The organism is Klebsiella sp. CN_Kp091 (assembly GCF_040065095.1).
In the GTDB taxonomy this organism is placed as follows: domain Bacteria; phylum Pseudomonadota; class Gammaproteobacteria; order Enterobacterales; family Enterobacteriaceae; genus Klebsiella; species Klebsiella aerogenes.
The window spans coordinates 1-98037 of sequence record NZ_JBEAIO010000045.1 but is presented as its reverse complement, the minus strand read 5'-3'; the positions used below and the strand labels follow the sequence as shown (position 1 = coordinate 98037).

Genomic DNA, 98037 nt, shown 5'->3' with positions numbered 1-98037 from the left:
ATGGTAGTGTGGGGTCTCCCCATGTGAGAGTAGGGAACTGCCAGGCATCAAATAAGAAGAACCCCATACCGAAAGGTGCGGGGTTTTTTGCTGTGTGGCGTCTATCCCCCCGGTAGCGCTGCGCTTACCGGGGCTACAGACCGCGTAGCAACCCGTAGCCCGGAAAAGGTGCGCAGCACCGCCTCCGGGAAAATCCCACCTATATCACCGCTATTGCCTCTCTAACCAACTCGCAATAAACGTCGCGATCTGTGGAATATTATTTAAATCCAACAGCGGAAGTGACGTCGCGATGGGCACATCGCTGGCCACTGCTATCGTATGTTCATCAATCACTAACTCTTCTACACGATGTCCGCTGTTTTGCCGGAAAAGCAGGATCTTCGGTACAGGTTCATGCTTAAAACCCTCCACCAAAACGAAATCCAACTTTTCCGGATCCATTCTGCTTACCAGCCATTGAAGATCTAATTCGGGTTTATCAGGGGTTTCTGTCATCAGCGCCCAACGCTGCGCGCTTGCGACAATAGTTTGCGAAGCGCCAGCTTTGCGCAATTCGTAACTATCCTTGCCTGGCTTATCGACATCCATATCATGATGAGTGTGCTTAATCAGCCCCGGGCGTAATCCTTTGGCGCAGAGTTCAGGGATCAGGCGTTTTAATAGTGTTGTTTTCCCGGTACCGCTCCATGCGGCGATCGCCAGTAAGGGGATCATGATGGCTCCTGCATCTGCTGCAACTCATCCAACGTATTCACATTGATGAATGCTGATTTCACATCGCTGAAATTCACCGGGCGCCCACCCACCTGGCGCATAAAGACCATCACCCGGCGTTCTCCATGAGCAAGATAAGTCTCCAGTTCCGGTATGATTTGACGATGAACTAATGCAACGGCGGGATGATCGCGCTCGCCATCGTGTGCCCAAACCACCGGTGACGAGGCTTTCTGTTGTACAAAACGCTCGACCAGAAAAGAGGGGATGAACGGCGTGTCGCAGGGGCAAAAAACAAACCAGGGGCTATCTACCTGCTGCATAACGGCAAGCATTCCGGCCAGTGGACCTGGGTAATCATTCTGCGTATCGCGATATACCGGATATCCGCTGGCATGCCAGCGCTCAAGATGACGGTTAGCGCTAATCACTAACCTTGCTACCTGCGGCTCTAATGTATCCGCAACGTGACGCCAGAGAGGACGACCATTCAGCAGCTGCAATCCCTTATCAACACCGCCCATGCGCGTAGCTCTTCCACCCGCCAGCACGACGCCGGTTATTGCCTCGCTTTGCATATTAATATCGCCTCTTTCATTGTGGGATTGACCCTGTTAACTTGTCCCTATCAAGAGTAAGGAGCATGACTATGAAATGTAAACGCCTGAATGAAGTAATTGAGCTTCTCCAGCCTGCCTGGCAAAAAGAACCTGAGCTGAACCTGATGCAATTCTTGCAGAAACTGGCGGCTGAAGCAGGTTACAAAGGTGAACTGGCCGATCTTTCTGATGATATTCTGATTTATCACCTGAAGATGCGTGATTCATCGAAAGAGGCCGTCATCCCAGGTATACAGAAAGATTATGAAGAGGATTTCAAAACCGCACTACTACGTGCGCGCGGGGTTATTAAAGAGTAAAAGGTTGTAAGTGCTGCCGCGAAACCGGCTACGAGATGATATCCTGAAGCATTCGTACGATTATCGGATGTCAGGATGCACGATAAGGCTTTTACTTTTCAGACGCTTCACCCGGATACCATCATTGATGGATTATTCGATCTGGGAATGCGGGTCGACTCCGGTCTGACTCCGCTTAATAGCTATGAGAACCGTGTTTACCAGTTTCAGGACGAAGATCGCCGCCGCTACGTGGTGAAGTTCTATCGTCCTGAACGCTGGTCTGCAGAACAGATCCTCGAAGAACACCAGTTTGCGCTTCAGCTCGTAGAGGATGAAGTGCCCGTTGCCGCGCCGCTCTTATTTCACGACAGCACGCTACATCAACATCAGGGATTCTTCTTTGCCGTCTTCCCAAGCCTCGGCGGCCGCCAGTTCGAAGCAGATAATCTTGACCAAATAGAATGGGTCGGGCGCTATCTTGGCCGCCTGCACCAGACCGGTCGTAAGCAGCGTTTTAATGCGCGTCCGGAAATTGGCGTACAAGAATATCTGTTGGAACCACGCCAGGTATTTGAACAGGCGACGCTTATTCCATCTGGCCTGAAGGCTGATTTCCTGGGTGCGGCTGATAAACTCATCGATGCCGTCAGGGCACGGTGGCACGGGCGTGCGGATACGCTTCGTCTGCATGGCGACTGCCACGCCGGCAATATCCTGTGGCGCGATGGGCCGCTGTTTGTTGATTTAGATGATGCCCGCACCGGCCCGGCAGTACAGGATCTCTGGATGCTGCTGAATGGCGATAAAGCCGAACAGCGCATGCAGCTGGAGACCATCATTGAGGCCTATGAAGAATTCAGTCCCTTCAACACGGACGAAATCGCTCTCATCGAACCTTTACGCGCCATGCGTTTAGTTTATTATCTGGCGTGGCTGCTCAGGCGTTGGGACGATCCTGCTTTCCCTATAAATTTCCCATGGTTAACCGGGGAAGATTATTGGCGCGGGCAGACTGCAACATTTCTTGAGCAGGTGAAGGTTCTGCAGGAACCCCCTCTTCAGTTAACGCCAATGTATTAATGTGATATATCAGGAGAGAAATAATCATGAAAAAAATTTGGCTGGCGCTGGCTGGTATGATTCTGGCTTTCAGTGCATCCGCTGCCCAGATCACCGACGGCAAGCAGTACACCACCCTTGATAAGCCGGTTGCAGGCGAACCTCAGGTCCTTGAGTTCTTCTCATTCTACTGCCCGCACTGCTATCAGTTTGAAGAAGTGCTGCACGTTTCCGACAACGTACGTCAGAAACTGCCGGAAGGCACCAAAATGACCAAGTATCACGTTGAATTCCTGGGCCCGTTGGGTAAAGACCTGACCCAGGCGTGGGCTGTGGCGATCGCGCTGGGCGTTGAAGATAAAATTACCGCACCGATGTTTGAAGCGGTACAGAAAACTCAAACCGTTCAGTCCACTGCTGACATCCGTAAAGTCTTCGTTGATGCGGGCGTTAAAGGTGAAGATTACGACGCGGCATGGAACAGCTTTGTGGTGAAGTCTCTGGTCGCACAGCAAGAGAAAGCCGCAGCCGATTTACAGCTGCAGGGCGTTCCGGCGATGTTTGTTAATGGTAAATACCAGCTGAACCCGCAGGGTATGGATACCAGCAACATGGACGCGTTTGTTTCTCAGTACGCAGATACTGTGAAACAACTGGTTGAAAAGAAATAAAAAAAATGCCGGTCACTGACCGGCTTTTTTTATCGACTAAATAGTTACGACTTTTCGTTACCCTGCATAATGTCAGTGAGCTGACGATCTTTTTCTTCCCAAAGCCCATTCAGCCAGCGCTGGAAACCACGCTTAAAGTTTTTATCATTGACGTAATCACCGTGTAGTTCCTCGCCAATCGGCACCAGATTAATACGTACCACGATACGCGTCAGGCGACCGCTTAACATATCGTAAAACGGCCTGGTATTATTGTCCGGATAGCACAGCGTAACGTTCAGTAGCTTATCGAACTGTGCGCCGAGGACGTTTAACGCCATTGCTATGCCCGCAGCTTTAGGCGGCAGTAGGTTGTGGTAAGGCGAGCGCGTCTCGCGCTTCTTTTCTGCGGTAAACCTTGAGCCTTCGACGAAATTGACGATGGTAGTCGGATGAGAACGGAATTTTTCACATGAGCGGCGAGTCGTTTCGACGTCTTTACCGCGGCGTTCCGGGTGGCGCAGTAAGTAGCCGCGCGAATAACGGCGCATAAAAGGCATATCAAGCGCCCAGCAGGCCAGGCCGATAAACGGTACCCAGGCCAACTGCTGCTTGAGAAAATACTTATTCATTGGGATATGTTTGCGAAACAGGACGCAAAGTACCACGATATCCGCCCAGCTGTGATGATTGCTGATAAGCAGATACCAGTTCTTTTTATTCAGCCCTTCCAGCCCCTGAACATCCCATTTCAACCATGGGTTGAGATGCAGCAGCAGCGCCAGTCCTTCGCACCAGCAATACATCATGAAATTGCAAAAAACAGAAATAGAACGCCAAACCGCCGGGATAGGTACCAGCAGTTTAATCAGCCCGGCGATGATAATCGGCACGGAACAGATAATGGTGACTAAGATGGTAAGGGCGATACTCAGCGGGAGTGTTATCGCAGCGAGTAATCTCGACATAGTTAGTTTATTCAGAAAGTTAGGCCGGCAAAGAACGTTCTTAAACCGCGCAAGGGGCTGATTTTACCAGAAAACGCGGCAAATAACGGGTCTTACCAGAACAGAAAAAAATGCGAATCTTATATCCACATGGAACATTGAGTCATCATGAAGCATATATAGACTTGGGTGTATATTTAATACATTGATATATAATGATTTATAAGATTCTTTGTCACATGGCTTAGGCTTTTTTGGCTGAGGCGATAAAACTATGCACAAAGTTATCCACAGATAATATTGTGCAGCGATTCACCTCTGCGATGAATCTTTTCGGCTAAATGCGGGAAAAATTCAGGATTTCATGCCCGTCTGTGGCATCCTTTACCCATAATCTGATAAACAGGCACGGAAATTATGGTTCAGATCCCAGAAAACCCTCTCATCCTCGTCGACGGCTCCTCTTACCTATACCGGGCTTACCACGCCTTCCCGCCGCTAACCAATAGCGCAGGGGAGCCTACCGGCGCAATGTACGGCGTGCTGAATATGTTGCGTAGCCTGATCCTGCAGTATCAGCCGACGCATGCCGTCGTGGTATTTGATGCCAAAGGGAAAACCTTCCGTGACGAATTGTTTGAGCATTACAAATCACATCGTCCGCCGATGCCGGACGATCTACGCGCGCAGATCGAACCGCTGCACAAGATGGTGAAGGCGATGGGCCTGCCGCTGATGGCGGTGCCAGGCGTTGAAGCGGATGACGTTATCGGCACGCTGGCCCGCGAAGCGGAAAAAGTGGGCCGTCCGGTACTGATTAGCACCGGTGACAAAGATATGGCGCAACTGGTGACGCCGGGCATTACCTTAATCAACACCATGACCAACACTATCCTCGGCCCGGAAGAGGTCGTGAATAAGTACGGTGTACCGCCGGAACTGATTATTGATTTCCTGGCGCTGATGGGCGACTCCTCAGATAACATACCTGGCGTTCCGGGCGTTGGGGAAAAAACGGCGCAGGCGCTACTGCAGGGATTGGGTGGTCTGGATACGCTCTATGCGGAACCAGAAAAAATCGCCGGGCTGACCTTCCGCGGCGCGAAAACGATGGCGGCGAAGCTGGAGCAGAACAAAGAGGTGGCCTACCTCTCTTATCAACTCGCCACAATAAAAACCGATGTGGAGCTGGATCTGGGTTGCGAAGAGCTGTTAGTTGCGCAGCCGGCGGCTGATGAACTGCTGGCGCTCTTTAAGCAATATGAATTCAAACGTTGGATCACCGATGTCGAATCCGGTAAATGGCTACAGGGGAAAGGCGCTAAACCAGCGGCGAAACCAGCTGAAGCCGCGGTGATTGTGGAAGAAGAGCTCGCCGCGACGCTCTCTGCTGAGCATTATGTGACAATCCTGGATGAAGCGACGCTGGTCGAATGGATTGCCAGATTGAAGAAAGCGCCGCTATTTGCTTTTGATACCGAAACGGATAGCCTCGATAACATTTCCGCCAATCTGGTTGGCCTGTCATTCGCGATTGAGCCTGGCGTTGCGGCTTATGTGCCGGTAGCCCATGATTATCTCGACGCGCCGGACCAGATCCCACGTGAACGCGTGCTGGAGCTGCTCAAGCCGCTGCTGGAAGATGACAAGGTGCTAAAAGTAGGGCAAAACCTGAAGTACGATCGCGGCATCCTGGCCAACTACGACATTGAACTGCGTGGTATTGCCTTCGACACCATGCTGGAATCCTACACCCTCGACAGCGTCGCGGGCCGACATGATATGGATAGCCTGTCCGATCGCTGGTTGAAACACAAAACCATCACTTTTGAAGAGATTGCCGGCAAAGGTAAAAATCAGCTCACCTTTAATCAGATCGCGCTGGAAGAGGCAGGGCGTTACGCCGCGGAAGATGCTGACGTGACGCTACAACTGCATCTGAAGATGTGGCCGCAACTACAGCAGCATGAAGGCCCGCTGAATATCTTTAAAAATATCGAGATGCCGCTAGTACCGGTGCTGTCGCGGGTTGAGCGCAACGGCGTGAAAATCGATCCGGCGGTGCTACATGCGCATTCGCAGGAGATCGCTAAGCGTCTGGTTGAACTGGAACAACGCGCCCATGAAATTGCCGGTGAGGAGTTCAACCTCTCTTCTACCAAACAGTTGCAAACCATCTTGTTTGAAAAGCAGGGCATCAAGCCGCTGAAGAAAACGCCTGGCGGCGCGCCGTCGACTTCTGAAGAGGTGCTGGAGGAACTGGCGCTGGATTACCCGCTGCCGAAGGTGATCCTCGAGTATCGTGGGCTGGCGAAGCTTAAATCGACCTATACCGATAAGCTGCCGCTGATGATTAACCCGAAAACCGGCCGCGTTCATACTTCTTACCATCAGGCGGTGACGGCGACCGGGCGTCTCTCTTCGACCGATCCTAACCTGCAGAACATTCCGGTGCGTAATGACGAAGGTCGCCGTATTCGTCAGGCGTTTATCGCGCCTGAGGATTACCTGATTGTGTCTGCCGACTATTCGCAGATTGAGCTGCGCATCATGGCGCATCTGTCGCGCGATGAAGGGCTGCTGAAGGCTTTTGCTGAAGGTAAGGATATTCACCGTGCCACCGCGGCAGAGGTGTTTGGCTTACCGCTGGAAAGCGTCAGTAATGAACAGCGCCGCAGCGCGAAGGCGATTAACTTTGGCCTGATTTACGGCATGAGCGCATTTGGTCTGGCGCGTCAGCTGAATATCCCGCGTAAAGAAGCTCAGAAGTATATGGATCTCTATTTCGAACGCTACCCGGGCGTACTGGACTACATGGAACGTACCCGCGCGCAGGCGAAAGAGCAGGGTTATGTCGAAACGCTGGAAGGGCGTCGTCTGTATCTGCCGGATATCAAATCCAGCAATGGCGCGCGCCGCGCGGGCGCGGAACGTGCAGCGATTAACGCTCCGATGCAGGGAACGGCGGCGGATATTATTAAACGGGCAATGATCGCCGTTGATGACTGGCTGCTGAGCGAAAAACCGCGCGTGCGGATGATCATGCAGGTGCACGATGAACTGGTGTTTGAAGTGCACAAAGACGATCTGGATAGCGTATCGAAGAAGGTGCATGAGTTAATGGAAAACAGCACCACGCTTGCAGTGCCGTTATTGGTGGAAGTCGGTAGCGGTGAAAACTGGGATCAAGCGCACTAAGTGGGCAATCTGTAAGGCTCTTTTTTGTAAGTTAGCAACATAACTTATAGATTTTTGTGATGGTCATTTGAATTTGTTATGTAAATAGTGAAAAAAAACTACAAAAAGTGCTTTATCCATAACCGAAAGAAGAGTAAAGTTATTCGCGTAGGGTACAGAGGTAAGATGTTCTATCTTTCAGACCTTTTACTTCACGTAATCGGATTTGGCTGAATATTTTAGCCGCCCCGGTCATTTATGACCGGGGCGTTTTTTATTGCGCGAAAGAAAAGTTTTACGCGCTGACAACAGCGTAAAATGAACGTCCGGATAGGGCGCTGGGCGCCATTATCCGGAAAAAGCGGGGGTTACTCTGCGTCTTCGGCGGCTTCTTGCGGCGGGATTTCGTTAAACCAGCTATCCAGCTTCTGACGCAATTTATCCACGCCAGTTTTTTTCAGCGAAGAGAAAGGCTCAACCTGGATATCGCCATTGAAGGCCTGTACCGCTTCACGCACCATATTGACCTGCGCTTTACGCGCGCCGCTGGCGAGCTTATCGGCTTTGGTTAGCAGGACCAGCACCTGAATATCGCTTTCTACCGCCCATTCGATCATTTGCTGATCGAGATCTTTCAGCGGATGACGGATATCCATCAATACCACCAGACCTTTCAGGCACAGACGTTTTTCAAGATACTCACCCAGCGCCTTCTGCCATTTGATTTTCATCTCTTCCGGCACCTGCGCATAGCCATACCCCGGCAAGTCGACCAGGCGTTTACCTTCCGCGACTTCAAACAGGTTGATAAGCTGGGTACGACCCGGCGTTTTTGACGTACGCGCCAGGCTTTTCTGGTTAGTCAGCGTATTAAGGGCGCTGGATTTGCCCGCATTTGAGCGGCCAGCGAATGCCACTTCGATTCCGGTATCGGATGGAAGATGGCGGATATCAGGCGCGCTCGTGACAAAATGCGTCTGTTGATAATTCCAGTTGGTCAAGACTGTCGTCTCCGTAAAATCAGGCTATGGCGGGGATTATACCTGAAAGGGAGAAAAAGGCTGTTTTTACCGCACGTCGGCGTTGTAAGTAAAAACCATGTGGTTTGTGAGACATTGTCCATAAGGACTATACGAAATTTGTGAGAAAAACCTGACGCCAAATTCATTGATTATCGTTAAATCATACTGTTACAGGAAGTTCTATATCCTTAAGCTGGCTTTTCATCCTACAGGTGGTTGTCGATTTTCGGCAAAGCGGTAAAGTAGTGGGCAAAGGCGAGGATGCCGGAGGATTACGACTCAGGACGAGGGGTCAGGAGCGCCAGGAGGCGAAGACCAGGATTGTCAGGATGACAAACGTCTGGAGACGTTTTAAAAGGGAAAGGGACAGAACAAGGACCGTTGGAAGCTAAGGGAAAGACAGGGTAAGTCGATAGCTGACATGGAAAGTGGAAACCCGTTAAGGGTTGTGAGTGCGGAAAAAGGCGACAGATTAATCTGTCGCCTTTTTTCTTTGCTTGCTTTCTGCTAGATTCCGCCTCAATTCTATACTGAAGAAAACTGTCTGAAGATCATACATCATGAAAAAACCGGCATCCGCATCGCGCGGTAAAGCACGTGGTAAGTCGCGTGAAGAGTTGAACCAGGAAGCACGCGACCGTAAACGTCAGAAAAAACACCGCGGCCATGCCGCAGGCAGCCGCGCCAGCGGCGGCGATGCTGCTTCAGCAGGCAAAGGCCGCAGCCAGCAGCTGGACCCACGCATTGGCAGCAAAAAACCGATCCCGCTGGGCGTGACTGAAAGCACCCCGGCCGTTAAGCAGCACAAACCAAAGAGCGAGAAACCTATGCTTTCACCGCAGGCTGAGCTGGATTTGCTGGAGAATGATGAGCGCCTGGACGCGCTGCTGGAACGTCTGGAAGAGGGCGGTACCCTGAATGCTGAAGAGCAGGCCTGGGTCGATGCTAAACTGGATCGTATTGACGCGCTGATGCAGCAGCTTGGCCTCTCCTATGATGACGACGAGGACGAGGAAGAAGAAGAGCGTCAGGAAGATATGATGCGTCTGCTGAAGGGTGGAAACTAACGTTTGCATCCCATCGGATTCCCGGTCCTGCTTATAACCCTTCTGGTTATATGTTATCTGCTGTGGTTATTCGTTAAACTAAGACGGTTGTCGCGGCGTCAAAAATGGCTGCGCAACCGGCTCATGACCCGAGGTGCGGTTGGGCCGGCACGGCGTACCCGTCGGCGGCATCATCGGAAGGAGTGAGCATGTCTGAGCAGTTAATCGACTGGGATCTGGCCCTTATCCAGAAATATAACTATTCCGGGCCGCGATATACCTCGTATCCCACCGCGCTGGAGTTTTCTCCGGCGTTCGGCGCTGCTGATTTTGCCGCCGCCGTCGCCCGTTACCCGCAGCGCCCGCTGTCGCTGTACGTCCATATCCCGTTCTGCCATAAGCTCTGCTATTTTTGCGGCTGTAATAAGATTGTCACCCGTCAGCAGCATAAGGCTGACCAGTATCTTGATGTCCTTGAGCAGGAAATTATTCACCGCGCGCCGCTTTTTGCCGGCCGTCAGGTTAGCCAACTGCACTGGGGCGGCGGTACGCCGACCTATCTCAACAAAGCGCAAATCAGCCGCTTGATGAATCTGCTGCGCGGCCACTTCAGCTTTAACGCCGATGCGGAAATCTCCATTGAAGTCGATCCGCGTGAAATCGAACTGGATGTACTGGATCATTTACGATCCGCAGGGTTCAACCGTTTGAGCATGGGGGTGCAGGATTTCAATAAAGAAGTACAGCGCCTGGTGAACCGTGAACAAGATGAAGAATTCATCTTTGCGCTGCTGCGTCATGCGCGTGAGATTGGCTTCACATCGACCAACATCGATTTGATTTACGGTCTGCCGAAGCAAACGCCGGAAAGCTTTGCCTTCACGCTGCAGAAAGTCGCTGAACTGAATCCGGACCGTCTGAGCGTATTTAACTACGCGCATCTGCCCACGCTATTTGCTGCGCAGCGCAAAATTAAAGACGCGGATTTACCGAGCGCAGAGCAGAAACTGGATATCCTGCAGGAAACCATCGCTTCGCTTACCGACGCTGGCTATCAGTTTATCGGTATGGATCACTTTGCCCGGCCGGACGATGAACTCGCAATTGCCCAGCGCGAAGGCGTGCTGCACCGTAACTTCCAGGGGTACACCACCCAGGGCGATACCGACCTGCTCGGAATGGGCGTGTCGGCGATCAGTATGATTGGCGACTGCTATGCGCAGAACCAGAAAGAGCTGAAACAGTATTATCAGCAGGTCGATGAAAGCGGCACCGCGCTGTGGCGGGGTATTGCGTTAACCCGCGATGATTGTATCCGCCGGGATATCATTAAGGCCCTGATTTGCAACTTCCGTCTTGAGTTCTCGGCGGTTGAAACGCAGTGGGATCTTATCTTCAACGATTACTTTGCCGAAGATATGAAATTGCTGGCGCCGCTGGCGAAAGACGGGCTGGTGGATGTGGATGAAAAAGGAATACAGGTTACGGCAAAAGGCCGTCTGTTGATTCGTAATATCTGTATGTGCTTCGATGCCTATCTGCGGCAGAAAGCGCGCCTGCAGCAGTTCTCTCGCGTTATTTAAGCGAATCCCGGTGAGCCAGCTCACCGGGCGTTCATTTCACCGCTGAGTCCGGTGTTATTCCATTCCCAGCTCTTTTAGCTTCCGCGTTAACGTATTTCGCCCCCATCCTAGCAGACGAGCGGCTTCCTGCTTATGCCCTTGCGTATGGCGCAGCGCGGTGGTGAGCAGTGCACGCTCCATCTCCGGCTGCGCTTCTGATAGCAGGTTTTGATGACCGGAACGCAGGGCGCGGTCGGCCCATTGCCCCAGCAGCGTTGCCCAGCTATCCGGTTGGAGCTGCGTTGGGCTATCGGGAATCGACGTTTCGAACAGCTCGGACGGCAGATCCTGGGTCAGTACCTCCTGGCCTGCTGCCATCACCGTTAGCCAGCGACAGGTGTTCTCCAGCTGTCGCACGTTACCGGGCCAGGCCAGTCGCGTCAGCGCCGCTTCCGTTTCCGGATGCAATTGCTTGGCTTCGACGCCCAGTTCACGGGCGGCAATCTGCAGGAAGTGGCGCGCCAGGCGCGGAATATCTTCCCGGCGTTCGCGCAGCGGCGGCAAATGCACGCGAATCACGTTCAGGCGATGGAACAAATCTTCACGGAACTTTCCTTCCTGCACGCGTAGCTCAAGGTTCTGGTGAGTCGCGGCAATAATCCGCACATCGACTTTCACCGGCGCATAGCCGCCAACGCGATAAAATTGGCCGTCAGCCAGCACGCGCAGCAGTCGCGTCTGAACATCCAGCGGCATATCGCCAATTTCATCAAGGAACAGCGTACCGCCATCGGCCTGCTCAAAACGCCCCTGACGGACGGTATTGGCGCCGGTAAAAGCTCCTTTTTCATGGCCGAACAGTTCCGATTCAATCAAATCTTTCGGAATGGCCGCCATGTTAAGGGCGATAAACGGCGATTTGGCGCGTGGACTGTGGCGATGCAGCGCGTGGGCGACCAGCTCTTTACCGGTACCTGATTCGCCGTTGATCAGTACGCTGATTGAGGAGCGTGACAGGCGGCCAATGATGCGAAACACATCCTGCATCGCCGGCGCTTCGCCAATAATATCGGCCGTCGGGCTGCTGACCGGCGTATTACGCGGCTGCTGCTGCTCCTGATAATGGCTAATCGCACGGTCAACCAGCGCTACAGCCTCATCAATATCAAAAGGTTTCGGCAGGTAATCAAAGGCCCCCTGCTGATAGGCGCTGACGGCGGCATCGAGATCCGAGTGCGCGGTCATAATGATGACCGGAAGCATCGGATGGCGTTGTTTAATCTGCTTTAACAGCGCCAGGCCGTCCATCCCAGGCATGCGAATGTCGGAAAGTAAAACGTCCGGCGTTTTGGTAGTGAGGGCATCAAGCACCTCATTGCCGCTCTCAAACGTGGTGCAGCTTAAACCCGCTCCGGTGAGTGCGCGTTCAAGCACCCAACGGATGGAGCTATCGTCATCGACTACCCAGGCTATCCCTCGTTGCATAAACACCTCTATTTCCGAATAGGCAGGTATACCGAGAACTCGGTATGGCCAGGCCAACTGGTAAATTCAATTTTGCCGGAGTGCTGATCGATAAGACTGCGGGCGATGGAAAGCCCAAGACCGGTGCCGCCTTCGCGGCCGCTAACCATGGGGTAAAACAGCGTATCCTGCAGATGGGGCGGGATACCGGGCCCGTTATCTTCCACGTCGATACGCGCCGCCAGACGGTAACGTACGCCGTGGAGCGTGAGCTGAAAGGCGGTACGGGTGCGCAGGATGATTTCGCCGCCTTCGGGCCCCAGGGCCTGCAGCGCGTTGCGCACGATATTCAGCAGCACTTGCTCGATTTGTTCCGGGTCGTGGGCCAGCTCAGGCAGGCTCGGGTCGTAATCACGGATCAGTTTAACGTTATCCGGCAACTCCATGGAGACCAGCGCCACCACGCGCTCCGCGACTTTATGAATGCTTTCTGTGATGTGCATACCGGGATGCTGCGGCCCCAGCAGGCGATCGACCAGGTTACGTAACCTGTCTGCCTGTTCAATAATCACCTGGGTATATTCCATCAGCGCGGGATCCGGTAGCGCTTTACTCAATAGCTGTGCCGCGCCGCGCAGGCCGCCGAGCGGGTTTTTAATCTCATGCGCCAGACCGCGCACTAAATCGCGCGCCGCCACCTGCTGAGCATGCTGCAGCTGTTCCTGGCTCAAACGACGCTGATTATCCATCGGCGACATCTCAAGCAGGATATAGCCTTCTGGCAGGCGCTGAGCGGTGAGGGAGAGAATGTGCGAGCGGCCGTCAATCACCAGCGTCACTTCGTTATCCGTGAAGCCCTGACCCGCCTGCAGGCTCTCCTGCATCAAGCCAATGTTTAACGAAAAGTAGCTCAGCAATTCTGGCAGCGGCGTACCGAATAATTTACGCGAACTTTGCGCCAGTAACTGCTGGGCAGCCGGGTTGGCGTAATGCACTGCGAGGTCGTCATCGACTAATAAGATACTGTGGATCAGCGAGTTGAGGATCTGCCCAGCATCGGGCTGTGTGCCTGTTGCCATCTGACAGTCTCCTGAAATGGTTGCACTATTTTAGTGCAGTATAGCTTTTTATTGGTAAAAAGCGCGAGAGATCAGCGTGTTGCTGGAGAAAAAAGCCCATCCTGAGATGGGCTGAAAGTTTCCACGGCAACAAAACATCCCTGGTATCCCGTGCCACAACACGGGAACACCATGGATTTACAGCAAAATCAGACGCTGTAGTACAGTTCGAACTCAACCGGGTGCGGAGTCATACGTACGCGGTCGTTTTCTTCAATGCGCAGGGCGATGTAAGCATCGATAGCTTCGTCAGTGAAGACGCCGCCTGCGGTCAGGAACTCGCGGTCTGCGTCCAGAGCCTGCAGGGCTTCTTCCAGAGAACCTGCAACCTGCGGGATTTCTTTCGCTTCTTCCGGCGGCAGATCGTACAGGTTTTTGTCCATCGCATCGCCAGGGTGAATTTTGTTTTTAATACCGTCCAGGCCGGCCATCAGCAGCGCGGCGAAGCACAGGTATGGGTTAGCAGCCGGGTCCGGGAAGCGCACTTCGATACGACGCGCTTTCGGCGAGGCAACCACCGGAATACGGATGGAAGCAGAGCGGTTACGGGCGGAGTAAGCCAGCATGACCGGCGCTTCGTAACCCGGGACCAGACGCTTGTAGGAGTTAGTGGTCGGGTTCGCCAGGGCGTTGATCGCTTTAGCGTGCTTGATAACGCCGCCGATGTAGTGCAGCGCTTGCTCAGACAGGCCCGCGTATTTGTCGCCGGAGAACAGGTTTACGCCGTTCTTGGACAGGGACATGTGGCAGTGCATGCCGGAACCGTTATCGCCAAACATTGGTTTTGGCATGAAGGTTGCGGTTTTACCGAAACGGTGAGCGACGTTGTGTACAACGTATTTGTAGATCTGAATTTCGTCCGCTTTTTTGGTCATGGTGTTGAAGCGGGTAGCGATTTCGTTCTGACCTGCAGTTGCCACTTCGTGGTGGTGAGCTTCAACAACCAGGCCCATCTCTTCCATGATCATACACATGGTAGAACGGATATCCTGAGAGGAGTCTACCGGCGGAACCGGGAAGTAACCGCCTTTCACGCCCGGACGGTGGCCTTTGTTGCCGCCTTCGTATTTGGTAGAAGAGTTCCATGCGCCTTCGATATCGTCAATGGCCACGTGGGAACCAGAGATGGATGCGCCAAAGCGGATGTCGTCGAACAGGAAGAATTCTGGTTCCGGCCCGAACAGCACGGTGTCGGCGATGCCGGTGGCGCGCAGATACTCTTCAGCGCGCTTGGCGATAGAGCGCGGGTCGCGGTCGTAACCCTGCAGGGTGCCTGGTTCCAGGATATCGCAGCGGATGATCAGCGTCGGTTCTTCGTAGAACGGGTCGATCAGCGCCGTGGTGGCATCCGGCATCAGGACCATGTCGGATTCGTTAATACCTTTCCAACCGCCAATCGAGGAGCCATCAAACATTTTGCCTTCTTCAAAGAATTCGGCATTTACCTGATGGGAAGGAATCGTGACGTGCTGTTCTTTACCTTTGGTATCGGTGAAGCGCAGATCGACAAACTTCACTTCGTGCTCGTTCAGCATCGTCAAAACGTGTTCAGCGGACATACTTAAACTCTCCCGGATTGGTCATTGTCGTCGTGGTAACGAACTTCTTACTGCTTAAAAGTGGCGTTGTTGCCTTAAAAAATATAAAGCGAAATCTGTGCCAACTTTTAAAAGTACGGTAAAACGCTGTATCATGCGCACCATAGTGCAAAAGGACTGCACCATGATGGAGATAATGCACCAAAATAGTGCTTCAATGTGAACGTTGAGCACCATTTTGGTGCAATTTTTATTACGGTGCCCTTTTATCGCTCCGTGAAAGCGGTCACAAACAAACTCTGCAATACTTGTTTGCGGAGGATCTTTGTGATCCTGTTCAGTCCTTCGCTTAATACGTGTACAATAACGCGCTATTTCTAATGCCTGAGGCAAAGTTGTGATCGAAAATCTGCGTAATATCGCCATCATCGCGCACGTCGACCATGGTAAAACTACCCTGGTTGATAAGCTGCTACAGCAATCCGGTACGTTCGACGCACGTACTGAAGCACAAGAACGTGTGATGGACTCCAACGATTTGGAGAAAGAGCGTGGGATTACCATCCTCGCTAAAAACACTGCAATCAAATGGAATGATTACCGTATCAACATCGTTGATACCCCAGGGCACGCCGACTTCGGAGGTGAAGTTGAGCGTGTTATGTCCATGGTTGACTCTGTGCTGCTGGTGGTTGATGCCTTTGACGGCCCGATGCCGCAGACGCGCTTTGTTACCAAAAAAGCGTTTGCTCACGGTCTGAAGCCGATCGTGGTCATCAACAAAGTTGACCGTCCGGGCGCGCGTCCGGATTGGGTTGTCGACCAGGTATTCGACCTGTTCGTTAACCTCGACGCGACCGACGAACAGCTGGACTTCCCGATCGTTTACGCTTCCGCGCTGAACGGTATCGCGGGTCTGGACCACGAAGACATGGCTGAAGACATGACCCCGCTGTACCAGGCGATTGTTGACCGTGTACCGGCGCCGGACGTTGACCTTGACGGTCCGCTGCAGATGCAAATCTCCCAGCTCGACTACAACAACTACGTTGGCGTAATCGGCATTGGTCGCATCAAGCGCGGTAAAGTGAAGCCGAACCAGCAGATCACTATCATCGATAGCGAAGGGAAAACCCGCAACGGTAAAGTCGGTAAAGTACTGACTCACCTGGGTCTCGAGCGTATCGAGAGCGACGTAGCCGAAGCTGGCGACATCATCGCGATCACCGGTCTGGGCGAACTGAACATCTCCGACACCATCTGCGACCCGCAGAACGTCGAAGCGCTGCCGGCACTGTCTGTTGATGAGCCGACCGTATCTATGTTCTTCAACGTCAACACCTCTCCGTTCTGCGGTAAAGAAGGTAAGTTCGTTACCTCTCGCCAGATCCTGGACCGTCTGAACAAAGAGCTGGTGCACAACGTTGCGCTGCGCGTTGAAGAAACCGAAGACGCTGATGCGTTCCGCGTTTCTGGCCGTGGCGAACTGCACCTGTCCGTTCTGATTGAAAACATGCGTCGTGAAGGTTTCGAGATGGCGGTTTCCCGTCCGAAAGTTATCTTCCGCGAAATCGATGGCCGTAAACAAGAGCCGTTCGAAAACGTAACGCTGGACGTCGAAGAGCAGCACCAGGGGTCTGTCATGCAGGCGCTGGGCGAGCGTAAAGGCGACCTGAAAAACATGAATCCAGACGGTAAAGGCCGCGTACGTCTCGACTACGTGATCCCAAGCCGTGGTCTGATCGGCTTCCGTTCAGAGTTCATGACCATGACTTCTGGTACCGGTCTGCTGTACTCCACCTTCAGCCACTACGACGACGTTCGTCCGGGCGAAGTGGGCCAGCGTAACAACGGCGTACTGATCTCTAACGGTCAGGGTAAAGCGGTTGCGTTCGCACTGTTCGGCCTGCAGGATCGCGGTAAGCTGTTCCTCGGCCACGGCGCTGAAGTTTACGAAGGTCAGATTATCGGTATTCACAGCCGTTCTAATGACCTGACGGTAAACTGCCTGACCGGTAAGAAACTGACCAACATGCGTGCGTCCGGTACTGACGAAGCAACGGTTCTGGTTCCGCCGGTTAAGATGACCCTGGAGCAGGCTCTGGAGTTCATCGATGACGACGAACTGGTAGAAGTTACTCCGACGTCTATCCGTATCCGTAAACGTCACCTGACCGAGAACGATCGTAAACGCGCTATGCGCGGTGCAAAAGAAGAGTAATTACCCTTCTTGCTACCCTTCAAACCTCGCCTCTCCGGCGGGGTTTTTTTATGCCTGTTCCTCATGCTTATCAGCTGGGCGGCGCCAGTGTCGCTCCGGGAGAGAGCTCGGTCACAATTATTCTTAAAGCTTGCGACAGCAATTGCTTTCTTTTTTTGCTCAAGAGTAAGATGAGTTATCTGGTTTAAACCAAATGGATTAAACGATGACGAATAACCCATCCACTGTGGAAAATGCGAAAGAGAAACTGGACCTGTGGTTAAAACAGGGGCTGACGGTATCGGGTGGAAAACTGCCGTCCGAGCGCGAGCTGGGCGAGTTGCTCGGTATCAAGCGTATGACCCTGCGCCAGGCGCTGCTCAGCCTGGAGGCGGAATCAAGAATATTTCGTAAAGACCGTAAAGGCTGGTTCGTTGCCCAGCCGCGTTTTAACTATAGCCCGGAGCTTTCGGCCAGCTTTCAGCGGGCAGCGATTGAACAGGGTAGAGAGCCTTCGTGGGGTTTTATCGAAAAGGTACGTACGACGGAGTATCCCGACGTCGCGGAAGCTCTCTTTGCCACCTGTCCTGCGCAAGATTTATATCTGATAACCGGCTGGGGGGCGCTGGAAGGGCATAAAGTTTTTTATCATGAAACGTTTATCAACCCGCATGTTGCGCCGGAGTTTATTACCAGGCTAAAGAACCAATCTTTTTCTTCCGTTTGGGAGAAGAGTTATCATAAAAATGTTGTTATTAAAAAATTAGCTTTCAGGCCAGTGAGAATGTCCGGCGATGTAAGTAAATTCATCGGCGGGTCTGCCGGCATGCCCGCTATTCTGATTGAAAAACATCGTGCCGATAGTGCAGGTAATATCGTGCAAATAGATCTCGAATATTGGCGATTTGAGGCTGTGGATCTCTTTATTAACTTGTAGGTATTTTATGCTCACTAAAGATAACGCTGAGAAGATCGTTTCTCGCATTGAGAATATTCCTCTTTATCTTCACGCTTATGCATATCACCTGAATATGCGGCTGGAGAGAATTTTACCGGTCGATTTATTGAAAATTGCGGATAGCCATCATTTAAAAGGTGTGAAAATACATGTCCTCGATGGTGAGCGTTACTCTCTTAGCTGTATGGATAATATGCAATTGGCCGCTTTTGGCGAGCAGGCAAAAGCGTTACGGTTGGATATTCATATAGAAACCAGCGCCTCCGATAAAGAGACCATCGATCAGGCCGTCGCTATCGCATTAAAGACCGGGGCAACCTCCGTTCGTTTTTATCCTCGTTACGAAGGGCCTTTACAGGAAGTTCTGGCAAGAATTACGGCTGATATTCAATATATTAAAGAGGCGTATAGCCAATCTGGACTCACTTTTACCATTGAACAACATGAAGATTTAAAAAGTATCGAGTTGGTTAATCTGATTAAACAAAGCGAGATGCCGTCGCTATCGCTGCTCTTTGATTTTGCCAATATGATCAATGCCAATGAACGACCGCTTGAGGCGTTGGCAGCGATGTCACCCTATGTCACTCAGGTTCACATTAAAGATGCCTGTATCATTGCGGAAAATGGCGGGCTTGGGCACCGGGCCTGTAACTCAGGTCTGGGTGATATGCCGTTTAAGGCGCTGCTGACTGAGTTAATTTGTCTGGGCCAGGAGCAACCACAGGTGATGGCGTACGGACTGGAAGAAGAAGTTGATTATTACGCGCCGCCTTTCCGCTTTGCGGCTGAAGGCGATAACCCGTGGATCCCGTGGCGACAAATGAGCGAAACGCCTCTGCCTGATACAACGCAACTTGAAGCCCGGCTGGATAAAGAAAAACAGGATGCGATCGCCCAGTTAAATTTTGTCAGGGACACCTTACACGATATAAAAAATGATGCTCTGAAAGTGCTTTCTCGCTAATTTTAATTAAATTTGGTATTTATGGCCGCTATTTTAATTTAATAGCTAAATGTTCCATGTCCTTAAATAAAAAGATGTTAAGTCATCAGGGGATCTTATGCTCACAAGAAAGAAATGGGCTATATTTAGCCTGTTAACGCTTTGTGGTGGTACCATTTATAAACTGCCTTCATTAAAAGATGCGTTTTATATACCGATGCAGGATTACTTTCATTTGACCAATGGTCAGATTGGTAATGCCATGTCGGTAAACTCAGTGGTGACAACCATTGGTTTTTTCTTGTCAATTTACTTTGCTGATAAACTTCCGCGTCGCTACACCATGTCATTTTCACTAATAGCGACGGGATTGTTAGGTATCTATCTGACAACGATGCCTGGCTATTGGGGCATTCTATTTGTTTGGGCATTATTTGGCGTCACCTGCGACATGATGAACTGGCCGGTACTATTAAAATCGGTGAGTCGGTTAGGGAATAGCGAACAACAGGGACGCTTATTTGGCTTCTTCGAAACGGGGCGCGGAATTGTCGACACCGTTATCGCATTTTCCGCATTAGCTATTTTCACCTGGTTTGGCAGTGGCTTACTGGGTTTTAAAGCCGGCATTTGGTTCTACGCAGTTATTGTCATTGTTGTAGGCATCTTGCTGTTTTTCATGCTTAAGCAAAAGGATGAGCCGACGCCCGCCGCTGATGAAGGCGCCACAAAGCAACAAACCAGCATCTCTTCGGTGCTGAAAGACAAAACTATCTGGCTGATTGCCTTCAATGTGTTTTTTGTTTACGCCGTTTACTGTGGACTCACCTTCTTTATTCCGTTCCTGAAGAATATCTACATGCTGCCGGTAGCCCTGGTGGGCGCATACGGCATTATTAACCAGTACTGTTTAAAAATGATCGGCGGCCCGATTGGCGGTTTAATTGCTGATAAGATCCTCAAATCGCCAAGTAAATATCTATTTTATACCTTCTGTATCAGTACGATGGCTTTAGTCACGTTAATTCTGTTACCGCACGAAAGTATGCCGGTCTATCTGGGTATGGTGTGTACTCTCGGGTTTGGCGCGATTGTTTTTACGCAACGCGCCGTGTTTTTTGCCCCAATTGGGGAGGCGAAAATCGCTGAAAACCAGACGGGCGCAGCGATGGCGCTGGGGAGCTTCATTGGCTATGCGCCGGCTATGTTTTGCTACAGCCTGTACGGCTACATTCTCGACCTTAACCCAGGCCTTGCAGGATATAAGATTGTCTTTGGTATCATGGCCTGCTTTGCTTGTGCCGGCGCATTCGTTTCGGTAATGTTGGTTAAACGCATCAATCGCAGAAAGAATAAATTGGAAACCGCATTGGTCTGATTTTAAGCGGTCTGCCATTTCACCAAAGCCGCAGATGTGCGGCTTTGGTCGTTTTGCGCCTGAGATGTCTTGAGCCGTTTCCGGTTTGTTCATAGTCAAACCTCTTCTTTCCCGCTACAGTTAATCTTCAACAGCGCGGAAGGAGACAAAAATGCTCTATATCTTTGATTTAGGTAATGTGATTGTCGACATTGACTTCAACCGGGTGCTCGGAACGTGGAGTGATTTGACCCGCATCCCGCTGGCGACGCTAAAGCAAGACTTTGTCATGGGCGATGCCTTCCACCAGCATGAACGCGGGGAGATCAGCGATGAAGAGTTTGCCGCCGCGATGTGCCACGAAATGAACATGCCGCTGAGCTATGAACAGTTTGCCCACGGTTGGCAGGCCGTTTTTGTCGCCTTGCGTCCAGAAGTCACCGACATCATGCAAAAACTTCGCGACCAGGGGCACCGCGTGGTCGTACTCTCGAACACCAACCGATTACATACCACTTTCTGGCCAAGCGAATATCCACAAGTGCGTGCTGCCGCAGATCATGTGTATCTTTCGCAAGAGATGGGGATGCGCAAACCCGAAATGCGTATCTACCAAAGCGTGCTGCAGGCGGAAGGATTTTCGCCGCAAGACGCGGTCTTTTTTGACGATAACGCCGATAATATAGCTGGGGCTAACCAGTTGGGGATCACCAGTATTCTGGTCACGGATAAGGAGACCATCCCCAACTACTTTGCGAAGCAGCTATGCTAAAAAGCGTTCATCAAAAAACCAAATACCATACCAGGCCGCTGGTGGCCTGGCTTAAGCTGCTGTGGCGGCGAATTGAAGAAGACAACATGACGACGTTGGCGGGGAATCTTGCCTACGTGTCTTTACTTGCGCTGGTACCGCTGATCGCCGTGGTTTTTGCCCTGTTTGCCGCCTTTCCGATGTTCTCCGACGTCAGCGTGCAGATCCGCCATTTTATCTTTGCCAACTTCATTCCGGCGACCGGCGATGTCATTCAGGGATATATCGAACAGTTTGTGGCGAACTCCAGCAGGATGACGGCCGTCGGCGCCTTTGGGTTAATCGTCACCTCATTACTGCTGATGTACTCGATTGATAGCGCGCTGAATACCATCTGGCGCAGCAGTCGGACGCGACCAAAGATCTATTCATTTGCGGTCTACTGGATGATCCTGACTCTCGGGCCGCTGTTGGCTGGCGCCAGTCTGGCAATCAGTTCCTATCTTCTCTCACTACGTTGGGCCAGCGATCTCAATAGCGTCATTGATGATGTACTACGTATATTCCCGCTAATTTTATCGTGGGCGGCGTTCTGGATGCTTTATAGCATCGTGCCCACCACCCAGGTGCGCAATCGCGATGCGGTGATTGGCTCGCTGGTGGCGGCACTGCTTTTTGAAGCCGTTAAAAAGGCTTTTGCTTTATATATCACCATGTTTCCGTCATACCAGCTGATTTATGGCGTAATTGCGGTAGTACCCATTTTGTTTGTCTGGGTTTACTGGACCTGGTGTATCGTCTTGCTTGGCGCTGAAATAACTGTCACTCTCGGTGAATACCGCAAACTCAAAAAAGAAGAAACAGAACAACCATGATTGCATTAATTCAACGCGTATCCCGTGCAAGCGTTACCGTGGAGGGTGAAGTGACGGGTGAAATCGGGCCGGGGCTGCTGGTGCTGCTGGGGGTCGAGAAAGACGATGACGAACAGAAGGCCAACCGTCTGTGTGAACGGGTGCTCGGCTATCGCATTTTCAGCGACGCCGAAGGCAAAATGAATCTTAATGTCCAGCAGGCGGGCGGCAGCGTGCTGGTGGTTTCGCAATTTACGCTGGCGGCCGATACCGAGCGCGGCATGCGCCCGAGTTTTTCCAAAGGCGCGGCGCCGGACAGAGCGGAAGCGCTGTATGAATATTTTGTTGAGCGCTGCCGCCAACAAGAAATGAATACTCAGACCGGGAGATTCGCTGCGGATATGCAGGTCTCGCTGGTAAACGATGGTCCCGTGACCTTTTGGTTGCAGGTATGAGTCAGCTTCCGGGCAGGCTGCGGGTAACAAAAGAGAGTACAGCTATGTATCACCTTCGTGTACCGCAAACAGAAGAAGAGTTAGAAAGCTATTATCAATTCCGCTGGGAGATGCTGCGTAAGCCGCTGCATCAGCCTAAAGGATCGGAACGCGACGCCTGGGATGCCATGGCGCATCATCAGATGGTCGTCGATGAAGAAGGCAACCTGGTTGCCGTCGGCCGGCTGTATATTAATGCGGAGAATGAAGCCTCGATCCGCTTTATGGCCGTACATCCTTCCGTTCAGGATAAAGGTTTAGGCACCCTTATGGCGATGACTCTTGAGTCAGTCGCCCGTCAGGAAGGGGTGAAGCGGGTGACCTGTAGCGCCCGTGAAGACGCGATGGAGTTCTTCTCTAAGCTGGGCTTTGTGAACCAGGGTGAAATCACCACGCCGACAACCACGCCGATTCGCCACTTCTTGATGATTAAACCCATTGCTTCGTTGGACGATATCCTGCACCGCGGCGACTGGTGCGGCCAGCTGCAGCAGGCCTGGTATCAGCACATTCCGCTGAGCGAAAAGATGGGGGTGCGCATTCAGCAGTATACCGGGCAAAAATTTATCACCACCATGCCCGAAGCGGGGAACCAGAATCCGCACCATACGTTATTTGCCGGCAGCCTGTTTTCGCTCGCTACCTTAACCGGCTGGGGGCTGATCTGGTTAATGCTGCGCGAGCGGCACCTTGGCGGCACGATTATCCTTGCCGATGCGCATATCCGTTACAGCAAGCCTATTAGCGGACGCCCGAATGCGGTGGCCGATTTGGGCTCGCTAAGCGGCGATCTCGATCGCCTGGCGCGAGGGCGCAAGGCTCGCGTGCAGCTTCAGGTCGAACTGTTCGGTAACGATAAGCTGGGCGCTGTTTTTGAGGGGACCTATATCGTACTGCCCGCGAAGCCGTTCGGTTCGTATGAAGAGGGCGGGAACGAGGAAGAGTAACCCGCCTCCGGCATTATTATTGGCCTGGCGTTCGCGTATGCCAGGCAATATCGCGCATCGCCTGCCTTGCCGCGAGGCTTATCCCGCCTAACTGAAAGAAACCGTGTATGACGCCCAAATAGCGCTGGCAGCTGCTTTCTATTCCCTGTGCTATTAACCGCCGGTACAGCGCTTCTCCTTCATCGCGCAAAGGGTCAAATTCGGCCGTCAGGATATGAACCGGCGGCAGCCCGTTAAAATCTTCGCGCCACAGCGGACTGGCTTCCGGGTGGGTGGCGGGTGTGGCCGCTAAATACATCTCGTAGCCGCTAAGCAGCGTATCCCGGGTAATGATGTAATCCTCGCCGTTGCAGGCGTAGCTTGCCATGCTGGCGGTAGCGTCGAGCATAGGGTAAATCAGGATAAGCTGCGCAGGTTGCCATACTCCCGCTGCTTTCAGGCGCAGAGCCGTGACCAGGGCGAGGTGGCCGCCGGCGCTGTCGCCGGCCAGCGTGATGCGAGCGGCGTCAACGCCAAGCCGCTGCGCATACCGATGGACAATGTTGGCGCCTCGTTCCGCATCATCGTGCGCCGCCGGAAAAGGGGATTCCGGGGCGAGGCGGTATTGCACGGCGATCACCCGGCATCCACTGAACCAGGCAAGCTGGCGTAATTGGTTGTCATGGGTGGCAAAGCCGCCGCTCACAAAACAGCCGCCGTGGTAATACACAATGGTGGGTAGCAAGCCGTCGTTTTTTGGCGGCGAGACGACGCGCAAGGTCATGCCATCGAGCGTGATGTCTTCAACCTGTACACGTGTTTCCGTTTCCCCCGCGAGAACAGTGCTGGCGAGATAGCCGTTTCTCCGGTCATCAATACTCTGTTCTCGTGCTGATGGCCGCCCCGCAGCAATAAACTCCTCAACCAGCGAAGCAATACCTTTTTCCAACGTCATGGCAAGTCCCTTTTACTGGATTAATATCCAGTGTTATAGCCTGGTTTTTGCGAAAAAGATATACCGAATAAAGCCGCGATCGCTTTCTGGAAAGCGGCTCGCAAAAGTGTATTTCTCAGCAAAGATCTGCTTCTTCTGTTGAACAATAGCTGGAGAAGCAGGAACGGGCTAAGGAGAGCATTTCCGGCGTGTTCACGCCGTATGAATGATAACGAGCGACCTGAGTCGCCCGTTATAGGTGCGCAGAACTTACTCCCCTTCGCCGGGGAACATGAACGGGTTAATTGAGCTTCTGGCGAAGCCTTCCTGTTCCATGCGAGCATCGAGTACCAGCGAGGCTAAATCGTCGGCAACGGCTTCGACTTTCGGGTCTTTCTCCTGATACATAATCTTCAGGTAGCTCCCGCAGTCGCCGCAGCTTTCGGCTTTCACCGCCGCCTGCTCGTTATCCAGCGACCAGTAGTGCAGGTCGCGGCTCTGTTCGCAGTTGCTGCATTTTACGCGTACCACATGCCATTCGGTTTCACACAAGTTGCAGTGCAGATAGCGCAGCCCCTGAGTGGTGCCGATTTGCACGATGCTGGAGACCGGCATCGAGCCGCAAACCGGGCAGAACTGGCGATGCTCGCCGTATTCGGCGCGCGCTTTCCCCGGGATCAGGCTGGCCATTTGCGCCCAGTACAGCGACAGCGCGGCCCAGATAAACGGCGCTTTGTCGCTGCTGACCGAGGCGAAATCGGAAGCAAACAGCGCGCTGGCCATCTCTTCCAGTTCCGGCCCGGAGGCTTTTTCCAGGTTCTCGATAACCGACAGCGCCGGGCCGCTCATCTCAGGTTTCAGCTCGGCGATCAGTGAATGCAGTAGCTTATGCCAGTGTTTATCACGCGGTAATACGTGAATATCCAGCGGCGGCTTGCCCTGATCGTTAGCCTCTTTAATGCGGGCAGTCAGATCCATCTGCAACGGATGGTCGTACAGCACCACTTCCTGCGCATGAGCGATCAGCGCGGCAAAGCGCAGGTAATCGCCCAGCGGGTTGTTGGCGGCCAGCTCGCGCAGGCGCTCTGCGCGGCGGTTATAAAGATTCTTCAGTCTGGGGAACAGTAGCGGCGGAATTGCTTCCGCCGTGCGTTTCTCGCTCGAACCCAGCTCGTCTTGCGGGATTATGCGAATACTCATGCAGTCTATTTTTCCTGTTTCTGGCGGACTTCACGGTACCAGCGCGGGTGATGTTTCTTCGCCCACGTTTTGGTAACCCAGCCTTCCACCATCGCGGTAATGGTGCCTTTCACCCAAAGGGCGGCGTAGATATGCACCATGATAACCACAATTAACGCGACTGCGGCAAAAGAATGCAGCATCAGCGCGAATCGGATCACCGGGATTGAGAATGCAGGCGCAAAGTACGGACGCCAGATGATCACGCCGCTTACCAGCAGCAGCACCAGGAAAATAATCGCCGCCCAGAATACGCATTTCTGGCCGAAGTTATAACGCCCGGTATCGCCTACTTCCTCGTTGACGACGATCTTACGAATATTCTTCGCCCAAAAGATATCATCCCGATTGATTAGGTTGTGATGCCAGTAACGGAAAAACATGATGATAAACGACGCGAACATCACCACCCCGACGAACGGGTGGAGAATACGCGCCAGCTGCGGCGTACCGAGAATATGCATCAGCCAGTTAAACGACGGGAAGAAAAAGCCTAACCCGCTTACCGCCGCCAGAATAAAGCAGAAGGCGGTTATCCAGTGGTTGATGCGTTCCGGCGCCGTGTAGCGCACGATGGTGTCACGTTTTCTCATTTGCGCACCTCGTCTTTCTCTTCATGCAGGTTGTCTTCTTCCTCATCTGCGCGGTTCGGACCGACGCCGACGTAGTGGAAGATACTGGCTGCGAAGGTCGCAGCAAAGCCGACCGCCGCCAGCGGTTTCCAGATACCTTTCCAGAATTTCACCGTTTGGCTGATTTCCGGATTCTCCGGCAGACCGTGGTACAGATTCGGTTTATCGGCATGGTGCAGCACGTACATCACGTGGGTGCCGCCGACGCCTGCCGGATCGTACAGGCCCGCCTTGTCGTAACCGCGGGTTTTCAGCTCTGCGACGCGCTCGCCGGCCAGCGTTTTCATATCCTCTTTTGAACCAAAGTGGATAGCGCCGGTCGGGCAGGTTTTCACGCAGGCCGGCTCCTGGCCGACAGTCACGCGGTCTACGCACAGCGTACATTTGTAGACGCGGTTGTCTTCCGGGTTCAGGCGCGGTACATCGAACGGGCAACCTGCGATGCAGTAGCCGCAGCCGATACACTGCTCAGACTGGAAGTCGACGATGCCGTTAGCGTACTGAATGATTGCGCCTTCTGACGGACAGGCCTTCAGGCAGCCCGGGTCAGCGCAGTGCATGCAGCCATCTTTACGAATAAGCCATTCCAGCTTGTCGTTTTGTTCCACTTCCGAGAAGCGCATGACCGTCCATGACTTGGCGGTCAGGTCCGCCGGGTTGTCATACACCCCAACGTTGTTACCCACTTCGTCACGGAGATCGTTCCATTCGGAACAGGCCACCTGGCAGGCTTTACAGCCGATACAGGTGGTAACGTCGATAAGCTTCGCCACTTCCTGCTGGTGGTCCCGCGCCTGAGGCGCGGGAGTGAAACCGTTAGTCGCGGAACGACGAATAATATCTTGCGATTGATAAGCCATAAGTCGTCTCCGTTACACCTTTTCCACGTTCACGAGGAAGGCTTTAAACTCCGGCGTCTGCGTGTTGGCGTCGCCGACAAACGGCGTCAGCGTATTGGCGATAAAGCCTTTTTTCGCCACGCCTTCGTAGCCCCAGTGAATAGGAATACCGATGGTATCCACCTCTTTACCGTGAACCTGCAGCGTACGAATACGCTTGGTCACTACCGCCTTGGCTTTGATATAGCCGCGGTTAGAGGAGACTTTCACGGTATCGCCATGGCCGATGCCGAGCTTATTCGCCAGTTTTTCGCCGATCTCCACAAACTGTTCCGGCTGTGCGATGGCGTTAAGCAGCGCGTGTTTGGTCCAGTAGTGGAAGTGTTCGGTCAGGCGGTAAGTGGTGCCGACGTACGGGAACTGCTCGGCCTTGCCCATCTGCTCGAGATCGCCTTTAAAGACGCGAGCGGCCGGGTTAGAGACCACGTTTGGATGCAGCGGGTTAGTCCCCAGCGGCGTTTCAAACGGTTCGTAGTGTTCCGGGAACGGCCCTTCAGCCATCTTATCAATAGCGAACAGACGCCCCATCCCTTCAGGCTGCATGATAAACGGACCGACGTCGCTGCCAGGGGCGGCGGCGCTGTAATCCGGAATATCCACACCACCCCATTTCGCGCCGTCCCATTTCAGCAACTGACGCTTCGGATCCCACGGTTTACCCTGCGGGTCCGCGGAGGCGCGGTTATACAGAATGCGGCGGTTTAGCGGCCATGCCCAGGCCCAGCCCAGCGTATTGCCGAGGCCTGACGGGTCGGCGTTATCGCGGCGCGCCATCTGGTTGCCTTCCGGCGTCCAGCTACCGGCGAAGATCCAGCAGCCGCTGGAAGTCGTGCCGTCGTCGCGTAGCTGTGCGAAGGAGCTCAATTGCTGCCCTTTCTTAACGATTACCGCGCCGGTTGCCGGATCGGTAATATCCGCCAGCGCTTTACCGTTGCTTTCCATCGCCACTTCTTCCGATGCCGGCTCGTGCGGCGTGGAGTAGTTCCACGTCATGTTGAGCACCGGCTCCGGCGTTGGACCGCCTTCTTCGGCATACATCTTACGCAGACGCGAGAAGATACCAGCGAGGATTTCGCCATCGGTCACGGCGATCCCCGGGGCGTCCGCGCCTTTCCAGTGCCACTGCAGCCAGCGGCCGGAGTTCACGATAGAACCGTTTTCTTCGGCGAAGCAGGTGGACGGCAGACGGAACACTTCGGTCTGGATTTTCGCCGGATCAACATCGTTGGACTCACCGTGGTTTTGCCAGAAGGTGGACGTTTCGGTGTTGAGCGGATCGATGGTCACAAGGAACTTCAGCTTCGACAGGGAAGCCACCACCTTGTTTTTGTTCGGGAACGAGGCGACCGGGTTAAAGCCCTGGCAAATATAGCCATTCACTTTGCCCTGATTCATCATCTCGAAATACTGCAGAACGTCGTAGCTCTTATCCCACTTCGGCAACCAGTCAAAGCCCCAGCTATTCTCGGCCGTAGCTTTATCGCCGAAGAAGGCTTTCATCATGGAGACGAAGAACTTCGGATAGTTGCCCCAGTAGTTCACCTGGTCTTTCAACAGCGGTTTCGGCGTGTTGGCGCTCAGGTAGGTCTGCAGGTCGGCCTGTTTTTCATTAGGCAGCGACATGTATCCCGGCAGGCTGGTTGAGAGCAGGCCGAGGTCGGTCAGACCCTGGATGTTGGAGTGACCGCGCAGGGCATTGACGCCGCCGCCTGCCATCCCCATGTTGCCAAGCAGCAGCTGGATCATCGCCATGGTGCGAATGTTCTGCGCGCCGATGGAGTGCTGGGTCCAGCCGAGGGCATACAGGAACGACGCGGTTTTATCGTGCGCGCTGGTTTCTGCAATATATTCGCAAACTTTAAGGAAATCGGCCTTCGGCGTACCACAGATGTTTTCAACCACATCCGGCGTATAGCGGGAAACGTGCTGTTTTAGCAGATTCCAGACGCAGCGTGGATGCTGTAGCGTGGTATCGCGTTTGGCGAAGCCGTTTTCATCCAGCTCGTAGTTCCAGCTGGTTTTGTCATACTGGCGTTTTTCCGCATCGTAGCCGCTGAACAGACCATCATCAAAGCTGTAGTCCTCACGCACGATCAGGCTGGCGTTGGTATAGGCTTCGGTGTATTCACGGTTGAATTTTTCGTTATTCAGCAGGTACAGGATGACGCCCGACAGGAAGGTTATGTCGGTACCGGAACGAATCGGGGTGTAGAAATCAGCCACCGACGCCGTACGCGTAAAGCGCGGATCGATAACGATGAGCTTGGCGCCGTTATGAATTTTGGCTTCCATCGCCCAGCGGAATCCCACCGGATGCGCTTCTGCGGCGTTACCGCCCATCACCACGATCAGGTTGGCGTTTTTAATATCAACCCAGTGGTTGGTCATCGCACCGCGACCAAATGTTGGAGCAAGACTTGCTACCGTTGGTCCGTGTCAGACACGCGCCTGGTTATCCACCGCCAGCATCCCGAGGGCGCGGGTGAATTTTTGCGTTAAATAGCCGGTTTCGTTACTGGAAGCGGAGGCGCACAGCATACCGGTGGTCAGCCAACGGTTAACGGTGGTGCCGGCGCTGTTTTGGGCGATAAAGTTGGCGTCACGGTCTTCTTTCATCAGCTTCGCGATGCGATCGAACGCTTCGTCCCAGCTGATTTGCTGCCATTTATCAGAACCTGGCGCGCGATATTCCGGGAATTTCAGGCGGCTTTCAGAATGGATAAAGTCCACCAGACCGGCCCCTTTCGGGCAGAGCGCACCACGGTTTACCGGATGATCCGGATCGCCTTCGATATGGAAAATGGATGCTTTGGCGTTTTTCGCACCGTCGCCGAGGCTATACATCAATAGCCCGCAGCCAACGGAACAGTACGTACAGGTGTTGCGGGTTTCGCGAGTACGCAGCAGTTTATACTGCCGGGTTTCCGCGAGCGCAGTAGCCGGGGCAAAGCCCAGCGCTGCTGCCGTCGTGCCTGCCATACCGCCAGCGCAGATCTTAAAGAACTGCCTTCTGCTGACCTGCATGGTTCGCTCCTTGTTTCGACATTGTCACATGTAGTTATTTACTTTGCGGTGAAGGCCGCAAAGGTTCAGAATTGAGTTAATTTCCCTCGGTCCTGGAGGGATATAAAAACAGAATACCACATTGTGTGTATGCCTGTTCCAATACGGTTAAATGAAAGTGAATAAGAACCTTCCTGAACAAATCAAAAATGTGACAGATGTCACAGGTTATCGCCAGATTACCCTCTGGAAACGTGAGGATTTACAACATCCTCAGCCAGACGAGGTAGCAGAAGAGGTACCCGTCGCTCTGGTCTATAACGGCATCTCGCACGTCGTCATGATGGCGACGCCACGTGACCTGGAACATTTCGCCGTCGGTTTTTCCCTATCTGAAGGGATTATACAAAGCCGACAAGAGATCTACGGGATGGACGTGGTACAGGCCTGTAACGGGGTTGAAGTGCAAATAGAACTCTCCAGCCGCCGGTTTATGGGGCTGAAAGAGCGCCGCCGGGCGCTCGCCGGGCGTACCGGTTGTGGAGTATGTGGCGTCGAGCAGCTAAATGATATCGGTAAGCCCGTCGAGCCGCTGCCCTTTAGCCAGACCTTTGCGCTCTCTCATCTCGATCGCGCGCTCAAACAGTTAAATGAGGTTCAGCCTATCGGCCGCCTGACCGGCTGTACGCACGCCGCCGCGTGGGTGCGCCCTGACGGTGAACTGGCGGGCGGGCATGAAGATGTAGGCCGTCACGTTGCGCTGGATAAACTGCTGGGGCGTCGTAGTGAAGAAGGAGAGGGCTGGCAGCAGGGCGCGGCCTTAGTCTCCAGCCGCGCCAGTTATGAGATGGTACAGAAGGCCGCGATGTGCGGGGTGGAAATCCTGTTTGCCGTCTCTGCGGCGACGACCCTGGCGGTTGAAGTCGCCGAGCGTTGTAATCTGACGCTGGTGGGGTTCTGCAGGCCAGGCAGAGCGACGATTTATACTCATCCGCAGCGCCTCATTGCCGGTTAAATGTTGGTCAGTTTTTTTGAAAGATGACAGCAAATCCTTCCGCTTTTAGTTACGGGATGTGAAGATTATTATTTATCACATCAAGGCACGGCGCCTTATCCAAACAACTAAATTAAAGGGTTTATATCATGAAAAGCATCAAAACTTTTGTCGCTGTTATCGCTCTGGCCGCTTCTTTCGGTTCTTTCGCTGCACAATCCGTGACCGCCACCGCTTCCACTATGGACGCCGCGGAAGCGAAAATCGCCGCTCAGGCGCAGGCTGCCGGCGCGTCTTCTTACACCATTACCGAAGCGTTTAACGGTAATCGCGTGCATATGACCGCTGAACTGAACAAATAAGTTAGCAAGTAACTACCGTCGAAAGAGCGCCTCAGGGCGCTTTTTTAGTTTATACCCGCCAGGCGTAGCAACGCCGTCACCACCGCCGCGGCGATAATCACCACGATAAGCGGCATCTTGCGCCAGGCAAGGAACACGGCAAAACCGACGCCAAGTACCCGCGCCATGCCGGAAAAATGCTCGCCTTCATAAAAGGTGGTTGCCAGCGCCACGGAAAACAGCAACACCGTCGCGGCATCAGAAAGCAGCGCCTGTGAGCGCTCGGAAAACGCTAAACGGCTGCCGAGCTTTGCCCCGCCCAAACGCATCAGGTATGTGCCGATCGACAGAATCGCGATCCCGGCGATAAACAGCGTCATATTAGCCATTATTTTTTCCTCGCCAGTAAGCCAAACAATGAGAGCAGAACCGGTAATCCAACCGGCGCGAAGGGCACGGCGGCAAGCGAAATAACCGCGCCGCTGCAGGCACGAATCAGTGTGGTACGTTTTTTAAAAGCCGGTACCACCAGCGCCAGCAGAATAGCCGGGAATACCGCATCCAGGCCGATGGTTTCTGGAGCGGGTAATAATTTACCGACGCCGGCACCCAGCAGGGTACCGAGCGGCCAGATGAGCGCCACGCCTAGCCCGCAGAGCCAGTAGGCGGCTTTACGTTGCTCCGGGGTTTTCTGCGACAGGCCGAACACCACGCTCTCATCATTCATGATGTGGCAGCCGAGCAGGCTGGCGGCGCGGGCGCCGACCAGATCGCGCACGGTGACGCCAAAAGGAACGTGGCGGGCGTTCACCAGTAAACCTGCCGCCGCCGCGGCGAGCGGGTTACCGCCGCTGGCGACAATACCGATAAACATAAACTCAGAGGCACCGGCCAGCACCGTAATGGAAAGGACAAACGGCACCCACAGCGGAAAACCGTAGGCCATCGCTAATGAACCGTAAGACATGCCAACCACGCCGACCGCCAGGCATACCAGAACGATTGCTTTAATGGTGTCTCCACTGAGACAGGAAAATTTGTAACGCATACGCTTTAGCCATATCGAACGAATTTCCATTATAATGAACGCAACAGAATGGTTTTTCAAGACGAACGATTCGTTCGATATAAAATACGAGGAGCGGTGTATGACACAGCCCATCAGCGTAATTGCTAAAAGCCTGGCGCGCGAGCGTTCGCGCACCGGGCTCTCACTGGCGGAGGTAGCGCGCCGCGCCGGGATAGCCAAATCGACCCTGTCACAGCTGGAGTCCGGCAATGGCAACCCTAGCCTGGAAACATTGTGGGCGCTGTGCGTGGCGCTGGACATTCCCTTCGCCCGCTTACTGGAGCCGCAGGCCAACCAGACCCAGGTGATTCGCCGCGGCGAAGGCACTAAAGTGGTTGCTGAGCAGGCCAACTATCAGGCCATTTTGCTGGCGGCTTGTCCCCCCGGCGCGCGTCGCGACATCTATCTGCTGTTGACGCAGCCCGGCGCCGATCGGATCTCGCACCCGCACCCGCCCGGGTCGGTCGAACATATTATTATCACTCAGGGGCGCGCGCGCGTTGGTCTTACCGAAGCGCCGGAAGAGCTGGGGGAAGGGGATTACATCTGCTACCCGGCCGATCGGGAACACCTCTTTCAGGCGCTGGAGCCGGATACCCAGGCGCTGCTGGTGGCAGAGCAAAATTAGTCAGAATCTGCGCATTTTATTCTGATGCGCAGAAGATTATTTCATTTCCCATTAATGATTGAGTGAATTATTTATTCACTCAATTTCTTCATTGTTTTTCCATTTTTGTTTCCTTCCGTTTTGCCTGAAAACATGGGATTGATGTCACTCTTCCTTCCGGAAGGGGTTCGTATACTTAATTCGTGACATTGGGGCCTATTATGTTTTTAGAAGAACGTAGAAAGCATATCCTGAAATATTTAAACGATCATGAGCGTGGTTTTGTTAATTATTTTGCTGCTTATTTTAGTGTTTCAAAAGAAACCATTCGCAGTGATTTAAATATTCTTGCAGAAATGGGGTTGGTGCAACGTTGTTATGGCGGAGCGATTATTTCCCGGCACAATTTAAAGGCTGAACTTATTTCTGAAACCGGTGATAGTTTCGGCGTGCTGCTGCAGCCGATTAACCATCGGAAACCTACGGCGAGCGGTCAGCAGAAAGGAAAATCGATGAACGGCAAAGTGTGTGTATTCGGCTCATTTAATGTGGATATCGTGGCCCGAGTGGAGCGTTTTCCGCGCGGCGGAGAATCGCTACTGGCGCTCGCCAGCAGCCTTGGGCCCGGTGGCAAGGGGGCGAATCAGGCGACAGCGGCCAGTAAAGCCGGCGCGCAGGTCCATTTTGTCGCTAAGGTGGGCAAAGATCAGTTTAGCCACCTGGCGGCCGATCATCTCACTCGTTCAGAAATACACTCCTATACGCTTTATCAATCTGAGAGCGAACCTACCGGCAATGCCATTATTTATGTTTCGCAGGAAAATGGCGAAAATATGATTGCTATTTACTCTGGCGCCAATACTACAATAACGCATAATGAGATTGAGGCGATTATTCCAGAGTTGTCCGCCTCCGACGTTTTACTTGTTCAGCTTGAGAATAATTTTGACGCCACCCATTCGCTAATAAAAATCGCCAGGGAACTCGGTAAGACAGTCATTCTCAATCCGGCGCCATACTCGGCGGAAATAATCAAAAGCATCCCTTATATCGATGTGATTACACCGAATGAAACCGAGGCTTCATTATTATCCGGTATCGACATTCACGATGTTGATACTGCCAAAGAAGCCGCGCTGCGCATCGCTGAATTAGGTGTAAAGAAAGTTCTGATTACCATGGGGTCGCGCGGAGCGCTGCTGCTGGATAATCTCCAGTTTAGCCAAATTCGCGCCTTTCCGGCGGTCACCGTCGATACCACCGGCGCTGGCGATGCGTTTAATGGCGCGCTCGCCGCCTCGCTGGCTGCCGGCAACACCCTGGTTCAGGCCGCGACCTGGGCCTCTGCTTTCGCCTCTCTGGCCGTCGAGCTGGAGGGGGCTTCCAACATGCCTGACTTTGCGCAGGCAAGTGCCCGACTCCGTACCCTCTAATCCAGGAAAAATAAGATGAAAACGATTAACGGTGTTGTACCCGTCATGCTGACCCCTTTTACCGCTGACGACCAGATTGATTATCCGGCGCTGGCGAAGCTGATTGATTGGTATCTGGCAAAGGGCGTGGATGCGCTTTTTGCCGTCTGCCAGTCCAGCGAAATGCAATATCTCAGCCTACAGGAGCGTGTCGAGCTGGCGCGTTTCGTGGTGCAACGCGTGGCGGGACGCATTCCAGTCATTGCCTCGGGCCATATCAGCGATGATCTGGCGGCGCAAAAAGAGGAGTTGCTGGCAATGGCGCAGACCGGCATTGATGCGCTGGTGCTGGTCACTAATCATCTCGATCCGCGTAATGAGGGCAGTGAAGTCTTTTTCGCTACCCTGCAATCGCTGTTAGCGGCTTTGCCTTCTTCCATGCCGCTGGGGCTGTACGAGTGCCCGGCGCCGTATCGCCGCCTGCTTAGCGACGACGAGTTCGCCTGGTGCGCCAACAGTGGTCGTTTCGTGGTGCTGAAAGATGTGAGCTGCGATCTGCCAACCGTTGAGCGCCGCGTGCGTCTGGCGCAGGGAACCCCGCTGAAGGTCATTAACGCCAATGCCGCGATTGCCTGGCCGGCGATGCTGGCGGGCGCCGAAGGTTTCAGCGGCGTGTTCACCAACTTCCATCCCGAACTGTACGGCTGGCTGTGGCGGGAAGGCAAAAATCAGCGGGCGCTGGCCGATGAACTGGCGATATTTCTGTCGCTGGGTGCGGTAACCGAAACGCTGGGCTACCCGAAAAACGCCAAAATTTACCATCAACGGCTGGGGACCTTCGACAGCGATGCCTGCCGGGTTAATAAAGACGATGTGCTGAGCAAATTCTGGGGGCTGACGGTGATCCTCGACCAGATCCGCGCCGGGACTGAACTGTGGCAGCAGCGGATCGCCGGCTAAGGGAGGGATCGTTATGATCGTATCGAGTCTGCAGGCGTGGTCTGCGCAACAGGCCGCGTTTCATCCGGCGATCCGCCAGGCGCTGGCGTTTATCGCCAGCCAGGATTTCCAGCGCTTCGCGCCGGGGAAAATCGACCTGATCCCGGGGAAACTTTTCTGCCTGCTACAGGAGATGGAGAGCGTGCCTTTCGCGCAGGCGCGGCCGGAGTCGCACAAGCAGTTCATTGATATTCAGTATCTGATTTCCGGCGAGGAGCGGATGGGTGTCAGCCGCGCTGAAAGCGGCAGTCATTGCGTTACCGAGGATCGGACGCCGCAGCAGGACATCTTGTTCTGGCAGGTTGAAGAAGAGGAGACGCAGATAACCCTGAAACCCGGCATGTTCGCCATTTTCTTTCCCCAGGATATCCATCGCCCCTGCTGCCATCCGCGCGATGGCGAGCGGCAACATATCCGTAAAGCGGTGATGAAAATCGATCGCGCCTTGCTGGAGGAGGGTTTATGAGTTCGCTAAATCAAACGGCGGCTGAAGCGATTGCGGCGCCGAAACTCTCGCGTCGACGTTGGGGCATTATTTTAATCCTGCTGCTGGCCGCGGTGGTCAATTACCTCGATCGCGCCAACCTGAGTATCGCGAACACCACCATCGCCAGGGAGTTTGGCTTCTCTGGTACTGAAATGGGGCTGTTATTGTCAGCGTTTCTCTGGCCCTATGCGCTGGCGAATTTACCCGCCGGCTGGCTGGTAGACCGCTTTGGCGCGAAGAAAATGTTCAGCGGCGCGCTGGGGTTATGGTCAGCGGTGACGTTCTTAATGGGCTTCGTGAACACCTATAGCTTCTTCTATGGTTTACGCATGCTGCTGGGCGTGGCGGAGTCACCGTTCTTCACTTCCGGTATCAAGATCACCCAGAGCTGGTTCTCGGAGAAAGAGCGCGGGCTGCCGACATCGATTATCAATACCGGTTCGCAAATCGCCAATGCGATAGCGCCGCCGGTGCTGACTATTTTGCTGTTATGGATCGGCTGGCGCGGCATGTTCATGGTTGTCGGCCTGCTCGGACTGCCATTGTTGCTGGCATGGCTTAAATTTTATCGCGACCCGGACGCGCGCGAGGCGATGCTGATAAACACCGGCAAAGTCATGCGTCCCGAAGGTGAGCAGCCGAAGGTCAGCTGGGGCGAACTGTTTCGCCGGAAAACCACGTGGTTCATGATTGCCGGTAACTTCTGCATCATGTTTACCATTTGGGTTTATCTGACATGGCTGCCGGGATATCTGGAAACCTCGCTGGGCTTTAGCCTCAAGCAGACCGGTTTTATCGCCTCGATTCCTTTCTTTGCCGGTATTATCGGCGTGCTGTGTGGCGGGATGCTTTCTGACAGACTGGTGCGTAAAGGGATGAACGCCGTTACCGCGCGTAAAGTGCCGATTGTGGCGGGCGCCGCGCTGGCGGCCTGTTTCGTGATGCCGATTCCGTTTGTTGATAATAGCGGCGTTGCGATCGCCCTGCTGACGCTGGGCTACTTCTGTTCACAAATGCCTTCCGGCGTGATCTGGACGTTAGCGACCGATATGGCGCCGAAAGAACAGGTCGCCTCATTGGGTGCTATCCAGAACTTTGGCGGCTTTCTCGGCGCGGCGCTGGCGCCGATTATCACCGGCATTATTCTTGATGCTACCGGGCACTTTACCAACGTATTTATTCTCGGTGGGATACTGCTATTTATGGGCGCCTGCTGCTACGGTTTCTTTGTGCGCAAAAATGCCTAATCCCTCTGGTAGCAAAAACGCCTGATTGCTCAGGCGTTTTCTTTATTACGCAAGGTAAAACACTTCACTCAGTTCAACGCTTAGTGGGCTGTTATCCGGATTCGTCGGCATCACCTCGCGCATATACCGCCACCAGCGTTGGCAGACCTCTGTTTCCGCCACCGCGTTCCAGCGGGCCTCCGATTCAATTTCCACCGTGGCGAATAGCAGATGGCGCTGTTTGTCGAGAAAGATCGCATAGTGATGCGCGCCATGCGCTTTCAGCGTGGCTTCCAGTTCAGGCCAGATGGGATTATGACGGCGCCGATACTCCTCGTGGGCGTTGGGATTGACCTGCATCACGAAGGCTTTGCGGATCATAACGCCTCCAGGTATAACTCGCGCACCTCGTCGCGGCTGGCGCTGCGCGGGTTACAGGGTGCGCAGGGGTCGGCCAGCGCTTTATCCAGCCAGCCTTCGATGTCGGCCTTACTGACGCCAAGCTGGCTAAAGCCTTCAGGAATACCGACTCGTTTGCTCAACGCGCGAATCGCATTAATCGCCGCCATGCTGGCGGTTTCGTCGCTCATGCCGCCCGTATCGACGCCCATCGCCTGGGCGATGCGGGCAAAACGCGCTACCGCGTTCGGGCGGTTAAAGTTTTCGATGATCGGCAGCAGGATGGCATTACAAACGCCGTGCGGCAGATTGTGGGTCGCGCCCGGCTGATGCGCCAGCGCGTGTACCAGACCAAGACCTGCGCTGTTGAACGCCATTCCTGCCAGATACTGACCGTATGCCATCTGCTCGCGGGCCTGCAGATTGTGCCCGTCATCGACGGCCAGCGGCAGCCACTGGTGAATTAAGCGAATCGCTTCCAGCGCGTTGGCGTCGGTCAGCGGATGGGCGCCGACGGAGACAAACGCCTCAATAGCGTGGGTTAACGCATCCATACCGGTCGCGGCGGTAACCGACGGCGGAATATCGAGCATCACGCTGGCGTCGTCGACGGCAATATCCGGGATGATGTTTGGGTCGATGATGACCTCTTTCACCTGACGTTCGCTATCAATAATCACCGCGTTGCTGGTCATTTCAGCGGCGGTTCCGGCGGTAGTGTTAATTGCCACCAGCGGCACGCCGGCATTCTTCACTTTGCCCACGCCGGAATAGGCGGTCGATGGCGCCGGGTTAGCGCTGAGAATTTTCACCGCCTTAGCGGTATCGATCGGGCTGCCGCCGCCGAATGCGATAATATAGTCGCACTGCGCCGCACGGAATGCGGCGATACCTTGCTGAACCAGCGCTTCGGTTGGGTTCGGAAAGACGTTATCGAACAGATGATAAGACAGTTGATGCGCTTCCAGCGCCTGAAACAGGCTATCGAGCAGGCCCATTTCCACCAGATGGCCGTCGGTGACAATCAGCGCTTTTCCCCACTGCTTGTCCGCCACCAGGCTCACCATATCGCCGATCGCGCCCGCGCCATGCAGGCTGATTTTCGGCAGTGCCAACATAAAGCTCATGATTATTCTCCTTACAAAGCGACTCGCTTTCTTAGAGCGCCAGCGCGCTGGCCAGCGGCGTGACGCCAAAGCGTTGGCCTAACGCAATCAATTCTTCGCGGCTAATCGTCTGTTTCATGCCGCCCATCGAATAGACTTTCACCAGCACCTCGGCGGATTTCTCGGCGGTATCGATTAGGCCGAAAGTCTCATCCAGCGTCGGTCCGCTGCCGAAGACGCCGTGGAATGGCCACAGCACCAGAGAGTGTTTCTGCATTTCACCGGCGGTCGCCTGGCCAATCTCGTCGGTGCCCGGCACCATCCACGGCAGAATGCCGACGCCGTCCGGGAACACCACCAGGCATTCGGTGCTGCCTTCCCAAAGCTTGCGGGTGAACAGATCGCTGTTGTTCTCCAGCACGTAGGTCAGGGCGATCAGGTTGGTGGCATGGCAGTGCATGATCACGCGATCTTTGCCGCCGGTGGCTTTGATGCGCTCGCAGTGCGACAGGAAATGCGCCGGCAGTTCCGACGTCGGCACGGCTTCTTCCGTTAACCCCCACAGAATGAAGTAGCCCGCGCCGTCGTTGTCTATTTTCACCACTCCGAGATTGGCGGCGGGATCGAGCTGCACATTACGGAAGAATTTACCGGAACCGGTAACGATAAACGGCTGATTAGCCAGTTCCGGCATCGGCTGACTTAAGGCGATATAGCGCGGCTGGGGGTGAAAATCGGCTTTGAATGGCGCGATATCCGCTTCATCCAGGCGCAGCGTCAAATTACCGCCGTTACGCTCGTCCCAGCCTTTAAGCCAGGCGTCGGAGGTGGCTTTGATCATGCCCTGAACGAACCATGAATTGATGATGTTGTGCATAGTCTTGTCTTTCCTGTTGATTCGTAATAGGTGTTTCCCCGGATAAACCCTGTACGGCACAATCCGGGGAAAGTCAGGCATTAGCCGCGCTGGCTTAGCACGTCTTTTTCATAGGTCCGCACGTTTTCCAGCCACTGGCTGCCTGCCGGCGTATCGTGACGCTGGCAGTACATCTCCCAGATGGCCTGCCACGGCAGAGATTTCTGCTCTTCGAGCAGTGCCAGACGGGCGGTGTAATCACCGTCGTTTTCCAGCTGGCGCAGCAGCGCCGTCGGCTCCAGCAGCGCGCGCAGCAGGGCTTTTTTCATGTTGCGGGTGCCGATTACCCACGCCGCGATGCGGTTAATGGAGGCATCAAAGAAGTCGAGGCCGATATGCACGCGGTCGAACAGGTTGTGGCGGATAATTTCGCTGGCGATGGCCTGGGTTTCGTCATCCAGCAGCACCACGTGATCGCTGTCCCAGCGTACTGGGCGGCTGACGTGCAGCAGCAGGCGTGGGATATAGAGCATGGCGGCGGAGATTTTGTCGGAGATGACTTCCGTCGGATGGAAGTGGCCGGCATCCAGGCACAACGCGGTTTGACGGCTGGCGGCGTAGCCCATGTAGAATTCATTGGAGCCCACGGTATAGCTTTCGGCGCCGATACCGAACAGCTTGCTCTCAACGGCGTCGATATGGTGCGCCGGATCGAGCTTTTCGCTGATGACCTCATCCAGCGCGTTCAGCAGCCGCTGGCGCGGGGCGAAGCGATCGACGGTAATATCTTTCATGCCGTCCGGCACCCAGATATTCATTACCGATGGCGTCCCAAGTTGTTCGCCGAAATAAGCGGAGATGCGGCGGCTGGCTTTACAGTGATCGATCCAGAACTGACGAATCTCCGGGTTGGCGTGCGACAGCGTAAAGCCGTCGGCGCTTAGCGGATGCGAGAAGCAGGAAGGGTTAAAATCGAGCCCCAACTGGTGGCGTTTGGCCCATTCCACCCAGTGCTTAAAGTGTTCCGGCTTAATTTCATTACGCGCGACCGGCGTGGCGGACTCAAGATAAATCGCGTGCAGATTAAGGCGCTTCGGCCCCGGTATCAGGCTTAGCGCCTGTTCGAGGTCGGCGCGTAGCTCCTGGGCATTGCGCGCTTTGCCGGGATAGTTGCCAGTGGCCTGAATGCCGCCGGTTAAGTTGCCTTCCGGGTTTTCAAAGCCCGCCACGTCATCGCCCTGCCAGCAGTGCATTGACACCGGCAGACGGTCCAGCTGACGCAGAGCTTCCTCGGCATCTACGCCGATGGCGGCATAGCACTGCTTAGCAATTTCCCAGGCTTGTTCAAGTTGAGTGGTCATGCGCAAAGCTCCTTTGTAGGTTGTGGCTGAAATTGCGCGACGAAGCGGGCAATTTCGCTATCTGAATGTGGGGTGAACGTGGTGAGCGACGCGTTGTCGCGTACCACCTGACGGAATTCATCGACGTTGTGCAGTTCATCCAGCGTCATCAGCTGGATGCCGATATTGCCAAGCGTGGAGGCTTCAATGGGGCCCGCCACCACCGGCAGGCCGCAGGCATCGGCGCACAGCTGGTTAAGCAACACGTTCTGGCAGCCGCCGCCGACGATATGCAGCTGGCTGAAAGGGTGGCCGCGGAGCGCTGCAAGCTCGCCCAATACCCGGGCATACAGCAGCGCCAGACTGTCGAAAATGCAGCGCGCCAGTTCGGCGGGAGTGACCGGAATCGGCTGGGCGGTCTCTGCGCAGGCGGCCTGAATTTCGGCGCTCATATTGGCCGGGTTAATAAAGCGATCGTTATTGCAATCAATCAGGTAACGGCAGGCTGGCAGCATCGCCGTGTCGACAATCAGCGCCTGCAGATCGCTAATGTTCTGCTCTTGCAGTACCCGCTGCAGCAGCCACAGGCCCATGATGTTTTTCAGTACCCGATAACGCCCCTCGGCGCCGCCTTCATTAGTGATATTCGCCTTCAGCGCCTGCTGGCTGGTGTAAGGCGTTTTACTTTCAAAGCCCATCAGCGACCAGGTGCCTGATGAGAGATAGGCGGCATTTTTATCCGCCAGCGGCGAGGCGATCACGGCGCTGGCCGTATCGTGGCTGGCGACGGCGACCACCGGGATGCGGTTACCCTGCGGGCAGATCCAGTGGCCGATAACATTGCCCGGATGCGTCGGCGTACCGAACCAGTCCGGCGTCGCGCCGCTCCAGCGGATCAGCTCGTCATCCCAGTTATCGCTATTGATATTGACCAGTTGCGTGGTGGTGGCGTTGGTGTATTCCCAGTTCATCGCGCCGGTCAGGCGGTAGCTGAAGTAGTCTGGGATCAGCAGCGCATGGGCGACCTGTTCCACCAGCGTCGGCTGCTGGCTGACCAGCGCCCGCAATTGATAAAGGGTGTTAAACGGCAGAAACTGGATGCCGCTGCGGCAGTAAATATTGGCGCGGCCGAGGTGTTCGATTGCCTGCGCCATCAGGCCGTGAGTGCGGCTATCGCGATAGGAAACCGGCAGGCCGACGCGCTGGCCGCGTTTATCCAGCAAGACGAAATCAACGCCCCAGGTGTCGATGCCGATGCTGTCGATCAGGATCCCCTGTTCGCATACTTTCACCAGCCCACGGCGAATTTCCGCTTCCAGGCTATCGATATCCCAGCAATCGTAGCCGCCCACTTTCAGGAGGCGGTTGGTGAAACGGTGAACTTCACGCAGCGTCAGCGCGCGCGTCGCGGTGTTATAATTCGCGAGCATGACCCGACCGCTGGATGCGCCTAAATCAACGGCGACACAATGACGAATACTCATGGCACGACCCTTCTTAAAATCATTACAGGCAGTCTAAAAAAGGCGTCTCTGCGTCACCTTCTCGCTACTGACAGCGAAAACGGACGGCTGGCAACACAGCAAAGGTGACCGTGAGAAGCGTCACAGTTTCGTTTTATGGGCGGCGCGAGGCGCGGTGTGATGCTGGCCGCAGTTCCGGATATTTCCGGCTGGTTCTTGAAAAAACGGCAGGTTTTACGCGGTTCGCGGTCAAAAATTGAAGGCCGGATTGCCGGCCCTTAATTACTATTTGCGACGACGGTTGATAATTTTTCTCATTCGTGGAGGCTGCTATGACCGTGTTGCACAGTACGGATTTCTTTAAGGCCGGCGTCTCGGCGGTGGCGATTGAACCGCGCCTTCCTCAAGCGGCCTTTCCAGAACATCACCATGATTTTCATGAGATTGTCATCGTTGAACAGGGTACGGGCATTCACGTTTTCAACGGCCAGCCCTATACCATCAGCGGCGGTTCGGTCTGCTTTATTCGCGATCACGATCGCCATCTTTACGAACACACTAATAACCTGTGTCTGACCAACGTGCTCTACCGCGCGCCGGATGCTTTTCGTTTTCTGACCGGCGTGAACCAGCTGCTGCCGCAGGAGCAGGACGGCAACTATCTGTCACACTGGCGGGTCAACCAGACGGTACTGCAGCAGGTGCGGCAAATCGTCGGTCAGATGGAAAAGGTCGGGCAGGGCGTCGAGCCGCATACCATCGCCAGCCGTGAAATCCTTTTTATGCAGCTACTGGTGCTACTGCACAGCAACAGCCTGGCGGAAGGCGCCGGCAACCACGAGGCGCGGCTGAATCAGCTGATGGCCTGGCTGGAAGACCATTTTGCCGAAGAGATATGCTGGGAGGAGGTGGCGGCGCAGTTTTCGCTCTCTTTACGCACCCTGCATCGTCAGTTAAAGCTGCAAACCGGGCTGACGCCCCAGCGCTATCTCAACCGGGTGCGCCTGATGAAGGCGCGGCACCTGCTACGCCACAGCGATGATAGCGTGACAGAAATCGCTTATCGCTGCGGTTTTGGCGACAGTAATCATTTTTCGACGCTATTTCGCCGTGAATTCGACTGGTCGCCGCGCGATATTCGCCAGGGGCGCGACGCTATTCTTCAGTAACGCGAGAAGAGTCAACGTATTGCCTCACCAAAATGCGAATAATGGTTGGTTTCCGCGTCGGGAGTAAGAGTTGTGGCAGGTCAGCTGGTGCTTCGCAAAGATGAGTTTTTTGCCTCCCCCACGCAGGCGGTGGCGGTGGCTGACCGCTACCCGCAAAACGTCTTCGCCGAGCATACCCATGAATTTTGCGAGCTGGTGCTGGTGTGGCGCGGCAACGGTCTGCATATCCTCAACGATCGCCCGTGGCGGATTACCCGCGGCGATCTCTTTTATATCCGCGCGGAAGATAAACACTCTTATGCGTCGGTCAACGACCTGGTGCTGCAGAATATTATTTATTGTCCGGATCGGCTGCGGCTCAATTTTGACTGGGCGGCGCATATTCCGGGATTATTCGGCACGCCGTGGCAGCCGCACTGGCGGATCGGCAGCAGCGGCATGGCGCAGGTCAGGCAGGTGATTAACCAGCTGGAGCACGAAAGCGCGCGGCAGGATGCGCAGGCGGATAGCATGGCGGAACTGCTGTTTGCCCAACTGGCGCTAACGCTCCAGCGCTATCGCTACGCCACTGATAATCTGGCGGCGACGCAAAGCGAAACTCAGCTCGATAAACTGCTAACTGAGCTGGCCGGAAGTTTGAATCGCCCCTTTAATCTGGAGCATTTTTGTCTGCGTGAAGCCTGCAGCGAACGCGCGTTACGCCAGCAGTTTCGCCAGCAAACGGGGATGACGATAACCCACTATTTGCGCCAGCTGCGGATCTGCCATGCGCAGTATTTGCTGCAGCATACCGAGCGGCTAATTGGTGAGATCGCTATGCAGTGCGGGTTTGAGGACAGTAACTACTTTTCGGTGGTATTTAACCGGGAAACCGGTATGACGCCGGGACAGTGGCGGCAGCGCAGTCGCGCCGCCGCGTGAAGGAGAAATCAGTTAGCCATTCCCAGGCCGACGATATTCGCGGCAATGATGATTACCACACAGCCGAGGCTGAGCACGCTGACCGGGCGGCGTCCGGCGTTGTTCCACTCTTTCAGCACCAGCCCGACCAGCCCGCCGCACAGTACGTAGAAGCTCATATGCAGCATCCAGCTCATGTAGTCATACTGCGCCGGGATACTGGCGTGGCCCCAGGCATAGAAGAAGAACTGCAGATACCACATTAGCCCGCCCAATGCGGAAAGCAGAATGTTGCTGATGATAAGCGATTTTGCCAGTGAGAAGTCGTCTTTTAGCGACAAATCCTTCACTTTAGCGAGGCGAATAAAGCAGAAGCCGAGGTTGACCAGCGCGCCGCCGCCCATGATCACCACGTAGCTTGGCAGCGCGGTATACAGCGGGTCGACGCCCAGCGCCGCGGCGGCTTCATGCATTGGTTTAGCGGCGTTCATCGCAAATGACATGCCGGCGGAGAAAATACCGCACATCACCGCCAGCATCAGCCCTTTTTTCAGGTTGAACTCTTCCGCTTTGATGCCCATTTTGCGCTCTTTAAGCTGGCCGGCGCGGGTGACGATACCCACACCAATCAACGCTACCAGCACGCCGAGTAGGGTCATTTGTCCGCCTTTGGTGTGAATCAACACATCAAAGTGGCCGTTGAGGATCGGCGTCATTAAGGTACCGACGATAAGCGTAATGCCGATAGCGATACCGATACCCATCGACATCCCCAGATAGCGCATGGTCAGGCCATAGTTGATGTTACCGATGCCCCACATCGCGCCGAACAAAAACACCGGCAGCAGCGTGGAGGCGCTAAACGAGCGGTAGTAGGCCCAGAAATCGGGCAGCAGCATGGCGCTTATCGCCCACGGCAGAATCAGCCAGGAGACAATCCCGCCGATCGACCACATGGTTTCCCACGACCAGTGTTTCACCTTCTTGAAAGGGGCATAAAAACAGGCGGCACTGGCGGCGCCGATTAAATGCCAAAAAATTCCCATCGTAATCGCATGATTCATTGCCTTTACCCTCATCTGTGTTGGGTTGGATAGACTCTCTCCGATGCGATGAGTGTAAAAATTGCGCAGTTTTTACGCCTTTGAGCTGTTGCCACCTCAGACGAAACTCTGGCAATCAGGGGCTTAATGGGTTGTTTTGGCTCACAAACCGGCGTGTATCTATTTTGGGTATAACCTTAGTAAAACTACGGCATTGATAATCATTTTCAATATCATTTAATTAACTATAATGAACCGACTGCTTACGCGGCGTTAACACCCTCTGCCGCCCGATAATAATGGAGATGATTATGAGTTATACACTGCCATCCCTGCCGTACGCTTACGATGCTCTGGAACCGCATTTCGACAAGCAGACGATGGAGATCCATCATACTAAGCATCACCAGACCTACGTTAACAACGCTAACGCAGCGCTGGAAAGCCTGCCGGAATTCGCTAACCTGTCCGCGGAAGAGCTGATCACCAAACTGGATCAACTGCCGGCTGACAAAAAAACCGTACTGCGTAACAACGCGGGCGGCCACGCTAACCATAGCCTGTTCTGGAAAGGCCTGAAAACCGGCACTACCCTGCAGGGCGACCTGAAAGCCGCTATCGAGCGTGATTTCGGTTCCGTGGACAACTTCAAAGCTGAATTCGAAAAAGCGGCAGCAACCCGCTTTGGTTCCGGCTGGGCGTGGCTGGTGCTGAAAGGCGACAAACTGGCCGTCGTTTCTACCGCAAACCAGGATTCCCCGCTGATGGGCGAAGCCATTTCCGGCGCTTCCGGCTTCCCGATTATCGGCCTGGATGTGTGGGAACACGCTTACTACCTGAAATTCCAGAACCGCCGTCCGGACTACATCAAAGCCTTCTGGGACGTGGTTAACTGGGACGAAGCAGCAGCGCGTTTTGCCGCCAAAAAATAAGGTTGCATTGTGCTAAGAGAGAAGCGAGTCTGATGACTCGCTTTTTTTATATCCGTAGCAAGGAGAGCAGCAATGCATTACCCGGTGAATGTCTTTGTCGGCAAAATCAGGGACTACGACGGTAGCCGCCCCAGCGCAATTGGCAAAATCCAGGTCGATGGCGAGCTGCAGCTCGGCGATCTCGGGCTGGAAGGGGACGAGCAGGCGGAAAAGAAAATTCACGGCGGGCCGGATCGCGCGCTGTGCCACTATCCCCGCGAGCATTACCTCGACTGGATCCGCGAATTCCCGCAGCAGGCCGATCTGTTCTGCGCCCCCGCATTCGGTGAAAACCTTTCTTCCGAAGGACTAACGGAAAAAAATGTCTATATCGGCGATATCTTTCGTTGGGGCGAGGCGCTGATTCAGGTCACTCAGCCGCGCTCTCCCTGCTTCAAACTGAACTACCATTTCGGCATTAGCGATATGGCGCAACTGATGCAGAACAGCGGCAAGGTTGGCTGGCTCTACCGCATTATTGCCGGCGGCCAGGTCTCCAGCGATGCGCCGCTGGAGCTGGTATCGCGATTAAGCGACGTGAGCGTGCATGAGGCTGGCGCGATTGCCTGGCATATGCCGTTTGACGACGACCAGTATCACCGTCTGCTATCGGCGGCGGGCCTGTCGGTAAGCTGGAGCAGAACCATGCAGAAACGGCGTTTAAGCGGGCAGATCGAGGATAATTCGCGCAGATTATGGGGGAAATAATTCCCCCATATTGAACGTGGCAACCCGTAGCCCGGCTCAGCGTAGCGCAAGCCGGGACAGGCTCAGGTTCGTTTATACAGCGGCAGCCAGATTGTTAATCGCAGGCCACCCAGCGGGCTATCGTCGGCTTTAACCCAGCCGCGATGTTGCTGGATCGCCGTTTCGACAATCGCCAGCCCCAGACCGGTGCCGCCGGACTCGCGATCGCGAGCCTCGTCGGTACGATAGAACGGACGGAAAATCTGTTCGCGATCCTCCGGGCTGACGCCCGGGCCGTCATCATCGACGTTGACCGTAATCCCGTCTTTATCCACCGAGAAGCTGACGGAAATTTTCGTGTGCGAGTAGCGCAGCGCGTTGCGCACGATATTTTCCAGCGCGCTTTCCAGCGCATTGGGGTTACCGTACAGCGGCCAGGGGCCCGGCGGATACTCAACGGTAAATGATTTCCCCATCTGTTCGGCTTCAAATGCCGCGTTGTCCAGCACTTCGCCCCACAGCTGATTCGCTTTCACCGTCTCGCTGACCAGCGCGTTTTTCGCCTGATTACGCGACATCACCAGCAGGTCGTTGATCATGCTGTCCAGCCGATGCGCTTCGGTTTCGATACGCTCCAGCTCTTTGCTTTCACCGCTGCGGCGGCGCAGCAACGCGGTGCCTAGCTGCAGGCGGGTTAACGGCGTGCGTAGCTCGTGCGAGATATCCGACAGCAGCCGCTGCTGGCTGGTCATCATTCGCTCAAGCGCGGTCACCATCTGGTTGAAGCTGGCCCCGGCGGCCAGAAACTCCTGCGGACCGGCTTCCAGCTCCGGATGCTGCCGCAGGTTACCCTGGGCAACTTCGTCGGCGGCGTTTTTCAACTTGCGCGCCGGCTTCGCCAGGCTCCACGCCAGCCAGAGCAGCAGCGGGGCGCTGACCAGCATCGTCACGATAAGCAGTAATAGCGGACGGTCAAACAGCAGGTTGATGAAGTCGGATTGTGAAGTGCTGGCAGGGCGGATGAGATAAAGTTGATAATTATCTTCACCATCCCTGACGGAAAACGGGCCGACCATCTCCAGGCGTCCGTAACGCTTCTTCTGCGGATGATCGGCATTATCGGCCTGGCCGATAAAGTTACGAATGATCTGCATTTCGTTGCGTTCTGCGCCGATCACGCGGCCTTCGCTGGTGACCAGCAGCAGTCGCTGCCCCGGCGGCGCCCACTTATCGATGGCGCGAAACAGACGTCGCCACCACATCAAGTCGTTCGGCGGATCGTTCGCCAGTTCGGCCTCGACGTGTTGCTCAATCATGATGCCCTGACGTTGCTCGCTTTCCAGCAGCTCGGTCATCTGGCGCGAGTCCAGCTTGGGCAACATCAGTACCAGCATCAACACCAGCGCCAGCGTGAGCCAGAAGATAGCGAAGATGCGTGCGGTTAAACTTCCAATCATGAAGCAGAAACCATCAGATAGCCGCGTCCGCGCAATGTTTTAAACCACGGATGGCCGTCTTTGCGCTCCGGCAGCTTACGCCGCAGGTTGGAAATATGCATATCGATAGCGCGGTCGAACGGCGTCAGCCGCTTGCCCAACACTTCCTGGCTTAAGTGTTCACGTGACACCACCTGACCAAGATGCTGCGCCAGCAGATACAGCAGGGTGAACTCGGTGCCGGTCAGCTCCAGCGTTTGCCCATCAAAATTGGCTTCCTGACGGCCCGGATTGAGGCTTAACGCATCCACTTCCAGGGTCGGAGAACCGGATTCGGTAGTCTGCTGCTGCTCGCTCCAGTGGGAGCGACGCAGAATCGCGCGTATACGCGCCACCAGCTCGCGATCGTTAAACGGCTTAGGCAAATAGTCATCCGCCCCGAGTTCGAGGCCGAGAACGCGATCCAGCTCGCTTCCGCGCGCCGTTAGCATGATAACCGGGGTCTGGTGTGTCTGACGTAATTCTTTAAGCGTGTCGATACCGTTTTTCTTCGGCATCATCACATCAAGCAAAAGGAGATCAATGCTGTCGTCAAGAAGCGCCAGCGCCTGTTCACCGTCATGGGCAACGAGCACATTAAAACCTTCCATATCGAGCAGCTCTTTTAACAGGGAGGTGAGCTCCCGGTCATCATCAACTAACAGGATTTTATTCATTGTTTAAATACCTCCGAGGCAGAAATTACGTCATCAAGGCTCGCTAATCCATGACTTTACGTTGTTTTACACCCCCTGACGCATGTTTGCAGCCTGAATCGTAAACTGTCTCTCGTTGAATCGCGACACAAACGTTTTGGGAGTATGTGATGCGCAATGTTATCGCTGCCGTCATGGCCTCAACGCTGGCGCTAAGTGCTACTAGCCAAGCCGCTGAAGTCGTTACCGGCGTTAACTGGCTCCACGGTGAAGAGGGAGCCCAGCGCAGCGGCCAGAGCCATATGTTTGACGGCATAAGTCTAACCGAACAGCAACGACAGCAGTTACGGGATCTTATGCAACGGGCGCGCCATGACCGGCTCCCTGTTAATGTTAGCGAACTGGAGACAATGCATAGCCTTGTCACCGCAGATAAATTTGATGAAAGCGCTGTGCGCGCTCAGGCAGAAAAGATGGCGCAGGAACAGGTTGCCCGCCAGGTAGAAATGGCGAAAGTCCGCAACCAGATGTATCACCTGCTAACCCCTGAGCAGCAAGCGGTTTTAAATGCTAAGCACCAGCAGCGTATGGATCAGTTGCGTGAGGTTGCAAGGATGCAGAAAGGCTCAGCCATGATGCTTTCCAGTAGTAGCAGTACCGTGCAACCCAAGTAACAAACCCTGTTTTCCTTGCCATAGACACCATCCCTGTCTTCCCCCACATGATGTGGGGGTTTTTTTTGTCTTTTTTTCGCCTCAGCCGCCGCATGCCCGTTCATCTTCCGGGTAAAAGTTCAGGTTATACTAAGCGCATCGCCGGAAAAGGAGCGTTTATGAATCAATCTTATGGGCGGCTGGTGAGTCGCGCGGCTATTACCGCGACGGCGATGGCCTCCGTGTTACTTTTGATCAAAATTTTTGCGTGGTGGTATACCGGTTCGGTGAGTATTCTGGCGGCGCTGGTGGATTCGCTGGTGGATATTGCCGCCTCGCTGACCAACCTGCTGGTGGTGCGTTACTCGCTACAACCCGCTGATGAAGAACATACTTTTGGCCATGGGAAAGCGGAATCGCTGGCGGCGCTGGCGCAGAGCATGTTTATTTCCGGTTCGGCGTTGTTTCTGTTCCTGACCGGGATCCAGCATCTGATTCGCCCTGAACCGATGCAGGCGGCAGGCGTCGGGATGGTGGTAACGCTGATTGCCTTGATAAGCACCCTGATGCTGGTGACCTTTCAGCGCTGGGTGGTCAGAAAAACCCAGAGCCAGGCCGTGCGTGCGGATATGCTTCATTATCAGTCTGATGTTATGATGAACGGCGCTATTCTTATCGCCCTCGGCCTCTCCTGGTACGGCTGGCACCGCGCCGATGCGCTGTTTGCATTAGGGATTGGCATCTATATTTTATATAGCGCGCTGCGTATGGGTTACGACGCGGTGCAATCGTTATTAGACCGCGCGCTTCCGGATGAGGAACGTCAGGAAATCATCAGTATCGTGAATAGCTGGCCCGGCGTCAGCGGCGCGCACGATCTACGAACGCGGCAGTCAGGGCCGACTCGCTTTATTCAAATACATTTGGAAATGGAAGATAACCTCCCTCTGGTACAGGCGCACGTGATTGCCGACCAGGTGGAGCAGGCTATTTTGCGCCGTTTCCCGGGATCGGATGTCATCATCCATCAGGATCCCTGTTCTGTGGTGCCGCCGGCGCGGCAGGGCGTTTTTTGAGCTTTCGGTTATAGTCTGTAAACTCGATGTAAAAATGTGGGGCGGGTAGGCATTTTTTGTATAAATTACCGCCATTTGGTCTGACCTGAATCAATTCAGCCAGAAGCGTTTGATATACTATTGCAATTATCGTCGTGCACTCCTGGTATGGGAGCGCTTCAGGCAACAGGATTATTTTTTGCTTCCTAAGTTCAGAGGTAGTCATGATTAAGAAAATCGGTGTGTTGACAAGTGGCGGTGATGCGCCGGGCATGAACGCAGCAATTCGCGGCGTTGTGCGCGCGGCATTAACGGAAGGTCTGGAAGTTTTTGGAATCTATGACGGTTACCTCGGCCTGTATGAAGATCGTATGGTTCAGCTTGACCGTTACAGCGTGTCCGACATGATCAACCGTGGCGGTACCTTCCTCGGCTCCGCTCGCTTCCCGGAATTCCGTGAAGAGCATATTCGCGCTGTCGCCATTGAAAATATGAAAAAGCGCGGCCTGGACGCGCTGGTTGTTATCGGCGGCGACGGTTCCTATATGGGTGCGATGCGTCTGACCGAGATGGGTTTCCCTTGCATCGGCCTGCCGGGCACCATCGACAACGACATCAAAGGTACTGACTACACCATCGGTTTCTTTACCGCGCTGAGCACCGTTGTTGAAGCGATTGACCGCCTGCGTGACACCTCCTCTTCGCACCAGCGTATCTCTGTGGTGGAAGTGATGGGCCGCTACTGTGGCGATCTGACTCTGGCGGCGGCGATTGCCGGCGGCTGTGAGTTCATCATGGTGCCGGAAGTAGAATATACCCGCGACGATCTGGTGGCCGAAATCAAAGCTGGCATCGCGAAAGGTAAGAAACACGCGATCGTGGCCATCACCGAGCACATGTGCGACGTTGACGAACTGGCGAGCTTCATTGAGAAAGAAACGGGCCGTGAAACTCGTGCGACCGTGCTGGGTCACATTCAGCGCGGCGGCTCTCCGGTTCCTTACGACCGTATTCTGGCTTCCCGTATGGGCGCATATGCCATTGAACTGCTGCTGCAGGGCTTTGGCGGCCGCTGTGTTGGTATCCAGAATGAGAAGCTGGTTCACCACGACATCATCGATGCTATCGAAAATATGAAGCGTCCGTTCAAGTCTGACTGGATGGATTGCGCGAAGAAACTGTACTAAGTTTCTCGGCATAACAAAAAGGCCTTCTCACTGAGAAGGCCTTTTTTATTACGGCGTAGCCGGAGCGTTATTCGATATCCAGCGCATCCTCGGAAAGGATGATACCGGTATTGTCAGCATACAGATGATCGCCGGAGAAGAAGGTAACGCCGCCGAAGTTGACGCGCACGTCGCTTTCGCCGATACCTTCCCCAGCAGCGGCCACAGGAATGGCGGCTAACGCCTGGATACCGATATCTAAATCTTCCAGGTCGTCAACCTGGCGCACCGCGCCATAGACCACCAGCCCTTCCCATTCGTTCTGTACTGCCAGACGCGCCAGGTCTGCGTCAATTAACGCGCGTCGTACGGAACCACCGCCGTCGATAAGGAGAATATGACCACGGCCATTCTGCTCGAGCAGATCGTAGAGCAACCCGTTATCCTCGAAACATTTTACCGTAATGATCTGTCCACCAAACGACGACCGCCCTCCAAAGTTGGAAAACAGCGGTTCCACGACATTGACATCTTCCTGGTAGATGTCGCAAAGCTCGGAAGTATCGTATTTCATAGGCTTAACGTTCAGTTGCTGCGAGAATTTTTAGTATATCCCGTGAACTGCATTGTTTGCAAAATCATCAATTGTTAATTGATATTTGTCAGTTATGCCGCCAGCTTACTGCCGATAATCCCGATGACAAACAGCAGGTTGGTTAATAATGCCGCTTTGACCGTGCGTTCGAGCATCGGACGCATCGCCACCGGTTCGCGCTCACGCATGACGAAACGCGCCTGTTTCACCAGTAGCGGAATGGCGAGAATAAACAGCCAGCCCCACAGGCTGCGCAGCGCCAGCAGGTTAAATAGCGCCAGGCACAGCGGAGCGCCGAGCAGCAGGACGCTGTGATAACGGCGGGCGTTCACCGGCCCCAGACGGACCGCCAGCGTATTTTTACCGTTCTGACGGTCGCTATCGATATCGCGCAGGTTATTGATATTCAGCACCGCGGCGGCCAGCAGACCACAGGCGGTAGCGGGCAGGAAAATAACCGCGTCGATGCTGTGCGCCTGTAGATACCAACTGCCGACAACGCTCAGCCAGCCGAAGAAAACCAGCACCGAGATATCGCCAAGGCCAATATAGCCGTAAGGACGCGTGCCGACGGTATAAGTGATAGCCGCGATAATCGACAACCCGCCGAGCACCATAAAGCCGATGAAGTCCGCCATTGTCTGCCAGGCGGAGAACAGCAACGCCAGGCCGGAAAGGCAAATCAGCGCTACCGTTACGATCAGCGCGCGTTTCATCTGCGATTGGGTGATGGCGCCTTTTTGCATTCCGCGCAGCGGCCCGATACGGTCAGGTTTATCGCTGCCTTTAACGGCGTCGCCATAATCATTGGCGAGATTAGATAAAATTTGCAGCAAACCAGCGGTAATAAGCGCCAGCAGCGCGACCAGCGGATCGAAGTGGCCTTGCTGCCACGCCAACGCGGTGCCGACGACGATAGCGGCGAACGCCAGAGGTAATGTTTTGGGACGCAGGCTTTCAAGCCAGGCCCTGGTGCGTGTTATCGGTTGTTCAGTCATTTCTTTCAGCCAAAAAAATGGGGCTATCATAGCCCCATCGTGTGTGATGAAAATGCATTGAACCGGATTATAGGATAAAACGGCTCAGATCTTCATCTGCCACCAGAACATCCAGGTGTTTACCGACATAATCACCGTCGATGGTCACCGTCTGGCCGTTCATTTCGCTGGCATCATAAGAGATGTCTTCGATCAGACGTTCCAGCACCGTGTGCAGGCGACGCGCGCCGATATTTTCGGTGGTTTCGTTAACCTGCCATGCCGCCTGAGCGATACGCTTGATACCATCTTCAGTGAATTCGATATTCACGCCTTCGGTGGCCATCAGCGCTTTGTACTGCACGGTGATGGAAGCATTCGGCTCGGTCAGAATACGTTCGAAATCATGGGTGGTCAGCGCTTTCAGCTCAACGCGGATCGGCAGACGGCCCTGCAGTTCCGGGATCAAATCTGATGGGCTGGCGACCTGGAATGCGCCGGAGGCGATAAACAGAATGTGATCGGTTTTCACCATCCCGTGTTTAGTGGAGACGGTGCAGCCTTCCACCAGTGGCAGCAGGTCGCGCTGAACGCCTTCACGAGACACATCCGGGCCGGAGGCGTTGCCGCCGCGCTTACAGATTTTGTCGATTTCGTCGATAAACACGATCCCGTGCTGTTCAACGGCGTCGATAGCTTCTTGCTTCAGCTCTTCCGGGTTAACCAGCTTCGCCGCTTCTTCTTCGATAAGCAGCTTCATCGCGTCTTTGATTTTCAGCTTACGCGGTTTTTGTTTCTGGCCGCCCAGGTTCTGGAACATAGACTGCAGCTGGCTGGTCATCTCTTCCATGCCCGGAGGGGACATGATTTCAACGCCCATCGGCGCCGCGGCGAGGTCGATTTCGATCTCTTTGTCGTCAAGCTGGCCTTCGCGCAATTTCTTGCGGAATGCCTGACGCGCAGCGGAAGGTTCCTGCGGCTGTTCAGCCTGGCCCCAGTTATTTTTCGCCGGCGGGATCAGTACGTCGAGGATACGCTCTTCGGCCATTTCTTCGGCGCGATAGCGGTTTTTATCGATGGACTGCATGCGGACCATTTTGATTGCGGCGTCGGTCAGATCGCGGATGATAGAGTCCACTTCTTTACCAACATAGCCCACTTCGGTGAACTTGGTCGCTTCAACTTTGATGAACGGCGCGTTGGCCAGTTTCGCCAGGCGACGGGCGATTTCGGTTTTACCGACGCCGGTCGGGCCAATCATCAGAATGTTTTTCGGTGTGACTTCATGACGCAGCTCTTCATTAAGCTGCATACGGCGCCAGCGGTTACGCAGGGCGATAGCAACAGAACGCTTGGCTGCGTCCTGGCCGATAATATGTTTGTCCAGTTCGCTGACAATTTCGCGTGGGGTCATTTCAGACATGGGAGATCCTTACGCTTTAGAAGGTAATTCTTCGATGGTGTGGAAGTGGTTGGTATAGATGCAGATATCCCCTGCAATATCCAACGCTTTCTCGGCGATGTCGCGAGCGCCCATTTCGGTGTTTTCCAGCAGCGCGCGAGCGGCGGCCTGGGCATATGGCCCGCCGGAGCCAATCGCAATCAAATCGTTTTCTGGCTGAACCACGTCGCCGTTACCGGTGATGATAAGCGACGCGTTTTCGTCAGCGACGGCGAGCAACGCTTCCAGTTTGCGCAGCATGCGGTCGGTACGCCAGTCTTTCGCCAGCTCAACGGCGGCTTTCACCAGATGGCCCTGATGCATCTCGAGCTTACGTTCGAAAAGTTCGAACAGGGTGAAGGCGTCAGCGGTGCCGCCAGCGAAACCAGCGATCACTTTGTCGTTGTACAGACGACGCACTTTCTTCACGTTGCCTTTCATCACGGTGTTGCCCAGCGTGGCCTGGCCATCACCGGCGATAACGACATGGCCGTTACGGCGAACACTAACTATTGTTGTCACGAGCAGACCCCTTGGTTGCAAAAGCGGAATAGGGGCCCCGCGCGTTACGCGGGGCAGAATGCAATTATAGATGGGGGGGATTTTTGGGGTTTCAACCCCTGGCGGCGAGACGAATGCAGTTTGCGTGCCCGGCCATCTTGAGACGGTTGATCATATCGTTGGCGTTCTCTTTGCCTTTCAGCGGCCCAATCACCACCCGGTTCCAGCCGTTGTTGGTGGTGATATGCGAAGCAAAGCCCTCAAAGGCCAACTGAGCGCGTACGGTTTCGGCCTGCTCAGCGCCTTTAAAGGAACCACACTGAACCATCCAACTGCGATCGTCTTTCTTTTCGGCGGCTGCGGCTTTCGGCGCTTCCTCCACGCGGGCGACCGGCGCGGCGGCCTGGCTTTTCGGTTGCGCGGTGGTGTTATGCGCCGGCGTCTGCAGCAGATCCTGGTACGGCTGCTGGTTGGACGCGGTTTGCTTCGGCTGCTGTTGCTGCACCGGCTTCGGCTGCTGGACGCGCGGCTGTTGCTGCGCGGTCTGCTGCTGAGTCTGCGCCCACTGTTGCTGCTGCGCCTGCTGCTGTTGTTGTGCCAGACGTTGACGCTGCAGCGTCTGCTGACGCTGCGCCGGCGTTTGTTCGTTCCACGGCACTTCGGTCAGCTGCGTGGGCTGCTGACGCATATCCGCCTGCATTTGCGCCAGCAACTGGCGCTGCTCGTCGGTAAGCTGCTCGGGTTTCATCACTTCGCCGCCGGCGGTTGGCTCAGTCGGCGCGCGAACGCCCGGCTGGCGGCTTTCCAGCTCTTTAATATAGCGCCAACGCTCTTCCGGCTTCGGCGGGAGACCATTGCCTGCCGCCTGACGGTTCTGCAGCGCTTCCGCTTCTTCTTTCTTGTGATGGGTAATGAAATACAGACCACCGATAAAGGCCACCAGCACGGCCGCTGCGATCGCAACCATAGTCGGTGAAATCGCCGGAAGGCTGCTTTGCTTGTTCCTTGAGCTTCGGGAGCTGCTCTTTTTGCGCCGCGAAGGAGCCGGTTGGCTGCGGCGTACATAATCTCGTTGTGCCACTATCGTTTCGCTGTCTTATATTCGTTCGTCAGCCCGCCATGTTACTTAAGCGGCGGGCCTTTGACCAGAAGAGCAGGCCCGAAAGCCTGATGGTTATCGTCTGATTTTTTGCGTACTGCCGCGAACGATCAGTTCGCAATCGAGCAGACGCGAGCCGCTGTTGACGTTACGGCCCTGCATTTGCTCGAGTAAAAGCAGCATTCCTTCACGGCCGATATCAAAACGCGGCTGTGAAACGGTAGTTAACGGCGGATCGCAAAATTCAGACAACGCGATGTTATCAAACCCAACAATCGATAAATCTTCCGGCACCCTCAGGCCGCGACGTTTGGCCAGCGACAACGCGCCCAGCGCCATAACGTCGCTATGGCAAAAGACCGCCGTCGGCGGCACCGGCTGCGCCAGCAGTTGCTCCAGCGCGTTGGCCCCGGCTTCAAAGGTAAAGTTGCCGCGGGCGATGTAGTGCGGATCGACGGTGATACCGCTGCGGCGCAGCGCCTGAACGTATCCCTGCAGCCGGTAATGGCACAGCGGCATATCCTCCGGCCCGGCGATACAGCCGATACGTTGATGCCCCAGTTCGTGGAGATAATTAACGGCATTAAACGCGGCGGTGAGGTTATCGATATGCACGGTAGGGAGCTCCAGCTCCGGCGCAAACTCGTTCGACATGACCATCGGCGGCAAATTACGCTGCTCTTCGACGCTGGCGTCGAACGGCAGGCGTGAGCTCAGCAGCACCATACCGTCAATTTGTTTGGTGATAATGAGATCAATAAAGGTTTTTTCTTTCTGATTCTGATGGGCGCAATCGCCGATCAGCACCAGATAGCCTTCGTCGGCGGCGGTCACTTCAATGCCGCGAATCACCTCACTGAAGAAGGGATCGCAAATATCCGGCACGATCACAAGGATCGTCCGCGACTCATTGCGTTTCATGTTACGCCCGAGCGATTGCGGTAAATAGCCGACTTCCTGCGCCGCCTGCTCCACCCGACTGCGGGTTGCCTGCGACACTTTGTCGGGATTCATTAGCGCACGGGATACGGTTGCCGTTGAAACGTTTGCCTTCAGGGCGACGTCTTTCATGGTGGCGGCAACCATTTGTTTTTTGGGCTTCACCTGGTTTCTCCTCGCTGACTGCGCAGACACATCCCTTGCGTGCTGACATCAGCAACATTTTTAACAGATAGTACAGCCTGAGAGTTACAGAATTTTCATGAAAAACGTGACGGTTGTTGAATTTTTCGATCCTCCTCGCAAGAGAAGACTTAGCCTTCAATAGGATCGACATCCAGCACCCACTTCACTTTACGCGCTTCCGGCAGGGTGTTTATCAACGCCAGCGTACCGCTGACGATATGTTGTAGACGTATGCGGGAAGGGTGCTGCAGCAGAATTTGCCAGCGCCAGCGACCGCCGCGCTTTGGCGCCAGCGCGGGGACCGGGCCGAGTACCCACAGTTTATCATCGGCCAGCGGGCTGGCCTGCAGCAGGTTACGTAACTGCTGTAAAAACAGCGGCGCCTGCTGGTTATTATGGTCTTCGGCGCGGATCAGCACGTGACTGGTCCACGGCGGTAGCTGCATGGTTTGCCGTTCCGCCAGCGCCTGCTCGGCAAACGCATCGTAGCCTTTATACAGCAGGGTCTGCAGCAGCGGGTGTTCCGGATGGTGGGTTTGCAGGATTACTTCACCCTGTTTGCCCGCGCGCCCGGCACGGCCGGAGACCTGGGTATAGAGCTGGGCAAAACGCTCCGCCGAGCGGAAATCGGCGGAAAACAGCGCGCCGTCGACATCCAGCAGCGACACCAGGGTGACGTCCGGGAAATGATGTCCCTTAGCCAGCATTTGGGTGCCAATCAGAATGCGCGCGCCGCCGCGATGGACGTCGGCAAGATATTGCTCCAGCGCCCCTTTACGGCTGGTGGTATCGCGGTCGATACGTGAGATTGGCACATCAGGGAACATCGGCGCCAGCGCCTGCTCCAGCTGTTCGGTCCCGAGACCCACTGGCACCAGGTGTGTCGATCCGCAGGAAGGACATTGGCGTGGAATGGGACGCTGGCTGTCGCAGTGGTGGCAGCGCAGATGGTGCTGCGCCTGATGCAGGGTGTAGTAACTATCGCAGCGCGGGCACTCCGCTATCCAGCCGCAGTCGTGGCACAGTAGCGCCGGGGCGAAACCGCGGCGATTTAAAAACAGGATCACCTGATTGTCGGCCTGCAGATGCTGTCGCATGCGGTTAATCAGCGCAGGCGATAGGCCCGCCTGCAACTGCTGGCCTTTTAAATCCAGCACGTGCTGCTGTGCCGGACGGGCATTGCCCGCGCGTTTCGTCAGCTTTAACTCACGGTACTTACGCTGGCGTACGTTGTAGAGCGTCTCCAGCGCCGGGGTTGCCGAGCCGAGGATAATCGGGATCTGTTCGCTATGGGCGCGCCAAACTGCCAGGTCGCGAGCGTGATAACGCCAGCCTTCCTGCTGTTTATAGGAGCTATCGTGTTCTTCGTCGATGACAATAACGCCGAGGTCTTTAAACGGCGTAAACAGCGACGAGCGGGTGCCGATGACGATCGCCGCTTCGCCATTTTTCGCCTTTAACCATGATGCGAGGCGCTCGCTGTCGTTGAGACCCGAATGCAGGACCTCCACCGGAGCGTTAAAACGCTGGCGGAAGCGGGCGATAGTCTGCGGCGTCAGGCCGATTTCCGGCACCATTACCAGCGCCTGCCGACCCTGCGCCAGCACGTTCTCCAGTACGCTAAGATAGACTTCCGTTTTCCCTGAGCCGGTAATACCCGCCAGCAGCCAGGCGGAAAAACGGTCCGAGGCGCTATGAATTGCCCCGACGGCGGTCGCCTGCTCGGTATTCAGACGCAGCCGTTCGCCGGGCACAGCGAAGCTGGTCCGCCAATCGCTAATGGCTGGGGATTCGCTGGCCAATTCCGCCAGCCCTTTGCCGCGCAGCGCCTGTAGCGCCGCGTCATTGAATTCAAGCTCTGCGACCTGATAGCGCCAGATTTTGCCCTGGCGCAGCGCCGCCAGCGCCTGCTGCTGCTTCGGCGAGCGTTTAAGGCTGTTGATATCCAGCGCTTGTCCCTGTTCCGTCGCAAACCAGTACCACATTGGCGCGGCGCTGGCCGGTTTGCCCTGGCGCAGCATAATCGGCAGCGCGTGGAACAGCACGTCGCCGATGGGATGATGATAGTAATCCGCGGCCCATAGCAACATGCGCCAGACGGTAGAGGAAAAAACCGGTTCGCTATCCAGCGCTTCGGCGACCGGTTTGAGTTCGGCGAGCGGGAGTTCGCTACGCTCGCTGACCGACACCACGATACCGATTCGCTCCTGTTTGCCGAACGGCACGCGTACGCGACAGCCTGCTTTGACCAGGATGCCTTCAGGCAACAAATAGTCAAAGGTGCGGGGCAGCGGAACGGGCAGGGCGACATGAGCGACGGACATGGAATCTTCCTGACTTGAAATCTGGCGGGATAGTATACACATTACCGAAGGCGACGCGGATAAGTTTGCATCTGCTGGTCAAATTCTGTATGATTCGCCGCCTTTGGTGCGCTTTATGCCGCATCAAACATCCCAAAACCCGGGAAATTCGTTAAGCTGGTATGCGCCAGCTGTGCGAAGGTCGTCGGGAAATTATTAATATCGCGTGGTGTCTGGCGTTAGGGCTGGAAGAGCGACGCGGCCTTAACTGAGGTTCTCCCATGAAAAAAGGTATTCACCCAAATTACGAAGAAATTACTGCTACCTGTTCTTGCGGTAATGTCATGAAAATCCGTTCCACCGTTGGTCACGACCTGAACCTCGACGTGTGCGGTAAATGCCACCCGTTCTACACCGGCAAACAGCGTGATGTTGCTACCGGTGGCCGTGTTGACCGCTTCAACAAGCGCTTCAGCATCCCGGGCAGCAAGTAAGTTGCCAGAAAGAGCCGCCTCAGGGCGGCTTTTTTGTATCCTTCGTCTGGCCAGGCCGAGGGATAAAAAAAGCGGAAGATATCTTCCGCTTTTTTTATGTCTTAGTATTCCCACGTATCCGGGTCGATACCCAGTTCACGCATAATCTCTTTCGCCGCTTCCGGGATTTCATCGCTGCGCTCTTTACGCAGGTCTTCATCGTTAGGTAACGGTTGACCGGTAAAGGCATGCAGGAACGCCTCGCACAGCAGTTCGCTATTCGTGGCGTGACGCAGGTTGTTCACCTGACGACGCGTGCGTTCATCGGTGAGGATCTTTAACACCTTCAGAGGAATGGAAACCGTAATTTTTTTTACTTGCTCACTCTTCTTACCGTGCTCAGCGTATGGGCTGATATATTCGCCGCTCCATTCAGCCATGAGATACCTTAATCCTCTGTTTATTAGTTAAGGGCCAGAACATTACGCCCGGCCATAATTGCGCGTAGTTTACCGTATGAGCGCGCTTTCCGACATGAGATAAGCCGCCGCCGACGTGCGCTAATGCATATAATTTTAACGGCTATTTGTCTTTTGCTCAATCTATACGCAAAGAAGTTTAGATGTCCAGATGTATTGACGTCTATTGTGACAATGATTACTCTGAGGCCTGACTTCTCACCGAACAGCCCAGGAACTGTCCAAACATGACGCGTAAACAGGCCACCATTGCAGTGCGTAGCGGTTTAAATGACGACGAACAGTACGGTTGCGTTGTCCCGCCGATCCACCTCTCCAGCACCTATAATTTCACCGGTTTCAACGAACCTCGCGCCCACGATTATTCCCGTCGCGGCAACCCGACTCGCGATGTCGTACAGCGCGCGCTGGCGGAACTGGAAGGCGGCGCGGGCGCGGTACTGACCAATACCGGAATGTCGGCTATTCTGCTGGTGACCACGGTGTTCCTGAAACCGGGCGATCTGCTGGTGGCGCCGCACGACTGTTATGGCGGCAGCTATCGTCTGTTTGACAGCCTGGCGAAACGCGGCTGCTATCGCGTGCGCTTTGTCGATCAAAGCGATGAGCAGGCATTACGTGAAGCATTAGCGGAACAACCGAAGCTGGTGCTGGTCGAAAGCCCGAGCAACCCATTGCTGCGGGTGGTCGATATTGCGAAAATCTGCGGGCTGGCGCGTGAAGCCGGCGCAGTGAGCGTGGTGGATAACACCTTCCTGAGCCCAGCGTTGCAAAATCCGCTGGCGCTGGGCGCCGATCTGGTGTTGCATTCGTGCACCAAATATCTCAACGGCCACTCTGACGTGGTCGCCGGGGTGGTGATTGCCAAAGATCCTGAAACTGTCACCGAACTGGCATGGTGGGCGAATAATATCGGCGTCACCGGCGGGGCGTTTGATAGCTATCTGTTATTGCGTGGTTTGCGTACCCTTTCTCCGCGAATGGAAGTGGCGCAGCGCAACGCGCAGGCGATAGTCGACTATCTGAAAACCCAGCCGCTGGTGAAAAAGCTGTATCATCCGTCCCTGCCGGAGAATCAGGGGCACGAGATTGCAGCGCGTCAGCAAAAAGGTTTTGGAGCGATGCTAAGCTTCGAGCTCGATGGCGATGAGCAGACGCTGCGTCGCTTCTTGAGCGGTTTATCGCTCTTTACGCTGGCGGAATCGTTGGGGGGCGTTGAGAGCCTGATTTCCCATGCGGCGACGATGACGCATGCGGGCATGGCGCCGGAAGCGCGTGCGGCGGCAGGGATCTCGGAAACGCTCCTGCGTATTTCGACCGGTATTGAAGATGGTGAAGATTTAATTGCCGACCTGGAAAATGGCTTCCGGGCAGCAAACGAGGAATAAAGATGAGTGTGATTGCGCAGGCAGGGGCGAAGGGTCGTCAGCTGCACAAATTTGGTGGGAGTAGTTTAGCGGATGCGAAATGTTACCTGCGCGTCGCCGGGATCATGACCGACTATGCGCAGGCAGGCGATATGATGGTCGTCTCTGCCGCCGGTAGCACCACCAACCAGCTGATTAGCTGGCTGCAGCTAAGCCAGACCGATCGTCTTTCTGCGCATCAGGTGCAACAAGCGCTGCGTCGCTATCAAATGGATCTGATCGCCGGCCTGTTGCCGGCGGACGCCGCTGACGCGCTGATCGCGACGTTTATTCACGATCTTGAACGTCTGGCGGGTCTGCTGGATAGCGGCGTCACCGATGCGGTATATGCCGAAGTTGTCGGCCATGGCGAAGTGTGGTCCGCGCGCCTGATGGCGGCGGTACTGAACCACCTTGGCGTTGAAGCCGCCTGGCTGGACGCGCGCGCTTTCCTGCGCGCGGAACGTGCCGCGCAGCCGCAGGTTGATGAAGGCTTGTCCTACCCGTTGTTACAACAGTTGATGGCGCAGCACCCCAACAAACGGCTGGTGGTTACCGGCTTTATCGCTCGTAACAATGCCGGGGAAACCGTACTGCTGGGCCGTAACGGTTCCGACTACTCCGCCACCCAAATTGGCGCGCTGGCCGGGGTCTCCCGCGTCACCATCTGGAGCGATGTGGCCGGGGTCTATAGCGCCGACCCGCGTAAAGTGAAAGATGCGTGCCTGCTGCCGCTGCTGCGTCTTGATGAAGCCAGCGAGCTGGCTCGCCTGGCGGCGCCGGTGCTGCACGCGCGTACGCTACAGCCGGTTTCCGGCAGCGATATCGATTTACAGCTGCGCTGCAGCTACACCCCCGACCAGGGTTCGACGCGCATTGAGCGCGTGCTGGCATCCGGCACCGGCGCGCGTATTGTCACCAGTCACGACGACGTCTGCCTGATTGAATTCCAGGTGCCTGCCGGGCAGGATTTCAAGCTGGCGCATAAAGAGCTGGATCAGATTTTCAAACGCGCGCAGCTGCGCCCGCTGGCGGTGGGCGTGCATGCCGACCGTAAGCTGCTGCAGTTCTGTTACACCTCTGAGGTGGCCGATAGCGCGCTGAAGCTGCTGGACGAGGCGGGCCTGCCGGGCGAGCTGCGTCTGCGCCAGAAGCTGGCGCTGGTCGCGATGGTCGGCGCGGGCGTGACCCGCAATCCATTGCACTGCCACCGTTTCTGGCAGCAATTGAAAGGGCAGCCGGTAGAGTTTACCTGGCAATCGGAAGAGGGTATCAGCCTGGTGGCGGTACTGCGCGCCGGCCCAACCGAGAGCCTGATTCAGGGGCTGCATCATTCCGTGTTCCGTGCTGAAAAACGCATCGGTCTGGTGCTGTTCGGCAAAGGCAATATCGGTTCCCGCTGGCTGGAGTTGTTCGCGCGCGAGCAGAGCACGCTTTCCGCCCGTACCGGCTTTGAGTTCCTGCTGGCCGGGGTGGTGGATAGCCGCCGTAGCCTGCTGAACTATGAAGGCCTGGATGCCAGTCGCGCATTGGCATTCTTTGAAGATGAAGCGGTCGAGCAGGATGAAGAGTCGCTATTCCTGTGGATGCGCGCGCACCCTTATGATGATTTAGTGGTGCTGGACGTGACCGCCAGCGAGCAGCTGGCCGATCAGTATCTGGATTTCGCCAGCCACGGCTTCCACGTGATCAGCGCCAATAAGCTGGCGGGCGCCAGCAGCAGCGATAAATATCGCCAGATCCACGACGCCTTCGAAAAAACCGGCCGTCACTGGCTGTATAACGCCACCGTCGGCGCAGGCTTGCCGGTTAACCATACGGTGCGCGATCTCATCGACAGCGGCGATACCATCCTGGGGCTGAGCGGTATCTTCTCCGGTACGCTCTCCTGGCTGTTCCTGCAGTTTGACGGCACGGTGCCATTTACCGAACTGGTGGATCAGGCCTGGCAGCAAGGGCTGACCGAACCGGACCCGCGCGTTGACCTGTCAGGTAAAGACGTGATGCGCAAGCTGGTGATCCTGGCGCGCGAAGCTGGTTACAATATCGAGCCGGATCAGGTGCGCGTGGAATCGCTGGTTCCGGCGCATTGCGAAGAGGGCTCGGTTGACCACTTCTTTGAGAACGGCGAAGAGCTGAACGAACAGATGCTGCAGCGCCTTGAAGCCGCCCGTGAAATGGGGCTGGTGTTGCGTTACGTGGCGCGTTTTGATGCCAACGGTAAAGCACGCGTCGGGGTCGAAGCGGTGCGTCAGGAACATCCGCTGGCGGCGCTGCTGCCGTGCGATAACGTCTTCGCTATCGAGAGTCGCTGGTATCGCGATAACCCAATGGTGATTCGTGGGCCAGGCGCGGGTCGCGATGTTACCGCCGGGGCTATTCAGTCAGATATTAACCGTCTGGCGCAACTGCTGTAATCTCTCAAGCCGGTCCGCTGGGCCGGCCTTCATTATGCGGATTCCCGCGCGACGAGCTGCCCGGAGAGGGTGATATGCTGCGTCGGCAGCGTGGGTTCTTTGATCTTGCGGATAATTAACGCGGCGGCCTGACGGCCGGTCTCTTCGCTGGCGGATGAGACATAGGTAAAGGACGGCGAGGTCAAATTCACATGCATCATATCTTCGAAACCCACCAGCGCCACCTGCTGGGTAAGAAAAACATCTTTACCTACCGTCCGCCCCACCTGATGAATACCGTTGAGACAGCCAATCATCGCGTCCGGCGAATGGCACAGCAGCGCGGTAATAGCGTTGTTCTGTTCCAGTAGCTGACGGGTGGCGATACTCGCGGCCTGCGTGTTGTCGTGACAGGCAGGCGCAAACTCTTCGCGCACCGCCATGCCGTTTTTCTCCAGCGTGCTGTAAAAGCCGAGCAATCGCTGCTGGCGGATGAGATCGTTTTCCTGACCGCCGATATAGGCAATGTAGCGATGGCCGCGCTCGATCAGATAACGCGCGGCGATGCTCGCGGCCTGACGGTTATCGCGGACCACGCGATCGCGGTTGTCGATTAACGGCGTTTGCGAGACGGCCACTAGCGGTAGCGGGCAACGCAGCAGCGCTGCTGGCAGCGTATTGCTGGTGGTATCAGCATCAAGATAAATCACGCCGGCGACGCCCTGTTGTTTAAATGACAGCAGGCAGCGATCCAGATAGTCGCTATCGTTAAGCGGCTGACCGAGAAAAACCATGTAGCCCTGTTTCTCCAGTTCCTGCACGATATTGGCCATCACTTTGATGGAAAAACTGTCGTTGAAATCGCGAAGAATCAGGCCGATCAGATTGGTGGTGTTGGCGCGAAGGTTGGCGGCGGCGACGTTATGCACATAGCCGAGCTCCTGGATGGCAGCATTGACTTTTTCGATGGTGGCGTCGGAAATCTTCCCTTTTTGACGTAATACCAGCGAGACCGTAGAAACGGAAACTCCGGCCAGTTTCGCCACATCTATAATGCTGACTTTCTTCAAAATCGCTCCATGAAAACTGTTATATGACAGTCAGATAGCAGAAGATCGCTTCTCCGGGACAAGCGATCTTCCACACCATAACATCTTCTGCTTATTTGCCAATCATCCCCGACATGGTTTGGGCGATAAATTGCGCCCTGGCGCCAAAAATTATCTGGATACCGTTATCACCGACGAAGACTACGCCGCGCGCGCCGATACTGTTGAGACCGTCTTTATCTACCGCATCGCGTTCGGCAACCTCCAGACGCAAGCGGGTGATGCAGGCGCCAACCGAGTCGATATTCTGCGAACCGCCGAGAAGGCTGACTATTTCGGTTGCCAGTTCGGTGTCGGTTTTATCATTGGCCGTTACGGTGATATCGGTACGTCCCGGCGTTTTCACATCGAAGCGGCGGATCACGAAACGGAAGGTGAAATAATAAATCAGCGCCATCGGCACGCCAACAATCACCGCGCTGAGGAAGTTTGTCTGATAGCCGTTCATGGAAGGCAAAATTCCGAAGGAGATATAGTCGATAAGCCCGGCGGAGAACGACTTGGCGATATGCGCGTGCAGCAGGTACATGGTCATGTACGAGAGCCCCGCCATAATGGCGTTAAAGACGTACAGAATCGGCGCCACGAAGATAAAGGTGAATTCGACGGGTTCGGTGATGCCGGTCAGGAAGCAGGTCAGCGCGGCGGAGAACAGAATACCGGCCGCGATTTTTTTATTTTTAGTATGCGCTTCGTGATACATCGCCAGACAGGCGGCCGGCAGAGCGAACAGCATCAGCGGGAATTCACCCTGCATAAATTTGCCGGCGTTTTGATAACTGTCGGTGCTAAAGGATTTCACCCCTTCTTCCAGCATCTTAAACCAGATGGTCTGGTCGCCGTGGATCATCTGGCCTGCCTGGGTAGTGTAATCGCCGAAGGAGTACCAGAAGGAAGGGTACCAGATGTGGTGCAGGCCAAGCGGGATCAGCGCGCGTTCAACGAGGCCGAAAATAAAGGTTGAGGCGGCCTGGTTATCGCCGTTAATCACCATCGACAGGGAATCAATACCGGCCTGGATATGCTGCCAGACGTAAGGTAGCAGCAGGCCGAGGATGAACGACAAGAAGGCGGTGGCGATCGCCACGAAGCGCTTACCGGAGAAGAAGCCGAGGAATTCCGGTAATTGCAACGTATGGAAGCGGTTATAACACCAGGCGGCGAGGATCCCGCAGATAAGCCCGCCGAATACCCCCATCTGTAACGTCGGGATGCCGACCACCATCGCGTATTTCCCGCCCTGTGCGGCCATTTCCGGCGTGATACCGAGCACGGTACCAATGGTGATGTTGGTGACGAAAACGGAGACCGCCGCCGATAGCGCGGCGATACCGGATTCTGACGCCAGGCCGACCGCGGAGCCGATAGCGAAGAGCATCGGTAGGTTATCGAAAATAATACCGCCGGCATTCATCATCAGCGGTAAATGGAATTTGTCCCCGAAGGCCAACAGCAAGCCGGCGGCCGGGAGGAGCGAAATCGGCAGCATTAAGGCGCGGCCGATCATCGACAGTTTTGATAATGATTTTATGAACCCTGACCACAGACTCATGCTGATTACCCCGAATAGATATTATTGGCGATGATATGTTAAGTAGAACGTTCTACTAGAACGTTCTACTTAATGTGGATCAAGGCGGGCGTTGCTGCAATAGTAATCGTCATGCCAGGGGGGGAGATGTGCGATTTTTTGAACTACTTCAAATTACGTTGTGGACAAAATCTGAAAACAACGCCAGGGCGCGCCTGGCCTGACGCCAGATGAACTTTTTTCACTTTGACTGAAAATTCCTCACTGTTTACGCAGATTTTTCTATTGACGCCTGCCCGCTTTTCCGTCATTTTTACATCTGGACGTCTAAACGTATAGAAGTTCGCAACACGACTGATAAATATAATGCGATTGATGAGGTAAGGTATGAGCTTTTTTCACGCCAATCAGCGGGAAGCCCTGAATCAGAGCCTGGCGGAAGTCCAGGGCCAGATTAATGTGTCCTTTGAATTCTTTCCGCCGCGTACCAGTGAAATGGAGCAAACCCTGTGGAAATCCATCGATCGCTTAAGCAGCCTGAAGCCGAAGTTTGTTTCCGTCACCTACGGGGCGAACTCCGGCGAGCGCGACCGCACCCACAGCATTATTAAAGGCATTAAAGACCGCACCGGTCTGGAAGCGGCGCCGCACCTGACCTGTATCGACGCCAGCCGCGATGAACTGCGCGCGATTGCCCAGGATTACTGGAACAACGGTATTCGCCATATCGTCGCGCTGCGCGGCGACCTGCCGCCGGGTAGCGGCAAGCCGGAGATGTACGCCGCCGATCTGGTCACGCTGCTGAAAGAAGTGGGTGATTTTGATATCTCCGTCGCCGCCTATCCGGAAGTCCATCCGGAAGCCAAAAGCGCGCAGGCCGATCTGTTAAACCTGAAACGTAAAGTAGAAGCCGGCGCTAATCGCGCGATCACTCAGTTCTTTTTTGATGTCGAAAGCTACCTACGTTTCCGTGACCGCTGCGTCTCCGCCGGTATCGACGTGGAAATTATTCCGGGCATTCTGCCGGTCTCTAACTTCAAGCAGGCGAAGAAATTTGCCGATATGACGAACGTGCGTATTCCGACCTGGATGTCGAAAATGTTCGAAGGACTGGATAACGATGCCGAAACGCGCCAGCTGGTAGGGGCGAATATCGCCATGGACATGGTGAAAATTTTAAGCCGCGAAGGAGTGAAAGATTTCCACTTCTACACCCTGAATCGCGCCGAAATGAGCTATGCCATTTGCCATACTCTGGGCGTGCGTCCGGCGTAATCACCTGCTTTACCTCTTGTTTCATCCTTACCGGGGCGGCGAACTGCAGTTTGCCGCCCTCTTTTTTAGCACGAAAAGTGCGCTCTGCCTTTAAGCAACCTGCCGCCAAAGCGAGTATAGTGCCCGCAAAAATAATGACGGTGGAGAAGTTATGACGGTTGCAAGGAACAGCAATCTCCTGGCCGGTTGCGGCCTCGTCCTGCTGACGCTTATCTGGAGCTACAGCTGGATTGCGATGAAACAGGTAACGCTCTATATCGGAGCCTTCGATTTTACCGCGCTGCGCTGCATCTTCGGCGCGATTGTGCTGATGGCGGTGCTGGCGCTGCGCGGGCGCGGCATGCGGCCGACGCCGTTTGGCTATACCCTGGCGATTGCGCTGCTGCAAACCTGCGGCATGGTCGGCCTGGCGCAGTGGGCGCTGATGAGCGGCGGCGCCGGTAAAGTCGCCATTCTCAGCTACACCATGCCGTTCTGGGTGGTGATCATGGCGGCGCTGTTTTTAGGCGAGCGCATGCGGCGGCTACAGTATGCCGCTATCGTCCTGGCGGCGTGCGGTCTACTGCTGGTGCTGCAGCCGTGGCAGTTGGATTTCTCCTCGATGAAAAGCGCGCTGCTGGCGATCCTCTCCGGCATCAGTTGGGGAGCGAGCGCCATTGTCGCTAAACGCATGTATCGGCGCTATCCGCGCCTCGATTTACTATCATTAACCGCCTGGCAGATGCTATATGCCGCGCTGGTGATGAGCGTAGTGGCGTGGCTGGTGCCGCAGCGCAGCATTGACTGGCAGCCTGGGGTTTTTTGGGCGCTTGGCTATAGCGCGATCCTGGCTACGGCGGTGGCCTGGAGCCTGTGGCTGTATGTCCTGCGTAACCTGCCTGCCAGCGTCGCCGGCCTGAGTACGCTGGCGGTACCGGTCTGCGGCGTGCTGTTTTCCTGGTGGCTGCTGGGTGAAAATCCGGGGCTGGTGGAAGGCGCCGGCATTGTGCTGATTGTCGCTGCGCTGGCGATTATCAGCCTTAAAAAGCGCCACGCTCAGGGGCAATCTGTTGAGCGGCCGGCGACGGCGGCAAAATAATCATTCAATGTGGCCGCAGGGCGCGGCCACATTGTCTATTAATTTTATCCCTTGATGTGGTACAGCGGTTCTCCTGCTTTCACCTGACCCTGCGCTTTGATTTCCAGCTGCGCGAACTCCTCTATATTGCTGCAGAGCACCGGGCTTACCATCGAACGCACGTTAGCTTCGAGGTACACGAGATCCATTTCGAGAATCGGCTGACCTGCGACAACGGTAGCGCCTTCTTCCGCCAGCCGGGTAAAGCCCTGACCCGCCAGCGCAACGGTATCAATCCCCATATGCACCACGATCTCAGCGCCATCTTCGGTTTCAAGACAGAAGGCATGATTAGTGTTGAAAATCTTGATGAGAGTACCCGCCGCGGGTGAAACCACAATCTTGCTGGCCGGCAGGATGGCGACACCATCGCCGACGGCGCCGCTGGCAAAAGCTTCATCTGGGACGTGCTTCAGCGCGATCAGCTCACCGCTTACCGGTGCGACGAGCTCGATAACTCGCAATGCATTCGCTGCCTTGCGTGGACTGTTGTGGGCCTGCGCGGTGACGCTGGGTAGCGCCTGCGCGGCATCGACATGGCCCGCTGTTTTCATGGCGGTGGCGATTTTTTCCGCCACGAAGCCAACGATTATCTGCACGTTGCTGGCGTTGAGGCGAATGACCCCGCTGGCGCCGAGGCGGCGAGCCAGCGCTTCATCGACCAGCGTTGCATCCTTAACGCCAAGGCGCAGGCGGGTGATGCAGGCGTCGATATTGGTGAGATTATCGGAACCGCCGATGGCGGCAATGTACTGGCGCGCCAGCGCGCTGATATCCTGCTGTTTTGCGGCGCTCAGGTTTACATCTTCGCCGTCGGCGGCGCTGCCGGCAACGGCCAGCTCGCGGCCCGGCGTCAGCAGGTTGAAGCGGGTGATGGTGAAGCGGAAAACCAGATAATAAATCGCGAAGTACACTAGTCCCATGGGGATAAGCAGATACCAGTGGGTTGCCAGCGGATTGCGTGATGCCAGTACCATATCGACCAGACCGGCGCTGAAGCCGAATCCGGCAATCCAGTGCATGCTGGCGGCGATGAAGACGGAAACGCCGGTTAAAAAGGCGTGGATGACGTACAGCGCCGGGGCCACGAACATGAAGGAAAATTCCAGCGGTTCGGTAATGCCGGTGAAGAAGGCAGCAAACGCGCCAGCCATCATAATCCCCATCACTTTCGCTCTATTTTCCGCGCGGGCGCATTGGTACATGGCCAGCGCCGCGCCCGGCAGACCGAACATCATGACCGGGAAAAAGCCCGCCTGATAACGACCGGTAATACCGACCACCGCTTTACCGGAGGCGATGGACTGCGCGCCGCCGAGGAAATTAGGGATGTCGTTAATCCCAGCGACGTCGAACCAGAATACCGAGTTCAGGGCGTGATGAAGGCCGACCGGGATGAGCATGCGGTTGAAAAAAGCATAGATCCCCGCGCCTAATGAACCCAGTTTCTGTATATGTTCACCGAAGCTAACTAGTCCGCTAAAGACCACCGGCCAGATGAACATCAGGACAAACGCCACGACAATCATGGTAAATGAAGTGAGGATCGGCACCAGACGACGTCCGCTGAAGAACGAGAGCGCTTTCGGTAACTCCGTGCTGCTAAAGCGATTATAGAGTTCAGCCGAAATAATGCCGACCATGATGCCGATAAACTGATTTTTAATCTTCGCAAAGGCCGCAGGCACCTGCTCGATTGGGATCTGTTGGATCATGGCGACAGCTGCTGGCGAACAGAGCGTGGTTAATACCAGAAAGCCGACAAACCCGGCCAGCGCGGCGGCGCCGTCTTTATCTTTCGACATGCCGTAAGCTACCCCGACGGCAAACAGGACGCCCATATTATCGATAATGGCTGAACCGGACTGAATACACAGTGCCGCCAGCGCGTTAGAACTGCCCCAGCCGTTGGGATCGATCCAGTAACCGATGCCCATTAAAATGGCGGCGGCAGGTAAAGTGGCGACGGGCACCATCAATGCCCGGCCAACTTTTTGTAGATAACCCAAAATATTCATATGAATTCCCTTAAAATAATAAATCCTGAAGCCGCATGTAATAAAGCGACTGACCTGTATAACGATGGGCAGTTAAATTTAATTAGGCTTATTTTTTATTGTGGATTAGTTTTAAAGGATTTCAGGAGGTGTTTAATGTTAGCCAGGTCGCATTTTAATAAATATTAAAAAGGACTTAGGCTATTAATAAATAGAAGGAATGACAAAGCAGCGGTTATTTTTCAATAACCGCCATTGTTAAATGATATGGAGATGAATTAATTAATTTATTGACCAGGCTACCGTACCGCGACAATAGGTTGTATTCACCTGATAATTATCTTCAAGTACAACAATATCGGCATCGTATCCGCGCTGTAATTTCCCTTTTCGACTATCAAAACCTAATAACCGTGCCGGGTTAATGGTGCAGGATTTTAACGCTGCGCTAAACGGCACCATTGCTCTTTCGACCATATTATATAAGCCGCGATTGAGCTGTAGCGTGCTGCCGACCAGGACGCCGTTATCCCGCCGGGTCGCGCCATCATCGCCAAGCACCATCGGTTCGCCGCCGAACATATAGCGCCCCGGAGGACAACCTTTCGCCTTCATCGAGTCGCTTATCATGATGATGTCATTATCATTTTTGCTACGATAAAGGTGGGCGGCGGAAACCAGGCTGACAAAAATACCATCGGCAATCACCTCGCCGTACAGGCCGTCAAGATTCAGGGCGGCGCCAAGCAGGCCGGGCTCGCGATTGACATATTTCGCCATGCCGTTATACACGTGGGTGACATTTTTAGCGCCGTTGGCGACCGCCGCCAGCGCCTGCTCGAAAGATGAATCCGAGTGGCCCATATTGACCGCAATCCCTTTCTGCGCGCAGTAGCGGGTCAGCGCAAACTGATGGTCTTCTTCCAGGGCAAGGGTAATGGCGATAATGTGGTCGCGCGCCGCCTTTTCGAAAGCCTGAAACTGGGTGACATCGGCAGGGCGAATCTGTTTTTCCGGCTGCGCCCCGCGATAAAGCTGGCTCAGGAACGGGCCTTCGAGATGGATGCCCAGAATTTCCGCGCCGCTATATCCTTCGTCCATGACGCGGGAAATATTGTCCAGCGCCGCCAGTAGCGTCGCGTTTTCATCGGTAACGGTAGTCGGGCAAAAGGCGGTGACGCCTTCTTCCGGTAGGCGTGAGGTCCAACGGCGTAGCCCCTGCGGATCATTTTCGTTGGTGTCGTAATCCCAGGCGCCGTGCGCATGGCTATCGATAAGGCCGGGAATAATACGCCGTGCCCCGTAATCCTTATCCACGCGGGAGCTAAGCCCGGGAGTGATAGCGCTGATAAGTCCATCCTCAATGGTTATTTGCGCCGGATAAAAACCACCGGCCAGCCACACTCTTTCGCTCTGGATTATCATATGCTCACCTTTAGGCGCTGATAAGCGATGCCGCTTCACGGTCGCAAATGATGGTGACGTCCGCGTGCATCAATAGGAAGGAGGCAGGAAATTGCGGATCGATGCGCGTGCACTGGTGCAACTGCTTGATAACTTCGGCTTTTGATTGACCGTTAGCAATCAGCACAATCTTTTTGCTGCGCAAGATGGTCCCCATACCTAAAGTGATGGCCTGTCGGGGAACATCATCCTGGCTGGCGAAGAAGCGGGCATTCGCCGCAATGGTCTCTTCGTTAAGGTCGATGATATGGCATACCGGGCTATGGGTAACATGGGGTTCATTGAAACCAATATGGCCATCATGGCCAATGCCGAGAACGGTAATATCAAAATCGCCATGGCTTTGAATCAGACGTTCGTAGCGAACGCATTCGGCGTGCAGGTCGGGAGCCAGAATATCCGGTACAAAGGTATTTTCGTCAGCAATGTTGGCATGTTGATAGAAGTGCTGTTGCAGGAAATAATAATAACTTTGCGGATCGTTTTTGGCCAGTGGGATATATTCGTCGATATTAAACGAGAGGGCGCAGGAGAAATCGGCTTCGCCATCTTTCGCCATTCGGCTCATTTCAGCCAGGAGGCCGACCGGAGTTCCGCCAGTCGGTAAGGCCATCACTAAATCCGGCTTTTTATTCAGCGCCTGGGCAATATGTTCTGCCGCCTGAGCGCTCATTTTTTCGTAGGTGTCGGTAATAATAAAGTTCAACATGTTAATCCTTAACCGCCAATGGTGGCTTTTAATCCAATATCTTCAGCGTATTGTTTAATTTGTTCCGTGACTTCGCGTTGGCATGCCGGGATGTTGTGCAGAAAATAGGGCATACCAAGCTTTTGATATTTACCGATGCCATAAATATGGTATTCGAGAATATCAACCTGTAAAACTGCCGGGCCGAGCTTACGAATAAAGTCGAGACGCTGGCGAATATCCTCCGGATCGTCGTTACGCGTCGGCACGATCACCATGCGCGCGAGGATCGGTTTGCCCATGGCGGCGATCGCTTTGGCATTGTCGAGGATCCGCCGATTGTCTACGCCGGTACAGGCGAGGTGGGTCTCGGAGTTGAATGCTTTAAAGTCGTAAGAGACCAGATCGACCGTTTCAATCAGCGGGCGCAGTTTTTCCCAGCGGACATTCCCTGCGGTGTCGAGACACACATGCACGCCCTGCGCTTTCAATATTTGCGCAGTTTCTTTGACGAACTCCGCCTGTAGCGCCGGCTCGCCGCCGGAAAAGGTCACGCCGCCTGCGCTTGAGTCGTAAAATGTCTTGTCGCGCAGTAGTAATTCCGCCAACTGGTGCGAGGTCATCTCTTTAGCGACTTTTTCATAGCCGTCGTAGGGACAGAGATCGACCATATCCAGCAAATTGGTGCAATTTCTACGGTCTATATTGACGCCATTGCCCGGTTCAGCAAGGGTAATGGCGTGGTTGTTCGCCGCCTGTACGCAGGTACCGCACTGGCGGCAGCGTTCTTCAAACCAGAAAACGTTGTGGCCTGGCCCGATGGTTTCCGGATTCGCGCACCACTGGCAGCGCAGGTTGCACTGTTGCATAAAGACGGTGCTGCGTATTCCTGGGCCATCTTTGGTGGAATAACGTTGAATTCGGGAAATCAGGCCAGTTCTCATCGCGTTTCCTCTCTTACCAGCTCAGTTCGGTGCGCGCGATAATCGCATCCTGCGCTTCCGGCATCAGCGTTGAGAACAGCGCGCAATACCCGGCAACGCGCACCATCAGATTCGGGTAATCCTGCGGATTCGCCTTCGCGGCGCGCAGAATATTGGAATCAATGATGTTGAACTGGTTATGGAAGATGTTTTTCTCACGGCTGGCTTCCATAAAGGCGGTAAATTTCTCCAGATTATCATCGCCTTCCAGCGCGCTTGGCGTGAACTTCATGTTCAGCAACTGGCCGCCGGCGATTTTCTGGTTCGGCAGTTTCGCAACCGAGTTAATGACCGCCGTCGGGCCTTCTTTATCCGCGCCTAGGCACGGAGAGGCGCCTTCATTCAGCGGTAGTGTCGCCAGGCGACCATCCGGCGTGGCGCCGACGTCAAAACCATTCGGCACGTATGAAGTAATATTAGAGGTCGACATGGTATAGCCGCAGCCTTTCGGCCCCTTACCATAGCGATCGGTTTTGTATTTCGGCAGTAATTTGAGATAGGACTCGAATACATCGGCGACGATATGATCGACATAGTCGATATCGTTACCAAACTTCGGCGCATTGCGGCACAGTTTGCGCACGCGCGCGCCTTCCAGACCTGCAAAGTTGCTATCCATGGCGTCGCGCAGCTGTTGAAGCGTCAGGACTTTATCGTCGAAGACCAGCTTTTTCACTGCCGCCAGGCTGTCGCCGACCACGGAAGGGCCGATGTTGGAGGAACTCACGAAATCATATTCCGCGCCGCCGTTTTTCAACGTCTTACCGCGTTCAAGTGAACAGTTAATCGTGGCGGAGGCAAAGGCATCAGCATCGTGATATTTCAGCGCCCGGTCGCAGACCAGATCGCAATCTACCGCCAGATCGGAGTAAAACTCCAGTAGCTGGTTCCATGCCGCCCATACTTCATCATAAGACTGATAGTTTATCTCGCGGCCTTCTTTACCGTTGATTTTAACTAACTGCACGCCGGTTGCCGGATCGCAGCCGTTGTTCATCACCAGCTCAAGGATTTTGCCGAAGTTCACGTAGGTCATGCCGGTGGCGCGATGCCCCCAGCGGCCTGGGATCGCGGTTTCTACGCAACCCATTGAAGCGTATTCGCGGGCGACTTCTTCCGTCAGGCCCAGCGTCATCATGGCAGGGATAACCACTTCGTCGCAGAAGATCGACGGCATACCGAAGCCTTTACGAATGAGCTTTGCAGAATCCTGCATCAGCGAATGCGGGGTATCTTTTGAGAAACGAACGCTGAGGTTTGGTTCCGGCAGGCCGGTTAGCGCCATAGCTTCCAGCGAAAGATAGGAAAGATCGTTAGTGCCGTCGCTGCCGTCAGGCTTCATGCCGCCAACCATCAGGTTGGAGTAAAGCGGATAGCCCCCGCTGTACTGAGTATGACCCCACGGGCGCACTTTATTCAGGCTGTTGGTCATGATGAAGAAGTGGGTCAGGATCTCCAGCGCTTTCTCTTTGCTGATCTTCCCGGCTTTGATATCGGCTTCGTAATACGGCCAGACGTACTGGTCGAAGCGGCCAAAGGAGAAAGAGTGGCCGTTGCTTTCAATCATCATCAGCAAATGGGTAAGGTAGACGGTTTCCACGGCTTCATAGAAGCTACGGGCTTTCCCTTCCATCAGATGGGCGAACATGTCGCTCATCGCCAGCAGTTCGTCGCGGCGTTTGGCATCGGAAACTCTCGCCGCTTCGGTTTTAGCAAGCGCGGAGAAGCGCTTGCAGTATTTCAGCGCGGCTTCCATGGTAATAATAACCGCCTGATAGAAATCTTTTTGCTCGTCGGTCAGGTTGTCGTCATTTTCCAGGTGCTGTTTGGCGATATCGCGCATACCGCCATAGCCAACTTCCAGTACGAAATCGTGGTTCGGAATGATATGGCCGTCGCCGGACATGCTGATGCCGCCGCGGTGCAGCACGCCCTGTTTTTCCGCGAGGCGGTTAATTTGCGGCAAGTTGGCAAGCACTTCATCCTGGTGGGTTTTTCCCTGCCAGTAATCCTGCAGGGCGCGCAGACGGGCCTTAGTGGACTCGGAAACGCGGAAACTATCACCGGAACGCTTATCAAATTCGTCCAGTTCATCGATAACCCAGTTAAAAGAGAATTCCGGGAACACCGGGGCGGCAAAATTGGCGCTCGCCTGGTTGCCGACAATCAGCATATCCGGTTCGATATAGATGGTCATTTTCTCCAGAATATCGGCTAACGCCAAAGCCCGGCGAATCACGATGGACTGGCCTTCGGAGCGTTTAAACGACTCGGTGATGATCTCTGCTCGTTCCGGACACAGCGTCGCTACGCGATGGAACATCTGATCCTGTTTTTTAGCGATACGCGCGAAGTCGCAATCGTCGTTGGTAGGTTTGAAGCTCAGTAATCCGTTCATAAAGACCTCAATTCTGGAGGGGGTATCGCTATTCCACGCCTGAGGTGTTCTTTTGTCAATTCATTTATGATCTTTTGTGTTCTATTTATCATTAATAAATCTAAAAAGAACATTTAGAAAAAACGGAAAAGAACAAACGCCCGTTGCCGGGCGTGAGGTTACGCTGCGCTGTCGGCCAACAGCAGCTCGGTTTTTTGCGCAGTCAGCAGGGAGAGGATGTCGGCAGGGAGGCCATCCTGACTAATAACGATGTCAAAATCGTCCAGTCGGGCATGCCCGGCAAGGAAAGTTTGCTCGAATTTACTTTTATCGGCGAGAAGGATTTTTTGTCGTCCGGCGCGTAGCAGCGCCCGCTTGACGTGGGCATCGGTCATTTTAGGGACCGTTAGCTCGCCATGCTGGTTAATACCCTGGGTGCTGATAAAGACCTTATCGGCATGAATGGTGCTGAAAAACTCCGCGGTACTGAAAGAGATCATCCCCTGGGTATCATCTTCATATTCCCCCGGGGCGACGATTAGCTTGATGTTTTTTCGCCCCTTTAGCAGATTCACTACCGGTACTGAGTTAGTGATCACCATAATTTTTTTATCGAAAATAGATTGCGCCAGCGCCAGCAGCGTGGTCCCGCAGTCGATGATGATCGTGTCGCCGTCTTCAACCAGTTCTGCCGCTTTACGGCCAATCAGGTGTTTATCGTCAACCATCTGCACGGATTTAAGCTGGAAGCTTGGCTCGACGCTGGCGCCGCTGGTCAGATAGGCGCCGCCGTAGGTCGTTTTGACGATTCCCTGTTTTTCAAAGAATGACAGATCCCGACGAATAGTCATTTTGGTGACGCCGAATTTCTCGGCCAGTTCGTTCACAACGACTTTTTTGTCCTGCTGCAGAATGGCGTAAATGCTCATTCTTCTATCTGATGATTGCATAACAACGGTTCGCCCAAAGGAAAAACGCACTATAAAACACATCCAGCGTGCGGGCAATTGGCGATGAAAGGAACATGAAAGAACACGCCCGGCAAACGCCGGGCGTAAAGGGAAAGGTTATTCCCACTCTTGCAGGAAACGCTGACCGTATTGGTCGGCCACCAACAGCGCGGCATACACCTGGTCGGCGCTGGCGCCGCCCGGCATATTGTGGATAGTTTCGCCTTCGGCGCAGGCGGCCTCCGCGACTGTACGCATTTTGGCCGGGATATCGCCTTTAATATCGAGCTGCGCCAGCGTGATGGGCAGACCGACGCTGTGACAAAGCGCCGCAGCGGTCTCAATTTCTTCCACCGGCGCGTTTTCCAGCACCAGCTGCGTCAGGGTACCAAATGCGACCTTTTCGCCGTGGTAGAAGTGATGGGCGTCCGGGATGGCGGTCAGGCCATTGTGAATCGCGTGCGCCGCCGCCAGCCCGCCGCTCTCAAAGCCGACGCCGCTCAGGTAGGTGTTGGCTTCGATCACCCGTTCGAGCGCTGGGGTAACCACATGCTGCTCGGCGGCAAGCATCGCCTTTTCGCCTTCTTCAACCAGCGTGTTGTAGCATAGCTCCGCCAGCGCCAGCGCCGCCTGGGTGCATTTACCACCCGCCATTGTAGTCGCGCCGCTGCGCGAGCAGGCGCGGGCTTCAAACCAGGTCGCCAGCGCATCGCCAATCCCGGCGGCCAGCAGGCGAGCTGGCGCGCCTGCGACGATCTGCGTATCGACAACCACCATGTTCGGGTTGTGCGGCAGCATCAGATAGCTTTCGAATTCGCCATCGTCGGTATAGATAACAGACAACGCGCTGCACGGCGCATCGGTGGAGGCGATGGTCGGCGCCACGACTACCGGCAGATGCATATAGTGAGCCAGCGCTTTCGCGGTATCCAAAGTCTTGCCGCCGCCGATGCCGAGCACCGCATGGCATTGGGCGCTGCTGGCGATATCGCGCAGGCGGTTGATTTCATTTTGCGAACATTCACCGCCGAACGGGGCGATTTCGGCCACCAGACCAGCGCCGCTCAGGCTGGTACGCAGCTGCTCTTCGGCAAAGCCGAGAACGAACTTGTCGCCGATGATTAGCCAGCGTTCAGCCAGCGGTTTGAGATATTCGCCGAGGCGCTTGATGGCGCCAGCGCCCTGGATGTATTTACCGGGTGATTGAATAATGCGATCCATTTCGATTCCTCCGCGATGACCGTGCAAGCCGCCTGTTGGCGGCCGACGATCGGATTACAGGTTCAACGTGCCAAATGCGTTATTCCAGTCCTGCTCGAACTTCTCTATGGCTGACTCTACCGCAGGGGTGCCGAGCATTTGTTGCGCTACGTCTAGGGGGAGGGTGATAGCTTCGCAGCCGGCTAACAGGCAATCCAGCGCCTGACGCGGGGTTTTGAAGCTCGCGGCCAGGACTTTGCTTTCCGGGGCGTGCATTTCCAGCAGGGATTGCAGTTCTTGCACCATGCGAATACCGTCACCGCCCTGGGCGTCGACGCGGTTGACGTACGGCGCGACGTATTTCGCGCCGGCCAGCGCCGCGAGCAGCCCCTGGGAAGCGCTATAGACCGCGGTGCCAAGCGTAGGGATGCCTTCTTTTTTTAGCACTTTGATGGCGGCGAGGCCTTCGGCGGTGACCGGGATCTTAACCACGATTCCTGGTACGGCGTTACTCAGGCGTTTGGCTTCAGCCACCATACCTTGCGCATCGCGACTCATGGTCTGCGCGAACAGAATACCTTCCGGGCCAACGGCTTTTTGCAGGCGCGGCAGCACGTCCCAAACCGGGGTTTTGCCGGCGGCGATGATGCTCGGGTTGGTGGTGACGCCAGCCAGCGGATAAATGCGGGCCAGACGTTCAACTTCAGCGACGTTCGCGGTGTCCAGATAGAGTTCCATAACCATTCCTCGATGTGTAATTCAATGATGTTGAGGTAAGGATACGGCTTCCGTTTGCCTGCCCGCCAGATGACAAATTTGCCAAAAACTGGATAAATGTACGCATTACGGTTAAGGGTGATTTAGATCACGTTTGTCCGTGTGATAATACCTCCAGGCTGAAATAGCCTGCAGGTAGAAATCAGTAACTTACAAAAATCTAGTTTTACGGCGCAGAGGGGTTTTCCGTCAGCTGGCTATGGTACTGGCGGCGATACTCGGAAGGTGAACGTTCAGTATTCTTGCGAAACAGGCGGCAGAAGTAATTGCTGTCGGCGAAGCCGCAGGCGTGGGCGATATCTTTTACCTTCATATCATGACCCTTCAGCAGCATGCGCGCCTGTTCGAGACGGATATGATTGAGGTATTCGTTAAAGCCCATAGGTCCGCACTTCTGAAACAGATGCGAGAGATAGTTGGGAGAGAGATAAAACGCCTGTGCTACGGATTCCCGGCTCAGCGGCTCGGCGAAATGAATATCGATATATTGGCGGATCGCCTCGAATAGCGCCTGGCTGCGCGATGAGGTTTGCGCCTGGCTACCCAGTAGATCGGTACAGTGGCTGAGTAGGCTAATGACGATGCAGCGGGCGGTTTGCTGCTCCTGCGGCTGCATGCGTATTTCATTTAGCGCCTGTAGCAGAAATGAACCCACGCGCGGCCCGCGGCGCGGTACCTGAATCTTCTGGACCAGGGTTAGCGCTTCTCCGTTCCAGCGCTGCAGCGAAAATTCCAGCTGCTGTTTGCCGAATAAGATGCTTAGCAGCAGGCATGGGGTCTGCCATCGCGGCCAGTTCCAGCTATCGCTCGCAATATAGAGTACGTCACGCGCCTGCAGCGGCGCGGCGTTATCGCCGAGGGCGAGATCGTACAACTGCCCCTCAATGACGATATTCAGACGTGGAAAATCAACCTTGATCGCGGCGTCGGCTGGCGGGCGTGATTCTCCGGCAAAATGCACTTCCGCAATGCAGGTTTGTTTTTTCACTAATGAATCAATGAGCTGATTGATGCTGTTATCCATCTTTACCCCGCCAAAACGCCACGCATTTCATCATACCGGACATTTTTCCAGCGGTAAAAGTACGAACTCATCGTTATTGCTTCCCGATTAAGATATGTTATATCGTAACATTTTGTCGCAATCGATATTTAACTCAGGAGAGAGTAATGACCCGAAAGATCCCCATGCTCGCGTTTGGTTTCGGCATAGCGCTTGCCGGCGCTCAGGCTTTTGCCCACGGTAATCATAGTCATGGCCCGGCGTTAACTGAAACAGAACGCCAGGCCAGCGAAGGCATTTTTGCCGATAAAGATGTGAAGGATCGCGCGTTGAGCGATTGGGATGGCGTCTGGCAGTCAGTCTATCCGTATCTGCTGAATGGCGACCTTGATCCGGTGCTGGAGCAGAAGGCGAAAAAGCCCGGCGCCATGAGCGTGGAAGAGTATCGCGCCTATTACAAGAAAGGTTACGCCACCGATGTGGAGCAGATTGGCATCGAAGATGGGGTGATAGAGTTCCACGTCGGCAAGACCGTTAATAGCTGCAAATATACCTACTCAGGCTACAAAATTCTGCAATACGCCTCTGGCAAGAAGGGGGTTCGTTACCTGTTTGAGTGCCAACAGGGCGATGGTAACGCGCCGAAATTCGTCCAATTCAGCGACCACATTATTAGCCCGCGTAAATCACAGCATTTCCATATATTTATGGGCAATGAATCTCAGGAAGCCTTGCTGAAAGAGATGGATAACTGGCCGACCTATTATCCTTATGCGCTGCATAAAGAGCAGATCGTCGATGAGATGTTGCATCACTAAAACGAGAGGGAAAATCCCCCGGCCGGGCGGCCGGGGGAAACAGTGACTAGCCGGTATTACGCATTCCTGCCGCGACGCCGGCAATAGTGACCATCAGCGCTTGTTCAACGCGCGCATCCGGTTCCTCGCCAGCCTCTTCGGCCTGGCGCGAACGGTGCAGCAGTTCGGCCTGCAGGACGTTCAGCGGGTCGGTATAGATGTTACGCAACTGGATGGATTCGGCTATCCACGGCAGGTCGGCCATCAGGTGGGAGTCGTTGGCGATAGCCAACACCACTTTGATATCGGCGGTTAACAGCTGACGCAGCTCTTCACCGAGTTTCCACAGTTCCGGTTTCACCAGCCGCTGATCGTAGTACTCCGCCAGCCACAGGTCGGCTTTTGAGTAGACCATCTCCAGCATTCCGAGACGGGTCGAGAAGAATGGCCAATCGCGGCACATGCTTTCCAGCTCGCTTTGCTTACCGCCCTCGACCACTTTCTGCAGCGCGGCGCCGGCGCCCAGCCAGGCCGGCAGCATCAGGCGGTTCTGGGTCCAGGCGAAGATCCACGGGATGGCGCGCAGTGACTCGACGCCGCCGGTCGGGCGACGCTTCGCCGGGCGCGAGCCAAGCGGCAGTTTGCCCAGTTCCTGTTCCGGGGTCGCGGAGCGGAAATAAGGGACGAAGTCTTTGTTTTCCCGCACGTAGCCGCGGTACATCTTGCAGGAGACATCGGACAGCTCGGCCATGATTTCGCGCCACTGCGGTTTTGGTTCCGGCGGCGGCAGCAGGTTGGCTTCCAGAATCGCGCTGGTGTACAACGACAGGCTGCTGATGGTCACTTCCGGCAGGCCGTACTTAAAGCGGATCATCTCGCCCTGTTCGGTGACGCGCAGCCCGCCTTTCAGGCTGCCCGGCGGCTGCGAGAGCAGCGCCGCGTGGGCCGGCGCGCCGCCGCGACCGATGGAGCCGCCGCGACCGTGGAACAGCGTCAGTTCAATACCGGCTTTTTCGCAGGTTTTGATCAGCGCGTCCTGGGCCTGGTACTGGGCCCAGGACGCGGCCATGACGCCAGCATCTTTGGCCGAGTCGGAATAACCGATCATGACCATCTGTTTGCCCTGAATAAAGCCGCGATACCAGTCAATATTCAGCAACTGAGTCATGACGTCGTTGGCGTTGTTCAGGTCGTCCAGCGTTTCAAACAGCGGCGCAACCGGCAGCGCGAAGCCGATACCGGCTTCTTTTAACAGCAAATGAACCGCCAGCACGTCGGACGGCGTTTTGGCCATTGAGATCACATAAGCAGCGATCGATCCACGCGGCGCTTCGGCGATCACTTTGCAGGTGTCGAGAACTTCGCGGGTCTCTTCGCTCGGCTCCCACTGACGCGGCAGCAGCGGGCGTTTGGAGTTCAGTTCACGGATCAGGAAGGCCTGCTTGTCGGCTTCCGACCAGCTTTCATAATCGCCGATCCCGAGGTAGCGGGTCATTTCGCCCAGCGCTTCGGTGTGGCGGGTGCTTTCCTGACGAATATCGATACGCACCAGCGGTACGCCGAAAGATTTCACCCGGCGCAGGGTATCAAGCAGTTCGCCGTTGGCGATGATGCCCATGCCGCAGGCCTGGAGCGATTTATAGCAGGCATACAGCGGTTCCCACAGCTGTTCGTTTTGCGTGATAAGCCCTGCCGGTTTCGGCAGTTTTTGCCCTTTCAGGCGAGCTTCCAGCCAGGCCTGGGTCTCCATCAACTGACTACGCAGCTTTTTCATCAGATAACGATACGGCTCTTGCGCGCCTTCCGCGCCGGCCAAATCGCGGAGCTCGTCGGTGCATTCGACCATCGACAGCTCAGAGATAAGCACCTGGATATCTTTCAGGAACAGATCGGTCGCTTTCCAGCGGCTGAGCAGCAGCACGTGGCGGGTGATATCGGCGGTGACGTTCGGGTTGCCGTCACGGTCGCCGCCCATCCAGGAGGTGAAGCGTACCGGGACGAAATCAACCGGTAGCTGGTAGCCGAGGTTGGCTTCCAGCTGTTCGTTCAGCTCGCGCAGATAGTTCGGCACGCCTTCCCACAGGCTGTTTTCAACTACCGCGAAACCCCATTTGGCTTCATCGACCGGAGAAGGGCGGTACTTACGAATTTCATCGGTATGCCAGGACTGGGCGATCAGCTGGCGCAGGCGGCGCATCAGCTGATTGTGCTCGTAGTCGGCGATATCTTTGTTATCCAACTGCTTAAGGCAGTTGTTGACTTCCACCATTTTATGGATCAGCGTCCGGCGGGTGATCTCGGTCGGGTGAGCGGTTAACACCAGCTCCAGCGACAGGGATTCCACCGCTTTTTTAATGGTGTCTTCGTTGAGATTGGGTTGGTCTTTGAGTTTTCTCAGGGTACGAGCAATAACTTCCGGATTGCTGGCGGCTTCGCCGTTGGGCGAAATGCTGTGATATTGCTCGGCGGTATTAGCCAGATTCAAAAACTGGCTAAAGGCGCGCGCCACCGGCAGCAGCTCGTCGTTGGACAAGTTTTGCAGCGTGGTAAGCAGCTCCTGGCGATTGGCCTCATTGCCCGCGCGAGAAGATTTGGACAACTTACGGATAGTTTCGACTCGATCAAGAATGTTTTCTCCTAGCGCATCCTTGATGGTGTCGCCCAGCACCTTACCGAGCATACTGACATTACTACGCAAAGCGGAATATTGTTCGTTCATGTTACCCCAGACACCCCATCTCATTTTATTTTGTTATATCCGGCGCTCCGTGATTTGAGCAGTGGATAAGCAACCCGTCTTTTATAAAGCCACGTAAATACCCCCGCGTCAATTGCTGCGAAATCGCTTCAGCAAACGAATAAATAGCGATAATTTGCGAAAGTTAACTCAGCGGTCGGCGGATAAGCATTACTTATGGAAGTGTGACGATCGTCACTCTCCCGCCTCCGGACGCGAAGGCGGGAAAATAGCAGCGATTAATGCCAGCAGAAGTGATGGACAACCTGGGTGATGAGCTCGCGCGTCGGCTTAATAAACCGCGTCTCCAGATATTCATCCGGCTGGTGGGCCTGGTTGATGGAGCCCGGACCTAACACCAGCGTAGGACACAGCGTCTGGATAAACGGCGCTTCGGTGCAGTAGTTCACCACTTCGGTCTGCGCGCCGAGCAGTTTTTCAACCACTTCGACCAGCTTGTGGTCCGGAGGGCATTCATAGCCAGGGATCGGCGGATGCAGCTCAGAGACCGTCAGACGCCCCGGCCAGCGTTCGCTCACCGGCGCCAGCGCTTCATCCAGCAGGCCGTTCAGGTCGTTAAGCGTCATACCCGGCAATGGACGAATATCCATGTGCAGCTCGCAGCAGGCGCAGATGCGGTTGGATGCATCGCCGCCGTGAATAGCGCCCAGGTTGAGCGTCGGATAAGGCACGGTGAAGGCGGCGTAGTGGTAACGCTCTTTTAAGTCATCGCGCAGTTGCATGATGCGGCCAATCGCATCGTGCATCAGTTCGATAGCGTTCACGCCGCGCGCCGGGTCGCTGGAGTGGCCGGACTGGCCCAGTACGCGTACCGCTGTTGAAATGTGCCCTTTATGCGCCCGTACCGGCTGCAGCGAGGTCGGCTCGCCGATGATCGCGCAATCCGGGCGCAGCTGTGTGGTTTCGGCGAAGTAGCGCGCGCCCGCCATGCTGGTTTCTTCGTCAGCGGTAGCCAGTATATACAGCGGTTTTTTCAATTTACTGACGTCAACGTCGCGCAGGGCATCGAGGATAAACGCGAAGAAGCCTTTCATATCGGCCGTGCCGAGTCCGTAGAGTTTGTTGTCGTGCTCGGTAAGGGTAAACGGGTCGCGAGTCCAGCGGCCATCGTCGAAAGGCACGGTATCGGTATGCCCGGCGAGCAGCAGGCCGCCAGCGCCGTGGCCGGTACTGGCCAACATATTGAATTTATTACGCGTCTCAGGTACCGGCTGGATCTCGACGTTAAAGCCCAGATCGCGGAACCAGCCGCCGAGTAAATTGATTAAAGACTCATTGCTTTGATCCAGCGCTTCTTCGGTCGCGCTGATGGAAGGTGTGGCGATCAATGCGCGGTAAATCTCGATAAAGGGCGGTAAATTGTTTTTCATTGTTGACACACCTCTGGTCATGATAGTATCAATATTCATGCAGTATTTGTGAATAAAAATACAATATCGTTGAGCGCAATAAAACCCATCGAATGTAAGGAGATGCTCTTCCAATGCTAAATACGCTGATCGTGGGAGCTAGCGGCTATGCCGGCGCAGAGCTGGTGGCCTATGTAAATCGCCACCCTCATATGAACATAACCGCTTTGACCGTCTCCGCGCAAAGTAATGATGCTGGAAAGTTCATTTCCGATATACATCCGCAGCTGAAAGGTATTGTCGACCTGCCGCTGCAGGCGATGTCTGATATCAGCGAATTTAGCGCTGGCGCGGATGTGGTGTTCCTCGCGACCGCGCATGAAGTTAGCCACGATCTGGCGCCGCAGTTTTTGGCCGCGGGCTGCGTGGTGTTCGATTTGTCCGGCGCGTTTCGCGTCAACGATGGCGCGTTCTACGAAAAATACTACGGTTTCACTCATCGGCATCCGGACCTGCTCAAACAGGCGGTATACGGCCTGGCGGAGTGGAACGTCGAAGCATTGAAAGAGGCGAATTTGATCGCGGTGCCTGGCTGCTACCCGACGGCGGCGCAGCTGTCGTTAAAACCGCTGATCGATGCCGGTCTGCTGGATCTGAAGCAGTGGCCGGTGATCAACGCCACCAGCGGCGTCAGCGGCGCCGGTCGTAAGGCGGCGATGAGCAATAGCTTCTGTGAAGTCAGCCTGCAGCCGTACGGCGTTTTCAATCATCGCCATCATCCAGAAATTGCCACCCATCTGGGCGCAGAGGTGATCTTCACTCCCCATTTGGGCAATTTTAAACGCGGTATTCTTGAAACCATTACCTGTCGCCTGAAGCCGGGCGTCGGTAAAGAGCAGGTTGCAGAGGTCTTCCAGCAGGCCTATGCCAATAAGCCGTTGGTCCGTTTATACGATAAAGGCGTACCGGCGCTGAAAAATGTGGTTGGGCTGCCATTCTGTGATATCGGTTTTGCCGTCCAGGATGAACATATTATCGTCGTGGCCGCAGAAGATAACCTGCTGAAAGGCGCGGCAGCGCAGGCCGTGCAGTGCGCTAACATTCGTTTCGGCTTCGCTGAGACGCAGTCTTTAATTTAAGGTGTGATGATGAACAATCCATTGATTATCAAACTTGGCGGCGTGTTGTTGGATAGCGAAGAAGCGCTGGAACGTCTGTTTACCGCGCTGGTGCACTACCGCGAAACACACCAGCGTCCGCTGGTTATCGTCCACGGCGGCGGCTGCGTGGTGGATGAGCTGATGAAACAGCTTAATCTGCCGGTGAAAAAGAAAAATGGCCTGCGCGTAACGCCTGCCGATCAGATTGACATCATTACCGGCGCGCTGGCGGGAACCGCCAACAAAACGCTGCTGGCATGGGCGAAAAAGCATGGTCTGGCTTCGGTAGGGCTGTTCCTCGGCGATGGCGATAGCGTGAAGGTGACTCAGTTGGATGAAGAACTGGGCCACGTTGGTAAAGCGCAGGCAGGCTCGCCGACGCTTATCAATACGCTGTTGGCGGGCGGCTACCTGCCTGTCGTGAGCTCGATCGGCGTCACCGACCAAGGACAACTGATGAACGTCAACGCCGATCAGGCAGCGACGGCGCTGGCGGCGACGCTGGGCGCGGATCTTATCCTGCTGTCCGATGTTAGCGGCATTCTCGACGGTAAAGGTCAGCGGATTGCGGAAATGACTGCCTCCAGGGCCGAGCAACTGATTGAACAGGGCATTATTACCGACGGCATGATCGTGAAAGTGAACGCGGCGCTGGACGCGGCGCGCGAGCTGGGCCGTCCGGTAGATATCGCCTCCTGGCGCCATGCCGAGCAGCTGCCGGCATTATTTAACGGTACCCCGATCGGTACGCGTATTTTGGCTTAAGATTGAATGCCCGGCGGCGCGTTGCTTGCCGGGGCAACAAGACCGTAGGCCGGGTAAGCGTAGCGCGGCCCGGCAGAACTCACGAATTAAGGAAGCATGTTATGGCACTTTGGGGCGGGCGTTTTACACAGGCAGCAGATCAGCGGTTCAAACAATTCAACGACTCTTTACGCTTTGACTATCGTCTGGCGGAACAGGATATCGTGGGATCCGTCGCCTGGTCCAAAGCGCTGGTAACCGTAGGCGTACTGACCGCCGATGAGCAACTGCAGCTGGAAGAGGCGCTGAACGTCTTGCTGGAAGAGGTACGCGCCAACCCGCAGCAAATCCTTGAAAGCGATGCCGAAGATATCCATAGCTGGGTCGAAGGAAAACTGATCGATAAAGTCGGCCAGTTGGGCAAAAAACTGCATACCGGACGTAGTCGTAATGACCAGGTCGCCACCGATCTCAAGCTGTGGTGCAAAGAGACCGTCACCGAGCTGCTGTCCGCGACCCGCCAACTGCAAAGCGCGCTGGTGGAAACCGCGGGCAACAATCAGGACGCGGTGATGCCGGGTTATACCCATCTGCAGCGCGCCCAGCCGGTGACTTTTGCGCACTGGTGTCTGGCCTACGTTGAAATGCTGGCCCGTGATGAAAGCCGCCTGCAGGATGCGCTCAAGCGCCTTGATGTCAGCCCGCTGGGCTGCGGCGCGCTGGCGGGAACCGCTTATGAAATCGACCGTGAACAGCTGGCCGGTTGGTTGGGTTTCGCATCGGCGACCCGTAACAGCCTCGATAGCGTCTCCGATCGCGATCACGTGCTGGAGCTGCTTTCCGATGCCTCTATCGGCATGGTGCACCTGTCGCGTTTTGCCGAAGATCTGATTTTCTTCAATACCGGCGAAGCGGGTTTTGTTGAATTGTCTGACCGCGTTACTTCCGGCTCGTCACTGATGCCGCAGAAGAAAAACCCGGATGCGCTGGAACTGATCCGCGGTAAATGCGGCCGCGTGCAGGGCGCGCTGACCGGCATGATGATGACCCTGAAAGGGCTACCGCTGGCCTACAACAAAGATATGCAGGAAGACAAAGAAGGGCTGTTCGATGCGCTGGACACCTGGCTCGACTGCCTGCACATGGCGGCGCTGGTGCTGGACGGTATCCAGGTGAAACGTCCGCGCTGTGCGGAAGCGGCGCAGCAGGGTTACGCCAACGCTACCGAGCTGGCGGATTACCTGGTAGCAAAAGGCGTTCCGTTCCGTGAAGCACACCATATCGTCGGTGAAGCGGTGGTTGAAGCGATTGCTCAGGGCAAAGCGCTGGAAGATTTACCGTTAAGCGACCTGCAAAAGTTCAGCAACGTTATCGGCGATGACGTCTATCCGATCCTGTCGTTGCAGTCCTGCCTTGATAAACGTGCGGCCAAAGGCGGCGTCTCGCCGCAGCAGGTGACGCAGGCGATTGCCGACGCCAGACAGCGCCTGGTGTAAGAGATTGCACCGGTGTTGAATGAGCCTGGGTACTCCCCGGGCTTTTTTACGTAAAAAAAAGCGGACACGAAGTCCGCAAAAGTTCACGTTGGCTTTAGTTGTTCGGGTAGGGAAACTGTGAGGCGACTCAATGATTTTCAGATGTTCTCCTCGTTTCTGTGGTTATTATTGAACAGAAAACTTGATAGGGATAATCGTTCGTTGCTATTCTATCTATCGCCATGGACTATCGTGGCGATGGAGGATGAATAATGAATATTCGCGATCTTGAATACCTGGTAGCGCTGGCTGAACATCGCCACTTCCGACGTGCGGCAGATTCCTGCCACGTCAGTCAGCCCACGCTCAGCGGACAAATTCGCAAGCTGGAAGATGAACTTGGGGTGATGTTGCTGGAGCGCACCAGCCGTAAGGTTCTGTTCACTCAGGCGGGTTTGCTGCTGGTGGATCAGGCGCGTACCGTGCTACGCGAAGTAAAAGTGCTCAAGGAGATGGCAAGCCAGCAAGGGGAAACCATGTCCGGGCCGCTGCATATCGGCCTGATCCCGACGGTGGGGCCATATTTGCTGCCGCACATAATCCCGATGCTGCATCAGACTTTCCCGAAGCTGGAAATGTATCTGCATGAGGCGCAAACCCATCAGCTGCTGGCGCAGCTCGATAGCGGTAAGCTCGACTGCGCGATCCTCGCGCTGGTTAAAGAGAGTGAAGCCTTTATCGAAGTGCCGCTGTTCGATGAGCCGATGATGCTGGCTATCTACGAAGACCATCCGTGGGCAGAGCGCGATCGCGTTCCGATGGCGGATTTAGCGGGTGAAAAGCTATTGATGCTGGAAGACGGACACTGTCTGCGCGACCAGGCGATGGGCTTCTGCTTTGAAGCGGGTGCGGATGAAGATACCCACTTCCGGGCGACCAGCCTTGAAACGCTGCGCAACATGGTTGCCGCCGGAAGTGGTATTACGCTGCTGCCGGCGCTGGCGGTGCCGCAGGAGAGAAAACGCGATGGCGTGGTCTATATTCCGTGCATTAAGCCGGAACCAAGACGTACCATCGGGCTGGTTTATCGTCCTGGTTCGCCGCTGCGTAGCCGCTATGAGCATCTGGCGGAGGCCATCCGCAGTACTATGGATGGCCACTTTGATAAGGCGTTAAAAGAGGCGGTTTAAGCCGTTTAACGCCGCTACCCGATAGGCTTCGGCCATGGTCGGGTAGTTAAAGGTGGTGTTAACGAAGTACTCAATGGTGTTACCGCCACCTTTCTGCTCCATAATCGCCTGACCGATATGAATAATTTCGGCCGCGCGCTCACCAAAGCAGTGGATACCGAGGATCTCTTTCGTCTCGCGATGGAACAGAATCTTCAGCGTACCTACGCTCATACCGACGATTTGCGCCCGCGCCAGATGTTTAAACTGCGCGCGACCCACCTCATAAGGCACCTTCATGGCGGTTAGCTGCTGCTCGGTTTTACCCACTGAGCTGATTTCTGGAATGGTGTAGATCCCGGTCGGGATATCTTCAATCAGATGCGCGGAGGCTTCGCCTTTGATCAGCGCCTGTGCGGCGATGCGCCCCTGATCGTAAGCCGCTGACGCCAGGCTCGGATAACCGATAACGTCGCCGACGGCATAGATATGCGGCAGAGCGGTCTGATACATGCTGTTCACTTTCAGCTGGCCGCGGCTGTCGGTTTGCAGACCGATATTTTCCAGCGCCAGGGTGTCGGTGTTACCGGTACGGCCGTTGGCATACAGCAGACAGTCAGCTTTCAGCTTCTTACCGGATTTCAGATGCATGATCACGCCATCATCAACGCCTTCGATTTTCTCGTACTCTTCGTTGTGGCGGATAACCACGCCGCTGTTCCAGAAGTGATAGGAGAGCGAATCGGACATCTCCTGATCGAGGAACGCCAGTAGACGATCGCGGGTGTTGATCAGATCGACCTTCACCTCCATACCGCGGAAGATCGACGCGTACTCGCAGCCGATCACCCCGGCGCCGTAAATGATCACGTGGCGCGGTTCGTGGTGCAGGCTAAGAATGGAATCGCTGTCGTAAATACGCGGGTGGTGGAAATCGACGTCGGCCGGATGATACGGGCGCGAGCCGCAGGCGATAACGAATTTCTCGGCGGTGACCGTTTCTACGGTGCCATCGTGACACTCCAGCGCCAGCGTGTGCTCATCAACAAAGTGGGCGTTGCCCTGCAGAATTTCGCAGTGGTTGCGCTCATAGAAACCCTGACGCATATGGGTTTGCTGGTTAATGACGCTGTCGGCATGGTTGAGGATGTCGGCGAAGGAAGAACGGAGAAGACGGGAATGGTCGCTGTAGAGGGGGTTTTGGTTAAACTCAATAATACGGCTGACGGCATGGCGAAGCGCTTTTGACGGGATGGTTCCCCAGTGGGTACAACCACCGCCGACGTTATGGTAGCGCTCGATAACGGCAACACGAGCTCCCTGTTTCACCAGTCCCATCGCGGCGCCTTCGCCGCCAGGACCGGAACCAATCACTATTGCATCATAATCCCAAGAGTGTGACATGGCATTACTCACCTGTTTTATACACAAAATAAACACGATGATAACATTTGGCGAGCTTTAACCCAATTATCGTTGTGCTTTTTTGCGGCATAAAAGCAGAAACGGCTCATAAACAATCATTCACAATCCAGTACAAACCGATTAGTTTTAATCTCTGGTATAGTGCCGACAGGGCTATTGGAAGGATTCATACATCGTGATGGGCGTAAGAGCACAACAAAAAGAAAAAACCCGCCGCTCGCTGGTGGAAGCGGCATTTAGCCAACTTAGCGCTGAGCGAAGCTTTGCCAGCCTGAGCTTGCGCGAGGTTGCGCGGGAAGCAGGGATCGCGCCGACGTCCTTTTATCGTCATTTTCGCGATGTCGATGAGTTAGGCCTGACAATGGTAGACGAAAGCGGGCTAATGTTGCGCCAGCTGATGCGCCAGGCGCGCCAGCGCATTGCGAAAGGCGGCAGCGTGATCCGCACCTCCGTCTCTACCTTTATGGAGTTTATTGGTAACAACCCGAACGCTTTCCGTCTGCTGTTGCGTGAGCGTTCTGGCACATCCGCGGCGTTTCGAGCCGCTGTAGCGCGCGAGATCCAGCATTTCATCGCGGAACTTGCCGACTATTTAGAACTCGAAAACCATATGCCGCGCGCCTTTACTGAAGCGCAGGCTGAAGCTATGGTCACCATCGTATTCAACGCCGGTGCGGAAGCGTTGGACGTTAGTCCGGAGCAGCGCCGACAGCTGGAAGAGCGGCTGGTACTGCAGCTCAGAATGATTTCAAAAGGCGCGTATTACTGGTATCGCCGTGAACAAGAAAAAATGTCACATCATTCCGAATAACGTGAAGGACGAGCAATGAAACACTCAGTTCAAGATAAAGGTACGCTACTGCTGGCGCTGATCGCGGGTTTGTCCATTAATGGCACCTTCGCCGCGCTGTTCAGCTCAATCGTTCCCTTTTCCATCTTCCCGGTTCTGTCGCTGCTGCTGACGGTGTACTGCCTGCACCAGCGCTATCAGAACCGCAGTATGCCAGTCGGGCTGCCGGGGCTTTCCGCCGCCTGCTTTATTCTCGGCGTCCTGCTGTATAGCACCGTGGTGCGCGCAGAATATCCGGATATCGGCTCTAACTTCTTCCCGGCGGTGCTGTCCGTCGTGATGGTGTTCTGGATCGGTTACAAGATGCGCAACCGCAAAGATACCGCGGCGGAGTAATCCGCCAGGCAATAACCCGGCAACGTTGCGTTCGCCGGGTTTTTTTATGCGTTTATTTCTTCGTTAACAGGACGCCGCATTCCATATGGTGGGTATACGGGAACTGATCGAATAGCGCCAGGCGGGTGACATTGTGCGTCTGGCTGAGGGTTTCCAGGTTCTGGCACAGTGTTTCCGGGTTGCAGGAGATATAGAGAATTCGCGGATAGGCCTGGACCATTTTTTCTGTCTCGCTATCCAGCCCGCTGCGCGGTGGATCGACAAAAATGGTCTCGCACTGATAGCTCTGCAGATCGATGCCCTGCAGGCGATTAAACTGCCGCACGCCGTTCATCGCCTGGGTAAACTCTTCCGCCGCCATGCGGATGATTTGCACGTTATCGATATGGTTGGCGGCAATATTGTATTGCGCGGAGGCGACTGACGGTTTAGCGATTTCCGTCGCCAGCACGCGCTCGAAGTTACGCGCCAGCGCCAGCGAGAAGTTGCCGTTGCCGCAGTAGAGCTCCAGCAGATCGCCGGTGGAACCTTTGGTGACGTCCAGCGCCCACTCCAGCATCTGAATATTCATCGCCGCGTTTGGCTGGGTAAAGCTGTTTTCCACCTGACGATAGATCATTTCGCGCCCGCCAACCGGCAGACGTTCATCGACATAATCCCTATCGAGCTCAATTTTGGTTTTAGTGGCGCGTCCAATCAGCTGCACGTTGAGGTTTTGCGCGCGTAGGGCATCGCGCAGCGCTTCCGCCTGCTGGCGCCACTCGTCGTCGAGCTTTTTATGATAGAGCAGCGAGACGATGGCCTGGTTGCTCATGGTCGTCAGATAATCAATCTGGAAAAGCTTATGGCGCAGGACCGGGTTATGGCGCACGCCGTCGAGCATTGCCGGCATCAGCTGGTTGATGAGCTCGCTGGCGGCCGGGAAGGTATCGACGCGAATACGCGACTTGGTCTGCTGATCGAAGATGATGTGATAGAGGTCGTCGCCGTCGTGCCACAGGCGAAATTCAGCGCGCATCCGGTAGTGGCTGACCGGCGAACGAAACACCTCCGGAACCGGCGCGGCAAAAGGGGCCATCATTTTCTGCAAACGGACGACTTTTTCTGCCAGTTGCGCTTCGTATTGCTCGGTAGGAAGGTGTTCGGGGGTCATGATGCATCCTGAATAAAATAAGTACGCGGGGATTGTAGGGAAAGCATTGGGGATGTCCAGCCCTCGTTGCGGATGAAATATCGTTATAGCAGTCTGGACATCTATATGTTTCTAATTGTAGCATCTTGCAACCGGTCCTCTGAGTTAATAGGGAATCCAGTGCGAATCTGGAGCTGACGCGCAGCGGTAAGGAAAGGCGAGAAATAAGCGCACTCGGTGCAGACACTGCGGTTAGCCGTGGGAAGTCATTATTTCTTAAAGCAGCCTCCAAGCCCGAAGACCTGCCGGATACGTCGCATTTGGTTTCTATCATCGCGAGCTACTGATAGAGCCGGCGGCATCCTCTCTATATTATGGATGCTTTTACAATGATTAAAAAAGCTTCGCTGATGACGGCTTTATCCGTCACGGCATTTTCCGGCTGGGCGCAGGACAGCAATTCAAATACGTTAGTGGTGACGGCAAACCGTGTGGCGCAACCTATCGAGACCGTGCTGGCGCCGGTGAGCGTGGTGACGCGGCAGGATATCGATCGCTGGCAGTCAACCTCTCTCACCGATGTGATGCGCCGCCTGCCGGGCGTGGACATCGCGCAAAACGGCGGCATGGGGCAGCAGAGCTCTCTTTTCGTACGCGGCACCAACTCCAGCCATGTCTTAATTTTGGTGGATGGCGTGCGTTTGAATCAGGCGGGCGTCAGCGGCTCTTCCGACTTAAGCCAGTTCCCTATCGCTCTGGTGCAGCGCATTGAATACGTTCGCGGCCCGCGCTCGGCGGTCTACGGCTCAGACGCGATTGGCGGGGTGGTGAACATTATTACCACTCGCGACCAGGACGGCACCACGCTCAATGCCGGCGTGGGCTCAAATGGCGACCAGAACTATGGCGGCAGCACGCAGCAGACTTTCGGCGGTAATACCCGCGTCACCCTGGCGGGAGACTATACCTATACCAAAGGCTTTGATGTGGTTGCGGAAGGCAATACCGGCGGCGTTCGTCAGCCGGATCGCGATGGCTTTATGAGCAAAACGATCTACGGCGCGCTGGAGCATAGCTTCTCCAATGAGTGGAGCGGCTTTGTGCGCGGGTACGGCTATGACAACCGGACGGCCTACGACGGCTCTCCTTATGGCGGCGTATTAGTCGACACTCGCCAGCTGTACAGCCAGACCTGGGATGCCGGCCTGCGTTTTAATCAGGATATCTTCCACTCGCAGCTGACTTCCAGCTATAGCCACAGCAAGGACTACAATTACGATCCGCGACTGGGGCGCTATGACACCTCGGCGACGCTGGATGAAGTGAAACAGTACAACGTGCAGTGGGCGAACACGGTCGATGTTGGCCACGGCAACGTTGGCGCTGGAATCGACTGGCAGAAACAAACCACCGAGCCTGGCACGAACTATGTGACCGAAGGCTACGAAATCCGTAATACCGGCCTGTTTCTCACTGGCTTGCAAAAGTTGGGCGATTTCACCCTGGAAGGGGCGGCGCGTAGTGATGATAACTCGCAGTTTGGCCAGCACGGTACCTGGCAGAGCAGCGCCGCGTGGGAGTTTATCGACGGCTATCGCTTTATCGCCTCTTATGGCACCGCCTACAAAGCGCCGAATCTCGGCCAGCTGTACGGCTTCTATGGTAATCAGAATCTCGACCCGGAAGAGAGCAAGCAGTGGGAAGGGGCCTTTGAAGGCCTGACGTCTGGGGTGACATGGCGGCTGTCCGGGTATCGTAATGACATCGATAATCTGATCGACTACGACTCGCAGCTGATGAAATATTACAACGTCGGCAAGGCGCGTATTAAAGGTATTGAAGCGACGGCGTCGTTTGATACCGGGCCGCTGGCGCACAGCATCAGCTATGACTATGTCGATGCGCGTGATGCGAAAACCAACGAGCTGCTGGTGCGCCGGGCAAAACAGCAGGTGAAATACCAGCTGGACTGGCAGGTTTATGATTTCGACTGGGGTGTGACCTATCACTATCTTGGCACCCGTTATGACAACACTTACGACCCGGTAACCTATGCGCCTGAGAGCGTTAAGCTGGGCGGCGTAAGCTTGTGGGATCTCGCAGTTTCGTATCCAGTCACCTCACATCTCACAGTTCGTGGTAAAATAGCCAACCTGTTCGATAAAGATTACGAGACAGTATATGGCTACCAAACTGCAGGACGGGAATACACCTTGTCTGGCAGCTACACCTTCTGATCCACGTCCCACCGTGCTGGTGTTTGATTCCGGCGTCGGTGGGTTGTCGGTATATAACGAGATTCGGCAGCTGCTGCCGGATCTACATTACATTTATGCTTTCGATAACGTTGCTTTCCCGTATGGCGAGAAGAGCGAAGAGTTTATCGTTGAGCGTGTTGTTGAGATCGTGACTGCCGTTCAGCAACGCTATCCTCTGGCGCTGGCGGTCATCGCCTGTAATACCGCCAGTACCGTTTCCCTGCCAGCCCTACGTGAAAAGTTCGCTTTCCCGGTGGTCGGCGTCGTACCGGCGATTAAACCTGCCGCGCGCTTAACGGCGAACGGTATTGTCGGCCTGCTGGCGACGCGCGGTACCGTCAAGCGTCCTTATACTCGTGAACTCATTGACCGCTTTGCCAATGAATGCCGCATCGAAATGCTGGGTTCCGCTGAGCTGGTGGAACTGGCCGAGGCGAAGCTGCACGGTGAAGCGGTACCGTTGGAAGAGCTGCGTCGAATTCTGCGTCCATGGCTACGGATGCAGGAACCGCCTGATACGGTCGTATTAGGTTGTACGCACTTCCCGCTACTGGCGGAAGAGTTGCAACAGGTCATGCCGGAAGGAACGCGGTTTATTGATTCCGGCGCGGCGATTGCTCGACGCACCGCATGGCTGCTGGAGCATGAAGCGCCGGATGCAAAATCGAATGATGCCAATAAGGCTTTTTGCATGGCGATTACCCCGGATACTGAACAACTTTTACCCGTTTTACAGCGTTATGGCTTTGAAACGCTGGAAAAACTACCGCTTTAAAGGCGTTTTGCGCAAAAAAAAGACGGTTGAAAAGTTTTTTGAAAACAGGGCTTGTCAACGTCTCAGAACTCCCTA

86 protein-coding genes, 1 pseudogene and 1 riboswitch are annotated in these 98037 nt (G+C 55.0%); of the genes and pseudogenes, 42 read left to right on the top strand and 45 right to left on the bottom strand.

Annotation, left to right across the window (positions count from 1 at the left end):
* Nucleotides 1-210 precede the first annotated feature (210 nt).
* Both mobB and mobA read right to left on the bottom strand, forming a co-directional pair.
* Nucleotides 211-717 (bottom strand): molybdopterin-guanine dinucleotide biosynthesis protein MobB, encoded by a 507-nt coding sequence (gene mobB / locus ABLV17_RS19295; protein WP_087858759.1) that lies wholly within the window; start codon nucleotides 715-717, stop codon nucleotides 211-213.
* Entirely contained in the window at nucleotides 714-1295 is a 582-nt protein-coding gene (gene mobA, locus ABLV17_RS19290; protein ID WP_063414128.1) for a molybdenum cofactor guanylyltransferase MobA, read from the bottom strand. Before mobA ends, mobB begins: the two co-directional genes overlap by 4 nt.
* Before the next feature lie 71 nt (nucleotides 1296-1366).
* On the opposite strand from mobA, the gene ABLV17_RS19285 reads away from it, so the two are divergent.
* The 3 genes from ABLV17_RS19285 (at nucleotide 1367) to dsbA (ending at nucleotide 3348) form a co-directional block, all read left to right on the top strand.
* The gene (locus ABLV17_RS19285; RefSeq protein ID WP_015368982.1) at nucleotides 1367-1636 is read left to right on the top strand and encodes a YihD family protein; all 270 of its coding nucleotides are present in this window, start codon (nucleotides 1367-1369) and stop codon (nucleotides 1634-1636) included.
* Nucleotides 1637-1711: 75 nt separating this feature from the next.
* On the top strand, nucleotides 1712-2698 hold the full coding sequence (locus ABLV17_RS19280) for a serine/threonine protein kinase (protein WP_308958197.1): 987 nt from the start codon (nucleotides 1712-1714) through the stop codon (nucleotides 2696-2698).
* Nucleotides 2699-2724: 26 nt separating this feature from the next.
* A complete protein-coding gene (gene dsbA / locus ABLV17_RS19275; protein WP_045395245.1) occupies nucleotides 2725-3348 on the top strand; it encodes a thiol:disulfide interchange protein DsbA in 624 nt (207 codons plus the stop codon).
* A 44-nt stretch (nucleotides 3349-3392) separates the two neighbouring features.
* Here dsbA and ABLV17_RS19270 read toward each other — a convergent pair whose 3' ends face one another.
* Nucleotides 3393-4295 (bottom strand): acyltransferase, encoded by a 903-nt coding sequence (locus tag ABLV17_RS19270; protein WP_047045491.1) that lies wholly within the window; start codon nucleotides 4293-4295, stop codon nucleotides 3393-3395.
* 396 nt (nucleotides 4296-4691) lie between these two features.
* Here ABLV17_RS19270 and polA point away from each other — a divergent pair, with 396 nt between their 5' ends.
* Entirely contained in the window at nucleotides 4692-7472 is a 2781-nt protein-coding gene (gene polA / locus ABLV17_RS19265; protein ID WP_271032446.1) for a DNA polymerase I, read from the top strand.
* Nucleotides 7473-7819: 347 nt separating this feature from the next.
* On the opposite strand, the gene yihA is transcribed toward polA, so the two are convergent.
* Nucleotides 7820-8452: a ribosome biogenesis GTP-binding protein YihA/YsxC gene (yihA, locus tag ABLV17_RS19260; RefSeq protein WP_087858755.1), complete on the bottom strand. Its 633-nt coding sequence runs from the start codon at nucleotides 8450-8452 to the stop codon at nucleotides 7820-7822.
* Between the two features lie 581 nt (nucleotides 8453-9033).
* Between yihA and yihI the strand changes: the two genes are divergently transcribed.
* Entirely contained in the window at nucleotides 9034-9540 is a 507-nt protein-coding gene (gene yihI, locus ABLV17_RS19255) for a Der GTPase-activating protein YihI (RefSeq protein WP_113374883.1), read from the top strand.
* 188 nt (nucleotides 9541-9728) lie between these two features.
* Nucleotides 9729-11102: an oxygen-independent coproporphyrinogen III oxidase gene (hemN, locus tag ABLV17_RS19250; protein ID WP_087858754.1), complete on the top strand. Its 1374-nt coding sequence runs from the start codon at nucleotides 9729-9731 to the stop codon at nucleotides 11100-11102.
* A 54-nt stretch (nucleotides 11103-11156) separates the two neighbouring features.
* Here the strand turns inward: hemN and glnG are convergent, their stop codons facing one another.
* From glnG to glnA, 3 genes are all read right to left on the bottom strand, one after another.
* The gene (glnG, locus tag ABLV17_RS19245) at nucleotides 11157-12566 is read right to left on the bottom strand and encodes a nitrogen regulation protein NR(I) (RefSeq protein WP_087858753.1); all 1410 of its coding nucleotides are present in this window, start codon (nucleotides 12564-12566) and stop codon (nucleotides 11157-11159) included.
* 8 nt (nucleotides 12567-12574) lie between these two features.
* Nucleotides 12575-13624: a nitrogen regulation protein NR(II) gene (glnL, locus tag ABLV17_RS19240; protein WP_015368972.1), complete on the bottom strand. Its 1050-nt coding sequence runs from the start codon at nucleotides 13622-13624 to the stop codon at nucleotides 12575-12577.
* Nucleotides 13625-13812: 188 nt separating this feature from the next.
* Entirely contained in the window at nucleotides 13813-15222 is a 1410-nt protein-coding gene (glnA, locus tag ABLV17_RS19235; protein ID WP_015368971.1) for a glutamate--ammonia ligase, read from the bottom strand.
* A gap of 376 nt (nucleotides 15223-15598) precedes the next feature.
* Between glnA and typA the strand changes: the two genes are divergently transcribed.
* The 8 genes from typA to fabY all read left to right on the top strand — a co-directional run bounded on the left by typA (nucleotide 15599) and on the right by fabY (nucleotide 23708).
* Nucleotides 15599-17422, top strand: coding sequence for a ribosome-dependent GTPase TypA (gene typA / locus ABLV17_RS19230; protein WP_015368970.1), 1824 nt, complete (start codon nucleotides 15599-15601; stop codon nucleotides 17420-17422).
* 205 nt (nucleotides 17423-17627) lie between these two features.
* A complete protein-coding gene (locus ABLV17_RS19225) occupies nucleotides 17628-18338 on the top strand; it encodes a GntR family transcriptional regulator (RefSeq protein ID WP_308958196.1) in 711 nt (236 codons plus the stop codon).
* 7 nt (nucleotides 18339-18345) lie between these two features.
* The gene (locus ABLV17_RS19220; RefSeq protein WP_308958195.1) at nucleotides 18346-19326 is read left to right on the top strand and encodes a TIM barrel protein; all 981 of its coding nucleotides are present in this window, start codon (nucleotides 18346-18348) and stop codon (nucleotides 19324-19326) included.
* Nucleotides 19327-19423: 97 nt separating this feature from the next.
* Nucleotides 19424-20683 (top strand): MFS transporter, encoded by a 1260-nt coding sequence (locus tag ABLV17_RS19215; RefSeq protein WP_308958194.1) that lies wholly within the window; start codon nucleotides 19424-19426, stop codon nucleotides 20681-20683.
* 151 nt (nucleotides 20684-20834) lie between these two features.
* The gene (gene yihX, locus ABLV17_RS19210) at nucleotides 20835-21434 is read left to right on the top strand and encodes a glucose-1-phosphatase (protein WP_213794900.1); all 600 of its coding nucleotides are present in this window, start codon (nucleotides 20835-20837) and stop codon (nucleotides 21432-21434) included.
* The gene (locus ABLV17_RS19205; RefSeq protein WP_348854550.1) at nucleotides 21428-22288 is read left to right on the top strand and encodes a virulence factor BrkB family protein; all 861 of its coding nucleotides are present in this window, start codon (nucleotides 21428-21430) and stop codon (nucleotides 22286-22288) included. Before yihX ends, ABLV17_RS19205 begins: the two co-directional genes overlap by 7 nt.
* Nucleotides 22285-22722, top strand: coding sequence for a D-aminoacyl-tRNA deacylase (gene dtd, locus ABLV17_RS19200; protein ID WP_015368967.1), 438 nt, complete (start codon nucleotides 22285-22287; stop codon nucleotides 22720-22722). Before ABLV17_RS19205 ends, dtd begins: the two co-directional genes overlap by 4 nt.
* 44 nt (nucleotides 22723-22766) lie before the next feature.
* Nucleotides 22767-23708: a fatty acid biosynthesis protein FabY gene (fabY, locus tag ABLV17_RS19195; RefSeq protein ID WP_015368966.1), complete on the top strand. Its 942-nt coding sequence runs from the start codon at nucleotides 22767-22769 to the stop codon at nucleotides 23706-23708.
* 16 nt (nucleotides 23709-23724) lie between these two features.
* On the opposite strand, the gene ABLV17_RS19190 is transcribed toward fabY, so the two are convergent.
* The 5 genes from ABLV17_RS19190 to fdnG all read right to left on the bottom strand — a co-directional run bounded on the left by ABLV17_RS19190 (nucleotide 23725) and on the right by fdnG (nucleotide 30415).
* Complete coding sequence (locus tag ABLV17_RS19190; RefSeq protein WP_348854549.1) at nucleotides 23725-24642, bottom strand: alpha/beta hydrolase; 918 nt, start codon at nucleotides 24640-24642, stop codon at nucleotides 23725-23727.
* Between the two features lie 249 nt (nucleotides 24643-24891).
* A complete protein-coding gene (gene fdhE / locus ABLV17_RS19185) occupies nucleotides 24892-25821 on the bottom strand; it encodes a formate dehydrogenase accessory protein FdhE (protein WP_015368963.1) in 930 nt (309 codons plus the stop codon).
* A 5-nt stretch (nucleotides 25822-25826) separates the two neighbouring features.
* Nucleotides 25827-26453 carry a formate dehydrogenase cytochrome b556 subunit gene (fdoI, locus tag ABLV17_RS19180; protein WP_015368962.1) on the bottom strand — a complete coding sequence of 209 codons (627 nt, stop codon included), beginning with the start codon at nucleotides 26451-26453 and terminating at the stop codon, nucleotides 25827-25829.
* Nucleotides 26450-27352, bottom strand: a complete 903-nt coding sequence (gene fdxH, locus ABLV17_RS19175) for a formate dehydrogenase subunit beta (protein ID WP_015368961.1) — start codon at nucleotides 27350-27352, stop codon at nucleotides 26450-26452. The genes fdoI and fdxH overlap by 4 nt, the downstream gene beginning before the upstream one ends.
* 12 nt (nucleotides 27353-27364) lie before the next feature.
* Nucleotides 27365-30415 (bottom strand): formate dehydrogenase-N subunit alpha, encoded by a 3051-nt coding sequence (gene fdnG / locus ABLV17_RS19170; RefSeq protein ID WP_113374888.1) that lies wholly within the window; start codon nucleotides 30413-30415, stop codon nucleotides 27365-27367.
* 157 nt (nucleotides 30416-30572) lie between these two features.
* Between fdnG and fdhD the strand changes: the two genes are divergently transcribed.
* Both fdhD and ABLV17_RS19160 read left to right on the top strand, forming a co-directional pair.
* Complete coding sequence (gene fdhD, locus ABLV17_RS19165; protein WP_045395330.1) at nucleotides 30573-31409, top strand: formate dehydrogenase accessory sulfurtransferase FdhD; 837 nt, start codon at nucleotides 30573-30575, stop codon at nucleotides 31407-31409.
* A 128-nt stretch (nucleotides 31410-31537) separates the two neighbouring features.
* Nucleotides 31538-31750: a YdgH/BhsA/McbA-like domain containing protein gene (locus tag ABLV17_RS19160; protein WP_015368957.1), complete on the top strand. Its 213-nt coding sequence runs from the start codon at nucleotides 31538-31540 to the stop codon at nucleotides 31748-31750.
* 44 nt (nucleotides 31751-31794) lie between these two features.
* Here ABLV17_RS19160 and ABLV17_RS19155 read toward each other — a convergent pair whose 3' ends face one another.
* Both ABLV17_RS19155 and ABLV17_RS19150 read right to left on the bottom strand, forming a co-directional pair.
* Entirely contained in the window at nucleotides 31795-32118 is a 324-nt protein-coding gene (locus ABLV17_RS19155) for an AzlD domain-containing protein (protein ID WP_045378791.1), read from the bottom strand.
* Nucleotides 32118-32777 carry an AzlC family ABC transporter permease gene (locus ABLV17_RS19150; RefSeq protein ID WP_015703937.1) on the bottom strand — a complete coding sequence of 220 codons (660 nt, stop codon included), beginning with the start codon at nucleotides 32775-32777 and terminating at the stop codon, nucleotides 32118-32120. The genes ABLV17_RS19155 and ABLV17_RS19150 overlap by 1 nt, the downstream gene beginning before the upstream one ends.
* 100 nt (nucleotides 32778-32877) lie before the next feature.
* On the opposite strand from ABLV17_RS19150, the gene ABLV17_RS19145 reads away from it, so the two are divergent.
* The 5 genes from ABLV17_RS19145 to ABLV17_RS19125 all read left to right on the top strand — a co-directional run bounded on the left by ABLV17_RS19145 (nucleotide 32878) and on the right by ABLV17_RS19125 (nucleotide 37550).
* A complete protein-coding gene (locus ABLV17_RS19145) occupies nucleotides 32878-33426 on the top strand; it encodes a helix-turn-helix domain-containing protein (protein WP_087858746.1) in 549 nt (182 codons plus the stop codon).
* 200 nt (nucleotides 33427-33626) lie between these two features.
* Nucleotides 33627-34838, top strand: coding sequence for a PfkB family carbohydrate kinase (locus tag ABLV17_RS19140; RefSeq protein ID WP_113374889.1), 1212 nt, complete (start codon nucleotides 33627-33629; stop codon nucleotides 34836-34838).
* A gap of 15 nt (nucleotides 34839-34853) precedes the next feature.
* The gene (locus ABLV17_RS19135) at nucleotides 34854-35777 is read left to right on the top strand and encodes a dihydrodipicolinate synthase family protein (protein WP_032712972.1); all 924 of its coding nucleotides are present in this window, start codon (nucleotides 34854-34856) and stop codon (nucleotides 35775-35777) included.
* A 13-nt stretch (nucleotides 35778-35790) separates the two neighbouring features.
* On the top strand, nucleotides 35791-36282 hold the full coding sequence (locus ABLV17_RS19130; RefSeq protein ID WP_047041910.1) for a YhcH/YjgK/YiaL family protein: 492 nt from the start codon (nucleotides 35791-35793) through the stop codon (nucleotides 36280-36282).
* The gene (locus tag ABLV17_RS19125) at nucleotides 36279-37550 is read left to right on the top strand and encodes an MFS transporter (RefSeq protein WP_015368950.1); all 1272 of its coding nucleotides are present in this window, start codon (nucleotides 36279-36281) and stop codon (nucleotides 37548-37550) included. The genes ABLV17_RS19130 and ABLV17_RS19125 overlap by 4 nt, the downstream gene beginning before the upstream one ends.
* Before the next feature lie 45 nt (nucleotides 37551-37595).
* On the opposite strand, the gene rhaM is transcribed toward ABLV17_RS19125, so the two are convergent.
* From rhaM to rhaB, 5 genes are all read right to left on the bottom strand, one after another.
* Complete coding sequence (rhaM, locus tag ABLV17_RS19120; RefSeq protein ID WP_308958191.1) at nucleotides 37596-37910, bottom strand: L-rhamnose mutarotase; 315 nt, start codon at nucleotides 37908-37910, stop codon at nucleotides 37596-37598.
* A complete protein-coding gene (gene fucO, locus ABLV17_RS19115) occupies nucleotides 37907-39055 on the bottom strand; it encodes a lactaldehyde reductase (protein WP_087858744.1) in 1149 nt (382 codons plus the stop codon). The genes rhaM and fucO overlap by 4 nt, the downstream gene beginning before the upstream one ends.
* A gap of 31 nt (nucleotides 39056-39086) precedes the next feature.
* Nucleotides 39087-39911 carry a rhamnulose-1-phosphate aldolase gene (rhaD, locus tag ABLV17_RS19110; protein ID WP_308958190.1) on the bottom strand — a complete coding sequence of 275 codons (825 nt, stop codon included), beginning with the start codon at nucleotides 39909-39911 and terminating at the stop codon, nucleotides 39087-39089.
* Between the two features lie 80 nt (nucleotides 39912-39991).
* The gene (gene rhaA, locus ABLV17_RS19105) at nucleotides 39992-41251 is read right to left on the bottom strand and encodes an L-rhamnose isomerase (protein ID WP_308958189.1); all 1260 of its coding nucleotides are present in this window, start codon (nucleotides 41249-41251) and stop codon (nucleotides 39992-39994) included.
* Nucleotides 41248-42714 carry a rhamnulokinase gene (gene rhaB, locus ABLV17_RS19100; protein ID WP_348854547.1) on the bottom strand — a complete coding sequence of 489 codons (1467 nt, stop codon included), beginning with the start codon at nucleotides 42712-42714 and terminating at the stop codon, nucleotides 41248-41250. Before rhaB ends, rhaA begins: the two co-directional genes overlap by 4 nt.
* A 311-nt stretch (nucleotides 42715-43025) precedes the next feature.
* Between rhaB and rhaS the strand changes: the two genes are divergently transcribed.
* On the top strand, nucleotides 43026-43862 hold the full coding sequence (gene rhaS, locus ABLV17_RS19095) for an HTH-type transcriptional activator RhaS (RefSeq protein ID WP_032712967.1): 837 nt from the start codon (nucleotides 43026-43028) through the stop codon (nucleotides 43860-43862).
* 72 nt (nucleotides 43863-43934) lie between these two features.
* The gene (gene rhaR, locus ABLV17_RS19090) at nucleotides 43935-44783 is read left to right on the top strand and encodes an HTH-type transcriptional activator RhaR (RefSeq protein WP_047045449.1); all 849 of its coding nucleotides are present in this window, start codon (nucleotides 43935-43937) and stop codon (nucleotides 44781-44783) included.
* A gap of 8 nt (nucleotides 44784-44791) precedes the next feature.
* Here the strand turns inward: rhaR and rhaT are convergent, their stop codons facing one another.
* The gene (rhaT, locus tag ABLV17_RS19085; protein ID WP_308958187.1) at nucleotides 44792-45826 is read right to left on the bottom strand and encodes an L-rhamnose/proton symporter RhaT; all 1035 of its coding nucleotides are present in this window, start codon (nucleotides 45824-45826) and stop codon (nucleotides 44792-44794) included.
* A gap of 290 nt (nucleotides 45827-46116) precedes the next feature.
* On the opposite strand from rhaT, the gene sodA reads away from it, so the two are divergent.
* Together sodA and yiiM are read left to right on the top strand one after the other, a co-directional pair.
* Nucleotides 46117-46737, top strand: a complete 621-nt coding sequence (gene sodA / locus ABLV17_RS19080) for a superoxide dismutase [Mn] (protein WP_015368940.1) — start codon at nucleotides 46117-46119, stop codon at nucleotides 46735-46737.
* A 72-nt stretch (nucleotides 46738-46809) separates the two neighbouring features.
* Nucleotides 46810-47484 (top strand): 6-hydroxyaminopurine reductase, encoded by a 675-nt coding sequence (gene yiiM, locus ABLV17_RS19075; RefSeq protein WP_113374897.1) that lies wholly within the window; start codon nucleotides 46810-46812, stop codon nucleotides 47482-47484.
* A 62-nt stretch (nucleotides 47485-47546) separates the two neighbouring features.
* Here the strand turns inward: yiiM and cpxA are convergent, their stop codons facing one another.
* The gene (gene cpxA / locus ABLV17_RS19070) at nucleotides 47547-48920 is read right to left on the bottom strand and encodes an envelope stress sensor histidine kinase CpxA (protein WP_015368938.1); all 1374 of its coding nucleotides are present in this window, start codon (nucleotides 48918-48920) and stop codon (nucleotides 47547-47549) included.
* Nucleotides 48917-49615, bottom strand: a complete 699-nt coding sequence (cpxR, locus tag ABLV17_RS19065; RefSeq protein WP_015368937.1) for an envelope stress response regulator transcription factor CpxR — start codon at nucleotides 49613-49615, stop codon at nucleotides 48917-48919. Before cpxR ends, cpxA begins: the two co-directional genes overlap by 4 nt.
* Nucleotides 49616-49764: 149 nt before the next feature.
* On the opposite strand from cpxR, the gene cpxP reads away from it, so the two are divergent.
* From cpxP to pfkA, 3 genes are all read left to right on the top strand, one after another.
* On the top strand, nucleotides 49765-50268 hold the full coding sequence (gene cpxP, locus ABLV17_RS19060; RefSeq protein ID WP_015368936.1) for a cell-envelope stress modulator CpxP: 504 nt from the start codon (nucleotides 49765-49767) through the stop codon (nucleotides 50266-50268).
* A 158-nt stretch (nucleotides 50269-50426) separates the two neighbouring features.
* Nucleotides 50427-51323 (top strand): CDF family cation-efflux transporter FieF, encoded by an 897-nt coding sequence (gene fieF / locus ABLV17_RS19055; protein ID WP_348854545.1) that lies wholly within the window; start codon nucleotides 50427-50429, stop codon nucleotides 51321-51323.
* A gap of 203 nt (nucleotides 51324-51526) precedes the next feature.
* Nucleotides 51527-52489, top strand: a complete 963-nt coding sequence (gene pfkA / locus ABLV17_RS19050; RefSeq protein WP_015368934.1) for a 6-phosphofructokinase — start codon at nucleotides 51527-51529, stop codon at nucleotides 52487-52489.
* Between the two features lie 67 nt (nucleotides 52490-52556).
* On the opposite strand, the gene rraA is transcribed toward pfkA, so the two are convergent.
* The 7 genes from rraA to priA all read right to left on the bottom strand — a co-directional run bounded on the left by rraA (nucleotide 52557) and on the right by priA (nucleotide 60530).
* On the bottom strand, nucleotides 52557-53042 hold the full coding sequence (gene rraA, locus ABLV17_RS19045; protein ID WP_015703948.1) for a ribonuclease E activity regulator RraA: 486 nt from the start codon (nucleotides 53040-53042) through the stop codon (nucleotides 52557-52559).
* A gap of 92 nt (nucleotides 53043-53134) precedes the next feature.
* Nucleotides 53135-54061: a 1,4-dihydroxy-2-naphthoate polyprenyltransferase gene (gene menA, locus ABLV17_RS19040; RefSeq protein ID WP_087858760.1), complete on the bottom strand. Its 927-nt coding sequence runs from the start codon at nucleotides 54059-54061 to the stop codon at nucleotides 53135-53137.
* 67 nt (nucleotides 54062-54128) lie between these two features.
* Nucleotides 54129-55463 carry an HslU--HslV peptidase ATPase subunit gene (hslU, locus tag ABLV17_RS19035; RefSeq protein WP_015368931.1) on the bottom strand — a complete coding sequence of 445 codons (1335 nt, stop codon included), beginning with the start codon at nucleotides 55461-55463 and terminating at the stop codon, nucleotides 54129-54131.
* Between the two features lie 9 nt (nucleotides 55464-55472).
* Nucleotides 55473-56003: an ATP-dependent protease subunit HslV gene (gene hslV, locus ABLV17_RS19030; RefSeq protein ID WP_015368930.1), complete on the bottom strand. Its 531-nt coding sequence runs from the start codon at nucleotides 56001-56003 to the stop codon at nucleotides 55473-55475.
* Between the two features lie 91 nt (nucleotides 56004-56094).
* Nucleotides 56095-57063: a cell division protein FtsN gene (gene ftsN / locus ABLV17_RS19025; protein WP_087858738.1), complete on the bottom strand. Its 969-nt coding sequence runs from the start codon at nucleotides 57061-57063 to the stop codon at nucleotides 56095-56097.
* A 93-nt stretch (nucleotides 57064-57156) separates the two neighbouring features.
* Nucleotides 57157-58185 carry a DNA-binding transcriptional regulator CytR gene (gene cytR, locus ABLV17_RS19020; RefSeq protein ID WP_015368928.1) on the bottom strand — a complete coding sequence of 343 codons (1029 nt, stop codon included), beginning with the start codon at nucleotides 58183-58185 and terminating at the stop codon, nucleotides 57157-57159.
* A gap of 149 nt (nucleotides 58186-58334) precedes the next feature.
* Complete coding sequence (priA, locus tag ABLV17_RS19015; RefSeq protein ID WP_087858737.1) at nucleotides 58335-60530, bottom strand: primosomal protein N'; 2196 nt, start codon at nucleotides 60528-60530, stop codon at nucleotides 58335-58337.
* Nucleotides 60531-60790: 260 nt separating this feature from the next.
* On the opposite strand from priA, the gene rpmE reads away from it, so the two are divergent.
* Nucleotides 60791-61003 (top strand): 50S ribosomal protein L31, encoded by a 213-nt coding sequence (gene rpmE, locus ABLV17_RS19010; RefSeq protein ID WP_087858736.1) that lies wholly within the window; start codon nucleotides 60791-60793, stop codon nucleotides 61001-61003.
* A gap of 101 nt (nucleotides 61004-61104) precedes the next feature.
* Here the strand turns inward: rpmE and metJ are convergent, their stop codons facing one another.
* Complete coding sequence (gene metJ / locus ABLV17_RS19005) at nucleotides 61105-61422, bottom strand: met regulon transcriptional regulator MetJ (protein WP_004107547.1); 318 nt, start codon at nucleotides 61420-61422, stop codon at nucleotides 61105-61107.
* A 266-nt stretch (nucleotides 61423-61688) separates the two neighbouring features.
* Between metJ and metB the strand changes: the two genes are divergently transcribed.
* Complete coding sequence (gene metB, locus ABLV17_RS19000) at nucleotides 61689-62849, top strand: cystathionine gamma-synthase (RefSeq protein ID WP_015368924.1); 1161 nt, start codon at nucleotides 61689-61691, stop codon at nucleotides 62847-62849.
* 2 nt (nucleotides 62850-62851) lie between these two features.
* Nucleotides 62852-65284, top strand: a complete 2433-nt coding sequence (locus tag ABLV17_RS18995; protein ID WP_045395300.1) for a bifunctional aspartate kinase/homoserine dehydrogenase II — start codon at nucleotides 62852-62854, stop codon at nucleotides 65282-65284.
* Nucleotides 65285-65316: 32 nt separating this feature from the next.
* Here ABLV17_RS18995 and malI read toward each other — a convergent pair whose 3' ends face one another.
* Nucleotides 65317-66333 carry a Mal regulon transcriptional regulator MalI gene (gene malI / locus ABLV17_RS18990; RefSeq protein ID WP_113374903.1) on the bottom strand — a complete coding sequence of 339 codons (1017 nt, stop codon included), beginning with the start codon at nucleotides 66331-66333 and terminating at the stop codon, nucleotides 65317-65319.
* 91 nt (nucleotides 66334-66424) lie between these two features.
* A complete protein-coding gene (locus ABLV17_RS18985; RefSeq protein WP_087858733.1) occupies nucleotides 66425-67924 on the bottom strand; it encodes a PTS transporter subunit EIIC in 1500 nt (499 codons plus the stop codon).
* A 366-nt stretch (nucleotides 67925-68290) separates the two neighbouring features.
* On the opposite strand from ABLV17_RS18985, the gene metF reads away from it, so the two are divergent.
* Nucleotides 68291-69178 carry a methylenetetrahydrofolate reductase gene (gene metF / locus ABLV17_RS18980; protein ID WP_087858732.1) on the top strand — a complete coding sequence of 296 codons (888 nt, stop codon included), beginning with the start codon at nucleotides 68291-68293 and terminating at the stop codon, nucleotides 69176-69178.
* Nucleotides 69179-69329: 151 nt separating this feature from the next.
* Nucleotides 69330-70256 carry a DMT family transporter gene (locus ABLV17_RS18975; RefSeq protein ID WP_113374904.1) on the top strand — a complete coding sequence of 309 codons (927 nt, stop codon included), beginning with the start codon at nucleotides 69330-69332 and terminating at the stop codon, nucleotides 70254-70256.
* A gap of 44 nt (nucleotides 70257-70300) precedes the next feature.
* Here ABLV17_RS18975 and nagE read toward each other — a convergent pair whose 3' ends face one another.
* The 9 genes and pseudogenes from nagE to ABLV17_RS18930 all read right to left on the bottom strand — a co-directional run bounded on the left by nagE (nucleotide 70301) and on the right by ABLV17_RS18930 (nucleotide 81877).
* Nucleotides 70301-72313, bottom strand: a complete 2013-nt coding sequence (gene nagE, locus ABLV17_RS18970; RefSeq protein ID WP_308958614.1) for an N-acetylglucosamine-specific PTS transporter subunit IIBC — start codon at nucleotides 72311-72313, stop codon at nucleotides 70301-70303.
* A gap of 261 nt (nucleotides 72314-72574) precedes the next feature.
* A complete protein-coding gene (gene nagA / locus ABLV17_RS18965) occupies nucleotides 72575-73717 on the bottom strand; it encodes an N-acetylglucosamine-6-phosphate deacetylase (RefSeq protein WP_348854544.1) in 1143 nt (380 codons plus the stop codon).
* 10 nt (nucleotides 73718-73727) lie between these two features.
* Nucleotides 73728-74465 (bottom strand): glucosamine-6-phosphate deaminase, encoded by a 738-nt coding sequence (nagB, locus tag ABLV17_RS18960; RefSeq protein WP_308958616.1) that lies wholly within the window; start codon nucleotides 74463-74465, stop codon nucleotides 73728-73730.
* Nucleotides 74466-74473: 8 nt separating this feature from the next.
* A complete protein-coding gene (locus tag ABLV17_RS18955; RefSeq protein WP_308958617.1) occupies nucleotides 74474-75388 on the bottom strand; it encodes a glycyl-radical enzyme activating protein in 915 nt (304 codons plus the stop codon).
* A gap of 13 nt (nucleotides 75389-75401) precedes the next feature.
* The gene (locus ABLV17_RS18950; protein WP_113374909.1) at nucleotides 75402-77825 is read right to left on the bottom strand and encodes a formate C-acetyltransferase/glycerol dehydratase family glycyl radical enzyme; all 2424 of its coding nucleotides are present in this window, start codon (nucleotides 77823-77825) and stop codon (nucleotides 75402-75404) included.
* Between the two features lie 158 nt (nucleotides 77826-77983).
* Nucleotides 77984-78733, bottom strand: a complete 750-nt coding sequence (locus tag ABLV17_RS18945) for a DeoR/GlpR family DNA-binding transcription regulator (protein WP_113374910.1) — start codon at nucleotides 78731-78733, stop codon at nucleotides 77984-77986.
* A 138-nt stretch (nucleotides 78734-78871) separates the two neighbouring features.
* A complete protein-coding gene (locus tag ABLV17_RS18940) occupies nucleotides 78872-79975 on the bottom strand; it encodes a glycerol dehydrogenase (protein ID WP_047047243.1) in 1104 nt (367 codons plus the stop codon).
* A gap of 54 nt (nucleotides 79976-80029) precedes the next feature.
* Nucleotides 80030-80692 (bottom strand): fructose-6-phosphate aldolase, encoded by a 663-nt coding sequence (gene fsa, locus ABLV17_RS18935; protein WP_213317838.1) that lies wholly within the window; start codon nucleotides 80690-80692, stop codon nucleotides 80030-80032.
* Between the two features lie 205 nt (nucleotides 80693-80897).
* Nucleotides 80898-81877: pseudogene (locus ABLV17_RS18930) on the bottom strand (AraC family transcriptional regulator).
* A 24-nt stretch (nucleotides 81878-81901) separates the two neighbouring features.
* On the opposite strand from ABLV17_RS18930, the gene zinT reads away from it, so the two are divergent.
* Nucleotides 81902-82552, top strand: a complete 651-nt coding sequence (gene zinT, locus ABLV17_RS18925; protein ID WP_113374913.1) for a metal-binding protein ZinT — start codon at nucleotides 81902-81904, stop codon at nucleotides 82550-82552.
* Between the two features lie 46 nt (nucleotides 82553-82598).
* Here the strand turns inward: zinT and ppc are convergent, their stop codons facing one another.
* Both ppc and argE read right to left on the bottom strand, forming a co-directional pair.
* Nucleotides 82599-85250, bottom strand: a complete 2652-nt coding sequence (ppc, locus tag ABLV17_RS18920) for a phosphoenolpyruvate carboxylase (protein ID WP_047047252.1) — start codon at nucleotides 85248-85250, stop codon at nucleotides 82599-82601.
* A gap of 257 nt (nucleotides 85251-85507) precedes the next feature.
* On the bottom strand, nucleotides 85508-86659 hold the full coding sequence (argE, locus tag ABLV17_RS18915; protein ID WP_015368914.1) for an acetylornithine deacetylase: 1152 nt from the start codon (nucleotides 86657-86659) through the stop codon (nucleotides 85508-85510).
* 113 nt (nucleotides 86660-86772) lie between these two features.
* Between argE and argC the strand changes: the two genes are divergently transcribed.
* From argC to oxyR, 4 genes are all read left to right on the top strand, one after another.
* Nucleotides 86773-87777: an N-acetyl-gamma-glutamyl-phosphate reductase gene (gene argC, locus ABLV17_RS18910; protein WP_271032462.1), complete on the top strand. Its 1005-nt coding sequence runs from the start codon at nucleotides 86773-86775 to the stop codon at nucleotides 87775-87777.
* Nucleotides 87778-87786: 9 nt separating this feature from the next.
* The gene (argB, locus tag ABLV17_RS18905; protein ID WP_113374915.1) at nucleotides 87787-88563 is read left to right on the top strand and encodes an acetylglutamate kinase; all 777 of its coding nucleotides are present in this window, start codon (nucleotides 87787-87789) and stop codon (nucleotides 88561-88563) included.
* Nucleotides 88564-88664: 101 nt separating this feature from the next.
* The gene (argH, locus tag ABLV17_RS18900; protein WP_087858723.1) at nucleotides 88665-90038 is read left to right on the top strand and encodes an argininosuccinate lyase; all 1374 of its coding nucleotides are present in this window, start codon (nucleotides 88665-88667) and stop codon (nucleotides 90036-90038) included.
* A gap of 251 nt (nucleotides 90039-90289) precedes the next feature.
* Nucleotides 90290-91207 (top strand): DNA-binding transcriptional regulator OxyR, encoded by a 918-nt coding sequence (oxyR, locus tag ABLV17_RS18895; RefSeq protein ID WP_015368909.1) that lies wholly within the window; start codon nucleotides 90290-90292, stop codon nucleotides 91205-91207.
* On the opposite strand, the gene sthA is transcribed toward oxyR, so the two are convergent.
* Nucleotides 91190-92590, bottom strand: coding sequence for a Si-specific NAD(P)(+) transhydrogenase (gene sthA, locus ABLV17_RS18890; RefSeq protein ID WP_015368908.1), 1401 nt, complete (start codon nucleotides 92588-92590; stop codon nucleotides 91190-91192). The genes oxyR and sthA overlap by 18 nt on opposite strands.
* A gap of 196 nt (nucleotides 92591-92786) precedes the next feature.
* Between sthA and fabR the strand changes: the two genes are divergently transcribed.
* Together fabR and ABLV17_RS18880 are read left to right on the top strand one after the other, a co-directional pair.
* A complete protein-coding gene (gene fabR / locus ABLV17_RS18885) occupies nucleotides 92787-93422 on the top strand; it encodes an HTH-type transcriptional repressor FabR (protein ID WP_015368907.1) in 636 nt (211 codons plus the stop codon).
* A gap of 15 nt (nucleotides 93423-93437) precedes the next feature.
* Nucleotides 93438-93797 carry a YijD family membrane protein gene (locus ABLV17_RS18880; RefSeq protein ID WP_045395329.1) on the top strand — a complete coding sequence of 120 codons (360 nt, stop codon included), beginning with the start codon at nucleotides 93438-93440 and terminating at the stop codon, nucleotides 93795-93797.
* Between the two features lie 52 nt (nucleotides 93798-93849).
* Here the strand turns inward: ABLV17_RS18880 and trmA are convergent, their stop codons facing one another.
* Nucleotides 93850-94950 carry a tRNA (uridine(54)-C5)-methyltransferase TrmA gene (trmA, locus tag ABLV17_RS18875; RefSeq protein ID WP_113374917.1) on the bottom strand — a complete coding sequence of 367 codons (1101 nt, stop codon included), beginning with the start codon at nucleotides 94948-94950 and terminating at the stop codon, nucleotides 93850-93852.
* A gap of 115 nt (nucleotides 94951-95065) precedes the next feature.
* Nucleotides 95066-95254, top strand: a riboswitch (cobalamin riboswitch).
* Between the two features lie 64 nt (nucleotides 95255-95318).
* On the opposite strand from trmA, the gene btuB reads away from it, so the two are divergent.
* Both btuB and murI read left to right on the top strand, forming a co-directional pair.
* Entirely contained in the window at nucleotides 95319-97166 is a 1848-nt protein-coding gene (gene btuB / locus ABLV17_RS18870; protein ID WP_348854541.1) for a TonB-dependent vitamin B12 receptor BtuB, read from the top strand.
* Nucleotides 97111-97962, top strand: coding sequence for a glutamate racemase (gene murI / locus ABLV17_RS18865; protein ID WP_015703959.1), 852 nt, complete (start codon nucleotides 97111-97113; stop codon nucleotides 97960-97962). The genes btuB and murI overlap by 56 nt, the downstream gene beginning before the upstream one ends.
* The last annotated feature ends 75 nt before the right edge of the window (nucleotides 97963-98037 follow it).

Coding starts and splice junctions, on each gene's coding strand:
- ABLV17_RS18880 (WP_045395329.1), top strand. CDS start 93,438: ATGAAACACTCAGTTCAAGATAAAGGTACGCTACTGCTGGCGCTGATC.
- rhaT (WP_308958187.1), bottom strand. CDS start 45,826: ATGAATCATGCGATTACGATGGGAATTTTTTGGCATTTAATCGGCGCC.
- dsbA (WP_045395245.1), top strand. CDS start 2,725: ATGAAAAAAATTTGGCTGGCGCTGGCTGGTATGATTCTGGCTTTCAGT.
- yihX (WP_213794900.1), top strand. CDS start 20,835: ATGCTCTATATCTTTGATTTAGGTAATGTGATTGTCGACATTGACTTC.
- polA (WP_271032446.1), top strand. CDS start 4,692: ATGGTTCAGATCCCAGAAAACCCTCTCATCCTCGTCGACGGCTCCTCT.
- glnG (WP_087858753.1), bottom strand. CDS start 12,566: ATGCAACGAGGGATAGCCTGGGTAGTCGATGACGATAGCTCCATCCGT.
- btuB (WP_348854541.1), top strand. CDS start 95,319: ATGATTAAAAAAGCTTCGCTGATGACGGCTTTATCCGTCACGGCATTT.
- ABLV17_RS19190 (WP_348854549.1), bottom strand. CDS start 24,642: ATGACGTTGGAAAAAGGTATTGCTTCGCTGGTTGAGGAGTTTATTGCT.
- cpxA (WP_015368938.1), bottom strand. CDS start 48,920: ATGATTGGAAGTTTAACCGCACGCATCTTCGCTATCTTCTGGCTCACG.
- nagB (WP_308958616.1), bottom strand. CDS start 74,465: ATGTTGAACTTTATTATTACCGACACCTACGAAAAAATGAGCGCTCAG.
- ABLV17_RS18940 (WP_047047243.1), bottom strand. CDS start 79,975: ATGGATCGCATTATTCAATCACCCGGTAAATACATCCAGGGCGCTGGC.
- nagE (WP_308958614.1), bottom strand. CDS start 72,313: ATGAATATTTTGGGTTATCTACAAAAAGTTGGCCGGGCATTGATGGTG.
- ABLV17_RS19125 (WP_015368950.1), top strand. CDS start 36,279: ATGAGTTCGCTAAATCAAACGGCGGCTGAAGCGATTGCGGCGCCGAAA.
- pfkA (WP_015368934.1), top strand. CDS start 51,527: ATGATTAAGAAAATCGGTGTGTTGACAAGTGGCGGTGATGCGCCGGGC.
- sodA (WP_015368940.1), top strand. CDS start 46,117: ATGAGTTATACACTGCCATCCCTGCCGTACGCTTACGATGCTCTGGAA.
- dtd (WP_015368967.1), top strand. CDS start 22,285: ATGATTGCATTAATTCAACGCGTATCCCGTGCAAGCGTTACCGTGGAG.
- fieF (WP_348854545.1), top strand. CDS start 50,427: ATGAATCAATCTTATGGGCGGCTGGTGAGTCGCGCGGCTATTACCGCG.
- cpxP (WP_015368936.1), top strand. CDS start 49,765: ATGCGCAATGTTATCGCTGCCGTCATGGCCTCAACGCTGGCGCTAAGT.
- metB (WP_015368924.1), top strand. CDS start 61,689: ATGACGCGTAAACAGGCCACCATTGCAGTGCGTAGCGGTTTAAATGAC.
- ABLV17_RS19150 (WP_015703937.1), bottom strand. CDS start 32,777: ATGCGTTACAAATTTTCCTGTCTCAGTGGAGACACCATTAAAGCAATC.
- rhaA (WP_308958189.1), bottom strand. CDS start 41,251: ATGACCACTCAACTTGAACAAGCCTGGGAAATTGCTAAGCAGTGCTAT.
- priA (WP_087858737.1), bottom strand. CDS start 60,530: ATGTCCGTCGCTCATGTCGCCCTGCCCGTTCCGCTGCCCCGCACCTTT.
- fdoI (WP_015368962.1), bottom strand. CDS start 26,453: ATGAGAAAACGTGACACCATCGTGCGCTACACGGCGCCGGAACGCATC.
- hemN (WP_087858754.1), top strand. CDS start 9,729: ATGTCTGAGCAGTTAATCGACTGGGATCTGGCCCTTATCCAGAAATAT.
- trmA (WP_113374917.1), bottom strand. CDS start 94,950: ATGACCCCCGAACACCTTCCTACCGAGCAATACGAAGCGCAACTGGCA.
- ABLV17_RS19270 (WP_047045491.1), bottom strand. CDS start 4,295: ATGTCGAGATTACTCGCTGCGATAACACTCCCGCTGAGTATCGCCCTT.
- argE (WP_015368914.1), bottom strand. CDS start 86,659: ATGAAAAACAATTTACCGCCCTTTATCGAGATTTACCGCGCATTGATC.
- rhaS (WP_032712967.1), top strand. CDS start 43,026: ATGACCGTGTTGCACAGTACGGATTTCTTTAAGGCCGGCGTCTCGGCG.
- ABLV17_RS19130 (WP_047041910.1), top strand. CDS start 35,791: ATGATCGTATCGAGTCTGCAGGCGTGGTCTGCGCAACAGGCCGCGTTT.
- murI (WP_015703959.1), top strand. CDS start 97,111: ATGGCTACCAAACTGCAGGACGGGAATACACCTTGTCTGGCAGCTACA.
- nagA (WP_348854544.1), bottom strand. CDS start 73,717: ATGATAATCCAGAGCGAAAGAGTGTGGCTGGCCGGTGGTTTTTATCCG.
- argC (WP_271032462.1), top strand. CDS start 86,773: ATGCTAAATACGCTGATCGTGGGAGCTAGCGGCTATGCCGGCGCAGAG.
- fabY (WP_015368966.1), top strand. CDS start 22,767: ATGTATCACCTTCGTGTACCGCAAACAGAAGAAGAGTTAGAAAGCTAT.
- ABLV17_RS19135 (WP_032712972.1), top strand. CDS start 34,854: ATGAAAACGATTAACGGTGTTGTACCCGTCATGCTGACCCCTTTTACC.
- cpxR (WP_015368937.1), bottom strand. CDS start 49,615: ATGAATAAAATCCTGTTAGTTGATGATGACCGGGAGCTCACCTCCCTG.
- rhaM (WP_308958191.1), bottom strand. CDS start 37,910: ATGATCCGCAAAGCCTTCGTGATGCAGGTCAATCCCAACGCCCACGAG.
- rraA (WP_015703948.1), bottom strand. CDS start 53,042: ATGAAATACGATACTTCCGAGCTTTGCGACATCTACCAGGAAGATGTC.
- oxyR (WP_015368909.1), top strand. CDS start 90,290: ATGAATATTCGCGATCTTGAATACCTGGTAGCGCTGGCTGAACATCGC.
- fdxH (WP_015368961.1), bottom strand. CDS start 27,352: ATGGCTTATCAATCGCAAGATATTATTCGTCGTTCCGCGACTAACGGT.
- argH (WP_087858723.1), top strand. CDS start 88,665: ATGGCACTTTGGGGCGGGCGTTTTACACAGGCAGCAGATCAGCGGTTC.
- hslU (WP_015368931.1), bottom strand. CDS start 55,463: ATGTCTGAAATGACCCCACGCGAAATTGTCAGCGAACTGGACAAACAT.
- fsa (WP_213317838.1), bottom strand. CDS start 80,692: ATGGAACTCTATCTGGACACCGCGAACGTCGCTGAAGTTGAACGTCTG.
- ABLV17_RS19160 (WP_015368957.1), top strand. CDS start 31,538: ATGAAAAGCATCAAAACTTTTGTCGCTGTTATCGCTCTGGCCGCTTCT.
- ABLV17_RS19280 (WP_308958197.1), top strand. CDS start 1,712: ATGCACGATAAGGCTTTTACTTTTCAGACGCTTCACCCGGATACCATC.
- ABLV17_RS19145 (WP_087858746.1), top strand. CDS start 32,878: ATGACACAGCCCATCAGCGTAATTGCTAAAAGCCTGGCGCGCGAGCGT.
- ABLV17_RS18945 (WP_113374910.1), bottom strand. CDS start 78,733: ATGAGCATTTACGCCATTCTGCAGCAGGACAAAAAAGTCGTTGTGAAC.
- ABLV17_RS18975 (WP_113374904.1), top strand. CDS start 69,330: ATGACGGTTGCAAGGAACAGCAATCTCCTGGCCGGTTGCGGCCTCGTC.
- ABLV17_RS19215 (WP_308958194.1), top strand. CDS start 19,424: ATGCTCACAAGAAAGAAATGGGCTATATTTAGCCTGTTAACGCTTTGT.
- ABLV17_RS18955 (WP_308958617.1), bottom strand. CDS start 75,388: ATGAGAACTGGCCTGATTTCCCGAATTCAACGTTATTCCACCAAAGAT.
- fucO (WP_087858744.1), bottom strand. CDS start 39,055: ATGAGCTTTATGTTGGCACTGCCGAAAATCAGCCTGCATGGCGCGGGC.
- ABLV17_RS18985 (WP_087858733.1), bottom strand. CDS start 67,924: ATGAGTCTGTGGTCAGGGTTCATAAAATCATTATCAAAACTGTCGATG.
- yihI (WP_113374883.1), top strand. CDS start 9,034: ATGAAAAAACCGGCATCCGCATCGCGCGGTAAAGCACGTGGTAAGTCG.
- ABLV17_RS19225 (WP_308958196.1), top strand. CDS start 17,628: ATGACGAATAACCCATCCACTGTGGAAAATGCGAAAGAGAAACTGGAC.
- metF (WP_087858732.1), top strand. CDS start 68,291: ATGAGCTTTTTTCACGCCAATCAGCGGGAAGCCCTGAATCAGAGCCTG.
- glnA (WP_015368971.1), bottom strand. CDS start 15,222: ATGTCCGCTGAACACGTTTTGACGATGCTGAACGAGCACGAAGTGAAG.
- rhaD (WP_308958190.1), bottom strand. CDS start 39,911: ATGCACAACATCATCAATTCATGGTTCGTTCAGGGCATGATCAAAGCC.
- argB (WP_113374915.1), top strand. CDS start 87,787: ATGAACAATCCATTGATTATCAAACTTGGCGGCGTGTTGTTGGATAGC.
- ppc (WP_047047252.1), bottom strand. CDS start 85,250: ATGAACGAACAATATTCCGCTTTGCGTAGTAATGTCAGTATGCTCGGT.
- sthA (WP_015368908.1), bottom strand. CDS start 92,590: ATGTCACACTCTTGGGATTATGATGCAATAGTGATTGGTTCCGGTCCT.
- ABLV17_RS18995 (WP_045395300.1), top strand. CDS start 62,852: ATGAGTGTGATTGCGCAGGCAGGGGCGAAGGGTCGTCAGCTGCACAAA.
- ABLV17_RS19140 (WP_113374889.1), top strand. CDS start 33,627: ATGTTTTTAGAAGAACGTAGAAAGCATATCCTGAAATATTTAAACGAT.
- ABLV17_RS19155 (WP_045378791.1), bottom strand. CDS start 32,118: ATGGCTAATATGACGCTGTTTATCGCCGGGATCGCGATTCTGTCGATC.
- mobA (WP_063414128.1), bottom strand. CDS start 1,295: ATGCAAAGCGAGGCAATAACCGGCGTCGTGCTGGCGGGTGGAAGAGCT.
- zinT (WP_113374913.1), top strand. CDS start 81,902: ATGACCCGAAAGATCCCCATGCTCGCGTTTGGTTTCGGCATAGCGCTT.
- metJ (WP_004107547.1), bottom strand. CDS start 61,422: ATGGCTGAATGGAGCGGCGAATATATCAGCCCATACGCTGAGCACGGT.
- rpmE (WP_087858736.1), top strand. CDS start 60,791: ATGAAAAAAGGTATTCACCCAAATTACGAAGAAATTACTGCTACCTGT.
- menA (WP_087858760.1), bottom strand. CDS start 54,061: ATGACTGAACAACCGATAACACGCACCAGGGCCTGGCTTGAAAGCCTG.
- ABLV17_RS18950 (WP_113374909.1), bottom strand. CDS start 77,825: ATGAACGGATTACTGAGCTTCAAACCTACCAACGACGATTGCGACTTC.
- glnL (WP_015368972.1), bottom strand. CDS start 13,624: ATGGCAACAGGCACACAGCCCGATGCTGGGCAGATCCTCAACTCGCTG.
- mobB (WP_087858759.1), bottom strand. CDS start 717: ATGATCCCCTTACTGGCGATCGCCGCATGGAGCGGTACCGGGAAAACA.
- ABLV17_RS19205 (WP_348854550.1), top strand. CDS start 21,428: ATGCTAAAAAGCGTTCATCAAAAAACCAAATACCATACCAGGCCGCTG.
- rhaB (WP_348854547.1), bottom strand. CDS start 42,714: ATGAGTATTCGTCATTGTGTCGCCGTTGATTTAGGCGCATCCAGCGGT.
- ABLV17_RS19285 (WP_015368982.1), top strand. CDS start 1,367: ATGAAATGTAAACGCCTGAATGAAGTAATTGAGCTTCTCCAGCCTGCC.
- ABLV17_RS19220 (WP_308958195.1), top strand. CDS start 18,346: ATGCTCACTAAAGATAACGCTGAGAAGATCGTTTCTCGCATTGAGAAT.
- fdhE (WP_015368963.1), bottom strand. CDS start 25,821: ATGAGTATTCGCATAATCCCGCAAGACGAGCTGGGTTCGAGCGAGAAA.
- yiiM (WP_113374897.1), top strand. CDS start 46,810: ATGCATTACCCGGTGAATGTCTTTGTCGGCAAAATCAGGGACTACGAC.